Raw genomic sequence first — 100,746 nt, 5'->3', positions numbered from 1 at the left:
CGCCCCCGTGCGGGGGCGCGATGCACGAGGTTACCCGATGCCCCGCCACCGCCCCAAAACGAGCCCGCCCGCCGTCCACGCCACTGGGAGTCGAGGTATTCGGCCACCGCGAGAGGGTGGCGGGATACCTCGAACCGATGGGCAGCGCCGCGCGGTCGAGGTGAGAACGCACCACCAGACGGCCCGGCGTCACCTCGACCCGCTAAGCGCGCGGGCCGGAGGACCTCAGTCGTCGGTGAGGGTCAGCTGCACGCCACCGACGAGCGCGGAGGAGACGTTGTAGAGGAACGCCGACAGCGTCGCGATGGCGGTGATGAGGATGACGTCGATGACCGCGATGACGATCGAGAGCGACACCACGCGGGTGAAGCCGATGAAGTCGAGGATGTCGAACTTCGAGCCCTGGTCCTGGATGACCTGCCCGATCACACCGTTGACCTGGTCGAAGACGCCCATCGCGTCGAGGACCGTCCAGAGGACGACCGTCGCCACGACGAGCGCGATGCCGAGCGCCACCGACAGCAGGAACGAGATCTTCATCGCCGACCACGGGTCGACGCGCGAGACGGTGAGCCGGACCCGGCGCGAGGACGCGGGACGCGGCGCGGCCGAGCCCCCGGCGGCAGCGGCCGCCGGACGGGCCGGCGCGGCCTCACGGCCGGTCGGGACCGGGCGGGTGCTCTGGCCCGAGTCGGCGACCCGGCGCAGGGCGCCGGAGTCGGAACGGCGGGCGGGGTTCGAGGAGCGCGCGGGGCGCCCCGCGCTGTCTGCGGTGCTCACTCACTGCCTCCTCGGTCCTCGTGCTCGTCCGACGGTACGGCATCGGCGGCGGCGTCTGCGACTCCCGCTCCGTCGCTCTCGGCACTCGGACCGGAACCCTCGACAGCGACATCAGTGGAGCCCTCGGACGCCTCGGCGGCCTCGATGGCCTCCTCGACCGCCTCCTCGACCTCCTTCTCCGGGTTGCGGGTGACGGCCACGATCGCGTCGTTCTTGCCGGGCTTGGCGAACTGCACACCCATCGTGTTGCGACCGGTGAGGCGCACCTCGTCGACGCGCGAGCGGACGATGTTGCCCTTCTCGAAGACGACGAGCACCTCGTCGCCCTCGTCGACCGTCAGCGCCCCGACCAGGTCACCGCCCTTGTCGGACAGCTTGGCGACGGCGACACCGAGGATCGCGCGGCCCTTGACGTTCCACTCCGAGACCTTCGAGCGCTTGGCCAGGCCGGACTCGAAGACGACGAACACGTCGGGGTCCTCGCCCTCGCGCACGACCGACATCGAGAGCAGCTCGTCGCCGTCGCGGAACTTCATGCCGGTGACGCCGGAGGTGGAGCGGCCCATCGGGCGCAGCGTGGCGTCGTCGGCGTGGAAGCGCACCGACTGCCCCTTGCGCGAGACGAGCAGCAGGTCGTCGCGCTCGTCGACCAGCCCGACCCCGACCAGCTCGTCGGCGTCGCGGAGGTTGATGGCGATGAGGCCGCCGGTGCGGGGGCTGTCGTACTCGCCGAGCCGGGTCTTCTTGACCAGGCCGGCGCGCGTGGCGAGCAGCAGGTACGCGGCGTCGTCGTAGGAGCGGATGGCCAGCACCTGGGCGATCTCCTCGCCCGGCTGGAAGGCCATCACGTTCGCGACGTGCTGGCCCTTGCCGTCGCGGCCGGCATCCGGCAGCTCGTAGGCCTTGGCGCGGTAGACCCGGCCGAGGTTGGTGAAGAAGAGCAACCAGTGGTGCGAGGTGGTCGTGAAGAAGTGGTCGACCATGTCCTCACCGCGCAGCGCCGCCCCGCGCACGCCCTTGCCGCCGCGCCGCTGCGAGCGGTACGCGTCGACGCGGGTGCGCTTGGCGTAGCCGCCGCGGGTGATGGTGACGACCACGTCCTCCTCGGGGATGAGGTCCTCCATCGACATGTCGCCGTCGGTGGGCATGATCGTCGTCCGGCGCTCGTCGCCGAACTTCTCGACGATGCCGGCGAGCTCCTCGGAGACGATGTCGCGCTGCCGCTCGGGCTTCGCGAGGATGTCCTTAAAGTCCTCGATCTGCGCCTGCAGCTTGTCGTGGTCGTCGATGATCTTCTGCCGCTCCAGGGCCGCGAGGCGCCGCAGCTGGAGGTCGAGGATGGCGCGCGCCTGGATCTCATCGATCTCGAGCAGGTCGATGAGGCCGTTGCGGGCCTCCTCGACGGTCGGCGACCGGCGGATGAGCGCGATGACCTCGTCGAGCATGTCGAGGGCCTTGAGGTAGCCGCGGAGGATGTGGATCTCCTCCTCGGCCTTGCGCAGCCGGTAGGCCGTGCGCCGCTGGATGACGTCGATCTGGTGCTCGCACCAGTACCGGATGAAGGCGTCGATCGGCAGCGTGCGCGGCACGCCGTCGACGAGGGCGAGCATGTTCGCGCCGAACGTCGTCTGCAGCTGCGTGTGCTTGTAGAGGTTGTTGAGCACGACCTTGGCGATGGCGTCGCGCTTGAGCACGATGACGAGGCGCTGGCCGGTGCGGCCCGAGGTCTCGTCCCGGATGTCGGCGATGCCCGAGAGCCGGCCGTCCTTGACGTGCTCGGCGATCTTCTGGGCGAGGCTGTCCGGGTTGACCTGGTACGGCAGCTCGGTGACGACGAGGCACTGCCGGCCCTGGATCTCCTCGACCTCGACGACCGCCCGCATGATGATCGAGCCGCGGCCGGTGCGGTAGGCGTCGTCGATCCCCCGGTGGCCCATGATGAGCGCGCCGGTGGGGAAGTCCGGGCCGGGGATCTCGCGCATGACGGCGGCCAGCGCCTCCTCGCGGCTCGCGTCGGGGTGGCGCAGCATCCACTCGGCGGCGGCGGCGACCTCGCGCAGGTTGTGCGGCGGGATCTGGGTGGCCATGCCGACGGCGATGCCGGCCGAGCCGTTGACGAGCAGGTTCGGGAAGCGCGAGGGGAGGACCTCGGGCTCGAGGGTCTTGCCGTCGTAGTTCGGCTTGAAGTCGACGGTCTCCTGGTCGATGTCGCGGACCATCTCCATCGACAGCGGGGCCATCCGGCACTCGGTGTACCGCGGCGCGGCGGCCGGGTCGTCACCGGGGGAGCCGAAGTTGCCCTGGCCCTGGACCAGCGGGTAGCGCAGCGACCAGTCCTGGACGAGCCGGACGAGGGCGTCGTAGATCGCGCTGTCGCCGTGCGGGTGGTACTGGCCCATGACGTCGCCGACGACGCGGCTGCACTTGTTGAAGCCGCGGTCGGGGCGATAGCCGCCGTCGTACATCGCGTAGAGCACGCGGCGGTGCACCGGCTTGAGGCCGTCGCGGACGTCGGGCAGCGCGCGGGAGACGATGACCGACATCGCGTACTCGATGTACGAGCGCTGCATCTCGGTGTTGAGGTCGATCGGCTCCGTGCGGTCGAACTCGACGGGCTGGTCAGTCATGGTGTCCTTCGGTTTTCAGGCGGTCGAGCTGATGTCCTGCGCGAGGCCGGCGTGCAGATGTCGAGACTGTGTTGTCGGGACATCTTCGTCAGCGCTCGTTCCTCGCTTGATCCTCAGATGTCCAGGAAGCGCACGTCGCGGGCGTTGCGCTGGATGAACGAGCGCCGGCTCTCGACGTCCTCGCCCATGAGCACGGAGAAGATCTCGTCGGCCGCGGCAGCGTCGTCGAGGGTGACCTGCAGCAGGACCCGGTGGTCGGGGTCCATCGTGGTCTCCCACAGCTCCTGGTAGTCCATCTCGCCCAGACCCTTGTAGCGCTGGATCGGGTTGTCCTTGGGGATGCGCCGGCCCTTGCTCTGGCCCTCGGCGAGGAGGGCGTCGCGCTCGCGGTCGGTGAAGGCGAACTCGTGCGGGGCGTTGCTCCACTTGATGCGGAACAGCGGCGGCTGCGCGAGGTAGACGTACCCGGCCTCGATGAGCGGCTTCATGAACCGGAAGAGCAGGGTGAGCAGGAGCGTGCGGATGTGCATGCCGTCGACGTCGGCGTCGGCCATCAGCACGATCTTGTGGTACCTGGCCTTCTCGATGTCGAAGTCCTCACCGATGCCGGTGCCGAACGCCGAGATGAGGGCCTGGACCTCCTGGTTGGCCAGCGCCTTGTCGAGGCGGGCCCGCTCGACGTTGAGGATCTTGCCGCGGATCGGGAGGATCGCCTGGGTGAACGGGTTGCGCCCGCGGACCGCGGAGCCGCCGGCGGAGTCGCCCTCGACGATGAAGACCTCGGAGACCGCAGGGTCCTTGGCCTGGCAGTCGCGGAGCTTGCCGGGCAGGCCGCCGGACTCGAGGACCCGCTTGCGGGTCGCCTCGCGGGCCTTGCGCGCGGCGAGGCGCGCCGTCGCGGCCTGGATCGCCTTGCGGACGATCTCCTTGCCCTCGTTCGGGTGGCTGTCGAGCCATCCCCCGAACTCCTCGGTCATCGCCCGCTGGACGAAGCCCTTGACCTCGGAGTTGCCGAGCTTGGTCTTGGTCTGGCCCTCGAACTGCGGCTCGCCGAGCTTGACGCTGATGACGGCGGTCAGGCCCTCGCGGACGTCGTCGCCGGTGAGGTTGTCGTCCTTCTCCTTGAGCTGGTTCTGCTTGCGCGCGAAGTCGTTGACCAGCTTGGTCAGCGCCGCGCGGAAGCCCTCCTCGTGGGTGCCGCCCTCGTGGGTGTTGATGGTGTTCGCGTAGGTGTGGACCGACTCGGAGTACGAGGTGGTCCACTGCATCGCGAGCTCGAGGGAGAGGCTGCGCGCCTCGTCCTCGACCTCGATGGCGATGACGTCCGGGTGCACCGCCTCGGTGCGCTTGGAGGAGACCAGGTGGTTCACGTAGTCGACGAGGCCGTTGTCGTACCGGTACGTGACCGAGCGGGCGGTGGCCGTGCGGGCCTCGCCGCCGGCCTCCTCGTCCTCGTGGTCCTCGACGACCGCGATGTCGGCGTCGACGCCGTCGAGGTCGGGGGAGCCGTCGGCGGCGGCCTGGACCCGCTCGTCGACGAGGTTGATGGTCAGGCCCTTGTTGAGGAACGCGTACTGCTGGAAGCGCGCGCGGATGGTCTCGTAGTCGTACTCGGTGGTCTCGAAGATCTCCGGGCTGGCCCAGAAGGTGATGGTGGTGCCGGTGCGGTCGGTCTCCTCCATCTGCTCGAGCGGGCCGGTGGGGACGCCGTGGTCGAAGGACATCCGGTGCGCGTGGCCCTTCTGGCGCACGCAGACGTCGAGGCGCGTGGAGAGCGCGTTGACGACCGAGGAGCCGACGCCGTGCAGACCGCCGGAGACCTTGTACCCGCCGCCGCCGAACTTGCCGCCGGCGTGCAGCTGGGTGAGCACGAGCTCGACGGCGCTGACGCCCTCGGTGGGGTGCATGTCGGTGGGGATGCCGCGCCCGTTGTCCTTGACCCGCACGGCGCCGTCCTCCATGAGGATGACGTCGACGGTGTCCGCGTAGCCCGCGAGGGCCTCGTCCACGGCGTTGTCGACGATCTCCCAGACGAGGTGGTGCAGGCCGCGCTCGCCGGTGGAGCCGATGTACATGCCGGGGCGCTTGCGGACCGCCTCGAGACCCTCGAGGACGGTGATCGCCGAGGCGTCGTAGGCCGGGCCGTCGGGCGCCGCCGCCGCGGGGGCCACGGGGTCCTGCGGCTCGGGGGTCGCGGGCACGTCGGGGGTCGGGTCGGGCTGGTCGGCCACGGGGCTCCTTCGTCGGCACGCCGACCGCGCGGTGGCGGGGGCGGTTCACGGCGCACGCCCCTGGGCGAGTGTTCACCCGGGGGCGCGCTGTCGCCTCACATCCTACCGGTCGGGGCCGACAGATCACCCGCTGGGAGGCCCGTGGCGCCCGTTTTCCGGGGTTATCCCCCCAGTTCGTGACTCCCCACCCGCGCCCCGCCCTCCCAGCGGCGCTGACCGGCCTTCCTCGGGGCCCTCGCCGTCCGGCCCGGAAACCGCCGATCGGGGGTCGCCGGGGGCCGTGCTCGGCTACCGTCCTGCGCATGTCCGGGACCCTGCGCGGCCGCGCCGCGCGCGCCGCCGCCCTCGTGCTCCTCGCCGGTGCCGCGGCCTGCTCCGGGGCGGCCGACGACGCCTCTCCGGCCGGCTCCACGGGGCGGGCCACGTCGGCCTCGAGCGCGCCGGCGACCGGCTCGTCGGCCTCGCCGTCCCCGTCCGCGGCGGCCCCCTCGCGCACGGCCCCGGCCGGCACCACCCTCGTGCGGGCCCAGCGCTCGCGGATGACCTTCGCCGTGCCCACGTCGTGGCAGGTCACCGATGTGACGACGCTGCTGTCCTCCGGGGACGAGAAGGCCCTGGCCGGGCTGGCCGAGCAGCTCAACCTCTCGCTGTCGCAGGTGCGGGCGGCGGCGCGGACCATCGACGTCGCGGCGTTCGGGCCCTCGGTCGACGGGTTCGCGCCCAACGTCAACGTGCAGCTGCTCCCCGTCGAGGAGCCGCCGAGCGCCGCCCAGCTGCGCCTCGCGATGTCCGCGGTCGGGGGCACGGTGGAGTCGGTCGAGGACGTCACGACCACCTTCGGCCCCGGGCGGGTGTCGTCCTACCGCCTCGAGCTCGGGGGGCGGACGGTCGTCGGGCGGCAGCTGGGCATCAAGGCTCCCGGCGGCGTCGCGCTGGTCACCGTCTCGCACGTCACGGCGAAGGAGGCCGACGTCGTGCTCGCCCTGGTGAAGGGCTCCCTGACGGCGGACTGAGGTCCGCTCCGGGGGTCAGGAGGCGATACCGAGGGCGACGAGGTCGGTGCTGCGCAGCCGCGCGAAGCCGTCGAGGCCCGCGAGCAGCGCCGCCACGTGCGGGTCGGTGGCGTTGACGACGAGCACCTCGTCGCGGGTGGCCCTGTCGCGCAGGGCTGCCCAGATGCACGGGTCGTCGGTGAACGGCACCACGCCGAGGTCCTCTCCGAGCCGGTCGATGGTCCGGTCACCGAGGGTGGTCGGCAGCGGGACGGTCGAGCGGACGAGGTCGAGCAGGTCGCGGTCGTCGGCGGCGTGGCGCAGCAGGGCCGGGCCGTGCAGCGCCACGATCTCGCCGAACAGGTCCGGCCGCTCGGCGCCGAGCAGGATGAGGCGGGCCAGCAGCGCGCGGCCGATGCGCTCGCCGACCGCGGCGTCGTCGAGCGCGGGGTCGGTCAGGATGTCCCGCCCGTCGTCGACGACGACGTGGCAGAACGTCGCCCAGGCGGGGACCAGGTCGCTGGGCCCCTCGGCGAGCAGCACGCCGTCGGCGTAGTGCCGGTGGGCGCTGCGGTGGCCCGGCATCGTGCGGTAGGCCGGCACCGCGGCGACGGCACGCACCCGTCCGACGGAGGTCTCGAGCGGGAGGACGACGAGGGGGTCGATGCCGAGGCGCTGACGGAACCACTCGGTCTGCTCCTCGCGGCTGCGCTCCCAGACGGTGGTGCCACCGGAGACCTCGACCCCGTCGACCTCGACGGCCACGGGGAGCTGGTCGGCGCTGTCGAGGACGTGCTCGAGGGTGGTCTCGGGGGTGCACCAGGAGCGGGTCGCGGCGCGGGGGTGCAGCCGGATCTCGGTGCCGGGGGTGTCCAGGGGCTCGTCGGCGAGGGTCACGCGGACGGTGCCGTCGGCCACGCCGACCCATCGCATCGTCGGGGCGCCGGGCAGGAGCGCGGAGCGGGTCCACAGCTCGACGACGTCGGCGACGGCGAAGCAGGCCATCAGGGCGGTCTCGTAGCGGCGCATGCCCTCGCGGACCGGCCCGTGGTGGAGCTGGTCCGGCGTGGCCGAGATCCAGCGGACCTCCTGGGCCGTGAACCCGACGCCGTCGTCGCGCACGACGAGCGGGCCGCCTCCTCGCGCCGAGGTGACGCGCACGCGACCGGCGTGCTGCGGGTCGACGCGGCGACGCGCCTCGATGCCGACCAGCGCGCTGGCCAGCAGCTCGCGGACGTGCGCCCGGGAGCCGGTGGCCCCGGGGAGGCGGGGGACGCGGTTCGACCCCGGGGGGTGGGGGGTGTTGTCGGCCGGGGGGCCGGCGACGGGGCTGCGCACAGGCTGGCTCCGATTCCGACGGGCGGCCGGGTCGCGGCCACAAGGGGTGGGATCCCTTGCAGCGTGCCTGCGTGACGACGGTTTCCGTGCACCGTGGACTCCCTGCTCCGCTCCTCGGCGGGGGAGTCGGTCCGAATGGGCGATGCGGTGCCCCGTCCGTCCGGCGGGGCGTCCCGGTGCGTCCGGCGCAGCACCCGCCGACTGTCCTGCGGCGCCGTCCCCCGCTCGGCCGGGGAGCCTCAGGCGAGGTCCGGGCCCCGCAGCGTGCGCTCGAACAGGTCGCGGACGTCGCCGTCGAGCACCGGCTCGGGGACGGTGACGTCGACCTCCGGGGCAGCACAGCGCACGCCGTAGCAGTAGGCGTCCGGGTACTCGCGGTCCGTCGCGGCGGCCAGGCCCTGGAGACGGTCGGTGGCGAGCAGCGACTGCCAGGCCCGGCCGTCGTCGTCCGGCAGCTCGCCGAGGGTGACGGTGCGCTCGCGGGTGCGGCCGGCGAAGCCCCCGGTGCGGCGGACCGCGACCTCGGTGCCGGGCGCGGGGGCCGGGGTGCCGGGGTCGGTGGGTGTGCCGGGGTCGGCCGGCGGGGTGGCCGTGCCGCCGTCGCCCGGTGCGCTCGAGCCGGCCGTCACGCCGACGCCGGACCAGGCGGTGCGCACGGCCTCGGCCTCCGCCGAGCCCTCGCCGTGGCGCGCGGTGGCCGCGGCGACGGTGAGCCCGGCGAACGTCGCGAAGTCGCAGTCGGCGCTGATCTCGCCGGTCACGGTGTCGTACCAGATGCGCCCGGCCACCTCCCAGGCGTTGCCGCCGAGCGCGACGGCGAGGTCGTGGAAGGCCTTGTTCGGGATGCCGGAGTTGATGTGCACGCCGCCGTTGTCGTCGGCGGTCTCGACGTAGTCGTCCATGTGCGCCGGCTGCGGGTCCTTGCCGAGGCGGGGGTCGTCGTAGGCCGTGCCGGGGGCGGCCATCGAGCGCAGCGCGACCCCCTTGACGCCCGGCGCCAGGAGGTCGGCCCCGATGAGCCAGTCGGCGTCGCCGGCGGACTGGCCGAGCGAGTGCTGCTTGACGAGCACGCCGAAGACGTCGGACACCGACTCGTTGAGCGCGCCCGACTGGCCCTGGTAGTTCAGGCCGGCCGTGTACTGCGTGACGCCGTGCGCGAGCTCGTGCCCGATGACGTCGAGGCTGCGGGTGAACCCGAGGAAGACAACGCCGTCACCGTCGCCGAAGACCATCTGGGTGCCGTCCCAGAACGCGTTGTCGTAGTCCTGCCCGTAGTGGACCGTGGCGACGAGCGGGAGCCCCTTGCCGTCGAGCGAGTTGCGCTCGTACGCCTCCCACCACAGCTGCCAGGTGGCGCCGAGGCCGTCGTAGGCCTGCGTGACGGCCTCGTCGGCGGTGGCCGGATCGCCTTCGGCCCGCACCTGCGTACCCGGCAGGTCGGTGCCGCCCTGCGCGTCGTGGATGGTGCGCTGCGGACCGGTGGTGCCCGGCTCCGCGGCCGGGGTGGCCGTGCGGCCCCCCGGGCGTGCCTCGGCGGTGACCCGGCCGCGGCGCAGCTCCTCGTCGACCCGCAGCGTGCCCTGCGCTCGGGCCGCCAGGTGCTCGTCGTCGGAGGACGCGAGCGCGGCCAGCAGGTAGGGCGGGACGATGGAGCAGCAGGCGGGAGAGGTCGTCATCCCTCCACGATGCCCCTGCCCACCGACAGCCGCGACCCGGCGCGACCGGTCAGCGACGCAGCGCCGCGGCCATCCGCTCCTGGGCGAGCGGGGAGGCGAAGAGCTCGCCGGAGCGGCGGGCCATCGACTCGCCGTCGGCGTCGAAGGAGGCGACGAGGTCGCTGCCGAGCAGCCGCTTGGCGGCGACGAGGCCCTGGCGCGTGCCGCCACGCAGGTCGTCGAGCACGGTTCCGACGGCGGCGTCCATCCCGGCCTCCTCCACGACGTGCGTGACGAGGCCGCCCTCGCGGGCCTCGGCCGCCGTGAAGGTGCGCCCGGTGAGGAACCAGTCGGATGCCGCGCGCTGGGTGAGCCTGTGCCGCAACGGAATCGAGATGGCGGCCGCTGCGAGTCCCAGGCGGACCTCGGTGAGCGCGAAGGACACGTCGTCGCGGCAGACGACGACGTCCGCGGCCGCGACGATGCCCAGCCCGCCGGCGCGCACCGGCCCGTCGAGCCGGACGACGACCGGGACCGCCAGAGTGGCGATGCGGCGCTGGAGGGCGACGAGGTCGCGCGCCGTGCGGGTCATGTCGACCGTCGCCGCCTCCTTGAGGTCGGCTCCGGCGCAGAAGACCCGGTGGCTCGAGCGCAGCAGGACCCCGTGCAGCGCGTCGTCGTGCGCGACGGCCTGGAGGTGCGCCGCGAGCTCGGCGACGAACCGGCGCGACAGGGCGTTGCGGTTGGCCGGGGAGTCCAGGGTGAGCACCGCGATGCGGTCATCGTCGGAGCGGGTGACCAGGGGGGCGGCGGGGTCGGCATCCACGCCCTCGACCCTAGCCGGGCCCCGAGGACCACCCCGTGCTCAGGCTGCGGGGGCGAGCCGGAAGACCGGGAAGCCGGGTGCGGCGGCCGCGAGCTGGTCCTCCGAGGAGGCCTTGGTCAGGCCCTCGACGAAGCGGCCCACCTCCCACCCCCACCGGCGCAGGTACACGCGCAGGACGACGGGACGCTCCCCGGCCGGCAGCTCGGTGAGGCGGACACGCTCGACGCGCCGGCCGACGCGCAGCTCGGCCTCCCCGGCCGCGCGGACGTTGCGCACCCACTCGGTGTTGCCGCGCGGGGCGACCAGGTAGCGCTCACCATCGTGGACCAGCAGGTTGACCGGCGTGCTGCGGGGCAGGCCCGAGCGGCGGCCGCGCACCGTGAGCACCCGCGAGCCGAGGAGGCTGACGCCGTGCTCGGTGAGCCAGCGGACCGAGGCGTTGAACCAGCGGTCCATCCGCTCGGTGGGGCGGACGTAGCGGGTCGCCGGGTCGGGGCTGGGGGACGGGGTGGTCATCGGGCTCTCCTCGATTTGTGAGCACTGCTCTCGTTTCGACGAGTGTGCGTGCTCCCGCATCGTCTTGTCAAGAGCACTGCTCTCGTTTGTGGTTGGATGGCCTGCGTGACCAACCGCGCCGAACGTCGCCGTGCCGTCGAAACCCGCATCGTCGAGATCGGACGGCAGCACCTGGCCGACGAGGGGGCTGCCGGCCTGTCGCTGCGTGGCGTGACCCGGGACCTCGGGATGGTGTCGTCGGCGGTGTACCGGTACGTGGCCAACCGCGACGACCTGCTGACCCTGCTCCTCGTCGACGCGTACACCGAACAGGCCGACACCGTCGATGCCGCCGTCGAGCGGGTGGCCCACCGACCGTGGGACGAGCGGGTCGTCGAGGCAGGAGAAGCGTTCCGGGAGTGGGCGGTTCGAGAGCCGTCGCGGTATGCCCTCCTCTACGGCAGTCCTGTTCCCGGGTACGAGGCACCGGCCGAGCGCACCGTCGAGCCCGGTACGCGGGTGGTCCTCACGCTCGCCCGGCTGGTCGACGAGGCGGTGCGGGCCGGGGACGTCCGGGGCGCCGGCCCGGTGCCGGTGGCGGATGCCCGGCTCGTCGCGGACCTCGAGCGCGTGGCGACCGAGACCGGGCTGGAGGCGGGCCCCGACGTCCTGGGGCGGGCGATGACGCTGTGGGCGGTGCTCGTCGGCGGGACCAGCCTCGAGGTCTTCGGGCAGTACGGCCGGGACACCTTCGACGACCCCGGCGCGCTCCTCGAGCACCAGCTGCGCCTCGTCCTGTCCCTCCTGCGCTCCCCCCATCCCGACTGATTGCCCATGTGCCACCTCGAGGCGCCGGATTCGGGCCTGTCGAGGTGGCAGATGGGCAATAAGTCGGGACGGAGGTGGGGTCAGCCGTAGGTGTCGCGGGGGCCGCGGCCGTCCTGCACCCGGTGCCGGCCGCGCGACCACGGCGGCGCGCTGGGACCGACCACCCGGAGCTCGGCGACGGTCCCCTCCCCGACCTCCTCGGCGAGCCGGGCCATCAGGGACGACTCGAGCAGCCGCAGCTGCGTCGCCCAGGCCGTGGAGTCGGCGCGGACGGTGAGGACGCCGTCGACGAAGTCCGTGGGTTGGCAGTGGGCGGCGACCTCGTCGCCGACGATGCCCGGCCACCGGCCGATGACCGAGCCGACGGCCACGTCCGAGCCCCAGCCGCGGTCGGTGACGAACCGGTCGATCTGGTCGCCGAGCAGCTGCGGGTCGCGCCCGCCGTCGCGGCGCCGCCCCTCGGGCAGGTCCTTGGCCCGGCGGCGGGGCTTCAGGCCCGGCCGCAGCCCCTTGGCGCGTGCCCGGGCCCGGGCACGCGCGAGCGCCTCACCGGTCGCGAGGTCGGCGTCCCCCACGGCGTCGTCCCCTCCCGTGTCGAGCTCGGGCTCGCCCACCGGCTCGAGTGGCAGGCCATCCGGGACGTCCTGCACCCCGGAACCACGCGCTTCCCCCGGGAACGGTTCCGGGGTGGAGCGCGGCGGTACCGGGTCACCCGATACCCGTGGGGTTCGTGGGGGCGGGGGCTCAGGAGGCGTCGGCACCGGGGGCCTCCTCGCCGGGCAGGTCGGGGTCACCGGGCTGGTCAGGCTCGTCGGGCTCGCCGGCCGGGTCCGTCGGCTCGCCCGGCTCGGCCCGCTCGGCCGGCTCGCTCACCGCATCCGGCGGGGGCGCCCCGACCGAGCCGAGCACGACGGGCACGGTGCGGCCGGTCAGCGACGCCGGCACGTCCTCGGGCACGGCCGCGGTCACGAGCACCTGCTCGGCGTCGGCGACCATCGCAGCGAGCCGTTCCCGCCGGCCGGAGTCCAGCTCGGCGAAGACGTCGTCGAGGACGAGCACGGGGTCGTCACCGAGGTCGGTGCGCAGCAGCTGGAACGCCGCGAGGCGCAGCCCCAGCGCGAAGGACCACGACTCGCCGTGGCTCGCGTAACCCTTGGCGGGCAGCTCACCGAGGGAGAGGAGCACGTCGTCACGGTGCGGGCCGACGAGGCAGACGCCGCGCTCGACCTCCTGGTCCCGGACCTCGGCCAACGACGCCAGGACCTCGTCGTGCAGCTCGGCGACCTCGGGCACCTCACCGGCCGCGATGCGCGCCGCCGTCGCCTCACGCAGCGAGGACCGGTAGGCGACCCGGGCGTCGGACTGGCCGTTGCTCACCTCGTCGTAGGCCTTGGCGAGGTACGGACCGAGGTCGCGCAGCAGCCGCAGCCGGGCGTAGAGCAGCTGGGAGCCGACCCCGGCCAGCTGGGCGTCCCACACCGAGAGGGTGTGCAGGGCCGATGCGCTCTCGGAGGCCGGGTCGAGCGTCTCGGCACCGGGCCTCGGACGACGCCCCCGCGCCCGCCGGGACAGGTACGGCTGGGCCGACTTCAGCAGGGCCGAGCGCTGCTTGACGACCCGGTCGTACTCCTGGCGCACCCCGGCCCAGCGCGGCTGGCGGGCCACGAGCAGGTCGTCGAGGAAGCGCCGGCGCTCGCCGGGGTCGCCCTTGACGAGGGCGAGGTCCTCCGGCGCGAAGAGCACGGTGCGCAACGTCCCCAGCACCTCGCGCGGGCGCACCGGCGAGCGGTTGAGCCGGGCCCGGTTGGCCCGCCCTGGGGTCAGCTCGAGCTCGAGCATCGTCTCGCGACCGTCACGCACCACGGCGCCGCGCACGATCGCGCGTTCGGCCCCGAAGCGCACGAGCGGGGCATCGGTGGCCACCCGGTGCGAGGAGAGCGAGGCGAGGTAGCCGACCGCCTCGACGAGGTTGGTCTTCCCCTGGCCGTTCAGCCCCACGAGGGTCGTCACACCCGGCTCGAGCGGGAGCTCGGCCCGCTCGTAGCTACGGAAGTCCCCGAGGGAGAGGTGCCGGACGAACACCCCCCGAGACTAGTGCGCGGCCGGCGGCGGTATCAGCGCCGCCGGGGCGCGCCTCCTCACCGGGTGAAGCGCACCGGACCCACCGGTGCGCAGGCCTGCCCCCAGGAGCCCCGATGACCAGTCCCACCACCCCGGCCGACCTCCTCGGCGGCGGGCTCGTCCTGCCCGGGGGCGCGACCGCGTCCGAGCACCTCGACATCCACCTGACCCTCGACGGCATCCCCGGCGACTCGACGAGCACGCAGTTCCCCGGCTCCCTGGACCTCCTCGCGTTCGACTGGTCGGTGCGCGCGACGCCGACCGGCGCCGGAGGCGGTGGGCACGGCGGGGCCGGGGTGGGTCGCCCGGTGGCCGGAGAGGTACGCGTCGCCGCGCTCACCTCGTCCGCGTCGCCACGGCTGCTGCGCCACCTCGTGACCGGTCGCCACGTGCAGCAGGCGGCGATCCACGTCCTGCGGGGCGGCGAGCACCCGGTCGAGGCCCTGACGCTCGGGCTGACCGACGTCCTCGTGACGGGCTACGAGGTGAGCACGAGCGGAGGGTGGCCGGTGGACCTCGTGTCGTTCACGATGCGCACCGTGACCGAGACGTTCGTCCCGCAGAACGCCGACGGCTCGCTCGGGACCCCGGTGTCGGTCACCTGGGACCTGCGGACGACCCGCGTCGACTGAGCCGTCAGGCCTTCTTCGCGGCGCGCTTGCGGGCGGCTCCGGCGCCGGAGGCCGAGCGACCGGGCGAGGCCGGACCGGCCGTGGCGGCGGACGCGGCCTTCTTGGCGGCGGCCTTCTTGGCCGGCTTCTTCTCCTTGCGGCCGGCCTTGGCCTTGGCCTCGTCGGCGCTGGCCGGTCCGGAGGCGGCCTCGTCGCGCAGCTGCTGGCCCTCGGCGACGGTCATCACCTGGTGCCCGCCGAACTGGCCGCGCAGCGCGGCGACGGCCTGCATCGTGGGGGAGGTCTGCTGGCGCGACGCGAACCGGGCGAAGAGCGAGGCGGAGATGACGGGCATGGGCACCGAGAGCTCGAGGGCCTCCTCGACGGTCCAGCGACCCTCGCCGGAGTCGGAGGTGTAGTCCGAGACGTCCTGCAGGCCCGGGTTCTCCTCGAGCGCCTTGACCATCAGGTCGAGCAGCCAGGAGCGGACGACCGTGCCGCGGCTCCAGGCCTTGAACGCCCCGGGGACGTTCTCGACGATGTCCTTCTTCTCGAGCAGCTCGTAGCCCTCGGCGTACGCGTGCATCAGGCCGTACTCGATGCCGTTGTGCACCATCTTCGTGTAGTGCCCGGCGCCGACCTTGCCGGCGTGCACGAAGCCCTCGTCGCGCGGACCCTCGGGTCGCAGCGCGTCGAAGATCGGCATCGCCTTGCGGACGTTGGCCGCGGAGCCGCCGACCATCAGGCCGTAGCCGTTCTCGAGCCCCCAGATGCCGCCGGAGACACCGCAGTCGAGGTAGCCGATGCCCTGGGCGCGCAGCAGCTTCTCGTTCTCGAAGTCCTCGGTGAACTTGCTGTTTCCGCCGTCGATGACGAGGTCGCCCTTGTCCAGCAGCCCGGCGAGCTTGGTGACGGTGTCACGGGTCGGCGCGCCGTGGGGGACCATCACCCAGACGACGCGCGGGCCCTCGAGCTTCTTGACCATGTCGGCGAGCGAGCGCGCGTCCGAGACGGCCTTGTTGCGGTCGTACCCGACGACCTCGTGGCCGGCGCGGCGCAGCCGCTCGCGCATGTTGCCGCCCATCTTGCCGAGGCCGACCAGTCCGAGCTGCATGCCGTGCTCCTTCGTCGAGGTGTCCGGGGGACTCGTCCGCAGGCTACGCCCGCGCACCGCTGCCGCGGAGGGGTGCCCGCCCCTCAGGAGGCGAAGCGCACCGGCATCAGGACGTACCGGTACGAGGTGTCGGCCTCGCCGTCGGCGCTCTCCTGGCCGGAGAGGACAGCCGGGCGGGACGGCTGGGTGAAGGACACCCGCGACCAGTCGGTGCCGACGGCGCCGAGCCCGTCGAGCAGGTAGGTGGGGTTGAAGGCGATCTCGACCTCGGGGCCGGTGAGCGTGCACTCGACCGCCTCGGACGCCTGGGCGTCGTCACCGGTCCCGGCCTCGATGGCCACCTGGCCCTCGGCGAAGCGCAGCCGGACGGGGGTGTTGCGCTCGGCGACGAGCGCGACGCGCTTGACGGCCTCGACGAGGTCGGCGGTGCGCACGACGGCCTCGGTGTCGGAGGTCGTGGGGAAGATCGAGGAGACCTTCGGGTACTCGCCGTCGAGCAGGCGAGTGGTGGTGCGGCGGCGGCCGGCCTCGAAGCCCACGAGCCCGTCACCGCCGGCGGTGGCCCCGAGAGCGACGTCGATCGAGCCGCTCGCGCCGAGGCTGCGTGCGGTCTCGGAGAGGGTGCGGGCCGGGATGAGCACGACGTGGCTGGCGTCGGTGGCGGTGGGGTTCCACGTCAGCTCGCGCATCGCGAGGCGGTAGCGGTCGGTGGCCAGCAGGGTCATCCGGTCGCCCTCGACCTCGACGCGCACGCCGGTGAGGATCGGCAGGGTGTCGCCGCGGTCGGCCGCGACCGAGACCTGCGCGACGGCCTGGGTGAAGAGGTGGCCGTCGACCGTGCCGGTGGGCTCGGGGGAGGACGGCAGGGTCGGGTAGTCGTCGGAGGGCATCATCAGCAGGCTGAAGCGCGAGGCGCCACAGGTGACCTGGACCTTGTTGCCCTCGGTGGCCAGGTCGATGGGACGGGCCGGCAGGTTGCGCGAGATGTCTGCGAGCAGCCGGCCGAGCACGAGCACCGTGCCGGCCTCGCTGACCTCGGCGGCGACGGTGACCCGGGCCGAGACCTCGTAGTCGAAGGCGCTGAGGGTGAGGGTGCCGTCGTCGGAGGCCTCGAGGAGGATGCCGGCGAGGACCGGCACGGGCGGGCGCGCGGGCAGCCCACGGGCCACCCAGGTGACCGCCTCGGCCAGGACGTCGCGCTCGACGCGGAACTTCACGGCTTACCGCCCTATCCGGCGCGGGGGAGTCCGCGCCTGGTCGTGCTTCGGAAGATCGTCACCGTCGGCCCGGCGCGCACGGCGCGCGACCCCGGGGCGGACGGGACCCTGACACTAGTGCACGTCACGGGCGCGCCACCATCGGTCCGCGGGTCCGGGTCGAGGCCTGTCGGGTGCAGCTCGTGGATGGATGTCGCAGCAGGGCCCTGGTCGGGGTGGACCCTGTCATCTCTGGATCTCGTCGTGGTGGTAGGAGCTGTGGATCCTGTGGACGACGAGGAGTCCGTGCAGGTCACGGCGGCGAGCCCGGGTGTGGACGCGTCGTGGACGGGCGGGGGAGCGAGCGCCCGCGCATGTTGACGGCCATCGGGCGTTCACAGCGCGTCCACCGATGCGTCGGGCACCGTCCACGGCCCGGCGCCCGTCGTCCACAGTCGTCCACAGGCCCTGTGGACAACCGTCCCGTCGACATCGGTGTCCGTGGCGAGGGCGCCGAGGGCATCCACAGGGTCGTCCCCACCGGTGGACGGCCGCCCGCGCTGCAGGTCGGAACCCTGTCGAGCCGTGGCGGGCCCAACCGTGCGGGAACGGTTGCGCGGGTGCCTTCGACAAGGGTTGTACACCGGGTGTGGACAACCTGTGGACGACCTCGGGACGAGCGGATCGTTGCCGTGGACGGATCCTGCGGAGGGCGGGCGCCGGCGGGGTCGCCGGAGGACGGCTCGACCCGCGAGGGGGAGCCAGAGAGGGGGGTGGGTCAGCGGGACTGCTGCTTGATCCGGTTGGTCAGCTCGGTGACCTGGTTGTAGATGGCGCGGCGCTCGGCCATCAGCTGGCGGATCTTCTTCTCCGCGTGCATGACGGTCGTGTGGTCACGGCCGCCGAACTGCTGGCCGATCTTCGGCAGCGACATCTCGGTCAGCTCGCGGCAGAGGTACATCGCGATCTGGCGGGCCGTGACGAGGACGCGCGAGCGCGACTGGCCCTGGAGGTCCTCGATGGTCAGCCCGAAGTAGGCGGCTGTCTGGGCGATGATCGTCGCCGGCGTCACCTGGCTGGTGGAGTCGTCGGGGATGAGGTCGCGCAGGACGATCTCGGCCAGGCTCATGTCGACCGGCTGGCGGTTCAGGCTGGCGAAGGCCGTGACCCGGATGAGGGCGCCCTCGAGCTCGCGGATGTTGGTCGAGATGCGCGAGGCGATGAACTCGTGGACGTCGTCGGGGACGCTGAGCCGCTCCTGGATGGCCTTCTTGCGCAGGATCGCGATACGGGTCTCGAGGTCGGGCGGCTGGACGTCGGTCAGCAGGCCCATCTCGAACCGGCTGCGCATCCGCGCCTCGAACCCGGTGAGCAGCTTGGGCGGCACGTCGCTGGTGATGACGACCTGCTTGCTCGCGTTGTGGAGGGTGTTGAACGTGTGGAAGAACTCCTCCTGGGTCTGCACCTTGCCCTGGAGGAACTGGATGTCGTCGATGAGCAGCACGTCGACGTCGCGGTAGCGGCGCTGGAAGTTGGCGGCCTTGTCGTCGCGGATGCTGTTGATGAAGTCGTTCGTGAACTCCTCGGAGTTCACGTAGCGCACCTTGACGTGGGGGAAGAGGTTGCGCGCGTAGTGCCCGATGGCGTGCAGCAGGTGGGTCTTGCCCAGCCCGGAGTCCCCGTAGACGAACAGCGGGTTGTAGGCCTTGGCCGGCTGCTCGGCGACCGCGACGGCCGCCGCGTGGGCGAAGCGGTTGCTCGCGCCGATGACGAAGGTGTCGAAGGTGTACTTCGGGTTCAGCCGGGTCAGCTCGACCTGCTCGGGGACCTGGGTGCCCGGCCGGGGGCGGCGCATCCCGGGGACCTCGACGAGGTCGGGGACCGACGAGGAGCCCGCGCTACCGGCGCCGTCGCTGTCGTCGTCGAGCTGGAGGTCGTCGATCTGCTGGCGGCGGTCGGCGGCGCGCGCGTCGTGACCGTCGTCGAGGTGGTCGGCGCCGTTCTCGGTACCCGGTTCGGCGATCTCGCCCAGGGTCGGGTCGACGGTGACGGCCAGCCGCACGTCGCGCCCGAGCCGCTCGCCGAGGGTCTGGGTGACGCGCTCGCGCAGCCGGGTCTCGACGATGTCCTTGGTGAAGTCGTTCGGCACCGCGATGAGGGCGGTGTCGTCGAGGAGGCCGACCAGGCGGGCGAGGGAGAGGAAGGCCCGCTGCTGGACGGGGATGCCGTCCTCGTCGAGCGCCTCCAGGGTCGACCGCCACACCTGGGTCATCGTCGCGTCCGGCACTGCGTCCCCGTCCTTCCGATGCCCTTGGGTTCTCGTCTCGCGCCGTCGGTGACGCAGCCGCGGGTGGGTCGTCCACACCGTTGTCCACAGGCTGTGGGGACGGCGCGACCCGGGGTCAGCCGTGTGTCGTTCCGCTGCCCGCCCGATGCTCCGTGCGATGGTAGAGGGTTCACCCACCCTGTGGATACCCGGCCTCGGGTTTGGTCGGCGAGCGGCGCCTCGGGTACCGTGGAGCAGCCTGTTCGTCGGCTGTTTTCGCATGCCCATGGCTCGCGCGCGAGCGTGGACCGTGGGTCTCCGACTGCAGCCGACCAGGCCGCCCCCCCGACCCCCGGGCCATCCGGCCCGCCACCCGCGAAAGAGACACATCGTGAGCAAGCGGACCTTCCAGCCGAACAACCGCCGTCGCGCCAAGACGCACGGCTTCCGTCTGCGGATGCGCACCCGCGCCGGCCGCGCCATCCTCGCCGCCCGGCGTCGCAAGGGCCGCGCAGAGCTCTCGGCCTGAGGCCGGTCGGTGCTGCCGGCGCCGAACCGTCTGCGCGAGCGGGCGGAGTTCGCGTCGGCGCTCCGCGGTCCCGGGAGCACCCGGGCCGGCTCGAGACTCCTCGTGGTCCACGCCAGACGAACCGACACGCGTGCGGGATGCCCGCCGCGGGTCGGTTTCGTCGTGTCGAAGGCCGTCGGCAACGCCGTCGTGCGCAACCGCACCAAGCGGCGGCTGCGGGCGCTCGTCGCTCCACGGCTGGCCCTGGCCCCGGCCGGGGTCGACCTCGTGGTCCGGGCCAACCCGCCGGCCGGGATGGCGTCCTCCGCGGAACTCGGAGCGACCCTCGACGCGTTGTGGCACAAGGTGATCGCTCGGGTCGGAGGTGCAGGATGAGCGTCGGGCGCCTGCTCGCGGCACCGCTGCTCCTGCTGATCCGGGGCTACCAGCGGTTCGTCAGCCCGATGCGCCCGCCGACCTGCCGGTACTACCCGTCGTGCTCGGCCTACGCGGTGACCGCCATCGAGCGGTTCGGCCCGCTACGCGGCACCTGGATGGCGGCCGCGCGGCTCGGGCGCTGCCACCCGTGGACCCCCGGCGGCGTCGACCACGTGCCCGACCGCGACCCCGCCACCGGCCGCCCGATCCCGGGCACCACCGGCCCGAAGCCGTACGAGCCGCGCGAGGCACACCCCGGACCGGCATCGCCGGCCCACCCCTGACCACCGACCACCGTCACCGACGTGACACCACCCGCCGGCTGAGCCGGCCCAGCGAAGGACACCATGGGCGACCTGTTCAACAGCATCCTGGCCCCGATCGAGTGGCTCGTGGCCTGGATCATGTACGGCTTCCACCAGGTCTTCACGACCCTCGGCCTGCCGGAGGCCGCCGGCATCACCTGGGCGCTGTCCATCGTCGGCCTCGTCATCGTCATGCGGGCGCTGATGATCCCGCTGTTCGTCAAGCAGATCAAGGCATCGCGCAAGATGCAGCTGATCCAGCCCGAGCTGCAGAAGATCCAGAAGAAGTACAAGGGCAAGACCGATCCCGAGTCCCGCCAGGCGATGACCCAGGAGACGATGGAGCTGTACAAGAAGGAGGGGACCAACCCCTTCAGCTCGTGCCTCCCGATCCTCGTCCAGTCACCGTTCTTCTTCGGCCTGTTCCGGGTGCTCAACGGCCTCCAGGACATCTCCACCGGCAAGAAGGAACAGATCGGTCCGATCACGAAAACCGTTGCGGCTCAGGCCGAGTCGGCTTCGATCTTCGGTGCGCAGCTGTCGGACTCGTTCCTGCGGGCCAACAACACGGCCACCCAGGTCGTCACCGTCGTCCTCATCATCCTCATGTCGGCGACGACGTTCCTCACGCAGCGCCAGCTGATGACGAAGAACATGCCGCAGTCCGCCCTGGACAGCCCGTTCGCCAAGCAGCAGAAGCTCCTGCTCTACATCTTCCCGGTCATCTTCGCCGTCTCCGGTGTCAACTTCCCGATCGGTGTCCTCATCTACTGGTTCACCACCAACGTGTGGTCGATGACCCAGCAGTTCTACGTGATCCGGCGCATGCCGGCGCCGGGGTCCGCCGCTGAGCGGGCGTACCACGAGCGGCTCAAGCGCAAGGGCAAGCCGGTGCCGGGTGCGGCGGCGGCCGTGACCAGCGGCGCGGACGCGACCGAGTCGGCCGAGGACGCCACCAAGAGCGGCCAGCGGGTCCAGCCCAAGTCCAAGAAGCGCGCCAAGAACGCCGGCGGGAAGCCCGGCGGGAAGCCCACCGGCTCCACCGGCTGACGCCCCGCGCCGTCCCGGCGGCGCACCCCCTCCCCAGTCCTGTCCCGTCTCCCACCTGGAGCACCCATGAGCGAGAACCCGACCGACACCACCGAGGCCCTCGAGCCCACCACCGACGCCGAGACCCCGGAGGCGACCACCCCGGACGCCTCCCAGGACGACGTCGCGACCGACACGAGCGAGACCCCTGCCACCGACACCGCGTCGACGGACGACGACTCGTCCGAGAGCGGCGAGGACGGCGAGGAGCCGACCGCGTCGCGTCGCTCGGGCCGGCGCGCCCAGCTGGAGCGCGAGGGCGAGGTCGCGGCCGACTTCCTCGAGACCCTCCTGGACATCTGTGACCTCGATGGTGACCTCGATGTCGACATCGATGGTGACCGTGCCGCGGTGGCCCTCGTCGACAGCGATGAGGGGCGCGTGCCGCGCCGGCTCGTCGGCCAGGACGGGCAGGTGCTCGAGGCCCTCCAGGAGCTGACCCGGCTCGCCGTCCAGGCCGAGACCGGTGAGCGCAGCCGCCTCATGCTCGACGTCGCCGGCCACCGTGCCGAGCGCCGTGCCGCGCTCGTCACGCTCGCCCAGAAGGCCATCGCCGAGGTGAAGGCCTCCGGTGACGCCGCGGCCCTCGAGCCGATGACCGCGTTCGAGCGCAAGGTCGTCCATGACGAGGTGCTGGCCGCCGGTCTGGTGTCGGAGTCCGAGGGGTCCGAACCCCGCCGCCACGTCGTCATCAGCCGCTCCTGAGGACGCGTTTCACGTGAAACACGACGGGGACGCCCCGTTGACGCCGCCGGCCGCACCCACGGGTGCGGCCGCGGTGTTCGGGGAGCGCGTCGAGCTCGCGGAGCGGTTCGTGGCGATCCTCGCGGACACCGGGGTGAGCCACGGGCTCATCGGCCCGCGCGAGGTACCGCGGCTCTGGGAGCGGCACGTCCTCAACTGCGCCGTGATCGAGGACGCCTTTCCGTTGCACGCCTCCCTCGTCGACGTCGGCTCCGGCGCAGGCCTTCCGGGTGTCGCGCTGGCGATCGCCCGCCCGGACCTGACCGTCCACCTCGTGGAGCCGATGCTGCGTCGGACCACCTGGCTCGCCGGGGTCGTCGACGGCCTGGGGCTCCACAACGTGACGGTCCACCGGGGCCGCGCCGAGGAGGTCGCCGGCTCGGTGTCGGCACCGTGGGTGACGGCTCGGGCGGTCGCCCGGCTCGACAAGCTCGCCCGGTGGTGTGTGCCCCTGCTCGACGAGGGCGGAACGCTCGTCGCGATGAAGGGGCGGACGGCCGCCGAGGAGCTGGCCGAAACCGCACGGTCCTTGGCCCGCGCCGGCCTCACGGCCGGCCGGGTGACCGCCCACGGTGGCGCCGTGCTCGACGAGCCGGTGCTGACCGTCGATCTGGACCGGGCAGAAGGATCCGCGGCGCGTCCGAGGGCCGGGTCCCCGCGTGGACGCTCTCGGTCCGGGCAGCGATCCGGCCGTGGCGGGAAGCGCGGCTGACCCGACGCTCTGCCCGACGAGCAGGCCGACGGCGGCTCGCTGTCGCCGGGCGGTTTCGCAGCCCTCCACCGGCCGCAGGACGGACCGGCCCTCAGCTCGACCGTCCACCGTTCGTTTCACGTGAAACGTCAAGGCATGCGTCCACCATGCGCCTCGCGCCTCGCGCCTCGCGACGGGGACCCACGCGCGACCGGGGGTCAGGTGCATCCGACCAGCCCGACCCGGACGATGACCTCGTCGGGGAACGGGACGTCCCACCGCCTGACTCCGGGCAAAGCGCGTCTCGTCCGACCCCTCTCCCAAGCACGTGGTCCCGCGGCCCCCTGAGGGCGACATCCGCCACGTGGTGGTCGGCCCCGTGGAGCCGACTGCCACGTCATGTTTCACGTGAAACGAGGAGCGGGTTCACGCGCCCTCGATCGGTGTCCGACGCCCCACTGGACCGGTCACCGAGCGGACGTCGAGGTCACGCCGGTGAGGTGTCGGTAGGGGCGGAGGGGGGCCCAGGTCCGGAGCCTTCGAGGCCCTTCCGGTCTCGAGGGAGTGACGTCGGTCCGTCTCCCGGCGGCCGGTAGGGATCAGCGGTGGCTCGCCGACCTGCGGTCAGGGCGCGGAGGGACCAGGTCGCTGCCGACGCCGGCCGAGGCAGGGGGCGCGCGCCCAGCGGCTGACCGTCGGCCCGATCGCCCTCCGCGCGGCACGGCACCAGGGGACCGGAGGCGAGGTGGGTCTCGCCCTCGCTAAATGTCGTCGTCGGCGGGGCTCATCGGCGCTGCGGCTCGGCGACCGTCCGGGAGGTGGGCCCTCGGCGCCCTACGAGGCAGCCCCCCGGGTGGTCGCATTCGGCGCCCGCCGGACGAGCTGTCGTGGGCGTACCCGTGGTCCGCCGACCGAGGACCGAGCGACTCGGAGAGGGCCGATCAGGGGCGCAGTGCGGCACCCTTCCGGTCACGGCCCCGCTGCACGTGGACGGCTGACGGCGTGAGGCGTGAGCGTCGGACCCGGGCGCTCGGCGGCTCGTCGGCCGGGAGTGCGCCCGGGGGTGGCCGGGAAGTCCGGGGGAGGGTCGTTGCTCCGGCTCGCCCTGCGCATCGCCGCCGTCTCGTGGCGGTTCCGCGGCAAGGGATGTGCCCCGCACAGCCGCTGCGCCGTCCACAGGTTTTCCACCGCCCGTCAGCGCGCCGCCCCGCGACCTGGACCGACGCAAAACCGCTGTGTTACGCACGATGTTTCACGTGGAACGTCCCGCACACCCACGAGCGACGTCGCGTCGTCCCCACGTTGTCCACAGCCTCTCGCTTTGGCGTGTCGAGGGGTGGTGGGGTTGGATAGGGTGGCTGTTTCGTCCAGGAGGTGTGCGGTGGTTCCGACGCTCGATGTACCGGAGCGACGCACCGTCGCTCCCGGCCTCGGCTTCCCCCAGGGCGGGTCGCCGACGCCGTCAGCGGTCGGGTGGCCGGACGTCGTTTCACGTGAAACACGAGCTGTCGAGGATGCGAGCCCCGCAGGTTCCGAGGCCGACACGCCGACCGACGCCGTCGAGGTGGACGACACTGCGACGACCCGTCCCGACGCCCCCCCGACGCCCACCGACCGCGAGCCCCTGAGCGCACCGCCGACGACCCCCACCGAGGATGCCTCCTCGGACGACAGCGAGGAGCGAGCCGCCATCGCCGCATCCATCCCCGGAGCCGACGGGAACACCCCGCTCGCGCAGGCCGTGGCCGACGACGCCCGCAAGCGGATCACGCTGACCGGTCGGACCGTCCCTCGTCCCGCGCGGACCCGCGTGCTCACGGTCGCCAACCAGAAGGGCGGCGTGGGCAAGACGACGACGACCGTCAACATCGCCGCGGCTCTGGCCCAGGCCGGCAGCACGGTGCTCGTCGTCGACCTCGACCCGCAGGGGAACGCCAGCACCGCCCTGGGCATCGACCACCACTCCGAGGTGCCGAGCGTCTACGACGTCCTCGTCGACGGCCGCGACCTCACCGAGGTCGTCCAGCCGTGCGCCGACCTTCCGGGCCTCGTCTGCGCCCCGGCCACCATCGACCTGGCCGGCGCCGAGATCGAGCTCGTGTCCCTCGTGGCGCGCGAGACCCGGCTCGAGAAGGCGGTCTCGGCCTATGTCGAGCACCGCCGCGAGACCGGGGACCAGCTCGACTACGTCCTCGTCGACTGCCCGCCGAGCCTCGGCCTGCTGACGGTGAACGCGTTCGTCGCCGCGAACGAGGTCTTCATCCCCATCCAGTGCGAGTACTACGCGCTCGAGGGGCTGAGCCAGCTGCTCAAGAACATCGAGCTGATCCGCAACCACCTCAACCCCGCGCTGCACGTCTCGACGATCCTCCTGACGATGTACGACGGACGCACGCGACTCTCGGCGCAGGTCGCCGACGAAGTGCGTGAGCACTTCTCCGCCCAGACATTGCGCGCCACGGTGCCGCGCTCCGTACGCATCTCCGAGGCGCCCAGCCACGGCCAGACCGTCATGACGTACGACCCCAACAGCAGCGGCGCCCTCTCCTACCTCGAGGCGGCCGTCGAGCTGGCCGAGCGCGGAGCCGCCCGATCCACCACCGAGGAGACCGCATGAGCGAGAAGCGCCGCGCGCTGGGCCGAGGACTGGGGGCGCTCATCCCGAGCCAGCCGGCCTCGGACCGGCCGGTCGACGTCTTCTTCAAGGACCGCGACGGCGCTGCGCCGGACGCGACCGACGGCACCCCGACGGAGACGTCGGCCGCCGCCACGCCGCCGGAGACCGGCGAGGCGCCCGACGACGAAGGCCTGCGCCCCGTACCCGGCGCGCGCTTCGCCGAGATCCCGCTCGACGAGATCCAGCCGAACCGTCGCCAGCCGCGCACGGTCTTCGACGAGGACGAGCTCGCCGAGCTGGTTCACTCGATCCGCGAGATCGGCGTCCTCCAGCCGGTCGTCGTGCGTCCGGTCCCGGAGGCCGACGCCTCCGGCGACTCGGGGGTGCGTTACGAGCTGATCATGGGCGAGCGCCGCTGGCGCGCCTCGCGCGCCGCCGGCAAGGAGAGCGTCCCGGCCATCGTGCGCTCGACCGAGGAGGACGACCTCCTGCGGGACGCCCTCCTGGAGAACCTCCACCGCAGCCAGCTGAACCCGCTCGAGGAGGCGGCCGCCTACCAGCAGCTCCTCGACGACTTCGGCTGCACCCAGGAGGAGCTGGCCGGGCGCATCGGCCGGTCCCGCCCGCAGATCTCGAACACCCTGCGCCTGCTGCGGCTGCCCCCGCTCGTCGCCCGCCGGGTCGCCGCCGGCGTCCTGAGCGCCGGCCACGCCCGCGCCCTGCTCGGCCTGCCGGACGCCGCGGCGATGGAGCGCCTCGCCCAGCGCATCGTCGCCGAGGGACTCTCGGTGCGCAGCGTCGAGGAGATCGTCGCGCTCGGCGACGGCGAGACCCCCGCCCGCCGCACCAAGCCCCGCCCCGGAGCCCGCCGTCCCCAGCTCGACGACCTCGCCGCCGACCTGTCGGACCGGCTGGAGACGCGGGTGCGCATCGCCCTCGGCCAGAAGAAGGGGCGGCTGACCGTGGAGTTCGCCTCCGTCGACGACCTGAACCGCATCCTGGATGTCATGCGGCTGCGTGGCGAGGCCCCGGCCGAGTAGCCAGCGCGCAGCGGATCGGTTCTCCCAGAACCTGATTCGTGTCCCCTGCACGACGCAGAACGGCCCCGGACCACGCGGTCCGGGGCCGTTCTCGTGCGTTCGCAGGTCAGCCGAGGAACTGCTCGAGCTCGCGGAGCAGGACCGGCTTGGGACGGGCGCCGATGATCGTCTTGACGATCTCGCCGCCCTGGTAGACGTGCATCGTGGGGATGCTCGTGATGCCGAGCTTGCCGGTGATGTCCGGGTTCTCGTCGGTGTTGAGCTTGACGACCGCGACCTTGTCACCGTGGTCGCGGGCGATCTCCTCGAGGACCGGGGCGACGGCGCGGCACGGACCGCACCACTCGGCCCAGAAGTCGACGAGGACGGGCTTGTCGCTCTTGAGGACGTCGGCCTCGAACGTGGCGTCGGTGGTCTTGCTGACGGCTCCCATGGGGTTCCTCTCTGTGCGCCGACGGGGCGGCGGGGTGGTGGTGGGGTCGGGGGAGGTGGTGACGATGGTGCCGGAGTGGTCCGACACCGGTGCGGCGTGGGCGGCCTCGGAGCGGCCGCCCGTGCGCCTCAGTGGGCGAGGAAGCGCTCGGCGTCCAGGGCGGCGGCGCACCCGGAGCCGGCCGCGGTGATGGCCTGCCGATAGGTGTGGTCGACGAGGTCGCCGCAGGCGAAGACGCCGTCGACGTTGGTCTTCGAGGTCCGGCCCTCGGTGAGGACGTAGCCCTCGGCGTCGAGGTCGACCAGGCCCTTGACGAGCTCGTTGCGCGGGTCGTGCCCGATGGCGACGAAGAGGCCGGTGGCGGGCAGCTCACGGGTCTCGCCGGTGACGGTGTCGCGCAGGGTCACGCCGGACACCTTCGACTCACCGTGGATGGCGTCGACGGCGCTGTTCCACGCGAAGTGGATCTTCTCGTTGGCCTCGGCGCGCTCGGCCATGATCCGGCTGGCGCGCAGCTGGTCGCGGCGCACGACGACGGTGACCGACCGGGCGAACTTCGTGAGGAAGGTGGCCTCCTCCATCGCCGAGTCGCCGCCACCGACCACGACGATGTCCTGGTCGCGGAAGAAGAAGCCGTCGCAGGTGGCGCACCACGAGACGCCGTGGCCGGAGAGCCGCTTCTCGTCGGGCAGCCCGAGCTCGCGGTAGGCCGACCCCATCGCGAGGATGACGGCCCGCGCGCGGTACTCGGTGCCCGAGCCGTCGCGGACCAGCTTGACGTCGCCGTCGAGCTCGACGTGCTCGACGTCGTCGGTGACGATCTCGGCGCCGAACCGCTCGGCCTGCGCCCGCATGTTCTCCATGAGGTCCGGGCCCATGATGCCGTCGCGGAAACCGGGGAAGTTCTCGACCTCGGTGGTGTTCATCAGGGCACCGCCGGCGGTGACCGACCCCTCGATGACCAGCGGTTCGAGGTTGGCGCGGGCGGCGTACACGGCGGCCGTCCAGCCGGCCGGGCCGGAGCCGATGATGATGACGTTGCGGACGTCGGAGGTCACGGGACACATCCCCTTGTGGTGCGAGCGGGTGGCGACCGCAACATGCGGTGCATTCGTGGAACCGATCCTAGGGCCGCACTGTTCCCGCCGCCGCCTCGCCCCGCCGGTGCGGGACGCCCGGTACGGGTGGGACGGGCGGGTGTCGGTCACCGGAGCGGCGAACCGGCCGGGAGGGCCGCACCGGGAGGGCTCAGGCGACCCGCTCGGGACCGGCGAGGATGCCCGGGGCCTGCGCGGTGCAGGTGCGTGAGACCGCCCAGACGCGACGCTCGCCGGACGCCGAGGTGGCGACCAGCACGGCCGCGGGGGAGTCGTCGACCATGGCCAGGTCGAGGACGACCGTGTCGTCGGTGGGGACCCCGAGGCCGTCGGCGCAGGCGCGGGCGCCGGCGGCGGTCGAGAGGGCGCCGGCCACGTCCTCGCGCTGGGGTGCCTGGTCGGGCGCGGTCTCGGAGAACCCGGTCGGTCTGCGGCCGGTGCCGTCCCACGGGAGCGTCGCCCGCACCTCGTCGACGAGGCCGGCCACCGTGTAGCGCCGGTCGCCGCCGAGGACCACGACGCCGAGGCTGCCGTCCTCGGCGAGGAGCGTGCGCTCGCCACCGGGGTCGGCCCCGGTGTCGGCACCGCCGGCGGCCGAGGCGGCACCGGAGTCGTCACTGACGCCCAGGCTCGCGGTCAGCCCGCCCGGGCGCACCGTCTCGACGACGAGCCCCCCGAGCCCCACCACCCCGACGACCGCCGCCGCGACCGCCACCAGGTGCCAGCGCGAGCGGCGGACGGGCAGCGGGACCACCGTGGCCGGGACGTCGTCCGCGGGGTCCTCGGCGCCGGTCGAGGGCCGGGGACCGGAGAGGGCCGCAACGGGGGAGGAGGAGGCTCGCACCTCGTCGGCGAGGGCGGCCTCGATGCGGGCGACGAGGTCGGCGGGCATCGGTCCGGGGTCGGGGAGGGACCCGAGCAGGGCACGCATCCCCGTGGGGTCGTGCTCGATCGGGTCGGTGTCGTCGTGGGGGTGGCTCACGAGGTCCTCCGGGGGCCGCCGTGCCGGGGGCGGCCGATGGTGCGGTGGCGATGGGTCGGGGCCGGGCAGGGCGTCGACCGGGGGTGGGACGTCACGAGGCCCCCTGCGGTTCCACGTGGTCCTCCGCCGAGGCCGGTGGGGGGCGCAGCATCGCCGCGAGCGCCTCCCGGCCCCGGAAGCACCGGGACTTCACGGTGCCCTCGGCGACCCCGAGGACCACCGCCGCCTCGGCGACCGGCACCCCGTGCATGTCGACGAGGACGAGCGCGGCACGCTGCGCCTCGGGCAGCCGCGCGAGCGCCTCCCGGACGACGAGGGCGGTCTCGGTGGAGGCGTGCCGGTCGTGGTGGTCGGGGAGGTCGAGTTCGCCGAGGTCGCCGGCGCGGCGCACCGAGACCTTCTCGCGCCGCAACCGGTCGAGGCAGGCGTTGACGACGATGCGGTGCAGCCAGGTGGTCACCGCGGCCTCGCCCCGGTAGGCCTCGGCGCGGCGGAAGGCCGAGATGAAGGCCTCCTGGACGGCGTCGGCGGCGAGCTCGGGGCGGCCGGTGGTGCGCATCGCGACGGCGTACATCCGGTCGCGGTGCCGGCGGAAGAGCTCACCGAAGGCGACCCCGCCGTCCCCCGCGACGTGCCGCGCGAGGAGCGCGGCGTCGTCGAGGTCCTGGAGGTCCTCGGCGTTCACGGGGTCAGCCCTCTCAGCCGGTGACGACGACCTCGTCGAGCCACGCCCTGCGCTTGCCCTGGTCGTCGGGGTGGAGTCCGGTGTACCAGATGATGATGTACTGGCCGGTCACATCGGCCGGAACCGGCAGGTCGACCGTGCCCTGCGCGTCGGCCTTGGTGCCGATCTTCTTCGCGCCCTCGAGGCCGGCGTCGGGCCCCACGTACACCTCGAGGTCGACCCGCTGCGGGATGACCAGCCGCACGTTCTGCGGCTTCTTGTTCGGCCCGAGGTCGACGACGAGGCCGAGCCCCTTCTTCAGGCCGCCGAAGGCGTCGGTGCGGTAGTTCTCCGAGCTCCACCCGGTGGAGGTGTCGCCGTCGTAGGTCTTCGGAGTGGTGCTGTTGTTCTCGGCGCCGTCACCCTCCGGGTCGTAGGCCTCGACCTTGAGGATGGCCAGCGGCTCGGGGGTGCCCCCCTCGTCGGGGTTCTCCGACGCCGACCCGGTGGGCGTGGGCGTGGCGGAGGAGGAGGTGGAGGGGGCCGCGGTGGTGTCGCCGAGGAGGTCGGAGTTGGAGCCGATCTTCGTGACGCCGTAGATGCCGATGACCAGGGCCAGGACGAGGAAGGCCACGACGATGCCGAGCGCCAGCTTCGACTCGTCCCTGGTGAGGGGCTCGGCCGGCACGAAGGGCGCCGGGGCGTCGAGGTCGTCCAGGCCGTCGTGACGCTCGACGGCCTGGGTGTCGGGGGAGAGCTCGGAGACCTTGTCGACCGCCCGGCGGGCCAGGCCGCTGACCCGCGAACCCACCGTGCCGATCGCCCCGGCGACCGCGGCCGACGCGACGGCGCCGCGACCCTCGCGGTCGTCGTCGAGGTCCTCGACGTCGTCGTCGTCCGCGACCTGCTCCTCGGCCTCCGGGCGGCGAGGGACCGCCGGCGCGGCGACGGTGGCCGCGGCGGGTGTCACGGGTCCGGGGGTGGCGGGCGCCGCCTCGTCCGCGGCGGGCGTGCCGGGGAGCTCGCCGGTCTCGCTGTGCAGCCACTCCGGGGGGGTGGGCCGCTCGATGACGCGCGTCGGCTCGTCGTCGTCGCCTCCGGCCGGGGCGGGCGGGTCGGGGAGGACCGGGAGGGCGGGCAGCGCGGCCGTGCCGGCGACCGTCGCGGCGGCGGCCGGCGCGGCGGGGCTCGGCTCGGACGCCTCGCCGGCGGGCTCGTCAGGGGTGGGCTCCTCGGGCGTGGGCTCGGGCTCCTCGGCGGGCGCGGCAGCGGGGACGACCGGTCGTCCGACCACCTGGCGCGAGGGCCACGGCGCCACCTGGCGGGCGTAGTCGCCGGGGCTCGTGGGGCCCTCGTCCTCGCGGAGCGTGAGCCGGCAGATGGCGTCGAGGTCGCGGGGCACGCCCGCCGCGATCTCGGACGGGGTGGCGACCCCGCCGGGCACGCGGGGTGCACGCGCCAGGCCAGCAGCCCCCGAGCCGAGCGGCCAGAGCCCGGTGAGCCCGGCGTAGGTGAGCGCGACGACGCCGACCGCGTCGCGGCGGGCGGACTCCTCCGGCTCGAGGCCGTCCTCGCCGGCCCGCACCGCGGCGATCTCGAGGCCGCGCAGGCGCACCTCGCCGTCGGGGGTGCGCAGGACGTCGTCGGGGGTGAGGTCGAGGTGGTGCAGGCCGCGCTGGCGGGCCGACTCGAGCGCCGAGGCGACCTCGCCGGTGATGCGACGCACCTCGTCGCCCGGGATGCCGCCGTCGGTGACGAGGTCGGCCAGCGTGCGGGCGTCGGCGAGCTCCTCCTCGACGACGTAGGCGACCTCGTCGTCCTCGCCGACGTCGAGGATGCGCACCAGCACGGCGTGGGCGACCGAGCCGGCGCGGCGGGCGGCATCGAGGAACGCGGGCGCGCGGTGGTCGTCGGTGGGCACGACGAGGACCGAGACCCGACGACCCAGCGTGGTGTCGTCGGCGGTCCAGCGCTCGGTGCCGCGGTCCTGGGCGAGCCTGCGGTGCACCGTGTAGCGGCCACCGAGGACGGTGCCGGGTCCAACGCCCTTCACCGTGGCTCCTTCCGGTCGTCGGTCACGGTCGAGACCCGCCGGCGACCGGCGGGTCGTTCCATCGTAGGGGAGGGGTCAGCGCCGACCGAGGGCGCGCACACGGCGCAGGACCGGCGAGAGGAACCGCCCGACCTCCTCGACGCCGAGCAGGTGCGCGACACCCCACGTGACGGTGAGCTCGACGAGGCCGGCGACCCCGAGGACGAGCCCGCCCTGGACGATGGCGTGGACCCCGCGGTCCTCGCCGAGGTCCGGGAAGAGGCCGCGGATCGCCAGACCGAGCACGACGGCGGTGACGACGGCCGGCACCCCGACCTTCAGGTACACCGAGGACGCCCCGCGCAGCCCGATCCGCCCGTGCTGGCGGCGCAGGACCGCCCATCCGACGCAGGCCCCGACGACGTAGGCGAAGGTCTGGCCGAAGGCGAGCACGGTGGCGGTGCGCCCCGGCGACAGGGTCGAGGCGAGGAGCGCGATGCTCACGGAGATGCCGGTGACGATGCACTGGGTGCGGAAGGACCAGAAGGTCTGCTGCTGGGCGTAGAAGACGCGGTCGTTGAGGTAGACCCAACCCAGCGGGACGATCCCGCCGAAGAGCCCCACGAGGACGGCCGCGATGGCCTCGGTCTCGGAGAGGGGGCTCCGGAAGAAGAGCGTGGCGGTGACGAGGGGCACCGTCGCGAGGACGAGCGCCACGACGGGCAGCAGCAGCGGCGCCGGGATGCGCAGGCCCTGCTCGTGCTGGCGCATCACGGCGGCGTCGTCCCCGCGCGAGGCCGCCTCCGACAGCTGGGTGTAGAGCGCCGTGACGAGCGAGACGGTGACGAGGCCGTGCGGCAGCATCATGAGCAGCTGCGCGGGGTTGAAGGCCGCGATGCCGGCGGTGCTCAGCCCCTGGCGGGCGCCCTCGTCGGCGGCGTTGGTCAGCACCTTGGTCGTCACCCAGAACCCGATCTGGACGACGACGATCGAGCCGAAGCTCCACTTCGCGACATCCGAGACGGCCCCGAACCCGTGGCCGCGCAGGCCCCAGCGCGGCCGGTAGCGGAAACCCATCCGGCGCAGGGGGACGACGAGCGCCGCGGCCTGCATCGCGATCGACAGGGTGGCGGTGCCCGCGAGGATGCCGATCATCGACGGCGTCCACTCACCCGGCGCCGCGCGCGACGGGTTCCCCGCGGCCGAGAACCACAGGAGCCCGCCGATGGCGACGACGTTGGCGACGAGCGGGGCGAAGGTGAACGCGGCGAACCGGCCGTTGGCGTTGAGGACCTGGCCGAAGATCGTGTACAGCCCGTAGAAGAGGATCTGCGGCACGCACACGAAGGCGAAGACGGTGGCGAGGCGCAGCGCCTCCTCGCTCGTCGTGTCGAAGTAGAGCCGCACGAGGACGGGCGAGAGCAGCGTGAGGACGACCGTGGCCACGACGAAGAGCGCGATGGCCGCCGTGATGAGCCGGTTGACGAAGTCCTCGCCGGCGTCGGGGCGGGTGCGCGCCCGGATGATCTGCGGGACGAGGACGGCGTTGAGCGTGCCGCCCGCGAGCAGCAGGTAGAGGCTGTTGGGCAGGGTGTTGGCCACGGTGAAGGCCTCGGCGGCCAGCCCGGTGGAGCCGATGACGGCGGTCAGGAGGACGGCCCGCAGCAGTCCGGCGACACGGCTGACGAGCGTCCCCGCCGCCATCACCGCCCCCGAGCGCCCGACGCTCTGGACGGAGGAGCTCATCCGGCGTCCCCGGCCAACCGTTGCCAGGCGAGGCGGGCGATGCGCCGCTCGTTGGGGAAGGTGAGGTGCCGGTGGGCGTCCTCGAGGGCCAGCCACGCGACGTCGATGGCCTCGTGGTCGGGGTCCTTCTCGATGGTCAGGTAGCCGCCGGTGGCCTCGAGCAGGTAGTGGTGCACGTACTTGTGGATGCGCCGGTCGCCGGCCGCGAACCAGTAGTCGATGGTGCCCAGCTCGATGAGGACGCGGCCCTCGATGCCGGTCTCCTCCTCGACCTCGCGCACGGCGGTCTCCGGCAGGGTCTCCTCTCCCTCGATGTGGCCCTTGGGCAGGCACCACTCGACGCGTCCGGCCCGGTTGCGCCGGGCGATGACGGCGATGCGGGCCCGCCCCTCGTGCACGTCGACGACGACGCCGCCCGCGCTGCGCTCCTCGACCGCCGGGAGCCGCCGGGGCCCCACCCCGGTCGGATCGGCAGCGGCGTGGCTCATCTGGTCACTGTAACCACTGGGACTGCACGCGGCCGGGTGGTCGGGGTCGTCGCGGGCGCCCCCTGTCGCAGCACCTAGGCTTGGCGCTCGTGTCCGACCGTCAGCCCCCCGCCGCGCTCCTGCGGGCCGCGGTGGCCGGCCTCGCCCCCGTCCTGCCCGTGCTCACCGACCTCGGGGAGCGCTTCACGGCGGCGGGGCACGAGCTCGCGCTCGTCGGCGGGCCGGTGCGCGACGCCTTCCTCGGCAGAGTCTCCGCCGACCTGGACCTGACCACCTCGGCCGGCCCGGACGACACCGAGCGGATCCTCGCCGACTGGGGCAGCGCGACGTGGGACATGGGCCGCGCCTTCGGCACCATCGGCGCCCGCCGCGGCGCGACCGTCGTCGAGGTGACCACGTACCGCGCCGACGCCTACGACGGCGTCACCCGCAAGCCGGTCGTGGCCTTCGGGGACTCCCTCGAGGAGGACCTCGTCCGCCGCGACTTCGCCGTCAATGCGATGGCCCTGCGCCTGCCCGACCTCGCCTTCGTCGACCCGCACGGCGGCCTCGGCGACCTCGAGGCCAGGGTCCTGCGCACCCCGTCGGCCCCGGAGGTCTCCTTCGGCGACGACCCGCTGCGGATGATGCGCGCCGCCCGCTTCGTCGCCCAGCTGGGGTTCGTGCCGGCGCCGGACGTCCTCGACGCGATGCGCGAGATGGCCGGGGACATCGAGCGGGTCTCGGCCGAGCGCGTGCGCGACGAGCTGGTCAAGCTGCTCTGCGGCGCCCATCCCCGTGCCGGCCTCGAGCTGCTCGTCGGCTCCGGGCTGGCCGCCGTCGTCCTCCCCGAGCTCCCGGCCCTGCAGCTCGAGGTCGACGAGCACCACCGCCACAAGGACGTCTACGTCCACTCGATGATCGTCCTCGAGCAGGCCATCGACCTCGAGGGGCCGGCCGACGGCCCGCCGGAGTCGGTGCCCGGCCCCGACCTCGTGCTAAGGCTCGCGGCGCTGCTCCACGACGTCGGCAAGCCGCCGACCCGCCGCTTCGAGGACGGCGGCGGCGTCTCGTTCCACCACCACGAGGTGGTCGGGGCCAAGATGGCCGCCCGGCGCCTCAAGGCCCTGCGCTTCGACAAGGAGACGGTCAAGGCGGTGGCCCGGCTCGTCGAGCTGCACCTGCGCTTCCACGGGTACGGCGAGGGCCAGTGGAGCGACTCGGCGGTACGCCGGTACGTCACCGACGCCGGCGACCTGCTGCCCCGCCTGCACCGGCTGACCCGGGCCGACTGCACGACCCGCAACGTCAAGAAGGCGCGGCGTCTGTCGGCCGCCTACGACGACCTCGAGGTGCGCATCGAGCGGCTCACCGCCGAGGAGGAGCTCAAGGCCGTGCGCCCCGAGCTCGACGGGAACCAGATCGCCGAGGCGCTCGGCATCCGCCCCGGGCCGGTGCTCGGCCGGGCCTACAAGCACCTCCTCGCGGTCCGCCTCGACGAGGGACCCATCGGACCCGACGCCGCCCGCGAGCGGCTGCTCGCCTGGTGGGCCGAGCAGCCCGAGTCGCGGGCCTGACCCCGGGGACCCTCCCCGTCGACAGCGCCGACGGCGTGCTGGCATGCTCTGCGCAGCGGCGGCCCGAGGGGGGCCCGCCCGGGGGAGGGAGAGCATCGGTGCGCAAGGACGACGACACGGGGGGACCGGGCTCGGGCGAGAAGTTCGAGGTCGACCCGGGAGCGGTGCGCGCACTGGGGCTCAAGGTCGGCGACCTCGCCGACAGCGCCGGCCAGGCCCAGACCTACGCCCAGGGGAACCTGCTGCTCACCAACAGCGGCAGCTCGCTGATGCTCATGGTCTGCGAGTGGATGTACGACCTCGAGGGCACCGTGGGCGAGTACTTCGGCGACCTCTCGACGGTCTCCCGCGACTCCGGGACCGAGCTCGGCGCCGCGGCGGAGGTCTACCGCCGCACCGACGCGCGCACGTCCGAGCGCCTCGACCGCACCTACTGGAGCCAGTGATGCGCCAGGACGACGCCGGCGGCGGCGGCGACCCGGCGAGCGTCCTCGTCGAGCCCTGGCCCTCGGACAAGGTCGGCGAGGAGTGGGACGCGGTCGAGAACTTCATGCACTCGATCCCCTCGCTCGGCCAGTTCGCCTGGAAGGCCTTCGAGCTGGTCAGTGGCGAGGACGTGCCGGACGCCTGGGGCGACCTCATCGCGGGGGACTGGACCGCCGTCTCGAAGGCCGCGACGGCCTGCCGGATGCTCGGCTACTTCTGCGACGGCTACCAGGCCCGGCTCGACAGCGCCGTGACCGTGGCCCGCTCCGAGTGGACGGGCACCGCGGCCCAGGCGATGGACACCTACTTCTCGGGGCTCGCGGCCTCGGTGGGGGCGATGCAGGAGGCGCTCGAGGACATCGCGAAGTCCCTGGACACGATGGCCTTCGGCATCCGGCACTGCCACGACGAGGTCGAGAGCATCTGCGAGATGCTGGTCGATGCCGTCCTCGGGGTGACGATCTGCCTCGGTGCGATGGCCGCCTCGGGCTGGACCGGCTTCGGGGCCGTCGCGAGCGGCTTCGGCCTCGGCGCGGCCACCGCCTTCGCGATCTCGCTCGTCAAGGACGCCGTGTCGGCGATGCAGACCGCGTTCGACATCGCCGAAGGGATCGTCGGCACGATGACCGCGATGCTCAGCCTGGCCGGCGACATCGAGATCGTGCCGCTCCCGAGCACCCCCTACGACAACCCCCTGGCGGACTGATGCCCGGCCCCGACGACCGCGGCCCCGCCGGCGAACCCGAGCAGCCGCTCCTTCCGTCCTACCGCCGGCGCCCCGAGCTGGACCGGGCCCTGCGCGCCAACCTGCGCACGCTGCGCGACCGCTGCCCGGACGCCGACCTGCGCGAGCGCTTCGACGCCGTCCTCGCCGGCCGGACCCCGCTGCGCGAGCTGGCCCGCAGCCGCGAGGACCAGGACTTCCTCGGGCCGCTCGTGCTCGACGGCGCCCGCCGCTGGGAGGAGGCGGGGCGCCCCGACGACGGGATGCCTGCGCCCGAGGGTGCGTCCGAACCCGCTCCCGCCCCCCGGCGGTCCTCCGGGCAGCACGGCGGCACCTGGTGAGGCCGGAGCCGCGGGGCGCCGGCGTCAGGAGGCCGGCTCGTCCTCGCGGCGGATCGCGGAGATCTCGAACTCGAGGGTGACCCGCTCGGAGACGAGCACCCCGCCGGTGTCGAGCGGCATGTTCCACTCGAGGCCGAAGTCGCGCCGGTTGATCTTGCGGCTGCCCTCGAACCCGGCCCGCAGGACCCCGAAGGCGTCGCGCTGGACCCCGGTCAGCGCGATCGGGACCGAGACGGTCTGCGTGACGTCGCGGATGGTGAGGTCGCCGGTGACGAGGAACGCGGCGTCGTCGACCTCCTCGACCCGGCTGCTGACGAAAGTGATCTCTGGGTAGGTCTCGACGTCGAGGAAGTCGGCGCTGCGCAGGTGGGTGTCGCGGTCGGCGGTGCGGGTGTCGACGCTCGCGACCTGCAGGGTGATCTCGACGCTGCTGTTCGCCATCTCCTCGAGGTCGGCGTGCACGTGGCCCGCCACCTCGTTGAAGGCTCCGCGGACGGTCGTGATCATCGCGTGGCGGGCGGAGAACCCGATGCGCGTGTGCTGCGGGTCCAGGTCCCAGTCGCCGCTGAGGCCCTGCGTGCTGTCCGTCATGGTCGGCTCCACCATCTCGAGGTCGCGAGGACGCGTCGTGCCCGCGCAGTGTGGCAGACGAGGCCGCCGGTGCACGAGGCCCCGGGCCGGTTCACGGCGCTGGAGGGCGGGCCGAGCGGGCATCGGCCGTCCGGCCCGATGTGGGCCGGTCCGGTGGTGGGGCGGGACCCGCCGTGCCAGTCTCACGAGCGGAGGTCATCGGATGAGAACACTGGTCGCACTGGGTGTCGCCGCCGTCGCCGCGCTGGCCGCGGCCACCCCCGCCGTCTCGGCGAGCGTGTCCCAGCAGGGCACCGTCGTCGCGGTCGTGGACGGGGACACCGTCGACGTCGACATCGACGGGGACGGCACGAGCCGGCCCGTCGCCATCCGCAACGCGGGGCTGCAGACGATGGAGACCGGCCAGTGCCATGCCGCCGACGCCACCGCCGTGATGCGCTCGGTGGCCCTCGGCCAGCGGGTCCGGCTCACCGCGGCGAGCTCGTCGTCCTCGAGCCTGGGTCGCCCGGTGCGCACCGTCGACGTCATCGGCCCGAGCGGCACGACCGACACCCAGCTCGAGGTGCTCCGCCGAGGCCAGGCGCTGCCCTTCCCGATGGGCTTCGAGCAGGCCCGCAGCGCCTCCTACCTCCTCGCGGCCGAGCAGGCCGCGGCCGCCGGCACCGGGCTCTGGGACGACGACACCTGTGGGGCCGGACCCGCCGAGGGAGCCCGGCTGCGGGTGATGGTCATGTACGAGGGCGACGGGGACGAGGCGAAGAACCCGAACGCGGAGTGGGTCGACATCCGCAACGACGCCTCGAGCGCCGTGTCGCTCGCCGGCTGGTGGCTGCGCAGCGCGGCCCAGGACAGCAAGGTCTTCCCGGCCGGGACCGCCGTGGCCCCGCGCTCGGTGCTGCGGGTGCACGTCGGCAAGGGCACGCCGGACGCGGTCCACGCCTACTGGGGGTTCACCGCCCCGCGCTTCAACAACATCACCGCCACGCAGCGGGTCGGCGGCGGCGCCTACCTCTTCGACCCCCAGGGTGACCTGCGGGCGCACTCGTCCTACCCCTGCCTCACCGGGACCTGCCTCACGCCGGCCGCCCGCGGGAAGGTCACGCTCACGGCGCGCTACGACGCCCCCGGTGACGACATGACCAACCCCAACGGGGAGGTGGTGACCATCACCTCGACGACCACAGCGCGCGTGGACCTGTCCTTCGCCGTCCTCCAGGTCGGCGGCAACACCCTGCAGCTCGGGAGCACCGCGGCCCTGCCGACGAAGGGCTCCACGATCCGCGTGTACATGGGCAAGGGCACGACCACCGCCACCGTGAAGCACTGGAACCACCCGAGCAGCATCCTGGCCAACGCCGGCGGTGCCGTCGAGCTGCGGACCCACGAGGCGGTGCGCATCGCCTGCACCGCGTGGGGGACCGGCCGCTGCTGACCCGGTAGCGGGCGGGCCCACACTCCGAGTCCGACGGAGTCGGAGCCGGAGTGGGGAGTGCTCCCCATCGTGCGATCCCCGGCGCCCGGTCTAGGCTCGGGCGGTCATCCGTCGTCGCTCCGGAGGGGGAACCCCGTCATGCCCGTCGTCGCCCACCCCGGACCGAGCGCCCCGGCGCCGCCGGCGGTCCGCCTCGAGGTCCCGGAGACGTGGGCTGCGGAGCCGGCCGACGACGCCCTGCTGCGCACCGCGGGGAGCGGGACGGACGCACCGGTCGAGGTCGTCGTGCGGCACCGCGCCATCGACCCCACCGCCTCCGCCGATGCCGTCCTCGAGCGGCTCGCGGCCTCGGCGGGCGGGCCGGGCGCCGAGGTGGAGGACCCGTTCCTCGTCGAGATCGGTGGCCGCGAGTGGGCGGCCCGCAACGTCTCCTGGGACGAGGCCGGCAGCCCGGTCGTCGAGGTGCATCTCGTGACGGCGCTCGCCGCGACCGACGCGGCCGCCCGCCTCCTCCACGTGACCGGCCGGGTGGCCGGTTCCGGCCTGGACGCCGACTACGACCAGCTGCAGCAGGTGCTCGAGACCCTCGTCGTCGAGGAGGCCGGCGCGTGAGGGCCGGACGGGTCCTGCGGGGCAGCTCGATGCTCGTGCGTGCGGGCAGCGCCACCGACGTCGGCCGGGTCCGCGAGCACAACGAGGACGCGGTGATCGCGGGCAGCCGGGTCTTCGCCGTCGCCGACGGGATGGGCGGGCACGCGGCCGGCGAGGTCGCCTCCGGCATCGTCGTCGACGCGCTCAAGAGCCTCGAGCAGCACCCGCCGACCCGCCCCGAGGACGTCACCGAGGTCCTGCGCGAGGCCAACCGCCGCATCCTCGAGGCGGTGGCCGAGCACCCCGAGCTGCGGGGGATGGGGACGACGGTCAGCGGCGTCACCGTCGTCGACCAGGGCGGCCGGGAGCACTGGGTCGTCTTCAACGTCGGCGACTCGCGCGTCTACCGGCTCGTCGACAACCGGATGCACCAGGTGACCCGCGACCACTCCGAGGTCCGCGAGCTGCTCGACGCCGGGCTGCTCGACGCCTCGGAGGTGGCGCGCCACCCGCTGCGCAACGTCATCACCCGCTCGCTCGGCACCGACCCGGCGCCCGAGGTCGACGTCTGGATGCTGCCGCCCACCCCGGGCGAGCGGTTCGTCGTGTGCAGCGACGGCCTGAGCGGCGAGCTCGACGACCGCGACATCATGCTGCTGGCCCGCCAGAACCCCGACCCGCAGCGGGCCGCCGACGAGATGGTCGGCGCGGCCGTCCGGGCCGGGGGCCGGGACAACGTGTCCGTCGTCGTCGTCACCGTGGAGGCCGGTGAGGACGAGGACGCGGCGGACACCGCACCGCGCGCCGGTCTGCACCGACCCTGACGCCCACCGGCGCGGGCGGTCCGCCGGCTGGGTCGGAGGCCGGGTCAGGGACGCAGGGGGACCGACTCCACGACCTCGAAGCCGCGGACGTTCTCCCCGGCGAAGCGCCGGCGGACCACCTCGACGGAGGTGATGTCCCACGGCTCGGTGCGGAAGCCCGCGAGCTCGCCGACGAGCCGCTCGATGAACCCCAGCCCGGTGTTCGCGGTGATCGTGCCGACGGACAGGCGAGGGAGGAAGGCGCGCCGGTCGAGGTAGAGCCCGTGCGCCTGGACCGCCGTCGGGAGGGTCCGGACGAGCGTGTTCAGCGCGTCGACGTCGCCGGCGACGCGGGCGCCGATGCTCGGGTCCTTCTCGGACTCCAGCGCCCAGGCGCCGTCGAGCCACACGTGCGGCGGCGCCATCCCCCGGGGCAACCCGTCACGGACGGCCCGGACGACGGAGGCGACCTCGGGGGTCGCCATGCTGCCGAGCCCGGCCACGCGCAGCAGCAGCTCGGAGCGGTGGAGGCCGTGGAACTCGTCGGGGCCGTACGGGACCCGCGAGACGACCTCGGCCAGGGCGTCGGCCACGCCGGGGGGCGGGACGAGGGCCAGGAACAGGATCACGTCGAGGACTCCGAGGTCGGGACGGGTGCGGGCGCAGACATTGTGGGCATGCCGTCGGCCGCATGCCACTCGGCCACGCGGAGGATGCGCCTCCCGTTACGCTGACCCCCTGACCGCACCCCTGCTCTCGGCCGGTGGCGCGGACGGTGCCCGGGGGAGGTGACCCGGCCGTCCCGAGCCCCCGCGGAGCCCGACCCGAGGAGCCCCGACGTGACCCGTGCGCGCACGACCGTGCACCCCGGCTGGATCGAGGTCGCGGGCGAGGGCGTCCTCGCGCTCGTCGAGGTGCCGGACCGGCACCGCGACGCCCTCGAGAACGCGGCGTCCGAGGGGATGCTGCCGCTGCTGGACCTGCTGTGCTCCCGCGGCCTGCTCGTGACGCCGGCCTTCGCGCTCGCGGCCGACCACGGCGACGGCGTGCGCGTGCTGCTGCGCGGCGCCGCCACCGCCACGACGCCCGACGGCACGCTCGTCGGGTCCGAGGACCGGCAGCCGTGGCGCGAGGTGGTCCTCGAGGTGGCCGGCGGCGACGTCGAGCTGTCGGCGGTCCTGCCCGAGCCCGAGGTCTCCCGGGGATGGCGCCGCCCGGCCCGGCTGACGGGTGCCGCGGCCACCGTCGCCCCCGAAGCCGACGTCCAACAATCGCCGAATGTGTCGATTGTTGACGCCCAGGACCAGCCCGACCCCGAGCCGGACGTCCACCAATCGCCGAATGTGTCAGTTCTTGACGCCTCCGAGCCCGAGTCCCAGGTTGCGCCCGAGCCCGAGCCCGAGCCCGAGCCCGAGCCCGAGCCGGAGCGCGAGCGACAAGAACTGCCGAATGTGTCACTTGTTGTCGCCGAGCCCGAGGCCGAGCTGGAGCCGGAGCCGGTCGTCGAGCCCGAGATCGTCGAGCCGGAGCCCGTGGCCGAGCCGGCGGCTCCGCCCGTCCCGGCCGACCTGACCCTGCCGCCGCCGGAGGACTCCCCCGGCAGCGCGCCGGTCGAGCGGGTGCCGCCGTCCCCGCCCCCGGACCGCTCGATCATCGACTCCGTGCCGTGGCGCACGGCCGGCGGGACCCCGATCGCCGCCGAGGCCCCCGCCGTGCCCGCCGCCGCTCCGGCTCCTCCTGCCGCCGCCCCCGCCGCCCCGGAGCCGACCCCGCCGCCGCCGGTCGAGCACACCGTCGCGCCCGACCCGGAGCCCGAGCCCGTGCCCGAGCCGGTGGCCGACGAGGTACCCGTCGTCGACGTCACGACGGCACGCGGCGCGCTGCCCCGCTCCGACGAGGACCTCGACCGCCCGGTCGTCCTCGCGGTGCTCTGCCCGGCGGGCCACCACTCGCCGCCGCACGCGGGCCGGTGCCGCACCTGCCAGCGCGAGATCCCGCCGCAGCAGCCGGCGCCCATCCCGCGCCCCCAGCTCGGGGTGCTGCGCATCTCCACCGGCGGGGTCGTGCCCCTCGACCGTGGGGTCCTGCTCGGCCGCGCGCCGCGCGTCAACGAGGAGCTCCCCGCCAACCAGCGCCCGCACCTCGTGCGCGTCGGCGGCGTCGACCGCGACATCAGCCGCAACCACGCCGAGGTCGTCCTCGAGGGCTGGCACGTCCTCGTCCGCGACCTCGGGTCGACGAACGGCACCACGGTGGCCCTGCCCGGCGAGGAGCCGGTGCGGCTGCGGCCCACCGAGGACCAGGGCATCGAGCCCGGCAGCGTCATCACCCTCGCCGACGAGGTCTCGCTCACCTACGAGGTCGAGGGATGAGCGCAGCCGACGCCCCGGTCATCCCGGGCCTGGAGTTCGTGCGCCCGCTCGGGTCGGGCGGGTACGCCGACGTCTACCTCTACGAGCAGCAGTCGCCACGGATGAACGTCGCGGTCAAGGTGCTCAAGCGCCAGGGCCTGACCGCCGCGATCCGCCGCCAGTTCGTCGACGAGGCGAACACGATGGCGCAGCTGGCCGACCACCCCTTCATCGTCCAGGTGTTCCGGTCCGAGCAGACGGCCGACGGCGGCGCGTACCTCGTCATGAAGTACTACCCGCCGCCGAACCTCGCCCAGCGGGCCAAGGCCGAGCGGCTCACCGTCGAGGAGGTGCTGCGCTCCGGCATCCAGCTGGCCAGCGCCGTCGAGACCGCGCACCGGGCGGGCATCATCCACCGCGACATCAAGCCGGCGAACGTCCTGGTCAGCCAGTACGGCCAGCCCGGGCTCACCGACTTCGGCATCGCCGGGCGGGGTGGGCACGCCGAGGACGTCGACGAGGACGTGGGCGTCTCGGTGCCGTGGTCCGCGCCCGAGGTCCTCTACGGCCAGTCCAACGGCGACTCGCGCAGCGACGTCTACTCGCTCGCCGCGACCCTCTGGCACCTGCTCGTGGGGCGCTCGCCGTTCGAGCAGCCGGGCGGCGACAACTCCGCGTACGCCCTGATGCCGCGCATCCGTGCCACGCCGGTGCCCACCACGGGGCGGGCCGACGTACCGGTCTCGCTCGAGCGGCTCCTCGCCCACGCGATGGCCAAGAGCCCGGACGCCCGTCCGCAGACCGCCCTCGAGCTCGCCCGCGGCCTGCAGGCCGTCGAGCGCGAGCAGCGGCTGCCGAGCACCTCGCTCGTGGTGCTCGACGAGCTGGGCCGCACCACGACAGCGGACGCCCCGGCCACGCGCGCCCCCGGGACCGAGGACCACGACCGCACCAGCGTGCGCGCGGTGTCGGTGCCGGACGCCCCCGCCCCCGTCCGGGCGCCGTCCGGCGCGGAGGTCGCGGACGACGAGGACGCGCCGGCGACCATCAGCGGGGGCGTGGTCCTCGGGGTGCTCGCCCTCCTCGTCGCCGTGACGGTCGGCGTCGTCGTCTGGGCCGTCAACCGTGGGGACGAGGAGCCCGAGCCCGTCGCGGTGCAGAGCACGGTGGCGCGCACCGCCGCCCCGAGCCGGGCCGTCGACTACCCGGAGCAGCCGGCCCTCGACGCCCGGTCCGCTGCCGGCTCGGTCACGTTCTCCTGGAACTACGTCGGCGCCGAGAAGGACGACTACTCGCGCCTGCGCGTGGCGCCGTCGGAGGGTGCGGTGGCCGACGCCGGCATCATCACCGTCCGGGACGGCCGGAAGTACACCGTCAAGGCGGCCGCCGGGAAGCCGGTCTGCGCGCAGGTCGAGGTGTCGCGCAAGTCGGGCATCTACTCGCCGCGCTCGCCGATCCGCTGCGAGACGGCAGGATGACGGAACCGTTGGGAGAGAGGGGTACCCGGTGGGCGTGACCATCGAGTTCTGCGGCGAGGAGTTCGTCGCTCCGGAGGACCGACCGCTGACCATCGGTCGGGTGGCCGACGTCGAGGTCGACGACAACCCGTACCTGCACCGGGTCTTCCTGCAGGTGCACCACGAGCACGGGCTGTGGTGGCTGACCAACGTCGGCTCGACCCTCACGGCGACGGTGGCCGACACCAAGGGGCTGTTCCAGGCCTGGCTCTCGCCCGGCGCGCGGATCCCGCTGGCCCTCGAGGCCTTCACGGTCTGGTTCACCGCCGGCCCGACCACGTACGACTTCGACATCGTCGTCGACGACACCCCGTTCGTGTCGGTCGAGACGGCGGCCGAGCTCGAGCCCGAGGACGGCAGCGGCCAGACCACGGTCGGTCGGGTGTCGATGACGCCGGACCAGAAGCTGCTGGTCGTCGCGCTCTGCGAGTCCTTCCTGCGCACCACGTACGCCGGCGGCGGGCAGATCCCGTCCTCCGCCGAGGCCGCCGAACGGCTGGGCTGGACGGTCACCAAGTTCAACCGCAAGCTCGACAACGTCTGTCAGAAGCTCGCCGACGCCGGCACCCGCGGGCTGCACGGTGGCCCGGGCAAGCTCGCGAGCAACCGCAAGTCGCGCCTCGTCGAGCACGCCCTCTCCACCCGGATGGTCACCGAGGTCGACCTGCGGCTCCTCCCGGACGCCTGATCCGACGGCCCTGCTCGAGGCTGCACCTGGGTAGTCCTCCCCATGGCCCTGGAGCCCGGGTCGGGCCATCCTGCTGAACAGTGACCACCGCGCGGTTACGCTGGAGCGGCGTGCCCGGCGGGGGAGCCGGGACGGGGTCCCTGACGACGAGGAGCTGATGTGACACGGGTCGGTGCCGCGCGCGCTCGCGTGGCGAGGAACCGCGCGCGACGCCGCACCGCCGGCACCGTCGTCGTGTCCCTCGTCGCCGCAGGGCTCGGCTACGCCGCGGTCGCCAGCGACGGGACCAGGGTGCACGAGACCGACCTCAACGACGCCGGCGTCTGGGTGAGCTCGGCGCAGCAGGCCAAGTTCGCCCGGGCGAACGTGCCGATCGGCCAGCTCGACACGGGCGTGGCCACCGATGCCTCCTCGGGCGCGGGGCTCGACGTCCTCCAGGACGGCGCGGTCGTCCTCGGCCTGGACACCGGGACCGGTGAGCTCTTCCCCCTCGACCCGCGCACCTCGACCGCGGGCGACCCCGCGGCGAGCGTCGCGGCGGTCAAGGGGACGGGCGGCCGCTACGCGCCCCGGCCCGTCGACCTGCGAGGCGGCACCCTGGCCCTGCTCGACCCGGCGACCGGCAAGGTCTACGCGCAGCGCGTCGACCCGAAGGCCGGGACGCAGAGCCTGCCCGACGTCGCGGTCGGCGCCAAGCCGGTGGCGACGGTGGGGAAGAGCGCCGCGATCGCGGTCGGTACCGACGGGGTGGTGCACGTCGTCTCGGGGGCCGACGGCAAGGTCACGAGCATCGCACCGACGCCGGCGGCAGGGTTCGCCGCGCCCGTGGTCGTGCCCACCCGGCTGCGCTCCACCCTCCCCGACGTCACGGCGGTGGGTCGCCAGTGGGTGGCCTACGACGCGGCCACCGACCGCGTCTTCACGGCCGAGAAGCCCGACGGGGTCGATGCTCAGGTGACCGTGGACGGCGAGCGGATGGCGGCGCTGCAGCAGCCGGGCCCGGCCGCCGAGACGGTGGCGGTGCAGTCCGAGGCGCGGGCGGTGCAGGTGCCGCTGGACGGTGGGGTCAGCCCGGGCGGGGTGCTGGTGGGGGAGCGGGTGAACCGGGTTCCGGGGGCGACGCTCGTCTCGCGTCCGGTGGTGCTGGGCGGCTGCCTGCACGCCGCGTGGGCGGAGCAGAACCGGGTGTTCTACGGGGCGAACTGCGGCCGCACCGGTGACGAGCCGACGGCGACGTTGCCGGCCGACGGGGAGCAGCCGACCCGCGACGGTGTGGCGCTGCGGGTGAACCGTGGTCTGGTGGTGCTCAACGACCTCGACAACGGCGGCGTCTGGGACCTCGAGGACAAGCCGACCAAGATCGACAACTGGGACGCGCTGACGCCGCCGGTGCGCCAGGACGACAAGAACAAGAAGAAGGACGAGAACCTCGTCGACGAGGCCAGCGCCGACCAGCCGCCGAAGGCGGTCGACGACCCGCTGCAGGTCCGGCCCGGGCGCACGAGCAAGCTGCACGTGCTCGACAACGACACCGACGTCGCGGGCTCGGTGCTGGCCATCGACCAGCGCGACGTCACCGCGCCCTCGCTGGACGGCGTCACCGCTACCGTGTCGGCCGACGGCCAGGCCATCGACGTCTCGGTGCCCGCGCGGACCGAGAACAAGACCTTCGAGTTCAGCTACAAGGTCAACAACGGCAAGGCCACCTCGAAGGAGTCGGCCAAGGTCAGCGTCCGCATCGTCCCGGACAGCGTGAACTCCGCCCCGAAGCTGCGCCAGGGCGGCTCCGCGCTCGCGGCGCAGGTCTACCCGGTCATCGCCGGCAAGCGGCTGTCGGTCCCGGTGCTCGCCGACTGGCGCGACCCCGAGAGCGACGTCCTCGCCGCCCGGGCCGACGTCGAGGGCGGCGTGGTCGACGGCCAGGGGCGGGTCACGCTGACTGCACCGGTCGAGGAGGGGCGCCAGCCGGTCGGCTACGTCGTCACCGACGGCCGCGGCGGCAGCACCCAGGGTTCGGTCAACGCCCAGGTCGTCTCCCCCTCGGGGGACTCGAAGTTCGTCGCACCCCGCACCCAGCCCGATGCCGTGCGCGGCGTCGTGGGCAAGCCGCTGCAGGTCGAGCCGCTGGGCAACGACATCGCCGGGGCCGACCCGGGCGAGCCCGATGCCACGCTGCGGCTGCGTTCCGAGGTCCGACCCGTCGGCCCGCTGCAGGTCGACACCGACCTCGCCACCGGCCAGGTCACGGTCACCGGGTCCGCCCCCGGAACGTACGAGCTGTCCTACTCGGCCACCACCGGGGCCGGCGCGGCGCCGGGACGCATCCGGGTCGACCTCACCGCCCCGCCCGAGGGCGCGCCCCCGGTCGCCGTCCCGGACACCGCGACCCTGCACGACCAGGCCCCGACGATCGTCGACGTCCTGGCCAACGACTACTCGCCCCGGGGCGACGTCCTCGTCACGGCGGCGACCGAGCCGGGCACCGACTCCTCGTGGATCCGCCCGTCGATCTACCAGGGTCGCTGGGTGCGCATCGAGGCACTCACGTCGGCCGGCGGCGGGGACGCGGGTCGCCGGGGGACGGTCCGCTACACCGTCAGCGACGGCACGCAGCGCACGTCCGGCGAGGTCGAGGTCCTCCAGCAGGGCGCCCTCACCGACACCCTGCCCCTGGTGCAGGACGACAAGGCGGTGGTCCGCGAGGGCGACACCGTCTCGGTCCCGGTCCTCGACAACGACACGATGGCCGACGGCATCCCGCTGCGCCTCGACCCCGCCAGCGTCAAGGTGATCAGCAAGGGCGACGCGCAGCGGGCCTTCGCCTCCGGCAACGTGATCCGGTACGTCCCCGAGGCGACCGGCTTGCGGGCCGAGAAGTTCGTCACCGTCGAGTACGCCGCCTACGCCGACGGGATGAAGGAGCGCGCCCAGACGGCGCGGGTGCGCATCCAGGTCACGCCGCTGCCGAACGCCCAGCGCATCAACCAGGTCCCGGTCGCGCGCAGCTTCACCGCCACCGTGACCGCCGGCGACCCGATCACGATGACCGTCCCGACGTTCGGGGTGGACCCGGACGGCGACTCGGTCACCGTCACCGGCGTCGTCGGGGCGGACGGCAAGGCCGTCGACCTCACGCACGGCCGCGTCGTCGGCATCGGGCCGAACACCATCCGCTACGAGGCGTTCCCGCTGGCCGCCGGCACCGAGGTCATCACCTACGAGGTCCGCGACCGCTTCGGCGCCACCAGCCGGGCCGCGGTCCGGGTCGGGGTGGTCCAGCCGGGCGACCCGCAGCCGCCGGTCGCCGTGCCCGACGAGGTCTTCGCCGCCCCCGGCAAGACCGTCACCGTCAAGCCGCTCACCAACGACCTCATCGCGCGCGGCGACGTCGTCGAGGTGCAGACCGAGGGGCTGAACCCGGCGGACCGGTTGAAGGAGTGGCGGATCGACGAGGACAACGTCGTCCAGACCACGGTCCCCGCCGACACCACCGCGCTGCACCAGATCGTCTACGGCATCAGCGACGGCCTCTTCGACCCGAGCCGGGCGACCATCCTCGTCCGGGCGGTCAAGGGCTACCTCAACCCTCCGGTCGCCGTCGACGACGTCGCGGCGCCCAAGCCGGGGGAGACCAGCACGCTGGTCGACGTCCTCGCCAACGACTCCGACGTCGACTCCGACCCCGCGACCCTGAAGGTCGTCGACGTCCTGGCGCCCGGGGCCACGGTCGAGGACGGCCGCGTCCGGGTGCCGATCCTCGACCACCCGTCCTCGGTGCCCTACGTCATCGAGGACGAGGACGGCCTGCGGGCGATGGCCGTGGTCAACGTGCCCACGGGTGCCAACGGCCAGCCCTTCGTGGTCGCGGGCAAGCTGGTCGAGATGGACCCCGACTCGACGAAGACGGTGTCGCTGAACGACTTCGTGCGCTCGCCGCGGGACCGTGTCGTCTCCGTGACGACCGCCGACACGCTCAGCGCCTCGCCGGCCGAGAACCTCTCCGTCGCGATGACCGACAACAGGACCCTCGAGCTCACCTCGTCCAACGGGTACGTCGGCCCGGCCGCCCTGATGGTCGAGGTCACCGACCAGACCGAGGTGGGGCAGAAGGAGTTCGGCACCGCCTACGTCTCGATCCCCGTGCAGGTCGGCCCCAAGGTGCCGTTGCTCCGGTGCCCCGACGGTGCGGTCACCCTGCTCGCCGGCGGCCTCGACCGCACCGTCGACATCCCGACCTTCTGCCACGCGTGGCTCCCGGTCGGCATGTCCTTCGACGACGTCGAGTTCGAGACCCGGTGGGAGACGGAGGCCGACGCGTCGCTGCGCACCGACGGCCAGGGCAACCGCCGCCTCACCCTGTCCGCCGACGCCGACGCCACGACCTCGGACGGCCGCCTCGCGGTCTCCTCCCCGGGGATGGCCGCGCCGTCCGCCATCAACGTCAAGGTGCTCGGTGGCGAGGCACAGCCGCCGGCGCGCCTGCGCCCGATCAGCGTCACCGGACTCGAGGAGGGCCAGTCCCGCCAGGTCGACGTCTCGTCCTACCTCGACTCGCCGCTGCGGGACCCCCGGTGCACCCTCACCGGCGCGAGCATCGAGTCGGGAACCGGGTTGAGCGCCAAGGTCTCCGGCTGCGTCCTCACGTTGACCGCGGGCGAGAAGCCGTCGCAGACAGCGTCGGTCTCGATCACGGTGAGCGACGGCCCGAACCGCTCGACGACCGGTCGGGTGTCGGTGACGCTCCTCGGGCGGCCCGGCCAGCCCCGGCAGGTCCAGGCCGTCGCCGACCGTGACGCCGGCGGCCAGGCGCGGGTCTCGTGGCTGCCCCCCACGTACGACGGCGGCTCGGTCGTCACCTCGTACGTCGTCCGCTGGACCGGCGGCTCCTCGGGCCAGGTCACCTGCACCGCCAGCCCCTGCACGGTCACCGGGCTGACCAACGGGCAGGACTACCGGTTCACCGTCGCGGGCGTGAACGGCATCGGCGAGGGCGACCCGTCGGAGCCGAGCGGTGCGGTGCGCCCGGACACCCTGCCCCAGGCGGTCACCGGCGTGCGGATGGTCCCGCCGCGCGGCGACGGCGCCCTGACCATCGCGTGGGACCAGCCGCAGAACGAGGGCAGCGCCCTGCGCCGGTACGTGGTGCGGCTGATCTCCTCCACCGGGCAGACCAAGACCCAGACCGTGGCGGCCCCGTCGACCCAGACCACCGTCGCCGGCCTCGACAACATGGCCGAGCAGTCGGTGCAGGTGCAGGCGTGGAACGAGCTCGGCGCCGGACCGTTCGGTCCGGCGGTGACGATGCAGTCCGCCGGCACCCCGGCGGCGCTGCCGGCCCCGGGCATCACGGCCAGCGGTCCCGGCCCGGCGCAGGACAGCGCGACGCTGAACGTCACCTGGCAGCAGGGCTCGCCCAACGGCCCGCCCACCACGAAGTACACGCTCTACCAGCGGGTCGGCGGTGGCGGCTGGACCAAGGTCACCGACACCTCACCCTCGCAGCAGTACGCCAACGTCGTCATCCCCTACGACGGACGCACCTACGAGTACACCGCGACCCTGACCAACGGCGCGGGCCTGGAGTCACCGCAGTCGAACTCCTCGTCGTTCACCTCGGTGGGCCAGCCCAGCAACCCGTCGGTCAGCGTGTCGACCCCTCGCGCGGACCAGTCGATCGACGTCGCCGTGGCCGTCGGCCAGCCGCGCGCCGGTGGCTTCAGCGCGATCCGGTGGTCCGCCAGCGACGGCCGCAACGGCTCCCACGCGTGCGGGTGTACGCCGGGCACGACCGTGTCGTTCGGCATCCCCAACTTCGACACCAGCCCGACCCGCAACGTCACGATCACCGCGTGGACCGTGAACTCCGGAGGGAGCGAGTCCAACCGCGCGAACGACTCGGCGACCCCGTTCGGCGACACCCTGACGCCCACCGGCATGACCGGGAACAACAACGGGACGACGGGTGCGACGTGGTCGTGGAACCTGCCGGAGAACGGCCGGCCCATCGACCAGGTCGAGATCCGCGGCGCCGACCGGGGCACGTTCGGGGGCAACAAGACCCAGCACACCGTGAACACGGGGCCGGGATCGCACACCCTCGAAGTGCGGGCGCACTCCGATGCCGGCTGGTCCGGGTGGGCCTCGGCGACCGTCAACGTGCCGAACCCGACCCCCGAGGTCTACAACGTGCGCAAGGGGCCGGGGTACTCGCCGCCCAACGCCGTGGGGTCGTGCGCCTCGAGCCCGTGCCCGCGCGTCTACTTCGACGTGCGCAACTTCCCCGGTGGCTCGCGCTGGAGCGTGAGCGTCGTCAGCCGCTCGGCCGGGACCGTCGACTCCTCGGTCACCTTCACCGTCAGCCCCGACGGGACCGGCTCGTCGGCCAGCACGACCGGCACCTCCAACTACCCGTCGACCGGCGTCGTCATCGCCGACGGCAACGGTCCCGTGTTCGTCCGCCTCTGCCCACGCGGCGGCGGTACCTGCCGCGAGTCCGCGCCCGTCGCGTGGTGACCGTCGCCGCGCACCACACCCCACAAGCCCTGCCACGGAAGGAAACCCCCGCATGACCGTCTCGCCCGACCAGGCCGCCTGGTTCTCCCAGACGTTCTCCGCCATGGTCGCCAACGTCGACAAGGCGGTGCTCGGCAAGGAGCACGTCATCCGGCTCGCCCTCACCTGCATGCTCTCCGAGGGGCACCTGCTCCTCGAGGACTTCCCCGGCACCGGCAAGACCCAGCTCGCGCGGGCGATGGCCGGCACCGTCAAGGGCACGAACTCGCGCATCCAGTTCACCCCCGACCTGCTGCCGAGCGACGTCACCGGCGTGACGATCTACGACCCCAACAGCAAGCAGTTCGAGTTCCACCAGGGCCCGATCTTCGCGACCATCGTCCTCGCCGACGAGATCAACCGCGCCTCGCCGAAGACGCAGTCGGCGCTGCTCGAGGTCATGGAGGAGGGCCACGTCACCGTCGACAAGACGCGGCACAGCGTCGGTGAGCCGTTCATGGTCATCGCGACCCAGAACCCCATCGAGCAGGCCGGCACCTACCGGCTGCCCGAGGCCCAGCTCGACCGCTTCCTCATGAAGACGACGCTCGGCTACCCCGACCACGACGCGACCGTGCGGGTCCTGCGCGACGCCGCCACCCGTGACCGCACCAAGGCCCTCGAGCCCGTCGTCACCTCGCAGGTCGTCACCGACATGGCCGAGCTCGCCGACGAGGTGCACGTCGACGACGCGATCCTCGACTACGTCTCGCGGCTCGCGGAGGAGACCCGGCGCCACGTGAGCATCCGGCTCGGCCTCTCGGTGCGTGGCTGCCTCGCGTTCGTCCGCTGCGCCAAGACCTGGGCGATCAGCCAGGGCCGCGACCACGTCGTCCCCGACGACGTGAAGATGCTCGCCCAGCCGGTGCTCAACCACCGCCTGCTCGTCACCGCCGAGGCCCAGTTCGCCGGCATCACCGTCGCGCAGGTCATCGACCAGATCCTCGCCGAGGTGGCGCCGCCCACGGAGCGCGTCCCCGCATGAGTGACCCCACCGGGCTCCCCGACGAGGCCGAGTCGACCGTCCGTCGCTCGGACCTCACCCCGCCCCCCGCCGCCCGCGGCGGGGGCGGTGGCCCGCGTCCGGTGGACGCCGACGAGCGCACGAGCGCACGGTCCTCGCGACGCGGCGGCGCCGACGCCAAGGAGCGCCAGCAGCCCAAGGCGCCCCGGACCGCGCGGCGCAAGGGCCCGCGCGGCCCGCGGATCAGCCTGCCCCGGCTGCGCACCACCGGCCCCGGCCGCGATGACCGTCCGGACGCCCCGCGCGCCCGCACCGCCACCCGGGGGCGCACCCGCGCCGACGGCAACACCCGCACCATCACCCTGCCGCGGGTCCAGGTGCCGAGCGCGCTCACCGACACCGGCGCGCGCATCCTCGTCCTCACCGGCAGCCGGATCCGACCCATCGCCGAGCAGACCCGGCCGGTCTGGCACCCCGTCGTCGAGGTGCTGCGCTGGGTCTCGGCGCTCGGGTGGACCGTGCTGGCCGTCGGCCTCGTCGCGTGGTGGCTGACCTCCCGCTTCGCCTGGGCCGAGCTCGGGATGGTCGCCGCGGCCTGCCTGGTCCTCGTCCTCGCGTGCGTCCTGCTGGCCCTGGACCGCGCGAAGGTCCGCATACGTGCCGACGTCGAGCCGGCCCGCGTCACGGTCGGCGACCCCGCCACCGGCCGGGTGGCGGTGACCAACGGCTCGAAGCGCGGCATGCTCCCGCTGCTCGTCGAGCTGCCGGTCGGCGAGACCGCGGCCCGCTTCACGCTCCCCGCGCTGGCCTCCGGGCGCACGCACGAGGAGCTGTTCGTCGTCCCCACCCACCGGCGAGGCGTCGTGCCCGTGGGTCCGGCCACCACCGTGCACGGCGACCCGCTCGGCCTCGTCCGCCGGACGGTCGAGTGGACCGAGCGCACCGAGCTCTACGTGCACCCGCGCACCATCAGCCTCGACAGCCTGGGCGCCGGACTGCTCCGCGACCTCGAGGGCGAGGTCACGCCGGACCTGTCGATGTCCGACCTCGCCTTCCACGCCCTGCGCGAGTACCAGCCCGGTGACGACCGCCGGTACGTGCACTGGCGCTCGTCGGCCAAGCACGGCCGGCTCCTCGTGCGCCAGTTCCTCGACACCCGGCGCTCGCACCTCGCGGTGGTCGTGGACACCACGCCCGAGGTGTACACGGCCGACGAGGACGGCGTCGAGCTCGGCATCTCCTGCGCGGCCTCGCTCGCCGTCCGCTCGATCCTCGACGAGCAGGACACCACGGTCGTCTGCCACGGCGAGACGGCATCGCGGACCACCGCCCCCCTGACCCTGGACTCCCTCTCGCGCGCCCAGGTCGGGGACCTCGACCTCTACGCCTCCGTCGGGGAGGCCTCGGCGCTGGCCCCGGACGCGAGCATCGCCGTGCTCGTCACCGGTGTCGACCGGCCCTTCATCCAGGTGCAGCGCACCCTCGACCAGTTCGAGCCCGAGGTGGTCAAGGTCGCCCTCGTCGTCGACCCGGAGGTCCCCGTCGGGGTCCGCCGCCTCGGGTCGATCGTCATCCTCCACGTCCGCGAGCTCACCGACCTGCGGCGGGTCCTCTTCTCCGGAGCCCTAACATGAGCGCCAACGCACCCGCCGGCCAGCCGGCACCCCCCAGCCTCGCCACCGCACTGCGCGGCGGCTCGGCCCGTCGCCGCCGGCCGCGCGACCCGGAGGCCCCGAGCGCCCTGCTCCGGGCCCTGCCGGACCGCGACGCGCTCGTCGACATCGGCTTCGCGGCGGTCCTCGTGAGCATCGCCCTCGTCGGGATGCGCACCGGCTTCCTCGGCACCGAGTGGGTCGTCGCGGCCTGGGCCGGGATGGTCCTCGGCCTGCTGGTCGGCCACCTCGCCGGCGTCTTCCGGTGGATGGCCCTGACCACCTTCCTCGTCCTGGCGGCCGCCTACTTCCTGCTCGGCGGGCCGCTCGCTGTGCGGGACAACCTCATCGGTGGCGTGATCCCCACGCCGCAGACCTTCGTCGACCTCGCCACGTGGGCGGTCCTCGGGTGGAAGAAGTGGCTGACGCTGCTGCCGCCCGTCGACGCCCGCGGCGGGGTCGTCGCGCTGCCCTGGCTCGCCGGGCTGCTCGGCGGCGCCCTGACCCTCGGCATCGCCCGCCGCTGGGCCAGCGTGCCGCTGACGGCGCTCGCGCCGCTGGCTCTGCTCGCGGCCTCCATCGCCTTCGGCACCGAGGAGCCGGCCGCGCGCCTCGTCCAGGGTGTCGGCTTCGCCGCCGTGCTCGTGGCCTGGCTCGTCGTGCGGGCCCAGCGCACCCGCCCGCCGGTGCAGAACGGCGCCGGCCGGGGAGTGCGGCTCGCCACCGGCGCGGGGCTCGTCGTCATCGCCCTCCTCGCGGGTGCCTTCGCGTCCCCCGCCCTGCCCGGCACGTCGCAGGACGCGCGCCGCGAGGTGGTGCGGACCCGGCTGGTCCCGCCCCTCGACGTCTCGCAGTTCGCGAGCCCGCTGCCCGGGTTCCGGCGCTACACCGAGCCCAACGACGCCAAGCTCTACGACGAGACCGTGCTGAAGGTCACCGGTGCGCCGGCCGGCACCCCGGTCCGCTTCGCCACCCTCGACCGCTACGACGGCCTCGTCTGGGGCGCCGCCGACCGCAGCGCCGACGGCGTGCCGTTCCAGCAGGTCGGCTCGCGCATCGCCGCCGCGGAGGACGGCCGGCGCGTCGACGTCGAGGTCACCGTCCCGGACGGCGGCTACGCGGGCAACTGGCTCCCGACCGTCGGTGACCCGACCCGCATCGAGTTCACCGGCCCCCGCGCCGAGGACCTCGCCTCCGCCCTCTGGCTCAACACCGAGACCGACACCGCCGTCGTCCCCGCGGGCCTGCTCGGCGGGGAGACCTACTCGATGACCGCCGTGCTGCCGCCGCGTCCGGCCACCTCGCTGCCGGAGGAGCTCGACGTCGCGGCCGGTGCCTCGACCGGCGTCGACACCGACTTCCTCGACTCACGCATCGACGCGTGGACCTCGCGGGCCGAGGGGGGCTCGTGGTCGAAGCTGCGGGCCTTCGCGACCGCGATGCGCACCGAGGGCACCTACACCGACGGCGGCACCCCGAACAGCTTCGAGAAGGTCTACCTCCCGGGGCACGCCGTCTCCCGGCTCAGCCGCTTCGTCGGGTCCTCCAAGCTCGCCGGCAACGACGAGCAGTACGCCGCGACCCTGGCCCTCGTCGGCCAGCGCCTCGGCATCCCCTCGCGGGTCGTCATGGGCGGTGTGCCGCAGGCCGACGGCAGCGTGCGCGGCAAGGACGTCCACGCCTGGGTGGAGGTGCAGCTGGGCAACGGGTCCTGGTACCCCCTCGGCGCCTCGACGTTCGTGCCGAGCCGCGACAAGACGCCGAGCGAGCAGCAGCTGAAGACCGAGGAGCAGAAGGTCGGTGCCCAGGTGCCGCCGCCGGCCGGTGTCAGCCCGCCGTCGGTGCTCCAGGGCCCGGACCAGGCGCAGAACGCCACCGACCTCGCCAAGCGCAAGAAGAACCCGTTCGACGTCACCGCCTGGCCGCTCTGGCTGCAGGTGCTCGCGGGCCTGGTCCTGCTCGTCCTGCTCGCCGCCGGCTACGTCGCGCTGGTGCGCTTCCTCAAGGCGCGGCGCCGGCGCAAGCACGCCTCCCTCGGGCCGGTGCCCGGTCGGGCGGCGTGGGTGTGGCGCGACCTCGTCGCCGAGTCCCGCTCGCTCGGTGTCGCCGTGCCGCGCGGGGTCACCCGGCGCGAGCAGGCGCACGGCATCGACGCGGCCGTGGCGCTGCGCCCCGCCGCTGGAACCGAGCCGGACACCCCTGGCGCGGAGGCGCACCCGGCGTCCCCGGCGTCCGAGCAGGTGTCGGTCAGCGAGGTCGCGGCGTCCGTCGACGCCGTCGTCTTCGGGCCCGGCGAGGGCGACCCCGAGGCGACGACCGCGCTGCACGCCCAGGCCGAGGCGGCGCGCAGGACGATGCGCTCGGGTCTGAGCCGGTGGGCGCGGCTGCGCTCGGACGCCGACCCGCGCCCGCTCCTCGTCCGGCGCGAGCGCACGTCACCGGCCGGACCCTGGTGGCGCCGCGTGCGCCTGCCGAGCCTGCCGCGGCGCCGAGGCAGCGACCCGACCCCCGCCTGACCCCTGCTTCCCGGAGTCGAGTGCGGAAGTGGTCGCCGGGGCAGCCACTTCCGCACTCGACCCCGTCGGCGTGCGGAAGGGTGCTGAGGCTCAGCGCTCCTCGTCGCCCGCGATGAACGCCTCGAGGCGGGCGCGGCCGACCTCGTCGGGGCGCTGCTCCGGCGGGGACTTCATGAGGTAGGACGAGGCCGACAGCAGGGCGCCGCCGATGCCGCGGTCCTTGGCGATCTTGGCCGCGCGGATGGCGTCGATGATGATGCCGGCCGAGTTCGGGGAGTCCCAGACCTCGAGCTTGTACTCGAGGTTGAGCGGCACGTCGCCGAACGCGCGACCCTCGAGGCGCACGTAGGCCCACTTGCGGTCGTCGAGCCACGCGACGTAGTCGGACGGGCCGATGTGGACGTTGCGGTCCTCGGTCTTGCCGGCCAGCGCGCCCGTGAGGTTCGAGGTGACGGCCTGGGTCTTGGAGATCTTCTTGGACTCCAGGCGCTCGCGCTCGAGCATGTTCTTGAAGTCCATGTTGCCGCCGACGTTCAGCTGGTACGTGCGGTCGAGCTGCACGCCGCGGTCCTCGAAGAGCTTGGCCATGACGCGGTGCGTGATCGTCGCGCCGACCTGGGACTTGATGTCGTCGCCGATGACCGGCACGCCGGCGGCCTCGAACTTCGCAGCCCACTCGGGGTCGGAGGCGATGAAGACCGGGAGGGCGTTGACGAACGCGACGCCGGCGTCGATGGCGCACTGGGCGTAGAACTTGTCCGCCTGCTCCGAGCCCACGGGCAGGTAGGAGACGAGGACGTCGACCTTCGCGTCGCGCAGGGCGGCGACGACGTCGACCGGCTCGGCGCCGGACTCGTCGATCGTCTGGCGGTAGTACTTGCCGAGGCCGTCGAGGGTGTGGCCGCGCTGGACCGTGACTCCGGTGGTGGGGACGTCGGCGATCCTGATGGTGTTGTTCTCGGAGGCGTTGATGGCCTCGGCGAGGTCCTTGCCGACCTTCTTGTCGTCGACGTCGAACGCGGCGACGAACTCGACGTCGCGCACGTGGTACTCGCCGAAGGCGACGTGCATCAGGCCGGGGACGGTCGAGGCCGGGTCGGCGTCACGGTAGTAGTGGACGCCCTGGACGAGCGAGGACGCGCAGTTGCCGACGCCGACGACGGCGACGCGGATGGAACCCATGGGCTTGCTCCTGATCGGGTGGGATGGACGGGACGGGCGGGACCCGGCGTGGGGACGCCGGGCTCCTACGGCTGGGGGCCGGGGTCGGTGGGGTGGCGCCGTTCGGCGTCGATGAGCTCGGTGAGCCAGCGGACCTCGCGCTCGGTCTGCTCCTCGCCGTGCTGCTGGAGGGCCGCGGTATAGGTGTCGAGGCGCTCGCGCCGGCGGACCGAGCGCTCGCGCACGCGGGCGAGGTCGTCCTCGAGGCGGCTGCGGCGACCCTCGAGGATGCGCAGCCGCACCTCGCTCTCGGTGCGGGCGAAGAACGCGAACCGGACGTCGAAGGCCTCGTCCTCGTACGCCGAGGAGTCGGTGCGGGCGACGAGGTCGGCGAAGTGCTCCTTGCCGGAGGCGGTCAGCTCGTAGACCACCCGCGGTCGCTTGCCGGTGCGTCCGGGGTCGGCGGCCTCGGCGATGAGCCCGCGGCCGAGCAGCGACTTCAGCGCCGGGTAGAGCGTGCCGTAGGACAGGGCGCGGAACGGGCCGAGCGCCTCGTTGAGCCGGCGGCGCAGGTCGTAGCCGTGGGTCGGACCCTCGTGGAGCAGGCCGAGCACGGCGAACTCGAGGAGGTGGGCGCGGCGTGGGACCACGGCGAACCTCCTGCACGATCGGGGGGGACCCGAGGTGACAAACTCGGACCTTGTCACCTCGACGCTAACATAGATATATCGGAGCGATACATCGCATCCGTGCCGCTGCCCCCGTGGCCCCATGGGTATCGGGTCACCCGATACGGCCGCGGTTCACCCGAGAACCGTTCCGGGGGGAAGCGGGGCCGACCCTGGTCACCCGATACGGCCGCGGTGCACGCGGGAACCGTTCCGCCGGTGGGGAGTGCGGCCGGTGTCCGGCTGCGGGGCCGGGCAGTCGCCGCATCGCCGGGGTGCTGTGGCACCCCGGCGGGGCATCCGGACCCCGGCGAGACATCGGGACCCCGGTGAGGCATCCGAACCGCGGCCACGACGGGGGCGCGACGAGGGCGCGACCCTCGGCCTGTGGGGCGCGCGGTCGGGTGGTCGGGGAGTGTGGAGACCTCGGGGGAGGTTCGTGCGCATTTGGGTTTTTCCCAGACGGCGTCGTCATACTGGCCGATGGGTGCGCTCGCACCCGGCCCCCGTCCCCTGCCCCCGGAAGACCATGTCGCAGCGAAAGCCCCGTACCCGCGCCGAGGCCAAGGCCCGAGCCTCCCGACCCGCCGGGAAGGCCGCGGCCCCCCGTTCGCGCGGCCGGAAGTGGCTGCGCCGCGGGATGTGGACCGCGCTGGTCCTCTTCGTCCTCGGGGTCGCCGGGTTCGGTGTCGCCTACGCGATGACCGACATCCCGAAGCCGAACGAGATGGTCAACGCCCAGACGAGCATCGTCTACTACTCCGACGGCAAGACCGAGCTCGCGCGGCTCTCGGACGAGGGCGGCAACCGGGTGTCGGTGCCCCTGGACAAGATCAGCCCGAACATGCAGCACGCGATCCTCGCGGCCGAGGACCGGGACTTCTACCAGAACAGCGGCATCAGCCCCACGGGCATCGCGCGCGCCGTCTGGGTCGCCGTGAAGGGTGGGCAGGCCACCCAGGGCGGCTCGACCATCACCCAGCAGTACGTGAAGAACTACTTCCTCACCCAGGACCGCACGGTCACCCGCAAGGCCAAGGAGATCCTCATCTCCTTGAAGATCGACAAGCAGCAGTCCAAGGACGAGATCCTCACCAACTACCTCAACACCATCTACTACGGGCGCGGTGCGTACGGCATCGAGACCGCCGCCCAGGCCTACTTCGGCCCCAAGGCCCACGCCAGCAACCTCACCCCGGCCCAGTCGGCCCTGCTCGCCTCGATCATCCGCGGGCCCTCGCTCTACGACCCGACGATGGGCGACACGCAGCGCAAGAACGCCGAGACGCGCAGCGCCTACATCCTCGACGCGATGGTCGCCAAGAAGTGGCTCTCGCCCGAGGACCGCGCCAAGGCCGAGTTCCCGAAGGTCATCGAGTACAAGCCCAAGGCGCTCGGCGGCACCGGCGGCTACGTCGTCGACCTGATCCGCAAGGAGCTCGTCACCAAGTACAAGCTGCCCGAGGCCGACATCTCGCGCGGCGGTCTGCGCATCGTCTCCACCATCGACCGGAAGAAGCAGGCGGCGGCGGTCGAGGCGATCAAGGACGAGCGGCCGCAGGAGAAGGACATCCACGGCGGCCTGGTGTCGATCGTGCCGGGCAACGGGGCGGTCGTCGCGCTCTACGGCGGCGAGGACTTCGCCAAGCGGCAGCTGAACAACGCCACCCAGGCCAAGATGCAGGCCGGCTCGACGTTCAAGATCTTCACCCTCATCGCGGCGCTGCAGTCCGAGAAGGTCAGCACCCGGACGCGCTTCCCCGGCTACAGCCCGCAGTACTTCGAGGAGTTCGCCGACCCGGGCGCCTCCAACGAGAACTCGCGCCGCGGCCGGGTGAAGAACTTCGGGGACGAGTCCTTCGGTGACATCGACCTGCTCAAGGCGACGAAGAACTCGGTGAACACCGTCTACGCCAAGCTCAACATCGAGGCCGGGCCCGAGAACACGATGAAGGCCGCCCAGGACGCCGGCGTGCGCTCCAAGCTCGAGCCGAACATGGCCGACGTCCTCGGCACCGACTACGTGACGGTGATGGACATGGCCAACGCCTACGCCACGATCGCCGCGCAGGGCGTGCGGGCCGAGCCGTACCTCGTCAAGCAGGTGAAGTTCGCCGACCCCACCATCCCGACCATCAAGGCCGAGCCCAAGACCCAGCAGGTCTTCGACAAGCCGCTGATGTCCGACGTCATCGACGCGATGCAGCAGCCCGTCGAGGGCGGCACGGCCCGGTACGTCGGTGAGAACCTCGGGCGTCCCGCGGCCGGCAAGACCGGCACCTCCGAGAGCTTCCGCTCGGCCTGGTTCGACGGCTACGTGCCCCAGCTGGCCACCGCCGTCGGGCTCTACCGCAGCAACTCCAAGGGCAAGGAGCTGTCGATGGAGGACCTGCCGAGCTCGGGGTCCATCACCGGCGGCACCTTCCCGACCCGCATCTGGACCGAGTACATGAAGGCCGCCCTCGACGGCAGCAAGGTCGTCGACTTCCCGGAGCCGGCGCACATCAACGAGGACGCCGACCCGCCGCCGCTGCCGACCACCACGCGTCCGCCGTCGACCACCTCGGCCCCCCCGACGACCTCGGCCCCGCCGAGCTCGAGCGCGCCGCCGTCCCCGAGCGCCCCCGCGAGCCCCTCGCCCTCGAACCCGCTGCCGACGCTGCCCACCGCCCCGCCGAGCTCGCCGGCCGCGCAGCCCACCGGCGTGCGGCCGGGCACCGGCTGACCGGTCCCGCCCCGCACCGGTGCCGACGGCCCCCGTCCATGACCCGCGCCTCCCCGACCGGCTGCTGACGGTCCTCGGGGGGTCGCGTGGTGCCCGGGCCCCGCGGCCTCCGCAGGGTCCGAGCGGCCTGGCCCGGCTGGCGCCGGTGGTCCTGCTGCTCGGGCTGCCGCTGGTCGTCGCCGCGCTGCGCCAGGCGGCCTGCGCCGGAACCGGGTGGGAGGGGCGGGCGCCGCTCTGGAGGCAGTGCGGCTCACCGCTGTTCGCCTCGCTCGTCGACGACGGGGCAGGGCGCGGGCTCGTCGCGTTCCTGCGCGGCGGCACCGACCTGGACGTCCCGGTGCTGCGGGGTGTCGTCACCTCCGGCCTGGCATCGCTGGCCCCGGGCGGTGGCCTCGCCGGGCAGCGCTGGGTCCTCGTGCTGTGGATGCTCCTCGCCGCCGTGCTGCTCGTCGGGCTCGTCCTCGCGGTGGGTACCGCCGCCGGCCACCCACTGGCCGACCCGGTCGCGCTCGCGCTCTCGCCGGTGCTGGCGCTGACCGTCCTGCTGTCGGTCGAGCTCGTGCCCCTCACCCTGGCCGTCGTCGCCGTGTGGGCCTGGGGCCGGGGGCGGGTCGTGCTCGCGGGAGTGCTCGCCGGAGTCTCGGTGCTCGGGGGCCCGCTGCCCCTGCTCGTGCTCCTCGCGATGGCCCTCGTGCCGCCCCGCGGGGTCGAGGACGCCGTGCGGCGGATGCTCGTCACCGTGGGGGTGACGCTGCTGGTCCTCGTCGGCCCGGTCGCGGCCCTCGACCTCGGGCTGCTGCTGCGGCCGGTGCAGGCCTGGCTGTCGGACGGCGCCGGCCCCGGCGCGCCGTGGTTCGTCCCGGCCCTGGCGCAGCACCCGCTGGGGGCGCCGGTCGTGGCGGGGTTCGCCACGTCCGGGATGCTCGTGGCGGCCGCGCTGGCCGTCGTCGTCTCGCGCCGCTCGCCGCGCCCCCCGGTCGCCGACGTCGTGCTCGTGGGGCTGGTCGTCGCGATGCTCACCGCGCCGGCGCTGCCTCCGCTCGTCGCGCTCTGGCTCGTCCCGTTCGTCGCGCTCGCGGGCGTGCCGTGGCGGGACCACCTCGTCTGGGCCGGGGCCGAGGTCGTGCACGCCGTCGCGCTCTTCACCTGGCTCGGCGCGGCCACCGACCCCGGCCACGGCCTGCCCGCCGGGTGGTACGCCACCGCGCTCGCGCTGCGCCTCGTGGCGCTCGGGCGGATCGGGTGGGTCGTCTGGGCCCGGGCCACCTGGGGGGTCCCGGCCTCCGCGCCGACCGCACCCTCCCCGGCGGGGGCGGCCGCGAGTTGGGGGCATCCGCCGACGACGGGTACGCTGGGACGGTTGCCCATCGAGCACCCTGTGGACATCTCGACCGGGGGTGTGGGCGACACCGCATACCCTCCTGTCACGGAGAGACCGTGACCGCTTGAGACCGAAGGAGGCGGGTTAGCGCATGCGTCAGTACGAACTCATGGTCATCCTCGACCCCGAGCTCGACGACCGGACCGTCCAGCCCTCGCTGGAGAAGTTCCTCAAGGTCATCACCACCGACGGCGGGTCCGTCGACACGATCGACATCTGGGGCCGTCGTCGGCTCGCGTACGAGATCAAGAAGAAGGCCGAGGGCATCTACGCCGTCGTCAACTTCACCTCCGAGCCGGCCACGGCCAAGGAGCTCGACCGCCAGCTCGGCCTCAACGAGTCGGTCATGCGGACCAAGCTCCTGCGCCCCGGCGCCTGAGCCCTCCGTCACCAGCAGACGACCACTCCGAAGGGACCCCCGTCATGGCAGGCGACACCGTCATCACCGTCATCGGCAACCTCACCGCCGACCCCGAGCTCCGCTTCACCCCCTCGGGTGCGGCGGTCGCCAACTTCACCGTGGCCTCCACTCCTCGCCAGTTCGACCGGCAGAGCAACGAGTGGAAGGACGGCGAGACCCTCTTCATGCGCTGCTCCATCTGGCGTGACGCGGCCGAGAACGTGGCCGAGTCCCTCCACCGGGGCACGCGCGTCGTCGTCACGGGCCGGCTGAAGTCGCGCTCGTACGACACCAAGGAGGGCGAGAAGCGCACCGTCATGGAGCTCGAGGTCGACGAGGTCGGCCCCTCGCTCCGCTACGCCTCCGCGAAGGTCACCAAGGCCGAGCGCGGCGGTGGCGGCGGTGGCGGCTTCGGCGGCGGTGGCGGCGGCTTCCAGCAGCAGAACGACCCGTGGGCCACCGGTGGCTCCGCCCCCCAGCAGGGTGGCGGCGGCCAGCAGGGCGGCTGGGGCGGTGGCCAGCAGGCCCCGCAGCAGCAGCCGCAGCAGGGTGGTCAGCAGGGCGGCGGCTGGGGCCAGGCGCCGAGCTACGACGAGCCCCCCTTCTGAGCCGTCGGTCCGCCGACGACTCGCACCACACCAGACAGACACCATCCCCGGGTGACCGGGGCTCATCCGCCGGCCCGGCCGGCAGAAGGAGAGCACCACGATGGCCAAGCCCGCCATTCGCAAGCCGAAGAAGAAGGCCAACCCGCTCAAGGCGGCGAAGGTCGAGAACATCGACTACAAGGACGTCGCGCTGCTGCGCAAGTTCATCTCCGACCGCGGCAAGATCCGCGCCCGGCGCGTGACCGGCGTCTCCGTCCAGGAGCAGCGCCTCATCGCCAACGCGGTCAAGAACGCCCGCGAGATGGCGCTCCTGCCGTACTCGTCCTCGTCCCGCTGACCTCGGAGAAGGAGCCAGAACGATGAAGGTCATCCTCACCCACGAGGTCACCGGCCTCGGTGCCGCCGGGGACGTCGTCGACGTCAAGGACGGCTACGCCCGCAACTTCCTCTTCCGCCGCGGCCTGGCCACGGCGTGGACCAAGGGCGGCCAGAAGCAGGTCGACTCCATCGCCAAGGGTCGCGAGACCCGTGCGGTGAAGTCCCTCGAGGAGGCGAAGTCCATCAAGGGCAACCTCGAGGCCAGCGCCGTCACCGTCACCGCGCACGCCGGTACCGGCGGCCGCCTCTTCGGCGCCGTCTCCACCGCCGACATCGCCGACGCGGTCAAGGCCGCCGGCGGTCCCGCGCTCGACCGTCGTCGCATCGAGGTCCCGACCCCGATCAAGACGACCGGCTCGCACACGGCGCTCGTCCGCCTCCACCCGGAGGTCCAGGCGACCGTCGAGCTCGACGTCGTCGCCGGCTGACGCCGACACCTCACACCGAGGGCCCCGGACCGTTCGCGGTCCGGGGCCCTCGTGCGTCTCCCCGCCCCAGCTCGGCTCGACCCGGCACGTGCGGGGTTATCGCTGTCCGGTTGGCGTCGCGACAGCGGCAACCCGGCACGTGCGGGGTCGGTGAGCGGACGTGCAGGCGAACCGGGGGCCGGCGGTGGCGCGGGGCTGAGCTCGTCGTGTCGGGGGCACGCCGTAGGTTGGGCGCCATGGCGAGCACGACGGCACGACGCGGCAGGGGGGTCCCGGCCTTCCGCTGCTCCGAGTGCGGATGGCAGACCGCCAAGTGGGTCGGCCGGTGCGGCGAGTGCCAGGCGTGGGGCTCGGTCGCCGAGACCGGCGGCACCACGGTGCGCACCACCGCGGCCACGACCGTCGAGCGGCCGGCCGTCCCCATCGGCGAGGTCGACGTCACCCGGGCCGCCGCCCGCCCCACCGGTGTCCCCGAGTTCGACCGCGTCCTCGGCGGCGGGCTCGTGCCGGGGGCGGTCGTCCTCGTCGCCGGCGAGCCCGGCATCGGCAAGTCCACCCTGCTCCTCGACGTCGCCGGCCGCGCCGCGCGCTCCGGTGAGCACGGCGAGCGGCGGGTGCTCTACGTCAGCGGTGAGGAGTCCGCGGCGCAGGTCCGGGCCCGGGCCGAGCGCATCGAGGCGATGGCCCGCTCGCTCTACCTCGCCAGCGAGACCGACCTCGCGACGCTGCTCGGCCAGGTCGAGCAGGTCGGCCCCGAGCTGCTCGTCGTCGACTCCGTGCAGACCGTCAGCTCCGCCGAGCTCGAGGGCTCGGCCGGCAACGTCGCCCAGGTCCGCGAGGTCGCCGCCTCGCTCATCCAGGTCGCCAAGGCCCGCGGCATCGCGGTGCTCCTCGTCGGGCACGTCACCAAGGACGGCTCGATCGCCGGGCCGCGGGTGCTCGAGCACCTCGTCGACGTCGTCGTCCAGTTCGAGGGGGACCGCCACTCGCGGCTGCGCCTCGTCCGCGCGGTGAAGAACCGGTACGGCCCCACCGACGAGGTCGGCTGCTTCGACCTCTCCGACGTCGGCATCGTCGGGCTCACCGACCCCAGCGGGCTCTTCCTCTCCGGGCGCACGGCGGCCGTCGCCGGCACCTGCGTCACCGTGACCCTCGAGGGCCGGCGTCCGCTCGTCACCGAGGTGCAGGCCCTCGTCACCGCCTCGACCCTGGCCACCCCGCGCCGCGCCACGAGCGGCCTCGACACCGCGCGGGTCAACATGGTGCTCGCCGTCCTCGACAAGCGTGCCCAGGCCCCCATCGGCGGTAGCGACGCCTACCTCTCGACGGTGGGGGGCGTGCGGCTCACCGAGCCGGCCGCCGACCTCGCCATCACGCTCGCGCTGGCCGGCGCCATCACCGACCGCCCGCTGCCGGAGGGCACCGTGGCCTTCGGCGAGGTCGGGCTGGCCGGCGAGGTGCGCCCGGTCACCGGCGCGCACCGCCGGCTGGCCGAGGCCGCCCGGCTCGGCTTCACCCGCGCCGTCGTGCCGCAGGGGGTGCTCGGTGCCGGGCCGGTCCCCGACGGCATCTCGATCCTCGAGGTCGGCACCGTCGCCGAGGCCGTCGGCCGCGCCCTGCACGACGTCCCCGTCCGCTGATCCGGCCGGGTCGAGGTGATGCCGGGCCGTCCCCGGGGCCGCTTTCACCTCCATCCGCCGAAGGCGCCGAACGGGTGGAGGTGATGCCGAGCCGTCCCGGGTACCTCGTCCACCTCGACCCGTCGGGGTCCGGGACTGCGAGGTCCCGCAGATCGACAGCGCGGCCGCAGCACCTGCCCGATAGGATCGCGCCGGACCGGCCCGCATCCCGCGGCCCGACCCCGGACCCCGTCGAGGAGGAGGAGTGAGCGTGCCGCAGAGCGAGGACGACCTCCTGCGCGCCACCCTCGCAGCGGTCGCCCCCGGCACCGAGCTGCGCGACGGCCTCGAGCGGATCCTGCGGGGCCGCACCGGCGCCCTCATCGTGCTCGGCCACGACCGGGTCATCGACCAGATCGCCACCGGCGGCTTCCCCCTCGACATCGAGTTCTCGGCCACCCGCCTGCGCGAGCTCGCGAAGATGGACGGCGGCGTCGTCGTCGACCGCGACGTCACCCGCATCCTGCGCGCCGCCACCCAGCTCCTGCCCGACGCCGGCATCGAGACCCTCGAGTCCGGCACGCGGCACCGCACCGCCGAGCGCGTCGCCAAGCAGACCGGCTTCCCCGTCGTCTCGGTCAGCCAGTCGATGCGCATCATCCAGCTCTACGTCGCCGGCCGGCGCGTCGTCCTCGAGGACTCCAGCGCCATCCTGTCCCGCGCCAACCAGGCCCTGCAGACCCTCGAGCGCTACAAGTCGCGCCTCGACGAGGTCACCGGCACGCTCTCGGCGCTCGAGATCGAGGACCTCGTCACCGTCCGCGACGTCGCCAACGTGCTCCAGCGCCTCGAGATGGTCCGCCGGATCAAGGACGAGATCGCCGAGTACGTCGTCCAGCTCGGCACCGACGGCCGCCTGCTCAGCCTCCAGCTCGAGGAGCTCACCGGCGGCCTGTCCGACGACCTCGGCCTGGTCATCCGCGACTACCTGCCGGAGGCCAAGGCCGGATTCTCCCTCGACGAGGCCGTCGACAACCTCACCGCCATCGACTCCACCGAGCTCCTCGACCCCGCGGCGGGCGCCAAGGCGATGGGCTTCACCGTCGTCGGCGACTCCCTCGACTCCTCGGTCAGCCCGCTCGGGCACCGCCTGCTCTCGAAGGTCCCGCGCCTGCCGGGTGCCATCGTCGACCGGCTCGTGACCCACTTCGGCAGCCTCCAGAAGCTGCTCGCGGCGAACATCGACGACCTCATGGACGTCGACGGTGTCGGCGAGGGCCGGGCCCGCCTGGTCCGCGAGGGCCTCTCCCGTCTCGCCGAGACGAGCATCCTCGAGCGCTACGTCTGACGTGCCGGGCGCTCCCCGTGCGGCGGTCCCCTTCGCGGTGCTGCACGACCGGGTCCTCACCTGGTACGAGGCGCACAAGCGCACCCTGCCGTGGCGCGACGGCGGCACGGACGCCTGGGGCGTGCTCGTCAGCGAGGTGATGCTCCAGCAGACGCCCGTGGCCCGCGTCGAGCCGGTCTGGCGGGAGTGGATGGAGCGCTGGCCCACCCCGGCCGCGCTGGCCGCCGAGACCCCGGGCGAGGTGGTGCGGGCGTGGGGGCGGCTGGGCTACCCCCGGCGCGCGCTGCGGCTGCGGGAGGCCGCGGTGGCGATCACCCGCGACCACGAGGGATGGGTGCCGGACACCGAGGAGGCGCTGCTCGGGCTGCCGGGGGTCGGCACGTACACGGCGGCCGCGGTGGCCGCCTTCGCCCACGGCCGGCGCGCCGTGGTCGTCGACACCAACGTCCGCCGCGTGCTGGCCAGGGCGCTGGAGGGGCGCCCCAACGCCTCGCCCTCGCTGACCGCGGCCGAGTCCCGCCTGGCCGCAGCGACCGTGCCGACCGACGCACGCACCTCCGTCCGCTGGAACGTCGCGGTGATGGAGCTCGGCGCGGTGGTCTGCCGCGCCCGCATCCCCGAGTGCGGCGCCTGCCCGCTCGAGGACGTCTGCGCGTGGGTGGCGGCCGGCAGCCCGCCCGACGACGGCCCGGCCCGCCGCGGCCAGGCCTGGCACGGCACCGACCGCCAGGTCCGTGGAGCACTCGTCCAGGTGCTCCGGGAGGTGAGCCACCCCGTCCCGCGGCCCCTGCTCGAGGACGAGGTGCTCACCCGGCTCGGGCTCGACCCCGTGCAGCATGCGGCGCAGGTCGAGCGGTGCCTGGGCACGCTCGTCGAGGACGGACTCGTGGAGCCGGTCCCGGCGAGCGCCGCCGCGCCCGGCGGGGAGGCCTACCGCCTCCCCGCCTGAGACGGGACCCCGGTCACGGCAGGAAGTAGTTCGGGTTCGGCAGCTTGAAGGTGCGGTCGGCGTGACCGCCCTTCAGGTCGCTGTACTGGTCACCGAAGTTCGCGACGAGGTCGTACCCGAGGGACTCGATGTGCGCGCGCGTCGCCGACTTGTAGTGGATGGTCGTGCACTTGCCGCCGGGGTCGTTCGCGCAGGCCTGCTTCAGGTAGTCGGGGTAGGCCGCGACGTCGGGCTTGGTGAACAGGCCGTCCTCGCCGTTCGTCAGCGTCGTCGGGGCCGGGTAGCCGGCGTCCACGCCGACGCCGTCCGCCGTGAGGTTGCCGAGGGTCGCGGCCTCCTGCGAGGTCGGGCGGCCGGTGAGGAAGAAGACGGCGTAGCCCTCGGCCTTCGCCTTCTTCACCATCTCGACCATGCCCGGGGTCGCGGGGAACTTCTGGTCGGTGACGTACTGGCCGTTGGTCGTGGGGTTGAAGGCCCAGTTGCTCGCGATCTCGTAGTTCCACGTCGTGAGGCTGGTGTCGTCGACGTCGAGGACGATGGCCTTCGTGCCGCGCGGGTGGTGGCGGTCCTCGGAGCGGCCGTGCCCGTGCTCGCGGGCGTCGAGCCAGCGCGACCCGGCGCGGGCCACCGAGGCGGCCTCCTTCGCGTAGTTGGAGTCCGGGGCGAAGGTGCCGGTGCCCAGGGGGTCGCCGTAGTAGTTGCGCAGCTGCTGGCGCAGCACGTCGATGTTGGTCACCTGGTCCGCGGAGCGCGGGGTGAAGGTCTTGATGGCGGGTTCGGCGGTCGCGGCGTACGCGACGCCGCCACCGACGAGGGCGGCGCAGACGACGGCGGTGGCCATCGTCGAACGGCGGGACAGGGAGCGGGCACGGGTCATCGAGGGATCCTCCTCAGGGGGCTGTGGACGGCGGCACGCTAGCCGCGCGCGGTGCCCGGTGGAGGCGGAGGAACCGGTCCCCGTCCGCGACCGCCTCAGCCCGCTCTCAGACGGTCGGGTCGGCCCGTGGGACGTCGTGGCGCGCGGCCCGGACGCCCCGTCACACTGGCGGCGTGACCGAGACCGCCCTGCGCCACCGCACCCTCGAGGAGCTCGCCGCCTTCCTCCCCGAGCTGCTCGCCGCGAGCCCGCGCGACGTCGGCAGCCTCGAGCTCCTCGTGCGCCGCACCGCCCCGGGCGAGCGCGAGGTGCTCGTCGAGGGCGTGCTCGACCTCGACGACGGCCTGGTCGGCGACGGCTGGCGGGCCCGCGGCAGCAGCCGCACCGCCGACGGCAGCGCCCACCCCGACATGCAGCTGAACATCATGAACGCCCGGCTCGTCGAGTTCCTGGCCGGCGACCCGGACCGCAGGGCGCTCGCCGGCGACCAGCTGTTCCTCGACCTCGACCTCTCCCACGAGAACCTGCCCGTCGGCACCCGGCTGGTTATCGGCGACCCTGCCGCACGGGGCGCGGTCGTCGAGGTCACGGAGGTGCCGCACACCGGGTGCGCGAAGTTCGTCGAGCGGTTCGGGGCGGAGGCGATGCGCTTCGTCAACGGCGAGGTCGGCCGTCCGCTGCGGCTGCGCGGCCTCAACGCGCGGGTCGTCGTGGCCGGCACGGTCCGCCCTGGCGACCCCGTGCTCGTGCAGCGCCCCGCCTGAGCACCGCCCCCGGCACGCGGAACGGCCCGCCCCCACGCAGGGGACGGGCCGTTCGTGCGTGCGCTCGAGCGTCAGCGCGTCTTGTAGACCGGCTGCGACTGCGGGTTGAGCTGGTCCAGGTGGACCGACTCGGCGGGCTTGAGCGACTTGTCCTTGAGCTTGAGGACGTCGAAGCCCTTGACCAGGTCGTTCGAGTACACGTGGCCGTTGTAGTAGTAGCTCGACCACGTGCCGCCACCGACGAGCGAGGTCTTGCTGATCGGGCCGCGCTCGAAGTAGCCGATCTCCTTCGGGTTCTCGGAGTCGGTGAAGTCCCAGACCGAGGTCCCGCCCTGGTACCAGGACTGCACCATGACGTCGCGACCCTTGACCGGGACGAGCGAGCCGTTGTGGGCCACGCAGTTCTCGGTGTTGAACTGGTTGCGCGGGATCTTGTAGTACGACTTGAACGTCAGCTGGTTGCGCTTGGACAGGTCGTAGATGGCGTTGGCCCCTCGGGTCGGGCCCACCGTGTTGTTGCAGGTGGCCGCGCCGCCGCCGCCGAGCTCGTCGGTGAAGACGACCTTCGTGGCGTCGTTGTTGAAGGTGGCCGAGTGCCAGAACGCGAAGTTCTCGGTGTCACTGACCTGCTCGATCACCTTCGGCGCCTTGGGGTCCTTGACGTCCATGATGATGCCGTCGCCCATGCACGCACCCGCCGCGAGGTCCTTCTTCGGGTAGACGGTGATGTCGTGGCAGCCGGTGGTCGCCGAGTAGTTCGTGCCGGTCGGGCCGGTGCCGCCGGGGTTGCCGCCGTCGGGGAAGAGAACGGGCGTCGCCACGACCCGCGAGGCCGCCGGGTTCTTCGTCGGCACCTCGACGATCGAGATGATGTCGTGCGGCGGCTGGCAGTCGGGGAACGTCGCGTTCGGCGAGTAGCTCGAGACGTAGAGGTAGTCGTTGCCCTTGTTCTTGCCCTTGCCCGGGAGCAGGGAGTGGGTGTGCGACCCGCAGCGCGTCTCGACGGCCTTGAGGTAGCGCGGGGCCGACTTGTTCTTGATGTCGAAGATCTTGATGCCCTCCCACGAGGACTTCTCCGAGGCGGGGGCCGGCACGCTGGCGCAGCTGTCGTCGCTGCGCGAGGAGTCGGTGGAGAGGTAGAGCAGGTTGCCGTTGACCGTGATGTCGTTCTGCGAGCCCGGGCAGCTGACCTGGGCGACGGTCTTGGGGCGCTTCGGGTTCGAGATGTCGTAGATGACGAACCCGTTGTAGTTCCCGGCGAACGCGTACTCGTCCTGGAAGGCGATGTCCGAACCGGTGGACCCGGCGAAGCTGCCGACCGGCGCGGTGTTGCTCAGGTGCTGGACCGTCTTGCTGTAGCCGATCTCGTCGACCTCGAGCTGGGTGCCGGACTTGTTCAGCCCGTCGCCGGCAGAGGCGACGGCGATCCCCCCCATCCCGGTCGCGAGGGTGCTCGCGGCGACCACCGCGAGGATGCGTGTGAGTCTCATTCAGGACCTCGATCCGTCGGCCGGGCGCGCGTCGAGACGGGTGTGTCGTGCCCGGGCAGGCGTGTGATCCGGTCACCCTGCCTCACTCAGCAACCTCTTAGGGTATGGGCAGCGTAAAGAATTCCCGACCTGCGAATTGTTAGGGTGAACGGGTGACCAGCACCTCCTCCCGCCCCGCCGGCCTGCGCCGCGCCGGTGCCGCCGCGCTCGCCGCGGGGGTCCTCGTCGGGCTCGCCGCGTGCACGTCCGGAGGGGAGTCGGCCCCCGCGGTCACCGCCCCGACCCCGACCGTCCCGGTGCTCCAGCCGGGCAGGCCGGGCGAGCCCAACGCCACCCTCACCGGCTCGGCCGCGGCCCCGGTGACGACGCCGAGCATCCGGCCGGGCGACCAGCAGTTCCTCACCGACATGGTCACGCACCACGCGCAGGCCATCGTCATGGTCGACGCCGTCACGAGCGACCTCACCGACCGGCAGGTGGCCTCGCTGGCCTCGCGGATCCGCGACGAGCAGAAGCCCGAGATCGACGCCATGGCCGGCTACCTCGAGCAGCGCGGCGCGGACGTGCCGCCGGAGGCGACCAACCCCAACCTCGCCGACCACGGGGCGCACTCGATGCCGGGGATGGCCAGCGAGAAGGACCTGCGCGAGCTCGGCGCGGCCACCGGTGTCGCCGCGGACCGCCTCTTCCTCACCCTGATGATCCGCCACCACGAGGGCGCCCTGGCGATGGTCCAGGAGCACGCCCAGGGGGCCGCCGACGAGCGGGTCGAGGAGATCGCGGCCGACATCAACGTCACCCAGGCCAAGCAGATCGCCCAGATGAAGGGCATGCTCGCGCGTCTGGGCTGAACCGCCCCCCGCGGGCAGGATGGCCCCATGCCCGAGGGACACACCCTGTTCGCGCTCGCCCGCGACCTGCACGCCGCGTTCGCCGGCACCCACCCCGTCGTCACGAGCCCGCAGGGCCGCTTCGTCGAGGGGGCGGCCCAGGTCTCGGGCCACGAGCTGCTCGCGGCCTCCTCGCGCGGGAAGCACCTGTTCCTCGAGTTCGCCGGCGACCGCTGGGTCCACGTGCACCTCGGGCTGATCGGCACGTTCACCGTCGACGAGGGCGCCTGGACGGCCGAGGCCCCGGTGGTCGGTGCCGTGCGGATGCGCCTGGCCACCGACGCGCACGTCGCCGACCTGCGCGGCCCCACGCTCTGCGCGGTGGAGACGCCGGACGAGGTCGCGGCCGTCCTCGAGCGGCTCGGCCCCGACCCGCTGCGCGCCGACGCCGACCCCGAGCGCGCGTGGCGCCGCCTGCAGCGCTCGTCCCGGCCGGTCGCCGAGCTGCTGATGGACCAGGCCGTGCTCGCCGGGGTCGGGAACGTCTACCGCTCCGAGGTGCTGTGGCGGCACCGGCTCTCGCCGTTCACCGAGGGCCGCGCGATGAAGCCGGCGTCGTGGCGGCTCGTGTGGGAGGACCTGGTGCGGCTGATGCCGCTCGGGGTGGCGACGGGGCGCATCGTCACGGTCGAGGAGCAGGTGCTCGAGGTCGAGGCCGCGCTGGGCCGCGGGGAGCGCCCGCGGCTCGAGGAGCGCACCTCCTCGGTCTACAAGCGGGCCGGCGAGGAGTGCGAGCGCTGCGGCTCGCGCATCCGCACGCAGGTGGTCGCCGGGCGCAACCTGTTCTGGTGCGGTCGGTGCCAGCGCCGTCGCTGATGCCCTGCGCCGGGCCCCGGACTGGTATCCACGGGGGATGACCAGCGCGCACGACCCCCACCTGCTCGAGCCCGACCACCTGCCCACCCCCTTCACCGCCGACGAGATCCGCTACGCGACGCCCGAGGGGCGCACCCAGGTGGTGCTCGTGGAGCCGGCCGGGCAGGAGCCCGTCTGCCGCGCGGTGCGCTGGACGCAGGTCGGTCCCGAGGGCGCCGTCCAGGTCCGCACCCCGCTCGACGCCGATGGCGAACCCGCCGGCGAGGGCGGCAGCGAGGAGGTCACCTGGCGCGAGCTGCAGGCGCACGCCTCCTTCCCGGCGGTCCGCAGCTCCGTGGAGCGGGTGCGCCTCGAGCACGCCCTCGGCGACCTCGACTGCCTGCGGTACACCGTCGGCGACGGTGACGCGGTCGACCACTACTGGTTCGACCTCGCGCGCCCCGGGATGCCCGTGCTGCTGCAGTCCGCCCGCGGGCCCGAGCGCGTCCTGACGATGACGGTCCTCTCCGACGAGGTCCGCCCCGCCTGAGCCGCGGGGTCGGGGGTCAGTCCAGGGCGTCGCAGACGTCCTCGGCGGTGCCGTGGTGGCCGAGCCGGAAGGTGCGGGTGCCGTCGGCCTCGAAGGTGACGCGGGTGCCGTGGCCCCCCAGCACGTAGAGGCCGGTGTCCGGCGTGCTGCCGGGCGGCATCGTCGTGCCGAAGGCGCCGTGCACCGAGGTGAGCGACTGGGGGCTGCCGTCCGGGCGGTAGGCGAACACGGCGGTGGCGCTGAGGTCACGCACCACCGAGGCGCCGCTCGCGAGGTTCGTGTACCGCTCGACCAGGGCACCGCGGAAGAGCTGCGTGCGCGGTGTGCCGTCGGGATACGTGGACGTCGTCCGGTACTCCTCCTCGTCGCGCAGCGGCGTGATGCGCACGTCGAACCCGCAGGTCGAGCGCGCGGCCGGCACGACGACCTCCTCGGTGCGGTACGGCGTCCAGGGCGAGCCGTGGCCGGGGTGGTGGTCGTCCATGGCGAGGGCGGCCGGGGCGGCGGCGCCGAGCAGGGCGGTGGCGGTCGCCGCCGCCAGCAGGGTCCGGGCGGTGCGGGTTCGGATGGTCATGAGGTGCTCCTAACCATTGATCTTCATTGACCGGTTAGTACCGACCGTAACCCCCGGGTACCCTCCAACGGTGGCGGAGCAGCACTGGAGAACCCTCGAGGGCCTCGTGCTGCCCCAACCCGTCGCCCGCCACCCCGCGCTGGAGCTGGTCAACACCTTCTCGGGCTGGGACGGCGCGCACGCCAGCGACTACCTCGTCTCCTACGACCACCTCGCGGTGCTCGCGGGGGACCTCGGGCTGCTGCCCGAGCACGACGTGACGCGCCTGCGGCGGGCCGCCTCCCGCCAGCCGGACGTCGCCGAGGCGGCTCTGGAGCGGACGCGCACGGTACGGGCCGTCATCCGCTCCGCGGTCCTGGACCCCGCCGACCCCGAGGCGGTCGCCGAGCTGGCGGTCGCGGTCCGCTCGGCCGCGACGACCGTCGAGCTGGTCGCCGGGCGTCCGGCCCGCTGGCGTGTCGAGGGCATCACGACCGAGCACCTCGACCGCCCCGCCGACGCCTTCGCCTGGACCGCCGCCGACCTGCTCACCCGCCCGGAGGTCACCGGGGTCCGCGCCTGCCCCGGACTGGGCTGCGGATGGGTCTTCCTCGACGTCTCGGGCCGCCGCCGCTGGTGCTCGATGCGCTGGTGCGGCAACCGGGCCAAGGTGCGCGCGCACGCCGAGCGCCACCGCGCCACCCGCTGACCGCGACGCGGCGCTACGCCGTGGGCGAACGCGGAACAGGCGTCCACGCACCGGGCGTTGTCCACCCCGTAGGACGTGTGGCCCGTGCCTTCGACATCGAGGGCACCTCGTTCAGGTCACGCGACTAGCATCGAGGGGACTCGACGTCAGGAGAAGCACCATGTTCGAACGGTTCACCGACCGCGCACGCCGCGTCGTCGTGCTCGCCCAGGAGGAGGCGCGCGGTCTCAACCACAACTACATCGGGACCGAGCACATCCTGCTCGGCCTGATCCACGAGGGCGAAGGCGTCGCGAGCAAGGCCCTGGAGAGCCTCGGCATCAGCCTCGAGGCGGTCCGCGAGCAGGTGCAGGAGATCATCGGGCAGGGCCAGCAGGCCCCCACCGGGCACATCCCGTTCACGCCGCGCGCCAAGAAGGTCCTCGAGCTGAGCCTGCGCGAGGCGCTCCAGCTCGGCCACAACTACATCGGCACCGAGCACATCCTCCTCGGCCTCATCCGTGAGGGCGAGGGCGTGGCGGCCCAGGTGCTGGTCAAGCTCGGCGCCGACCTCTCGCGCGTGCGCCAGCAGGTCATCCAGCTCATCTCGGGCTACCAGGGTGGCAAGGAGGGGGCGGCCCCGGGCTCCGGCTCGGCGCAGGGCGGTCCCGCCGAGGGCACCCCGGCCGGCTCGCTCGTCCTCGACCAGTTCGGCCGCAACCTCACCCAGGCCGCGCGCGAGGGCAAGCTCGACCCGGTCATCGGGCGCGAGAAGGAGATCGAGCGGGTCATGCAGGTGCTGTCCCGCCGCACCAAGAACAACCCCGTCCTCATCGGCGAGCCCGGTGTCGGCAAGACCGCGGTCGTCGAGGGCCTCGCGCAGGACATCGTCAAGGGCGAGGTCCCCGAGACCCTCAAGGACAAGCAGCTCTACACCCTCGACCTCGGCGCGCTCGTCGCCGGCAGCCGCTACCGCGGTGACTTCGAGGAGCGGCTGAAGAAGGTCCTCAAGGAGATCCGCACCCGCGGCGACATCGTCCTGTTCATCGACGAGATCCACACCCTCGTCGGTGCGGGTGCCGCCGAGGGCGCCATCGACGCGGCGAGCATCCTCAAGCCGATGCTGGCCCGCGGCGAGCTCCAGGTCATCGGCGCGACGACCCTCGACGAGTACCGCAAGCACATCGAGAAGGACGCCGCGCTCGAGCGCCGCTTCCAGCCGATCCAGGTCGCCGAGCCGACGCTCGCGCACGCCATCGAGATCCTCAAGGGCCTGCGCGACCGCTACGAGGCGCACCACCGGGTGTCCATCACCGACGGCGCGCTCGTCGCGGCGGCGAACATGGCCGACCGGTACGTCAACGACCGCTTCCTCCCGGACAAGGCGATCGACCTCATCGACGAGGCGGGCGCGCGCTTGCGCATCCGCCGGATGACCGCACCGCCGGACCTGCGCGAGTTCGACGAGAAGATCGCCGGCGTGGTCCGCGAGAAGGAGTCGGCCATCGACGGCCAGGACTTCGAGAAGGCCGCGCGCCTGCGCGACGACGAGAAGAACCTGCGCACCGAGAAGGCCCGCCGCGAGGCCGAGTGGAAGTCCGGCGACATGGACGTCATCGCCGAGGTCGACGAGGAGCTCATCGCCGAGGTCCTCGCCGCGTCGACGGGCATCCCGGTCTTCAAGCTGACCGAGGAGGAGTCCAGCCGCCTGCTCCACATGGAGGACGAGCTGCACAAGCGCGTCGTGGGCATGGACGAGGCCATCAAGTCGCTGTCCCAGGCCATCCGCCGCACGCGGGCCGGCCTCAAGGACCCGCGTCGTCCGGGCGGCTCGTTCATCTTCGCCGGCCCCACCGGCGTCGGGAAGACCGAGCTCGCGAAGACGTTGGCGGAGTTCCTCTTCGGCGACGAGGACAGCCTCATCCAGCTCGACATGTCGGAGTACAGCGAGAAGCACACCGTCTCGCGCCTCTTCGGCTCGCCCCCCGGCTACGTGGGGTACGAGGAGGGTGGCCAGCTCACCGAGAAGGTGCGCCGGAAGCCGTTCTCGGTCGTGCTCTTCGACGAGGTCGAGAAGGCCCACCCGGAGATCTTCAACTCGCTGCTCCAGGTGCTCGAGGACGGCCGGCTCACCGACTCCCAGGGTCGGATGGTCGACTTCAAGAACACGGTCATCATCATGACGACCAACCTCGGCACCCGGGACATCTCCAAGGGCACGCTCGGGTTCAGCGCCGGCCCCGACACCCGGTCGGACTACGACCGGATGAAGGCCAAGGTGCAGGACGAGCTCAAGCAGCACTTCCGCCCCGAGTTCCTCAACCGCGTCGACGACACCATCGTCTTCCCGCAGCTCTCGCAGGCCGAGATCGTCCAGATCGTCGACCTCGAGATCGCCAAGCTCGACAAGCGGCTCAAGGACAAGGACATGGGCATGGAGCTCACGGTCGCGGCCAAGAACCTCCTGGCGACCAAGGGCTACGACCCCGTGCTCGGTGCGCGCCCGCTGCGCCGCACCATCCAGCGCGAGATCGAGGACGTCCTCTCCGAGAAGATCCTCTTCAACGAGCTGAAGTCCGGCGAGATCGTCGCGGTCGACGCCACCGGCGAGACCAAGGACGACACGTTCACCTTCCAGGGCACCCCGCACACGCGCGGCCTGGAGCTGCCGGTCGCCGCGGAGGGCTGAGACCCCCCGGCGCCTGCCGCCGGAACGCACACGGAAGGGCCCCCGACCACCCGGTCGGGGGCCCTTCCGCGTCCCGACCGGTCGGCGCTCCCGGCCGGTCATTTCCACGGTGGGCGACGGATTCCGAAGTGTGGCCCCTCCGAGGCAGAAACTTACGGTTCCTTTACCCATTTCTGCTGGTCGGTGTCGCACACTAGTCGGGCAAGGGCCTCCGGGGCACCTTGCAGCGGCCCGCCACCACCCCTGCGGTGGCGGGCCGCACCCATGTCCGGGCCCGTCCCGCGTCTCCCCGGACGTGCCGCCGGAGGGTGCGGGGACGTCGCTACAGTGCCGATGTGCCTCCTGAGACCCCGGAATCCGCAGCGCCGGGCCGCGCCCCCGGCACGGCCCGGGCGGAGCGGGTCGTGCGTCCCGCGCGGACGGCCGATGTCCGCGCCATCCGGGCCCTGGTCACCCCCCTCGCGGAGCAGCGCGTGCTGCTCCAGAAGGAGGCGGTGGCCTACTACGAGTCCGTCGGGGACTTCGTCGTCGCCGAGCAGGACGGAACCGTGGTCGGCTGCGGTGCGCTGCACGTGCTCTGGGAGGACCTCGGGGAGGTGCGCACCCTCGCCGTCGACGCCTCGGCCCTCGGGACGGGCGTCGGCTCCGCGCTGCTGGACGCGCTGGTCGAGCGGGCCCGGGCGCTCGGGCTGTCGCGGCTGTTCTGCCTGACCTTCGAGACCGCCTTCTTCGGGCGGCACGGCTTCACCGCCATCGAGGGGCAGGCGGTCGAGCCGGCCGTCTACGCCGAGCTCCTGCGCTCCTACGACGAGGGCGTCGCCGAGTTCCTCGACCTCGAGCGGGTCAAGCCGAACACGTTGGGCAACACCCGGATGCTGCGCGTCCTCTGACGCCGTCCGGGGCCCCGAGTGCCGGTCGGCGTACAGGCACGGTTCGAGGTGATGTCGGGCCGGCTCGCGGTACGGGATCACCTCGACCCACGGGGGTGCGTGTGCGGTTCGAGGTGATGTCGGGCCGCCTCGCGGTACGGGATCACCTCGACCCGCTGGGGCGAGCCGGCCGGGCCGGGGTCACCGCGAGCGGGCGGCGTCCCCCGAGTGCTCCTCGGCCGCGGCCCCCTCGGCGGGCTCGCCGGTCGGCGCGGGCACGGTTGGCTGCGGGTCGTCCTCCGCGGGCTCCGGGGTGCGGGGCGAGCCGGCGGCCAGGGCGTGCCGCGGGGCGGGACGGCGCACCGCGATGACGACGACGGCGGCCGCGCCGCCGAGGAGGACGAGGACGAAGAGGGTCAGCCCGAGCCCGAGCGGGAGGGCCCAGCCCGCCCGGTCCCGCGCGTCGGTGGCCAGCGCGGCGGCGCGCTCGACGTCCCCGGCGGCGAGGGCCGTGACCGCCCGCTCGGCCCGGTCGCGGACCCCGAGCAGGTCGGCCCCCACCGCGGTGAGCGGGTCGTGGTCGGCGTCGGCGGTGCGTCGGGCCGCCCCGACCGCCGTGATCGCGCTCGAGGCCGCCGGCAGGCTGGTCGCCAGGTCGGCGTAGTCGTCCTCGAGCGCGGCCTGCTCGTAGGACTGACGGACCGCCTTTGGCACGGGCAGCCCGGTGCGCCGGGCCGCCTGCTGGACCGCCACCGCCTCCCGGCCGAGCGGGGTGACCGCGTCCCGGACCAGCGTGGCCCGGTCGAAGTCCCACACCGTCATCGCGTCGCGCAGGCCCTCCGGCGGGATCCACGACCCGTCGGCGCGGTCGAGGGCGGCGTAGGCCGTGCGGGCCGCGGCCCGCGGAGCCAGCTGGGCGGCCTGCTTCTTCGTGAGCACCCAGGTGCGGAAGACGTCCGGGGCGTCCTCGACACCCCCGCGGGACTGCACGAGGTCGAGCCAGTCCGACCACGACGTGCGCCCGCCGCTGGGCGTCACCAGGCCGGGTGGGTCGTAGGCGCGCTCGCCGCGCACCCCCGCGCCGACGACGGCGGCGAACTCCCGGTCGTCGAGGCCACCGAGCAGCTCGGTCATCACCCGGTAGGACGCGGGGTAGGCGTAGGCGTCGACATCGGCGCTCTTGCTGCCAGCATCGCCGGCCCAGGAGTTGAGGGCCACGGCCTCCGAGGAGCTCCGGGAGACCTTCTGGTGCGACCGCGGGTCACCCCCGGTGCGCTTCACCGCCCGCTCGGCGACGGACTGGGCCAGGCCCTCGTACAGCCACCGCTCCTCGAAGCTCTCGCCCGAGACCCACGCGTGGCTCAGCTCGTGGAAGATCAGGTCGTCATCGAGCTGCTCGCCGACGACGATCTCGTCGCCGGTCGGGTCGAACCAGCCGTCGTAGCCGCGCAGCGAGGGGGAGGCGTCCTCCCGGATGCGGGAGAGGCCGCCGGGCCACGGGTTGCCGACGAGCTCCTCGAGCGCGGGCAGGCCGTCGGTGACCTTGCCGGCGACGAACGAGGCCCACTTCTTGTCGTCCGGGAAGGACTCGAGGGTCAGCGACAGGTCGTCGACGCTGATGGTGCGTTCGCGCGTCTGCTTCGGGTCGCGCAGCGACACGGCGGCCCAGAGCCCGCCGTCGAAGGTGTTCTCGGTGGCCGTGTACGTGGTGGTGTCGCCGTTGCCCGCGGGGACGAACCCGTCGACGGTGCTCGTGAAGGACATCGAGGACGGCGCGACGACCTGGACGGTGTTGCGCCCCTCGTCACCCGGGCCGTAGGCGACGAAGGTCGCGTACCCCGGGCCGACGCGCGTGCTGTTCTCCGAGCGCGGCGGCGCCCCCGGCACCTCGAAGGTCAGGACGATCCGCCGGCTCTGCTCGAAGCGCAGGGGCGGGAAGGTCACCCGGGCCAGCTGGGTGCTCGGGTCGTCGGTGTCCGACAGGGACACCCCGAGGCCGGTGTCCCCCGTGACGGCCCGCACCCGCTCGGCGCCGGCCGGCACGGGGACCGAGTAGGCGTCGAAGTAGTACGTGTAGACGCCGCCGTCGGCGCGGGTGTCGGGGCTGGTGTTGCGCAGGTCGATGGTCATCGTGGCCCGGACGACCTCGTCCTTCGGGTCCAGGACGTAGCGGCTGGTGGCGCTGGCCGACAACCCGTCGGCGGCCCGTGCCCCGGGCGCCGCGACGAGGACGCCGGCCAGCGCGAGGGCCGCGGCGGCGACCGCGCCCGCGGCCCGCTGCACCATCCTCGTCATGCGTCCTCCGGGTCGGTGGCCCACCGGTGGGGGCGTGGGACCGATGCTAGGCAGAAAGGCCCGGTCGCGCGCTCGGCAAACCGGGAATGCGGACGTTCGGGTGAACCGTCCGGACAATGCATCGCGCGACATTCTCGCGCATTTCCGGGTTCTCGGCCCGACCCTTCCGGTCCGCGCCCGACCCCGAGGACGCTGCCGGGCCTCAGCTGGCCTTCTTCTCCCCCTTCTTGGAGGTGCTCTTCTTCGCCGTCGACTTCTTGGCGGTGGACTTCTTGGCCGCTGCCTTCTTCGCCGCGGGCTTGGAGTCCTTCTCCTTCGGCGCCGGGGCCTCGCCCCGCGCGGCCTTGGCCTTCTCGACGGAGCGGGACAGGGCCGCGAGCAGGTCGACGACCTCGCCGGACTCCTCCTCCTCGACCGCGGCCACCTGCACCTCGCCGCCCTCGACCTTGGCCCGGACGAGCTCCTTGACGGCGAGGGCGTAGTCGTCCTCGTACTCGTCGGGGTCGAAGTCGCCCGCCAGCTGGTCGATGAGCATGCGCGCCATGTCCATCTCCTGCTTCGTGGCGTGCTGCTCCTCCTCGACGTGGGCGAACGCGGCGGCGCGCACCTCGTCGGGCCAGAGCATCGTCTGCATGACGATGACGCCGTCGCGCACCCGCAGCACGGCCATCGTCATCCGGGTGCGGATGGAGACCGTGACGATGGCCATCCGCTGCTCCTTCTCGAGGGCGTCGCGCAGCAGGACGTACGGCTTGGTCGCGGCCTTGTCGGGCTCGAGGTAGTAGGACTTGTCGAGCCAGAGCGGGTCGATCTGGTCGGCGGGGACGAACTTCGTCACGCCGATCTCCTTGGAGGACTTGTTCGGCAGGTCCGCGAAGTCGTCGTCGGTGAGCACGACCATGTCGCCGTCCTCGGTCTCGTAGCCCTTGGCGATGTCGTCGTAGCTCACCTCCTCGCCGTCGATGGAGCAGGTGCGCTTGTACTTGATGCGCCCGCCGTCCTCGCGGTGCACCTGGCGGAACTGCACGTCGTGGTTCTCGGTGGCGGAGTACAGGCGCACCGGCACGTTGACCAGCCCGAAGGAGACCGCGCCCTTCCAGATCGCTCGCATCCGCCCAGCGTAGGCGGGTCGTGGCCCGGTGGGGAGGGGGCGCGGGCCTCAGGTCCGGGCGAGGACCGCCTCGACCAGGCCGCCCAGCGGGTCGGGGAGGTCGTCGGGGTCGAGACGTCCCGCGAGCCGGGCCGCCATCCGGCTCTTGCGCCCGGACCCGGAGCCGGCGAACCGGTGCAGCTGCTCGGCGACCGGCCGGCCCCGCCAGTGCGGCATCTGGGCGAGGGACTCGAAGGCGCCGAGCTCGGCCATCCCGGCGAGCTCCTCGCGCACGACGTCGGGCCCGAGCGCGCGGATGAGGACGTCCTCGAGGTCGCGGTCGCAGACGAGGACGCCGTGCCAGCCGAGCTCCTCGACGGTGTCGGCCCGCACCCCGTGGCGGCGCAGCGCCCCGCTGGCGAAGCGGACCTCGGGGGCGTCGACGAGGGCCAGCACGCCGGGGCCGGGCCCACCGAGCGCGTCGAGGTGGCGGGCCAGGTTGGTGACGCCGCCCATCGGGACGACCTCGGCGGCTGCGCCCCGGGCGTCGAGGAGGGCCCGGACGACGACGGCGTCGCTCTCGCCCTCGACGAGCACGACGGGGCCGGGTGGCCGCGCGGCTCCGGTCGGCTCCATGCGGTGACGCTAGCCGAGGCGCACCGGCAGGATGGGGCCATGCGCCCGATGCTCGCCACCGCTGCCGAGGCCCCGCCGCGGGGCGAGGCGTGGGTGCACGAGGTGAAGTGGGACGGGATGCGGGTGCTCGTCGACGTGCGGGGCGGCGCGGTGACCGTGACGAGCCGCACCGAGCGCGACGTCACGCCGGCCTTCCCCGAGCTCGACGCCCTCGGCGCCACCTACGACGACCTGCTGCTCGACGGTGAGGTCGTCGCGATGGAGGACGGCCGGCCGAGCTTCCACGCCCTCGCCGAGCGGATGCACGTCTCGAAGCGGCGCCAGGCCGAGCGGCTCGTGGCCGGGCGGCCGGTCACCCTCATGGTCTTCGACCTGCTGCGCCTCTTCGGCCAGGACCTGACGCGCCAGCCGTGGTCGGTCCGGCGGCGGCTGCTGGAGGAGCTCGAGCTCGACGGCCGCTCGTGGCACGTCCCGGAGGTGCACGACGACGGCGAGGTGCTGCTGCGGGTCACCGCGGAGCAGGGGCTGGAGGGCGTCGTCAGCAAGCGGCGCTCCGCGACCTATGTGCCGGGGCGGCGCTCGGCGGACTGGCGCAAGGTCGCGCACCGGCGCACGTACTCGGTCGTCGTCGGCGGGTGGCGACCCGAGGTCGGCTCGGGGGCGTCCTCGGCGGACCGGCTGGGCGCGGTGCTCGTCGGGCTGCCGGACGACGACGGCGGCTGGCGGTACGCCGGGCGGGTGGGGTCCGGGCTCGCCGGGTCGGCCGGGGTGGCCCTGCTGCGGCGGCTGCGGGCCGCCGAGCGCGACACCTCGCCCTTCGCCGACGAGGTGCCGCGCATCGACGCCTCCGGCACGACGTGGGTCGAGCCGCGGCTGGTCGTCGAGGTCCGCACGCTGATGCTCACCGCCGACCACCGGCTGCGCCAGCCCACCTACCTCGGGGTGCGCCACGACCTGACGCCCGAGGAGCTGCGGGAGGTGGAGGAGGGTGGCTGAGCGCTACGTGCCGTCGGTGACGCGGGTCGAGGTCGGGGGCCGGCGCCTCAAGCTGACCAGCCTCGAGAAGGTGATGTACCCCGCGAGCGAGACGACCAAGGGCGAGGTGCTCGACTACTACGCGCGCGTCTCGGAGGTCCTCCTTCCGCACCTCGCGGACCGGCCGGTGACCCGGGTGCGCTGGCCGCACGGCGTCGAGGACCAGATGTTCTTCGAGAAGAACCTGCCGTCCGGCGCGCCATCGTGGCTGCCGCGGGTCCCCGTCGACGACGTCACCTACCCGATGGTCCCCGGGATGGCCGAGCTCGCCTACCTCGTCAACCTCAACTCCCTCGAGCTGCACGTGCCGCAGTGGACGGTCGATGCGGACCAGGTGCGGCAGAACCCGAACCGGCTCGTCATCGACCTCGACCCGGGCAAGCCGGCGGGTCTGCACGAGTGCGCGCGGGTGGCGCTCATCGTCCGGGAGCGTCTGGAGCGGCTGGGCCTCGAGCTGTACCCGGTCACCTCGGGCAGCAAGGGGATGCAGCTGTACGCCAGGCTCGGGGGCGACCTGACGTCGGACCAGGTGCGCGAGCTCGCGATGCAGCTGGCGCAGGAGATGACCAAGAAGCATCCCGAGCTGGTGCTGTGGAAGATGACGAAGTCGCTGCGGCCCGGGAAGGTCTTCCTGGACTGGAGCCAGAACGTCGCGGCGAAGACGACCATCAGCCCGTACTCGCTGCGCGGCCGCGAGCTGCCGAACGTCGCGGCCCCGCGCACGTGGGACGAGGTGGAACGTGGTGCGTCGGAACCGGATGCGTTGCGGCAGCTGATGTTCGACGAGGTGCTCGAGCGGGTCGAGCGCGACGGCGACCTCCTCGCCGACCTCCCCTGACCTACCCCCACCGACCCGACTGATTGCCCATCCGCCACCTCGCGCGGGCTCGAACGGACCTTGTGAGGTGGCGGATGCGCAATCAGTCGGTCATCGGGACTGCACAGGCGGGGTACAGCGGGGGCATCCGTGGCCGGCGGAGCGTGGAGCCATGACCAGGACCCGCACCCCGCACCCCCGTCCCTCCGGCCGGCGCGTCCTCGGCGCCCTGACCTCGGCGGCGGCGGTCGCCCTGGTCGGCGTCGCGGCCCTCCCGCCGGCCACCGCAGCCGCGGCCGGCGTCGCGGACGACCACCCGCGCCTGCTCGTGGCGGGCCAGGACCCGGCCGCCCTCCCCACGGCCACGAGCACCCGGGCGGCCACCTACCGCTGGGACGGCACCCGGTTCGTCGCCACCACCCCCTGACCCCCGACTGCACCCACCCGACTGATTGCGCATCCGCCACCTCGCGGGTGCTCGGACGGGCCGTCCGAGGTGGCAGATGCGCAATAAGTCGGGGACGGCAGGCGGGTCAGGGGTGGCGGCGGAGGCGGGGGCAGCCGGCGCACTCCACGCACCCGGGCAGGGCGTAGATGAGGCAGCAGGACTCGCGCGCCAGCGCTCCCGGGCGCAGCAGCCCGGCGGCGCCCTCGGCCTCGCGGCGGGCGGCGGCCCACATGTCGTCGACGAGGGCGGAGCGCACGTGCGGGCCGAGCCGGACGTCGGTGCGGTACCCGGCGGCGAGCGGCTCGGCGACGGCGCGGTAGTCGCGCTCGGCGGCGTCGAGCCGGTCCTCGAGCGGGGCGTCGTCGGCCGTGAGCCCGCCCAGCCGGACGACGTCCGGGACCAGGGCCGGGCCGAGCGAGAACGTGAGGTCGGCGAGGCCGGCCCGCCACGGGCCGGCGGCCGCCGCGTGCGCCGCCGTGTGGGCGGGTACCTGGAGGGCCCACTGGAGGACGAAGACCGACGCCACCGCGGGCGGTGCGACGCCGTCGTACCAGCGGGCGTGCAGGGCCCGCAGGTCACGTTGCCAGTCGCCGGTGTCGTCGTGGGGGCGGCGCGGCAGCGGGGGGCCGCCGGCGGTGAAGCGCAGCCACGCGTGCCGGCGGGACATGCGGGAGGGGGGGGGGGGGGGGGGGGGGGGGGGGGGGGGGGGGGGCGGGGGGGCGGGGGGGGGGGGGGGGGGGGGGGGGGGGGGGGGGGGGGGGGGGGGGGGGGGGGGGGGGGGGGGGGGGGGGGGGGGGGGGGGGGGGGGGGGGGGGGGGGGGGGGGGGGGGGGGGGGGTGGGGGGGGGGGGGGGGGGGGGGGGGGGGGGGGGGGGGGGGGTGGTGGGGGGCGGGGGGGGGGGGGGGGGGGGGGGGGGGGGGGCGGCCCCGGGGGGGGGGCCCCCCCCCCGTGACCGTGGGGTCGGGGTGGGTCAGGAGTTCGCCTTCTCGTAGGCCTCTTGCACCTCGGTGGAGATGCGGCCGCGCTCGCTGACGTCGTAGCCGTTGGCGCGGGCCCACTCGCGGATGGCGCTGACGTCGCGGCGCGGGCCCTTGCCCGTCGAGCCGGAGGCCGCACGACCCGCGGAGCGGCGTCCGCCGGTGCGCTCGGCGTGGCCGATCCACACGGCGAGGGCGTCGCGGAGCTTGGCCGCGTTGGCGCTGGTGAGGTCGATCTCGTAGCTGACGCCGTCGAGCGCGAACGTCACCGTCTCGTCGGCGGCCGACTCCTTGTCGACGTCGTCCACGAGGAGGACCTGGACCTTCTTGGCCATCTGCAATTCCTTCGGTGAGGGATCAATTTTTTTCGGACGGCACCGAGCATGCCGCACGGCGTCATCCCGAAACTACAGCCATGGTAAAGCAGTGGTAAAGACTCTGCTTTCGGAAAGTCCTCAGGAGGGATTTCCCGGGTCGCCGGGAGTTCCGCCCTCCGGACCGGTCCGCGGCTCGTCGTGCGTGACGGCGTCCGGGTCCGCGGAGGCGCGGGAGCGGTCCTGCTCGGCCTCGAACTTGCTCTGCGCCAACCGTTCCCGGCGGTCTCCCTCGATCATCCGCTTGATGATGACGTAGAAGAACGCCGCGACGACGATGGTCGGGATGATCGCGACGAGATAGGGGACGACGGAATCCATCGGGTCAGGCCTCGGGCTTCAGGTGGGGGAAGAGGATGGTCTCGCGGATGTTCGCCCCGGTGAAGAGCATGATCATCCGGTCGATTCCCAGGCCGAGCCCGCCCATCGGTGGTGCGCCGTATTCGAGGGCCCGCAGAAAGTCCTCGTCCAGCTGCATCGCCTCGGGGTCGCCGCCGGCCGCGCGCAGCGACTGCTCGGTGAGCACCTGGCGCTGCACCACGGGGTCGACCAGCTCGGAGAACCCGGTGCCGCGCTCGACCCCGGCGATGATCAGGTCCCACGCCTCGATGAGCCCCGGCGCGCTGCGGTGGGGGCGGGCCAGCGGCTGGGCGATGGCCGGGTAGTCGCAGAGGAAGGTCGGCTGGAGGAGCTGCGGCTCGACGACCTCGCCGAGCAGCTCGAGGAAGACCTTGTCCTTCTCCAGGCCCGGGTCGACCTCGACCCCGTGCCGCTCCGCGTGCTCGAGCAGGGTCTCCTTCGGGGTGTCGATGGTGACCGGCTCGCCCACCGCCTCGCTGACCGCCTCGTAGACGGGCAGCCAGCGCCACTCGCCGTCGAGGTCGACGGTGCCGGCCGGTGTCTCCACCCGGCGCGAGCCCAAAGCGTCCGCGACCCCGAGGTACAGGTCGCGCATCAGCGCACCGATGGAGGTCTGGTCACCCCACGCCTGGTAGGCCTCGAGCATCGTGAACTCGGGGGAGTGCGTGGCGTCGACGCCCTCGTTGCGGAAGATCCGGCCCATCTCGTAGACCCGGTCGACCCCACCGACGACGGCCTTCTTGAGGTTCAGCTCGAGGGCGATGCGCAGCACCATCTCGTGGTCGAAGGCGTTCATGTGGGTGCGGAACGGGCGCGCGGCGGCCCCGCCGTGGACCAGCTGGATGATCGGCGTCTCGACCTCGACGTACCCCTGCTCGCCGAGCACCGAGCGGACGGCGCCCAGGGCGGCGGCCTTGGTGCGCACCATGTCCCGCGCCTCCTGGCGCACCACGAGGTCGGCGTAGCGCTGGCGCACCCGCGACTCCTCGGACAGCTCCTTGTGCAGCACCGGCAGCGGGCGCAGCGCCTTGCTCGCCATCCCCCAGCGCGTGGCCATCACGGAGAGCTCGCCGCGGCGGGAGCTGATGACGCGCCCCTCGACCCACACGTGGTCACCGAGGTCGACGTCGGCCTTCCACGCGGCCAGGGCGTCCTCGCCGACCTCGGCGAGGCTGAGCATCACCTGGAGGCGGGTGCCGGCGCCCTCCTGGAGGGTGGCGAAGGCGAGCTTGCCGGTGTTCCGGACGAAGACGGCCCGCCCGGCGACGGCGACGACGTCGTCGGTCTCGACACCGGTCTCGAGGTGGCCCCAGGTCTCGCGCACGTCGGCGAGGGAGTGGGTGCGCGGCACCGCGACGGGGTAGGCCTCGCCGCCGGCCGCGACGAGGCGGTCGCGCTTCTCGCGTCGCACCCGCATCTGCTCGGGCAGGTCGGCCTCGGGGACGGCGGGGGTGGCGTTCTCGGTCACGGGGGCCAAGCCTACGGGGGTCGCGGGTCGCGCCCGGCGGACGGTCCGCCGGGCGTGATGCCGGTCATGCCGTCGCGCACCGGGGTGGGCGGATGGTGCAGAATCTCCACAGGTGGCGATTAAAAGTGCGCCACCAGGTCGCGTCCCCCGGTGCGGACGCCGCCGCCGCGGAGCCCACGAGGCCCCGCGGCCGCGTCCCCGCCGGTGAGCGTGCCGTCGCCGCGGCCCCGGCCGCGCCCCGGCCGACGCGACCGACTCGGCACCGGACGGGCGGAGGTTCTGCAGGGGGCCGCCGCCCGCCCGGGCGCTCGGGCACCGCCCCCGGACCCGTGTCGGCGCCGGTCGGTAGCGTCGGCGCCATGGCGCGGGCCGGGACGTGGGAGGAGGGCCTGCCGGCCCGGCGCCTCGAGCGCATCACCCAGGTCGAGCTGCCGGCGGCCGGTACCTGGCCGCTCACCGTCCCGGCCGTCGCCCAGGTGCTCGAGCACGGGCTCGACCTCGCGCGCTGCACGGTCCTCGTCGGCGAGAACGGGTCCGGCAAGTCCACCCTCGTCGAGGCGCTCGCGATGGCGGCCGGCATGAACGCCGAGGGCGGATCCACCGGGGCCACCCACCGCACCCACGCCAGCGAGTCGCCGCTGCACGAGTGGGTCCGCGTCGTCCGCGACCCCGGGGCGCCGCGCTGGGGCTACTTCGTGCGCGCCGAGACGATGCACGGCCTGTTCACCTGGCTCGACACCAACCCCGGGCCCACCGACCCCGCCTTCCACGCGATGTCGCACGGCGAGTCCTTCGTGTCGCTCCTCGGCACCCGGCGCTTCCGGGGCGAGGGGCTGTTCGTGATGGACGAGCCCGAGGCGGGGCTCTCCTTCTCGGCCCAGCTCCACCTCGTGGCGGAGCTGACCGAGATGGCCCGCCGGCCACGCACGCAGGTCGTCATCGCCACGCACTCACCGGTGCTCGCCGCCATCCCGGGCGCTCGCCTGCTCGAGCTCGGGGAGCACGGGGTGCGCGAGAGCGCGTGGGACGACCTCGACGTCGTGGCCCACCACCGGGGCTTCCTCGATGCCCCGCGCCGGTACCTGCGGCACGTGGTCGACGACCTCGACGGCTGAGTCGACCCGGCCTCAGCCCAGGGCGCGCGTGAGCAGGGCGCTCGCGGACTCGTGCGCGCGCCGCAGGCCCTCCTCGACCGGGAGGGCGCGGTGCTCTGCCGAGATGACCTCGACGCCCCACGGGCCCGTGAAGCCGGTGCCGGCGACCACACGCACGAGGCCCTCGAGGTCGAAGCAGCCCTCGCCGGGGTAGCGCCGGCGCTCGACGGTGTCCTCGAAGAGGGTGCCGACGACCTCGGGGTCGGCGTCGTCGAGCTCCACCCCGAACACCGATCCCGGGGGGAGTGCGTCACGCAGCTCCTCGAGCCCGGTCCCGGCCCGGAAGACGTGCCACGCGTCGACGAGCAGGCCGAGCCCGGGGTGGTCGACCTCGGCGACCAGCCGGGCGCCCAGAGGGACGGAGGCCACCGACGAGAACGGCAGGGGCTCGAGCGCGACCCGGACGCCGCGCTCGCCGGCCACGCCCACCAGCTCGCGCAGCGGCGCGACGAGCGTGGGCCAGGTCGAGGGGTCCGCCCCGAACGGACACCCGGCCTTCACGTGGCGGGCCCCCAGGGCCACCGCCGCGTCGAGGAGCAGGTCGCGCGTGGCGTCCGACTCGACCTTCGGCGCACCGGTCGTCCACCAGTCGGAGACCAGCTCGACCTCGGTGTGCCGCAGCCCCGCCGCGTCGACGAGGTCGCGCAGCCCGGACCACCCGATGTGGTCCCGCGCGGCCCGGAGGTCGGTGGCGTTCAGCCCGATGCCCTGCCACCCGCCGGCAGCGATCGCGCGCACCCGTTCCTCGAGGGGGAGCGGGCTCAGCTCGTTCCGCAGGGGAGCCGAGTCGCCGGCACTCGTCCAACAGGTCGCGAGCAGCTCGTGGGTCGGCACGGGGCCTCCATCCGGTCGGGGGACGAATTCGTGGGCCACCCTATGCTGGCATGACGTAATGACCTAACATATTCCCCGAGACCCTGCCCTCATCGTCGAGAGGAACCCGCCGTGGCCGAGTCCAAGGCAACCAACACCACCGACCCGCGCTACAGCAAGCTCACCCTCGGGGTCTGCCCGGACCAGTGGGGCGTGTGGTTCCCCCAGGACGAGAAGCAGATCGACTGGGACGTCGCCCTCGACGAGATGGCCACCGCCGGGTTCTCGGTGATGGAGACCGGTCCCTTCGGCTACTTCCCGACCGACCCGAAGCGCCTCCAGGAGGAGATGGACGCCCGCGGCTTCCGCGTCGTCGCCGGCACCGGGTGGGGCATCCTCCACAAGGCCGAGGCCTGGGCCGACACCGAGGCGTTCTTCCGCCGGATCGGCGAGACCCACGCGGCCGTCGGCGCCGAGTACGTCGTGCACCTGCCCCCGATGTTCCGCGACGAGAAGACCGGCGACTACATCGACGACAAGGTGCTCAGCACCGAGGCGTGGAACCTCTACATCAAGAACGCCGACCGGCTCGGGCGGATCATGAAGGAGGACTACGGCCTGAAGATGGTGCTGCACCCCCACGGCGACAGCCACATCGAGACGCCCGAGGACATCGACCGCGTCTTCCAGGCCACGGACCCCGAGTACGTCGGCTTCTGCCTCGACACCGGCCACATCATCTACGGCGACGGCGACCCGATGGAGCTGTGCCGCAAGTACCCCGAGCGGATCTCCTACGTGCACATCAAGGCGATGGACCAGGGTCTGGTCAAGCAGGCGCACGACGAGGACTGGCCCTTCGTCAAGGCCGTGCACGCCGGTGTCTCGGTGGCGCCGCCGGCCGGCCTGCCCGACATGCGTGACCTCGTCGAGGCGCTCGCCGACCTCGACAAGGAGCTCTACGTCGTGTGCGAGCAGGACATGTACGGCTGCCCCAAGGACCAGCCCCTGCCCATCGCCGTCCAGACGCGGGAGTACCTCGCCTCCCTCGGCCTCGGCCTGACGTGACGAGGGAGAGCCACGACATGACCGTCCGCATCGGGATGATCGGCCCCGGGGGCATGGGGCAGGCCCACATCGACCGCATCCACACCGTCATCGCCGGTGGTCGCGTCGTGGCCGTCAGCGACGTCAACGCCGACAACGCGCGGGCCGTCGCCGAGCGCATCGGCGGTGTCGCGCACGCCAGCTCGGCCGAGCTCATCGCCAGTGACGACGTCGACGCCGTGATGATCTGCAGCTTCGGCCCGGCCCACGAGGTCGACGTCCTCGCCTGCATCGCCGCCGGGAAGCCGGTCTTCTGCGAGAAGCCGCTCACCCCGACGGCCGACGCGGCGCTGCGCATCATGGAGGCCGAGCAGGCCGCCGGCCGCCGGCTGGTGACCGTGGGGTTCATGCGCCGCTTCGACGCGAGCTACCGCCAGATGAAGGCGCTGCTCGACTCCGGGGACCTCGGTGAGACGCTCATGGTCCACTGCGCGCACCGGAACCCGACCGTGCCGGAGCAGTACACGTGGGACATGGCGATCAACGACACCGCCATCCACGAGGTCGACACGATGCGCTGGCTGCTCGGCGAGGAGTTCGTCTCGGCCCGGGTCGACACCCCGAAGAAGACCTCGCTGCGCTTCCCGCACCTGCAGGACCCGCTCGTCCTCATCCTCACGAGCGAGTCCGGTGTGCGCGTCGACGACGAGATCTTCGTCAACTGCCAGTTCGGGTACGACATCCGCTGCGAAGCGGTGGCGGAGAAGGGCGCGGTCAGCCTCGCCGACCAGAACGTCATCGACGTCCGCCGCGACTTCCGCGCCTCGAACGGCATCACCCGCGACCACAACGAACGGTTCTGGGGCGCCTTCGTCACCGAGGTCCAGGAGTGGATCTCGGCCGTCGCGCGCGGCGAGCACACGGGCTCCACCAGCTGGGACGGCTACGCCGCCGCCTGCGTGTGCGACGCCGGCGTCAAGGCCCTCACCGAGGACGGCGAGGTCGCCGTCGAGATGATCGACAAGCCGGCGTTCTACGCCTGACCCGAGGAGGACCTCATGACCGTTGCCGTCGCCCACCACGCGAGTGGGGCCAGCGCGTCCGTCCTGGACGCCGCCGTCGACGAGGCCGCCCGGCGGGGGGTCGAGCTGGTGGTGGTCACCGTCGTCACCGGGAAGGACCTCGACAGCGAGAGCGCCCTGCGGGACGGGATCGGGGACCTGGTCGAGCAGGCGGCGGCCGCGCGAGGGGTCCAGGAACTCACGTGGCGGGTGGTCGTCGCAACGAGCGGCGACGAGAGCATCGACCAGACCGCTGCCGCCATCCTCGCCGCCGCCGAGGCGGCGCACGCCGGGCTGCTCGTCATCGGAGCACGACGTCGGTCGCGGGTCGGCAAGGCCTTCCTCGGCAGCGTCACCCAGGAGCTGCTCCTCGACGCGACGGTGCCGGTCCTCGTCGTCAAGGACCCCGCCGGCGCGGTGTAGGTCCCGTCGGCGGGCCCCGGTCGGACGTCGGCGGGGGACCAGTCGGGGGCCTCCTCGGGCGTCACCCGCCGGAGCAGCCCTGCCGCCCTGCGGACCCCCTCCACGGAGTTGAGCAGCACGTCCTCGTGCTCGATGTTCAGCGGGCCGTCGTAGCCGACCGAGCGCAGCGTGTAGACGACGTCCGCCCAGAAGGACTCCCCGCCGGGGTGGCCCAGACCGAGGGTGACGTCGTTCCACGCGCGCAGGTGCGAGCGCTCCATCGGGTGGCTCGTGAGCAGCCCGTCACGGGGGACGACCACGGGGGTCGAGCCTCGTGTCCTTCGCGTGGACGTGGACGATGTGCGGGCCGAGGGCCCGGATGACGGTGGGGATGCCCGCGCCCATCGCCATGAGGTGCGAGGGGTCGAGGTTGGCACCGACGACGTCGGGCCCGGCCGCCTCCACCAGGCGCAGGAGGGTGGAGACGTTGTACGCCAGCTGGTCGAAGCAGGCCTCGACCGCCAGGCGCACGCCGCGGTCGCGGGCGAACGCCGCGAGCTCGCGCCAGTACGGGATGGCGACCTCCTCCCACTGGTAACGCTCGATGGCGAGGTTCTCGGGGGGCCATGAGGACGTCACCCAGTTCGGCATGGAGTCGCCGGGCGCGCCGGCGGGGAGCCCCGACATGCAGACCACTTTGGGGACCTCGAGCGCCGACGCGACCTCGATGGTGTCCCGCAGCACCGCGGACTGGCGCTCCCCGTCCGTCGGGTGCAGGGGGTTGCCGTTCGCGTTGAGCGCCGTGAGGTGCAGCCCGCGGTCGGCCACCGCACCCCCGAGCTCCTCGCGCGCCGTCGCCGAGTCCACGAGCGTGGGCAGGTCGGCGTGGGGGATGTCGTGTGGGGGTGGGCACGTCGGTGGCCGGGATGGTCGCGGCCGACAGGATGCCCCCGGTGGGCCCAGCTCCACCGGGGGCATCGTCAGGGGTGCGTGGGCACCGACGGGGTCAGCGCTGCTCCACCTGCTCCTCCTCGAGGAGCTCGGCCCGGTCGTCGTCCGCGATGGTCGGGGCGACCACCTCGGCCTCGCCGTCCGGCGCCGGCGGGACGACCTTCCCCGGGTCGGCCCCCGCGAGCTCGTGGGACAGCTCCGCGAGCTCCTGCCCGCCGGCCATCTCCCCGGTCAGCTGCTCGAGGGTGAGGTCGTCCCGGTGCGCGTCGAGCACCACCCGTCCCAGCTTGAGGATGACGAAGTGGTTGCCGACGAGGTAGGCGTGGTGCGGGTTGTGGGTGATGAAGATGACCCCCAGCCCGGCATCGCGCATCTTGAGGATGTACTTGAGCACCACGCCGGACTGCTTGACGCCGAGGGCCGCCGTCGGCTCGTCGAGGATGACGACGTTGGCCCCGAAGTAGATGGCGCGGGCGATGGCGATGACCTGCCGCTGACCACCAGACAGGGCGGAGACCGGACGGTCGAGGTCGGGGATGACGATCCCCATCTTCGTGAGCTCCTCGCCCGCCACGCGCTTCATCTCCGCGAGATCGAGGCCGACGCCCTTGCGGATCTCGTTGCCCAGGAAGAAGTTGCGCCACACCGACATCAGCGGTGCGAGGGCGAGGTCCTGGTAGACGGTGGCGATGCCCGAGGCCTGCGCGACACGCGGCGACGCGAAGTGCGTCTCCTCGCCGTCGAGCTTCATCGTGCCCTCGGTGTAGTCGTGCAGCCCGGCGATGATTTTGATCAGCGTGGACTTGCCCGCACCGTTGTCGCCGAGGACGCAGGTGACCTCGCCCTTGCGGACACGCATGTTGACACCGCGCAGCGCGTGGACGTTGCCGTAGCGCTTCCCGACGTCGTCGAGCTCGAGGACCGGGGTGGGTGCCGGCGCGCCGGCCTGGTCGGTGGTCATCACGCCTCCGCCTTCCGCTTGACGGCCTGGTTGACCAGGACCGCACCGATGAGCAGGACACCCATGAAGGTCTTGAGCCAGTCGACGTCCCAGCCCGCGTAGGTGATCCCGAGGTTGGTCATGCCGTAGATGAGGGCACCGACCGAGGCGCCCGCCACCGAGCCGTACCCACCGGTGAGGAGGCAGCCGCCGATGACCGCCGCGATGATGTAGATGAACTCGTAGCCGACGCCGGCGCCCGACTGGACGTTGTTGTACTCGAACAGGTTGTGCATGCCGAGCAGCCAGGCCCCGAAGCCCACCCCCATGAAGAGGACGACCTTGGTCGCCGTGACCGGCACGCCGACCGCGCGCGCGGCGGCGGAGTCGCCGCCGGCCGCGAAGATCCAGTTGCCGTACCGGGTCCGCAGCAGCACGAAGGAGAGCAGCACGGTCAGCAGCAGCCAGTAGATGACCGGGCTCTTCAGCTCGATCGGGCCGACCTGCCAGGTCGAGGCGAACACCGCGTGAGCGCTGCCCCATCCGTCCATGTCGCTGATGTTGTTCGAGGAGACACCCCCCGCGATGAGGCGGGTCAGGGCGAGGTTGGCTCCCGAGAGCACGAAGAAGGAGCCGAGCGTCACGAGGAAGCTGGGCAGCTTGGTGGCCTGCAGCAGCCAGCCGTTGAAGGCGCCGACGGCGACCGAGAAGACGAGCGCGAAGATCACGCCCATCCACACGTTGAGGCCGAAGTACCACGTGGCGTGGGCGGCGGCGAGGCTGGACGAGACCACCGCGACACCGGCGGAGAGGTCGAACTCCCCACCGACCATCAACAGGGACACGAAGACCGCCATGAGGCCGATGGTCGACGCCTGGTAGAGCACGGTGCCGATGTTCCCGAGCTCCCGGAAGGCCGGGGCCATGAGGAGGAACAGGGCGGCGATGGCGACGGCGCCGATGACGGCGCCGACGGCCGGCATCCCGAGGTAGGTGGACAGAGACGACCGGGCCTTGACCCGGTCGTCTCCTGTCACCGCTGGTGTCGCGGTGGTCATCGTCCGGTCACCGCGTCCCGTTGGCTGCGAAGCCCGCGACGGCCTCGACGTTGCTGGCGTCGATGAAGGCCGGGCCGGTCGCGACGTTCTGGCCGCCGCCGAGGGTGTTGCCGTTCTTCTTGTAGAGCCACAGCGCGTCGATCGCGAGGTAGCCCTGGAGGTAGGGCTGCTGGTCCACCGCGAAGGTGACCGACTTGTCCTGGATCGCCTTGATGAGCTCCTCGTTCGTGTCGAAGGTGCCGACCTTCGCGCTGCTCCCGGCGGCCTTGACGGCCTTCCCGGCGTCGAGGGCGAACTGGGCGCCGAGGGTGATGACGTAGTCGACCGACTTGTCCTGGGTCAGCGCGGCCTGGATCTTCGTCGTCACGTCGGCGTCGTCGCGGCCGTTGACGAAGAGGCGGGTCACCTTGGCGCCGGCGGCACCCTTGGTCACGCCGTCACAGCGCGCCTCGAGCTGGGACTGGCCCTGCTCCTGGATGACGCACAGGATGTTCTTCGCACCCTCGCCCGCCGCCTTCTGGCCGACGGCGAGGCCGGCGTCGCTCTCGCTCTGCCCGAAGTAGCCGATGGCCCCGAGGCCGAGCGCGTCCGGGCCGCCGGCGTTGAACATCGTCACCGGGATACCCGCCGCCACGGCCTTCTTGACCGCGTCGCCGATGGCGCCGGTGTTCGGGTCGGTGATGGCGATGCCGTCCGGCTTCTTGTCGATCGCGGCCTGGATGAGCTGGGCCTGCTTCGTCGCGTCCGGGTCGTTCGTGTACTGGAAGTCGACGCCGTCCTTGGCGGCAGCGGCCTCGGCACCCTTGCGGATGCGGTCCCAGAAGGTGTCGCCGGGGGCCTGGTGGGTGACCATGATGATGGTCATCGTCTTCTCGGCGGCAGCGCCGGTGTCGCCCGATGCGTCGGTCGCCGACTTGCCTCCGCTCGAGCTGCAGGCGGCGAGGGCCAGCGTGGCGGAGGCGACGACGGCGGAAGCCGTCAATGCCTTCCGGAATCGACTCTGATTCATGGGAACGGTGTCCTTTCGGGGCGTGCCCTCGCAGCTCTGCGGGGGCCGGGGTGCCGCTCCGGTGGGCCCACGAGGGCTTGCCCGGGGTGCGCGCTCGCGACGGTGCGGCAGGTGGCCGGGGAGGTCGGCGAGGAGGGGGTTCCCGCCGGCGGTCCGCGGACCGGTCGAGCTGTTCAGTTGGGAGGGCCGGGGTGGCCTCGGGTGATATTGGACCTCGGGGGTGGCAGTGCTGTCAAGCAATTGTCCTGACATTCGGTCATAACAATTTCGCTGTGGTTGCAGGCCGCCCCGGACGCACGACGCCCGGGACGACGGTGTCGTCCCGGGCGGCGGAGGCGTGGGGTGCTCAGAGGTAGGGGCGCTGGCCCTGCTTGTTCGCAAGGTGCTCCTCGAAGGCCTTCTGCGTGGACTCCAGGGCGGACACCTCGGACACGGGTACGTCCCACCAGGCCGACCCGGGCGGGTTCGGGCCCATGAGGTCGGTCTCGATGTAGAGGACGGTCGTGCGGTCCGAGGCCGCGGCCTTCCCGTAGTTCTCGCGGAACTCGGCCATCGAGCCGCAGCGCAGCACGTCGGCACCCCAGGAGGCCGCGTTGGCGGCGAGGTCGAAGGGCACCTCGGCGCCGTCGAGCCGGCCGGTGGAGGACTGGCGCATCCGGTACTTCGTGCCGAACCGCTGCGAGCCGCGCGACTCGGACAGCGCTCCGATGGAGGCGAACCCGTGGTTCTGGAGCAGCACGATGATGACCTTCACGCCCTCGGAGACGATCGTCGCGATCTCCATGGGGAGCATCTGGTACGTGCCGTCGCCGACGATCGCCACGACCTCGTGCTCGTCGCCGACGGCCATCTTCACGCCGAGCGAGGCGGGGATCTCGTAGCCCATGCAGGAGAAGGCGTACTCGACGTGGTACTGCTCCGGGGTCGACGCCCGCCAGAGGCACTGGAGGTCGCCGGGCATCGAGCCGGCGGCGTTGATGACGACGTCCTGCGGGCCCATCAGCTCGTTGAGCGCACCGAAGACCTCGGTCTGGGCGGGCAGCGGTGTGTGGTCGCGGTGGTAGCACTCGTCGACGACCTGCTGCCACGCGGCGTCGAGGTCGACCGCCTCCTGCCGATAGGCCGAATCCACCTCCCAGCCGGCCAGGCCCTCGGTCAGGGCTCGCAGGGCCTCACGGGCGTCCGCAACGAGCATCGCGGCGCCGTGCTTGGCGGCGTCGAAGCCGAGCACGTTGACGTTGACGAAGCGCACGTCCTCGTCGGCGAAGACGGTGTGGCTGGCGGTCGTGAAGTCGGAGTAGCGCGTGCCGATGCCGATGACGACGTCGGCCTCGCGGGCCAGCGCGTTGGCGGCGGAGGAGCCGGTCGACCCGACTCCGCCAACGGCGGACGGGTGGTCCCAGTTGATGGCGCCCTTGCCGGCGTGGGTGTCGGACACCGGGATCCCCGTGGCCGAGGCGAAGGCCCGCAGCTCCTCGGAGGCCTCGGAGTACACGACACCGCCGCCGGCCACGACGAGCGGGCGCTTCGCGGAGCGGATGACGGCCAGCGCCCGCTCCAGGGCTGCCGGCTCGGGCACCGGGCGTCCGATGTGCCAGACCCGCCTGCGGAAGAAGGCGAGCGGCCAGTCGTGTGCCTCCGCCTGCACGTCCTGGGGCAGGCAGACCGTGACGGCGCCGGTGTCGGCCGGGTCGGTGAGCACCCGCATCGCGTTCATCAGCGACGGGATCAGCTGCTCCGGTCGGTTGATCCGGTCGAAGAAGCGCGACACCGGCCGGAAGACGTCGTTGACGCTGACGTCGAGCGTGCCGGGGTCCTCGAGCTGCTGGAGCACCGGGTCGGGCACCCGGTTCGCGAACTGGTCGGAGGGGAAGAGCAGCACCGGGATGCGGTTCGTCGTGGCGAGCGCGGCCCCGGTGACCATGTTGGTCGCGCCGGGCCCGATGGAGGTCGTCACCGCCATGACCTGGCGTCGGTTCCGGGTGCGGGAGAACGCGGTCGCGGCATGTACCGCCCCCTGCTCGTTGCGGGCGAGGTAGTAGGGCAGCTCGCCGAGGACGTCGTCGCCGGTGGCGCCCTCCTCCGACTGCACCTGGGCCTGGAGCAGCGCCTGCCCGACCCCCGCGACGTTGCCGTGGCCGAAGATGCCGAACATCCCCGTGACCAGGCGTTCCTCGGTACCGTCACGCTCGACGTGCTGGGCGGCCAGGAACTTCACGAGCGCCTGAGCGGTGGTCAGCCGCACGGTCGCGGTCATCGTCGACTCCTTCGTCGGGTCGGTGTCGTTGCGGGTCTGGGGGTCAGGAGGGGGTGCGGAAGCGCTCGACCTGCTCGGTCATCGTGCGCAGCTGGTAGCGGGCCATCTCGGCGGCGTTCTCGTCCTCGGCGAAGACGGAGTTGCACATGACGGTGCCGGGGCGGTCGTAGAAGCCGATCTCAGCGAGACCGCCGAAGAAGTCGTCCCAGTCCAGGTCCCCGGCCCCGATGCGCAGGTGCTGGTGGACGCGGGCCGTGTTGCCGGGCGGGTTGGAGATGTAGCGCAGCCCGTGCGAGCGGTGGTGGTCCATCGTGTCGGCCACGTGGACGAGCCGGATGAGGTCGCCGCCGGCCCGCATGACCTCGCGCATCGGGTGGCCCATGTGGAAGGTGTGGCAGGCGACGTAGACCATCCCGACGTTGGGCGAGTTCAGGCCCCGCAGGACACGGATCGCCTCGAGGCCGTCCTCGACGAAGTCGTCGGGGTGCGGGTCGACGAGGACGTCGATGCCCTCGCGCTCGATGATCGGCAGCAGCTCCTCCATCGAGCGGTAGAAGGCGGCCTCGGACTCCTCGACGCGCTCGGGACGTCCGGAGAACTCGGTACCGATGACCCGCACGCCGAGGTCGACGGCGATCTGGATGATCCGCTTCCAGTTGCGCACCGCGGCCTCGCGGGCCCACTCGTCCGGGCCGGACCAGCGCTGCACGGGCAGCAGCGAGGCGATACCGACGCCGGCGTCGTCGCAGGACTTCTTCAGCTGCCGCACGAGCGCGTCGTCGGCCTTGGGGTGGCGGAAGAACGGTACGAGGTCGACGTGCGGGGTCAGCTGGATGTGCTCGTAGCCCAGGTCGGCGACGACGCGCGGGAAGTCGAGCAACGCGTGGTCGTGGTGGAAGGGCGTGGGGTCCTGGGCGATCTTCACGTCGGAGGTCCTCCCGGCCCGTCAAAGCGGGCGCCGTCAAATGGCCGAATGTCAGAACATTATCACTCTAACGCCCGGCGGGCCTCGGCGGAAGGGTTCAGCGGTCGTGCACCGTGACGTCGAAGGCGTACTGGTCGAAGCGGTAGCAGTGGTCGCCGTACTCGACCGCCTCGCCCTTGGCCGAGTAGGCCTTGCGTGACATCGTGAGGAGGGGGTCGCCGGCCGCCAGGCCCAACAGCTTGCGCTCGCGGGCGGTGGGCCGCCGGGCGCCGATCGTCTGGTGCGCGATGACGGGGTGGGCCCCGCGGCTGCGCAGGATGGCGTAGAGGCTGGCGTCCGCGAGGTCGTCCACCGTGAGGTCCGCGAACTGCGGCGGGAGCCAGTTGTGCATGAGGGCGGCCGGTACGTCGTCGACCGAGCGCAGCCGCACGAGGGAGACCAGCGGTGTCTCGGGCGGGAGTCCGAGCGCCTCGGCGGCCGTGGCGTCGACGGCGCCGTGGTCGAGGGAGAGGACGGTCGTCAGGGGCTTCTGCCCCTTGCGGACCATGTCGTCGTGCAGGCTCGTCAGCTCGTCACGGCGGTGGATGACCTGGCTGGCCACCGTCGTGCCGACGCCGCGCCGCCGGACGAGCAGCCCGCGGCCCACGAGCTCGGCGATGGCACGGCGCACGGTGGGCCGGGAGAGCTCGAGCCGCTCGGCGAGGGCGAGCTCGTTCTCGAAGGGGTCGCCCGGCTTGAGCCGGCCGCTGTCGATCGCCGCGGTCAGCTGCTCGGCGAGCTGGTGGTACAGCGGGACCGGGCTGGTGCGGTCGATGGTGACGGCGATCTCGGGCATGCCCGCAGTGTAGGGGGAGGCTTGACAACGAGTACGCTCTTGCAAATGTCCTAACAAATGTTGACAGCACCCCGGGCGGTCGGGCAGCCTTGGCACAGACCCACCGACGACGACCGCAGGAGGCTCCGTGCCCAACCGCTCCTTCGACGTCCTCGCGATCGGGCGGGTCGGGGTCGACCTCTACCCGATGCAGACCGGCGTCGGCCTCGAGGACGTCGAGACCTTCGGCAAGTTCCTCGGGGGCAG

Annotated in this window: 90 protein-coding genes (1 of these 90 cut by a window edge); 49 read left to right on the top strand and 41 right to left on the bottom strand. The window is 73.1% G+C overall.

The annotated features are described in order from the left end of the window. Positions 1-225: 225 nt before the first annotated feature. The 3 genes from ACQZ2A_RS10125 to gyrB form a co-directional block, all read right to left on the bottom strand. Positions 226-780 (bottom strand): DUF3566 domain-containing protein, encoded by a 555-nt coding sequence (locus ACQZ2A_RS10125; protein ID WP_430210319.1) that lies wholly within the window; start codon positions 778-780, stop codon positions 226-228. Continuing rightward, positions 777-3,407, bottom strand: a complete 2,631-nt coding sequence (gene gyrA, locus ACQZ2A_RS10120) for a DNA gyrase subunit A (protein WP_430210316.1) — start codon at positions 3,405-3,407, stop codon at positions 777-779. The genes ACQZ2A_RS10125 and gyrA overlap by 4 nt, the downstream gene beginning before the upstream one ends. Positions 3,408-3,520: 113 nt before the next feature. Beyond that, positions 3,521-5,638, bottom strand: coding sequence for a DNA topoisomerase (ATP-hydrolyzing) subunit B (gyrB, locus tag ACQZ2A_RS10115; protein WP_430210314.1), 2,118 nt, complete (start codon positions 5,636-5,638; stop codon positions 3,521-3,523). A gap of 302 nt (positions 5,639-5,940) precedes the next feature. On the opposite strand from gyrB, the gene ACQZ2A_RS10110 reads away from it, so the two are divergent. Then, on the top strand, positions 5,941-6,651 hold the full coding sequence (locus ACQZ2A_RS10110) for a hypothetical protein (RefSeq protein WP_430210312.1): 711 nt from the start codon (positions 5,941-5,943) through the stop codon (positions 6,649-6,651). Between the two features lie 15 nt (positions 6,652-6,666). On the opposite strand, the gene ACQZ2A_RS10105 is transcribed toward ACQZ2A_RS10110, so the two are convergent. The 4 genes from ACQZ2A_RS10105 to ACQZ2A_RS10090 all read right to left on the bottom strand — a co-directional run bounded on the left by ACQZ2A_RS10105 (position 6,667) and on the right by ACQZ2A_RS10090 (position 10,965). Then, on the bottom strand, positions 6,667-7,968 hold the full coding sequence (locus ACQZ2A_RS10105) for a hypothetical protein (RefSeq protein ID WP_430210309.1): 1,302 nt from the start codon (positions 7,966-7,968) through the stop codon (positions 6,667-6,669). A gap of 239 nt (positions 7,969-8,207) precedes the next feature. Then, a complete protein-coding gene (locus ACQZ2A_RS10100) occupies positions 8,208-9,644 on the bottom strand; it encodes a protealysin inhibitor emfourin (protein ID WP_430210307.1) in 1,437 nt (478 codons plus the stop codon). Positions 9,645-9,693: 49 nt separating this feature from the next. Further along, positions 9,694-10,449, bottom strand: a complete 756-nt coding sequence (locus tag ACQZ2A_RS10095) for an enoyl-CoA hydratase-related protein (protein WP_430210305.1) — start codon at positions 10,447-10,449, stop codon at positions 9,694-9,696. A gap of 39 nt (positions 10,450-10,488) precedes the next feature. Next, positions 10,489-10,965, bottom strand: coding sequence for a nitroreductase family deazaflavin-dependent oxidoreductase (locus ACQZ2A_RS10090; protein WP_430210302.1), 477 nt, complete (start codon positions 10,963-10,965; stop codon positions 10,489-10,491). Positions 10,966-11,070: 105 nt separating this feature from the next. Between ACQZ2A_RS10090 and ACQZ2A_RS10085 the strand changes: the two genes are divergently transcribed. After that, positions 11,071-11,772, top strand: a complete 702-nt coding sequence (locus tag ACQZ2A_RS10085) for a TetR/AcrR family transcriptional regulator (protein WP_430210300.1) — start codon at positions 11,071-11,073, stop codon at positions 11,770-11,772. A gap of 80 nt (positions 11,773-11,852) precedes the next feature. On the opposite strand, the gene ACQZ2A_RS10080 is transcribed toward ACQZ2A_RS10085, so the two are convergent. Further along, entirely contained in the window at positions 11,853-12,386 is a 534-nt protein-coding gene (locus tag ACQZ2A_RS10080) for a DUF721 domain-containing protein (RefSeq protein ID WP_430210297.1), read from the bottom strand. 130 nt (positions 12,387-12,516) lie between these two features. Continuing rightward, a complete protein-coding gene (gene recF / locus ACQZ2A_RS10075) occupies positions 12,517-13,854 on the bottom strand; it encodes a DNA replication/repair protein RecF (RefSeq protein WP_430210296.1) in 1,338 nt (445 codons plus the stop codon). Positions 13,855-13,967: 113 nt separating this feature from the next. Here recF and ACQZ2A_RS10070 point away from each other — a divergent pair, with 113 nt between their 5' ends. Next, positions 13,968-14,525 (top strand): Hcp family type VI secretion system effector, encoded by a 558-nt coding sequence (locus ACQZ2A_RS10070; protein ID WP_430210293.1) that lies wholly within the window; start codon positions 13,968-13,970, stop codon positions 14,523-14,525. A gap of 4 nt (positions 14,526-14,529) precedes the next feature. On the opposite strand, the gene gnd is transcribed toward ACQZ2A_RS10070, so the two are convergent. The 3 genes from gnd to dnaA form a co-directional block, all read right to left on the bottom strand. Beyond that, positions 14,530-15,660: a phosphogluconate dehydrogenase (NAD(+)-dependent, decarboxylating) gene (gene gnd / locus ACQZ2A_RS10065; protein ID WP_430210328.1), complete on the bottom strand. Its 1,131-nt coding sequence runs from the start codon at positions 15,658-15,660 to the stop codon at positions 14,530-14,532. Positions 15,661-15,701: 41 nt separating this feature from the next. Beyond that, positions 15,702-16,835, bottom strand: a complete 1,134-nt coding sequence (gene dnaN, locus ACQZ2A_RS10060) for a DNA polymerase III subunit beta (RefSeq protein WP_430210290.1) — start codon at positions 16,833-16,835, stop codon at positions 15,702-15,704. A gap of 757 nt (positions 16,836-17,592) precedes the next feature. Beyond that, positions 17,593-19,086 carry a chromosomal replication initiator protein DnaA gene (dnaA, locus tag ACQZ2A_RS10055; protein ID WP_430210326.1) on the bottom strand — a complete coding sequence of 498 codons (1,494 nt, stop codon included), beginning with the start codon at positions 19,084-19,086 and terminating at the stop codon, positions 17,593-17,595. A gap of 385 nt (positions 19,087-19,471) precedes the next feature. Here dnaA and rpmH point away from each other — a divergent pair, with 385 nt between their 5' ends. From rpmH to ACQZ2A_RS10015, 8 genes are all read left to right on the top strand, one after another. Next, positions 19,472-19,609 carry a 50S ribosomal protein L34 gene (gene rpmH / locus ACQZ2A_RS10050; RefSeq protein WP_010849920.1) on the top strand — a complete coding sequence of 46 codons (138 nt, stop codon included), beginning with the start codon at positions 19,472-19,474 and terminating at the stop codon, positions 19,607-19,609. A gap of 9 nt (positions 19,610-19,618) precedes the next feature. Beyond that, positions 19,619-19,984: a ribonuclease P protein component gene (gene rnpA / locus ACQZ2A_RS10045; protein WP_430210284.1), complete on the top strand. Its 366-nt coding sequence runs from the start codon at positions 19,619-19,621 to the stop codon at positions 19,982-19,984. Further along, complete coding sequence (gene yidD, locus ACQZ2A_RS10040) at positions 19,981-20,310, top strand: membrane protein insertion efficiency factor YidD (RefSeq protein WP_430210282.1); 330 nt, start codon at positions 19,981-19,983, stop codon at positions 20,308-20,310. The genes rnpA and yidD overlap by 4 nt, the downstream gene beginning before the upstream one ends. Before the next feature lie 63 nt (positions 20,311-20,373). Continuing rightward, a complete protein-coding gene (yidC, locus tag ACQZ2A_RS10035; RefSeq protein ID WP_430210279.1) occupies positions 20,374-21,381 on the top strand; it encodes a membrane protein insertase YidC in 1,008 nt (335 codons plus the stop codon). Between the two features lie 66 nt (positions 21,382-21,447). After that, entirely contained in the window at positions 21,448-22,125 is a 678-nt protein-coding gene (locus tag ACQZ2A_RS10030; protein ID WP_430210276.1) for a protein jag, read from the top strand. 13 nt (positions 22,126-22,138) lie between these two features. Continuing rightward, complete coding sequence (gene rsmG, locus ACQZ2A_RS10025) at positions 22,139-22,876, top strand: 16S rRNA (guanine(527)-N(7))-methyltransferase RsmG (protein WP_430210273.1); 738 nt, start codon at positions 22,139-22,141, stop codon at positions 22,874-22,876. Between the two features lie 1,543 nt (positions 22,877-24,419). Beyond that, a complete protein-coding gene (locus ACQZ2A_RS10020; protein ID WP_430210270.1) occupies positions 24,420-25,472 on the top strand; it encodes a ParA family protein in 1,053 nt (350 codons plus the stop codon). Continuing rightward, complete coding sequence (locus tag ACQZ2A_RS10015) at positions 25,469-26,512, top strand: ParB/RepB/Spo0J family partition protein (protein WP_430210267.1); 1,044 nt, start codon at positions 25,469-25,471, stop codon at positions 26,510-26,512. Before ACQZ2A_RS10020 ends, ACQZ2A_RS10015 begins: the two co-directional genes overlap by 4 nt. 106 nt (positions 26,513-26,618) lie before the next feature. Here the strand turns inward: ACQZ2A_RS10015 and trxA are convergent, their stop codons facing one another. The 7 genes from trxA to ACQZ2A_RS09980 form a co-directional block, all read right to left on the bottom strand. Then, positions 26,619-26,945: a thioredoxin gene (trxA, locus tag ACQZ2A_RS10010; RefSeq protein WP_204131715.1), complete on the bottom strand. Its 327-nt coding sequence runs from the start codon at positions 26,943-26,945 to the stop codon at positions 26,619-26,621. A gap of 128 nt (positions 26,946-27,073) precedes the next feature. Then, a complete protein-coding gene (gene trxB, locus ACQZ2A_RS10005) occupies positions 27,074-28,012 on the bottom strand; it encodes a thioredoxin-disulfide reductase (RefSeq protein ID WP_166123528.1) in 939 nt (312 codons plus the stop codon). Between the two features lie 181 nt (positions 28,013-28,193). Further along, on the bottom strand, positions 28,194-29,024 hold the full coding sequence (locus ACQZ2A_RS10000; protein WP_430210263.1) for a hypothetical protein: 831 nt from the start codon (positions 29,022-29,024) through the stop codon (positions 28,194-28,196). A 91-nt stretch (positions 29,025-29,115) separates the two neighbouring features. After that, positions 29,116-29,709 carry an RNA polymerase sigma factor SigM gene (gene sigM / locus ACQZ2A_RS09995; RefSeq protein ID WP_430210260.1) on the bottom strand — a complete coding sequence of 198 codons (594 nt, stop codon included), beginning with the start codon at positions 29,707-29,709 and terminating at the stop codon, positions 29,116-29,118. Positions 29,710-29,722: 13 nt separating this feature from the next. Further along, positions 29,723-31,741 carry a protein kinase family protein gene (locus ACQZ2A_RS09990; protein ID WP_430210258.1) on the bottom strand — a complete coding sequence of 673 codons (2,019 nt, stop codon included), beginning with the start codon at positions 31,739-31,741 and terminating at the stop codon, positions 29,723-29,725. 75 nt (positions 31,742-31,816) lie between these two features. Beyond that, a complete protein-coding gene (gene murJ, locus ACQZ2A_RS09985; RefSeq protein WP_430210255.1) occupies positions 31,817-33,466 on the bottom strand; it encodes a murein biosynthesis integral membrane protein MurJ in 1,650 nt (549 codons plus the stop codon). Then, positions 33,463-33,954 (bottom strand): NUDIX hydrolase, encoded by a 492-nt coding sequence (locus ACQZ2A_RS09980; RefSeq protein ID WP_430210253.1) that lies wholly within the window; start codon positions 33,952-33,954, stop codon positions 33,463-33,465. Before ACQZ2A_RS09980 ends, murJ begins: the two co-directional genes overlap by 4 nt. Before the next feature lie 89 nt (positions 33,955-34,043). On the opposite strand from ACQZ2A_RS09980, the gene ACQZ2A_RS09975 reads away from it, so the two are divergent. The 4 genes from ACQZ2A_RS09975 (at position 34,044) to ACQZ2A_RS09960 (ending at position 37,061) form a co-directional block, all read left to right on the top strand. Further along, on the top strand, positions 34,044-35,510 hold the full coding sequence (locus tag ACQZ2A_RS09975) for a CCA tRNA nucleotidyltransferase (protein ID WP_430210251.1): 1,467 nt from the start codon (positions 34,044-34,046) through the stop codon (positions 35,508-35,510). Positions 35,511-35,608: 98 nt separating this feature from the next. After that, on the top strand, positions 35,609-35,956 hold the full coding sequence (locus tag ACQZ2A_RS09970) for a hypothetical protein (RefSeq protein WP_430210249.1): 348 nt from the start codon (positions 35,609-35,611) through the stop codon (positions 35,954-35,956). After that, positions 35,956-36,702 (top strand): WXG100 family type VII secretion target, encoded by a 747-nt coding sequence (locus ACQZ2A_RS09965; RefSeq protein WP_430210247.1) that lies wholly within the window; start codon positions 35,956-35,958, stop codon positions 36,700-36,702. Before ACQZ2A_RS09970 ends, ACQZ2A_RS09965 begins: the two co-directional genes overlap by 1 nt. Continuing rightward, positions 36,702-37,061 carry a hypothetical protein gene (locus ACQZ2A_RS09960; protein ID WP_430210244.1) on the top strand — a complete coding sequence of 120 codons (360 nt, stop codon included), beginning with the start codon at positions 36,702-36,704 and terminating at the stop codon, positions 37,059-37,061. The genes ACQZ2A_RS09965 and ACQZ2A_RS09960 overlap by 1 nt, the downstream gene beginning before the upstream one ends. 24 nt (positions 37,062-37,085) lie before the next feature. Here the strand turns inward: ACQZ2A_RS09960 and ACQZ2A_RS09955 are convergent, their stop codons facing one another. Continuing rightward, positions 37,086-37,652, bottom strand: coding sequence for a YceI family protein (locus ACQZ2A_RS09955; RefSeq protein ID WP_430210241.1), 567 nt, complete (start codon positions 37,650-37,652; stop codon positions 37,086-37,088). 202 nt (positions 37,653-37,854) lie between these two features. Between ACQZ2A_RS09955 and ACQZ2A_RS09950 the strand changes: the two genes are divergently transcribed. The 3 genes from ACQZ2A_RS09950 (at position 37,855) to ACQZ2A_RS09940 (ending at position 40,499) form a co-directional block, all read left to right on the top strand. After that, positions 37,855-39,084: a lamin tail domain-containing protein gene (locus ACQZ2A_RS09950; protein ID WP_430210240.1), complete on the top strand. Its 1,230-nt coding sequence runs from the start codon at positions 37,855-37,857 to the stop codon at positions 39,082-39,084. 138 nt (positions 39,085-39,222) lie between these two features. Continuing rightward, positions 39,223-39,696 carry a hypothetical protein gene (locus ACQZ2A_RS09945; RefSeq protein ID WP_430210237.1) on the top strand — a complete coding sequence of 158 codons (474 nt, stop codon included), beginning with the start codon at positions 39,223-39,225 and terminating at the stop codon, positions 39,694-39,696. Then, positions 39,693-40,499, top strand: coding sequence for a PP2C family protein-serine/threonine phosphatase (locus tag ACQZ2A_RS09940; protein ID WP_430210235.1), 807 nt, complete (start codon positions 39,693-39,695; stop codon positions 40,497-40,499). The genes ACQZ2A_RS09945 and ACQZ2A_RS09940 overlap by 4 nt, the downstream gene beginning before the upstream one ends. A gap of 44 nt (positions 40,500-40,543) precedes the next feature. Here the strand turns inward: ACQZ2A_RS09940 and ACQZ2A_RS09935 are convergent, their stop codons facing one another. Next, positions 40,544-41,107, bottom strand: a complete 564-nt coding sequence (locus ACQZ2A_RS09935) for a 2'-5' RNA ligase family protein (protein WP_430210233.1) — start codon at positions 41,105-41,107, stop codon at positions 40,544-40,546. Positions 41,108-41,317: 210 nt separating this feature from the next. On the opposite strand from ACQZ2A_RS09935, the gene ACQZ2A_RS09930 reads away from it, so the two are divergent. From ACQZ2A_RS09930 to ACQZ2A_RS09900, 7 genes are all read left to right on the top strand, one after another. Beyond that, positions 41,318-42,850: an FHA domain-containing protein gene (locus tag ACQZ2A_RS09930; RefSeq protein WP_430210231.1), complete on the top strand. Its 1,533-nt coding sequence runs from the start codon at positions 41,318-41,320 to the stop codon at positions 42,848-42,850. Further along, positions 42,847-44,307, top strand: a complete 1,461-nt coding sequence (locus ACQZ2A_RS09925) for a protein kinase domain-containing protein (RefSeq protein WP_430210228.1) — start codon at positions 42,847-42,849, stop codon at positions 44,305-44,307. Before ACQZ2A_RS09930 ends, ACQZ2A_RS09925 begins: the two co-directional genes overlap by 4 nt. Positions 44,308-44,335: 28 nt before the next feature. Then, positions 44,336-45,034, top strand: a complete 699-nt coding sequence (locus tag ACQZ2A_RS09920; RefSeq protein ID WP_430210226.1) for a hypothetical protein — start codon at positions 44,336-44,338, stop codon at positions 45,032-45,034. A gap of 189 nt (positions 45,035-45,223) precedes the next feature. Then, positions 45,224-51,547 carry an Ig-like domain-containing protein gene (locus ACQZ2A_RS09915; protein ID WP_430210224.1) on the top strand — a complete coding sequence of 2,108 codons (6,324 nt, stop codon included), beginning with the start codon at positions 45,224-45,226 and terminating at the stop codon, positions 51,545-51,547. Between the two features lie 52 nt (positions 51,548-51,599). After that, a complete protein-coding gene (locus ACQZ2A_RS09910) occupies positions 51,600-52,571 on the top strand; it encodes an AAA family ATPase (protein ID WP_430210222.1) in 972 nt (323 codons plus the stop codon). Continuing rightward, positions 52,568-54,184 (top strand): DUF58 domain-containing protein, encoded by a 1,617-nt coding sequence (locus ACQZ2A_RS09905; protein ID WP_430210220.1) that lies wholly within the window; start codon positions 52,568-52,570, stop codon positions 54,182-54,184. The genes ACQZ2A_RS09910 and ACQZ2A_RS09905 overlap by 4 nt, the downstream gene beginning before the upstream one ends. Further along, a complete protein-coding gene (locus tag ACQZ2A_RS09900) occupies positions 54,181-56,718 on the top strand; it encodes a transglutaminaseTgpA domain-containing protein (RefSeq protein WP_430210219.1) in 2,538 nt (845 codons plus the stop codon). Before ACQZ2A_RS09905 ends, ACQZ2A_RS09900 begins: the two co-directional genes overlap by 4 nt. A 90-nt stretch (positions 56,719-56,808) precedes the next feature. Here ACQZ2A_RS09900 and ACQZ2A_RS09895 read toward each other — a convergent pair whose 3' ends face one another. Both ACQZ2A_RS09895 and ACQZ2A_RS09890 read right to left on the bottom strand, forming a co-directional pair. Beyond that, on the bottom strand, positions 56,809-57,900 hold the full coding sequence (locus ACQZ2A_RS09895; protein ID WP_430210217.1) for an inositol-3-phosphate synthase: 1,092 nt from the start codon (positions 57,898-57,900) through the stop codon (positions 56,809-56,811). 65 nt (positions 57,901-57,965) lie between these two features. Beyond that, positions 57,966-58,529, bottom strand: coding sequence for a PadR family transcriptional regulator (locus tag ACQZ2A_RS09890; RefSeq protein ID WP_430210213.1), 564 nt, complete (start codon positions 58,527-58,529; stop codon positions 57,966-57,968). A gap of 547 nt (positions 58,530-59,076) precedes the next feature. Here ACQZ2A_RS09890 and ACQZ2A_RS09885 point away from each other — a divergent pair. The 9 genes from ACQZ2A_RS09885 (at position 59,077) to ACQZ2A_RS09845 (ending at position 68,383) form a co-directional block, all read left to right on the top strand. Next, complete coding sequence (locus tag ACQZ2A_RS09885; protein ID WP_430210211.1) at positions 59,077-61,272, top strand: transglycosylase domain-containing protein; 2,196 nt, start codon at positions 59,077-59,079, stop codon at positions 61,270-61,272. A gap of 145 nt (positions 61,273-61,417) precedes the next feature. Then, a complete protein-coding gene (locus ACQZ2A_RS09880; protein ID WP_430210209.1) occupies positions 61,418-62,713 on the top strand; it encodes a hypothetical protein in 1,296 nt (431 codons plus the stop codon). A gap of 31 nt (positions 62,714-62,744) precedes the next feature. Beyond that, the gene (rpsF, locus tag ACQZ2A_RS09875) at positions 62,745-63,032 is read left to right on the top strand and encodes a 30S ribosomal protein S6 (RefSeq protein ID WP_430210206.1); all 288 of its coding nucleotides are present in this window, start codon (positions 62,745-62,747) and stop codon (positions 63,030-63,032) included. A gap of 44 nt (positions 63,033-63,076) precedes the next feature. Then, a complete protein-coding gene (locus ACQZ2A_RS09870; protein WP_430210204.1) occupies positions 63,077-63,661 on the top strand; it encodes a single-stranded DNA-binding protein in 585 nt (194 codons plus the stop codon). 100 nt (positions 63,662-63,761) lie between these two features. Continuing rightward, entirely contained in the window at positions 63,762-63,998 is a 237-nt protein-coding gene (gene rpsR, locus ACQZ2A_RS09865) for a 30S ribosomal protein S18 (RefSeq protein WP_030526145.1), read from the top strand. Positions 63,999-64,020: 22 nt separating this feature from the next. Next, on the top strand, positions 64,021-64,467 hold the full coding sequence (gene rplI, locus ACQZ2A_RS09860) for a 50S ribosomal protein L9 (RefSeq protein ID WP_430210202.1): 447 nt from the start codon (positions 64,021-64,023) through the stop codon (positions 64,465-64,467). Between the two features lie 236 nt (positions 64,468-64,703). Next, positions 64,704-66,107 carry a DNA repair protein RadA gene (gene radA / locus ACQZ2A_RS09855; protein WP_430210201.1) on the top strand — a complete coding sequence of 468 codons (1,404 nt, stop codon included), beginning with the start codon at positions 64,704-64,706 and terminating at the stop codon, positions 66,105-66,107. 250 nt (positions 66,108-66,357) lie between these two features. Continuing rightward, positions 66,358-67,434, top strand: coding sequence for a DNA integrity scanning diadenylate cyclase DisA (gene disA / locus ACQZ2A_RS09850; RefSeq protein ID WP_430210324.1), 1,077 nt, complete (start codon positions 66,358-66,360; stop codon positions 67,432-67,434). Between the two features lie 37 nt (positions 67,435-67,471). After that, positions 67,472-68,383, top strand: coding sequence for an A/G-specific adenine glycosylase (locus tag ACQZ2A_RS09845; protein WP_430210200.1), 912 nt, complete (start codon positions 67,472-67,474; stop codon positions 68,381-68,383). Positions 68,384-68,396: 13 nt separating this feature from the next. On the opposite strand, the gene ACQZ2A_RS09840 is transcribed toward ACQZ2A_RS09845, so the two are convergent. Further along, positions 68,397-69,260, bottom strand: coding sequence for an HAD family acid phosphatase (locus tag ACQZ2A_RS09840; protein ID WP_430210198.1), 864 nt, complete (start codon positions 69,258-69,260; stop codon positions 68,397-68,399). A 173-nt stretch (positions 69,261-69,433) separates the two neighbouring features. Here ACQZ2A_RS09840 and ACQZ2A_RS09835 point away from each other — a divergent pair, with 173 nt between their 5' ends. Further along, positions 69,434-70,024, top strand: coding sequence for a hypothetical protein (locus tag ACQZ2A_RS09835; protein ID WP_430210197.1), 591 nt, complete (start codon positions 69,434-69,436; stop codon positions 70,022-70,024). Positions 70,025-70,095: 71 nt separating this feature from the next. Here the strand turns inward: ACQZ2A_RS09835 and ACQZ2A_RS09830 are convergent, their stop codons facing one another. Next, entirely contained in the window at positions 70,096-71,514 is a 1,419-nt protein-coding gene (locus ACQZ2A_RS09830) for an LVIVD repeat-containing protein (protein WP_430210194.1), read from the bottom strand. 152 nt (positions 71,515-71,666) lie between these two features. Here ACQZ2A_RS09830 and ACQZ2A_RS09825 point away from each other — a divergent pair, with 152 nt between their 5' ends. From ACQZ2A_RS09825 to ACQZ2A_RS09815, 3 genes are read left to right on the top strand one after another with little or no spacing between them, the layout of a single operon-like run. Further along, positions 71,667-72,365, top strand: a complete 699-nt coding sequence (locus ACQZ2A_RS09825) for a DUF305 domain-containing protein (protein ID WP_430210192.1) — start codon at positions 71,667-71,669, stop codon at positions 72,363-72,365. 27 nt (positions 72,366-72,392) lie between these two features. Further along, a complete protein-coding gene (locus ACQZ2A_RS09820; RefSeq protein ID WP_430210190.1) occupies positions 72,393-73,220 on the top strand; it encodes an Fpg/Nei family DNA glycosylase in 828 nt (275 codons plus the stop codon). A gap of 37 nt (positions 73,221-73,257) precedes the next feature. Further along, positions 73,258-73,749, top strand: a complete 492-nt coding sequence (locus ACQZ2A_RS09815; protein WP_430210188.1) for a hypothetical protein — start codon at positions 73,258-73,260, stop codon at positions 73,747-73,749. Positions 73,750-73,765: 16 nt separating this feature from the next. On the opposite strand, the gene ACQZ2A_RS09810 is transcribed toward ACQZ2A_RS09815, so the two are convergent. After that, positions 73,766-74,323 (bottom strand): hypothetical protein, encoded by a 558-nt coding sequence (locus tag ACQZ2A_RS09810; RefSeq protein ID WP_430210185.1) that lies wholly within the window; start codon positions 74,321-74,323, stop codon positions 73,766-73,768. Between the two features lie 70 nt (positions 74,324-74,393). Here ACQZ2A_RS09810 and ACQZ2A_RS09805 point away from each other — a divergent pair, with 70 nt between their 5' ends. The 3 genes from ACQZ2A_RS09805 (at position 74,394) to ACQZ2A_RS09795 (ending at position 78,569) form a co-directional block, all read left to right on the top strand. Next, the gene (locus ACQZ2A_RS09805; RefSeq protein ID WP_430210183.1) at positions 74,394-75,011 is read left to right on the top strand and encodes a CGNR zinc finger domain-containing protein; all 618 of its coding nucleotides are present in this window, start codon (positions 74,394-74,396) and stop codon (positions 75,009-75,011) included. A gap of 160 nt (positions 75,012-75,171) precedes the next feature. Next, positions 75,172-77,679, top strand: coding sequence for an ATP-dependent Clp protease ATP-binding subunit (locus tag ACQZ2A_RS09800; protein WP_430210180.1), 2,508 nt, complete (start codon positions 75,172-75,174; stop codon positions 77,677-77,679). A gap of 404 nt (positions 77,680-78,083) precedes the next feature. Further along, a complete protein-coding gene (locus ACQZ2A_RS09795) occupies positions 78,084-78,569 on the top strand; it encodes an amino-acid N-acetyltransferase (protein ID WP_430210177.1) in 486 nt (161 codons plus the stop codon). Positions 78,570-78,749: 180 nt separating this feature from the next. On the opposite strand, the gene ACQZ2A_RS09790 is transcribed toward ACQZ2A_RS09795, so the two are convergent. From ACQZ2A_RS09790 to ACQZ2A_RS09780, 3 genes are all read right to left on the bottom strand, one after another. Beyond that, on the bottom strand, positions 78,750-80,843 hold the full coding sequence (locus ACQZ2A_RS09790) for a hypothetical protein (protein ID WP_430210175.1): 2,094 nt from the start codon (positions 80,841-80,843) through the stop codon (positions 78,750-78,752). A gap of 202 nt (positions 80,844-81,045) precedes the next feature. After that, positions 81,046-81,954 carry a Ku protein gene (locus ACQZ2A_RS09785; protein ID WP_430210172.1) on the bottom strand — a complete coding sequence of 303 codons (909 nt, stop codon included), beginning with the start codon at positions 81,952-81,954 and terminating at the stop codon, positions 81,046-81,048. A 48-nt stretch (positions 81,955-82,002) separates the two neighbouring features. Next, complete coding sequence (locus tag ACQZ2A_RS09780; protein WP_430210170.1) at positions 82,003-82,569, bottom strand: hypothetical protein; 567 nt, start codon at positions 82,567-82,569, stop codon at positions 82,003-82,005. A gap of 39 nt (positions 82,570-82,608) precedes the next feature. On the opposite strand from ACQZ2A_RS09780, the gene ligD (ACQZ2A_RS09775) reads away from it, so the two are divergent. From ligD (ACQZ2A_RS09775) to ACQZ2A_RS09765, 3 genes are all read left to right on the top strand, one after another. Beyond that, positions 82,609-83,565 (top strand): non-homologous end-joining DNA ligase, encoded by a 957-nt coding sequence (gene ligD, locus ACQZ2A_RS09775; protein WP_430210167.1) that lies wholly within the window; start codon positions 82,609-82,611, stop codon positions 83,563-83,565. Then, on the top strand, positions 83,558-84,442 hold the full coding sequence (gene ligD, locus ACQZ2A_RS09770) for a non-homologous end-joining DNA ligase (protein WP_430210164.1): 885 nt from the start codon (positions 83,558-83,560) through the stop codon (positions 84,440-84,442). Before ligD (ACQZ2A_RS09775) ends, ligD (ACQZ2A_RS09770) begins: the two co-directional genes overlap by 8 nt. A gap of 151 nt (positions 84,443-84,593) precedes the next feature. Beyond that, positions 84,594-84,848, top strand: a complete 255-nt coding sequence (locus tag ACQZ2A_RS09765) for a hypothetical protein (RefSeq protein ID WP_430210161.1) — start codon at positions 84,594-84,596, stop codon at positions 84,846-84,848. Between the two features lie 106 nt (positions 84,849-84,954). On the opposite strand, the gene ACQZ2A_RS09760 is transcribed toward ACQZ2A_RS09765, so the two are convergent. The 4 genes from ACQZ2A_RS09760 to ACQZ2A_RS09745 all read right to left on the bottom strand — a co-directional run bounded on the left by ACQZ2A_RS09760 (position 84,955) and on the right by ACQZ2A_RS09745 (position 87,997). Beyond that, complete coding sequence (locus ACQZ2A_RS09760) at positions 84,955-85,536, bottom strand: (2Fe-2S)-binding protein (RefSeq protein WP_430210159.1); 582 nt, start codon at positions 85,534-85,536, stop codon at positions 84,955-84,957. Positions 85,537-85,839: 303 nt separating this feature from the next. Further along, positions 85,840-86,181 (bottom strand): histone-like nucleoid-structuring protein Lsr2, encoded by a 342-nt coding sequence (locus tag ACQZ2A_RS09755; RefSeq protein WP_430210157.1) that lies wholly within the window; start codon positions 86,179-86,181, stop codon positions 85,840-85,842. A 120-nt stretch (positions 86,182-86,301) separates the two neighbouring features. Next, on the bottom strand, positions 86,302-86,541 hold the full coding sequence (locus ACQZ2A_RS09750; protein ID WP_430210154.1) for a hypothetical protein: 240 nt from the start codon (positions 86,539-86,541) through the stop codon (positions 86,302-86,304). Between the two features lie 4 nt (positions 86,542-86,545). After that, positions 86,546-87,997, bottom strand: a complete 1,452-nt coding sequence (locus ACQZ2A_RS09745; RefSeq protein ID WP_430210322.1) for a lysine--tRNA ligase — start codon at positions 87,995-87,997, stop codon at positions 86,546-86,548. 410 nt (positions 87,998-88,407) lie between these two features. Between ACQZ2A_RS09745 and ACQZ2A_RS09740 the strand changes: the two genes are divergently transcribed. Then, positions 88,408-89,163 carry an AAA family ATPase gene (locus ACQZ2A_RS09740; protein ID WP_430210152.1) on the top strand — a complete coding sequence of 252 codons (756 nt, stop codon included), beginning with the start codon at positions 88,408-88,410 and terminating at the stop codon, positions 89,161-89,163. A gap of 12 nt (positions 89,164-89,175) precedes the next feature. On the opposite strand, the gene ACQZ2A_RS09735 is transcribed toward ACQZ2A_RS09740, so the two are convergent. Beyond that, positions 89,176-90,036: a sugar phosphate isomerase/epimerase family protein gene (locus ACQZ2A_RS09735; protein WP_430210149.1), complete on the bottom strand. Its 861-nt coding sequence runs from the start codon at positions 90,034-90,036 to the stop codon at positions 89,176-89,178. 111 nt (positions 90,037-90,147) lie between these two features. Here ACQZ2A_RS09735 and ACQZ2A_RS09730 point away from each other — a divergent pair, with 111 nt between their 5' ends. Genes ACQZ2A_RS09730 through ACQZ2A_RS09720 form a run of 3 tightly spaced genes read left to right on the top strand, consistent with a single transcriptional unit; the run spans position 90,148 to position 92,546 of the window. Next, entirely contained in the window at positions 90,148-91,083 is a 936-nt protein-coding gene (locus tag ACQZ2A_RS09730) for a TIM barrel protein (RefSeq protein ID WP_430210146.1), read from the top strand. 17 nt (positions 91,084-91,100) lie between these two features. Further along, complete coding sequence (locus tag ACQZ2A_RS09725) at positions 91,101-92,105, top strand: Gfo/Idh/MocA family protein (RefSeq protein ID WP_430210143.1); 1,005 nt, start codon at positions 91,101-91,103, stop codon at positions 92,103-92,105. A gap of 15 nt (positions 92,106-92,120) precedes the next feature. Beyond that, the gene (locus ACQZ2A_RS09720; RefSeq protein WP_430210141.1) at positions 92,121-92,546 is read left to right on the top strand and encodes a universal stress protein; all 426 of its coding nucleotides are present in this window, start codon (positions 92,121-92,123) and stop codon (positions 92,544-92,546) included. A gap of 282 nt (positions 92,547-92,828) precedes the next feature. Here ACQZ2A_RS09720 and ACQZ2A_RS09715 read toward each other — a convergent pair whose 3' ends face one another. From ACQZ2A_RS09715 to ACQZ2A_RS09685, 7 genes are all read right to left on the bottom strand, one after another. Continuing rightward, a complete protein-coding gene (locus ACQZ2A_RS09715) occupies positions 92,829-93,392 on the bottom strand; it encodes a sugar phosphate isomerase/epimerase family protein (RefSeq protein ID WP_430210138.1) in 564 nt (187 codons plus the stop codon). A gap of 139 nt (positions 93,393-93,531) precedes the next feature. Next, the gene (locus ACQZ2A_RS09710) at positions 93,532-94,437 is read right to left on the bottom strand and encodes an ATP-binding cassette domain-containing protein (RefSeq protein ID WP_430210136.1); all 906 of its coding nucleotides are present in this window, start codon (positions 94,435-94,437) and stop codon (positions 93,532-93,534) included. Then, positions 94,437-95,474, bottom strand: coding sequence for an ABC transporter permease (locus tag ACQZ2A_RS09705; RefSeq protein ID WP_430210134.1), 1,038 nt, complete (start codon positions 95,472-95,474; stop codon positions 94,437-94,439). Before ACQZ2A_RS09705 ends, ACQZ2A_RS09710 begins: the two co-directional genes overlap by 1 nt. 7 nt (positions 95,475-95,481) lie before the next feature. Continuing rightward, entirely contained in the window at positions 95,482-96,456 is a 975-nt protein-coding gene (locus tag ACQZ2A_RS09700; RefSeq protein ID WP_430210131.1) for a substrate-binding domain-containing protein, read from the bottom strand. 373 nt (positions 96,457-96,829) lie between these two features. After that, complete coding sequence (gene iolD, locus ACQZ2A_RS09695) at positions 96,830-98,740, bottom strand: 3D-(3,5/4)-trihydroxycyclohexane-1,2-dione acylhydrolase (decyclizing) (RefSeq protein WP_430210129.1); 1,911 nt, start codon at positions 98,738-98,740, stop codon at positions 96,830-96,832. 43 nt (positions 98,741-98,783) lie between these two features. After that, positions 98,784-99,665 carry a sugar phosphate isomerase/epimerase family protein gene (locus tag ACQZ2A_RS09690; RefSeq protein WP_430210127.1) on the bottom strand — a complete coding sequence of 294 codons (882 nt, stop codon included), beginning with the start codon at positions 99,663-99,665 and terminating at the stop codon, positions 98,784-98,786. Positions 99,666-99,762: 97 nt separating this feature from the next. Then, positions 99,763-100,500, bottom strand: coding sequence for a GntR family transcriptional regulator (locus ACQZ2A_RS09685; protein WP_430210124.1), 738 nt, complete (start codon positions 100,498-100,500; stop codon positions 99,763-99,765). A 127-nt stretch (positions 100,501-100,627) separates the two neighbouring features. Here ACQZ2A_RS09685 and iolC point away from each other — a divergent pair, with 127 nt between their 5' ends. After that, positions 100,628-100,746, top strand: partial view of a 5-dehydro-2-deoxygluconokinase gene (iolC, locus tag ACQZ2A_RS09680; RefSeq protein WP_430210121.1) — the 5' end (the start) only. It continues 838 nt past the right edge of the window; 119 of the gene's 957 nt are visible here — the first part of the coding sequence; it begins with the start codon at positions 100,628-100,630; its stop codon lies off the right edge, out of view.

The sequence above is a fragment of the Phycicoccus avicenniae genome, assembly GCF_050496545.1.
Classification (GTDB): Bacteria; Actinomycetota; Actinomycetes; order Actinomycetales; family Dermatophilaceae; genus Phycicoccus; species Phycicoccus avicenniae_A.
Note: the sequence above shows the minus strand (reverse complement) of the source record. Positions and strands in the feature narration are given on the sequence as shown.

Coding starts and splice junctions, on each gene's coding strand:
- gyrA (WP_430210316.1), bottom strand. CDS start 3,407: ATGACTGACCAGCCCGTCGAGTTCGACCGCACGGAGCCGATCGACCTC.
- ACQZ2A_RS10110 (WP_430210312.1), top strand. CDS start 5,941: ATGTCCGGGACCCTGCGCGGCCGCGCCGCGCGCGCCGCCGCCCTCGTG.
- ACQZ2A_RS10100 (WP_430210307.1), bottom strand. CDS start 9,644: ATGACGACCTCTCCCGCCTGCTGCTCCATCGTCCCGCCCTACCTGCTG.
- ACQZ2A_RS10090 (WP_430210302.1), bottom strand. CDS start 10,965: ATGACCACCCCGTCCCCCAGCCCCGACCCGGCGACCCGCTACGTCCGC.
- ACQZ2A_RS10070 (WP_430210293.1), top strand. CDS start 13,968: ATGACCAGTCCCACCACCCCGGCCGACCTCCTCGGCGGCGGGCTCGTC.
- dnaA (WP_430210326.1), bottom strand. CDS start 19,086: ATGACCCAGGTGTGGCGGTCGACCCTGGAGGCGCTCGACGAGGACGGC.
- yidD (WP_430210282.1), top strand. CDS start 19,981: ATGAGCGTCGGGCGCCTGCTCGCGGCACCGCTGCTCCTGCTGATCCGG.
- yidC (WP_430210279.1), top strand. CDS start 20,374: ATGGGCGACCTGTTCAACAGCATCCTGGCCCCGATCGAGTGGCTCGTG.
- ACQZ2A_RS10030 (WP_430210276.1), top strand. CDS start 21,448: ATGAGCGAGAACCCGACCGACACCACCGAGGCCCTCGAGCCCACCACC.
- ACQZ2A_RS10015 (WP_430210267.1), top strand. CDS start 25,469: ATGAGCGAGAAGCGCCGCGCGCTGGGCCGAGGACTGGGGGCGCTCATC.
- trxA (WP_204131715.1), bottom strand. CDS start 26,945: ATGGGAGCCGTCAGCAAGACCACCGACGCCACGTTCGAGGCCGACGTC.
- trxB (WP_166123528.1), bottom strand. CDS start 28,012: ATGTGTCCCGTGACCTCCGACGTCCGCAACGTCATCATCATCGGCTCC.
- murJ (WP_430210255.1), bottom strand. CDS start 33,466: ATGAGCTCCTCCGTCCAGAGCGTCGGGCGCTCGGGGGCGGTGATGGCG.
- ACQZ2A_RS09980 (WP_430210253.1), bottom strand. CDS start 33,954: ATGAGCCACGCCGCTGCCGATCCGACCGGGGTGGGGCCCCGGCGGCTC.
- ACQZ2A_RS09965 (WP_430210247.1), top strand. CDS start 35,956: ATGCGCCAGGACGACGCCGGCGGCGGCGGCGACCCGGCGAGCGTCCTC.
- ACQZ2A_RS09960 (WP_430210244.1), top strand. CDS start 36,702: ATGCCCGGCCCCGACGACCGCGGCCCCGCCGGCGAACCCGAGCAGCCG.
- ACQZ2A_RS09955 (WP_430210241.1), bottom strand. CDS start 37,652: ATGACGGACAGCACGCAGGGCCTCAGCGGCGACTGGGACCTGGACCCG.
- ACQZ2A_RS09950 (WP_430210240.1), top strand. CDS start 37,855: ATGAGAACACTGGTCGCACTGGGTGTCGCCGCCGTCGCCGCGCTGGCC.
- ACQZ2A_RS09945 (WP_430210237.1), top strand. CDS start 39,223: ATGCCCGTCGTCGCCCACCCCGGACCGAGCGCCCCGGCGCCGCCGGCG.
- ACQZ2A_RS09925 (WP_430210228.1), top strand. CDS start 42,847: ATGAGCGCAGCCGACGCCCCGGTCATCCCGGGCCTGGAGTTCGTGCGC.
- ACQZ2A_RS09910 (WP_430210222.1), top strand. CDS start 51,600: ATGACCGTCTCGCCCGACCAGGCCGCCTGGTTCTCCCAGACGTTCTCC.
- ACQZ2A_RS09905 (WP_430210220.1), top strand. CDS start 52,568: ATGAGTGACCCCACCGGGCTCCCCGACGAGGCCGAGTCGACCGTCCGT.
- ACQZ2A_RS09900 (WP_430210219.1), top strand. CDS start 54,181: ATGAGCGCCAACGCACCCGCCGGCCAGCCGGCACCCCCCAGCCTCGCC.
- ACQZ2A_RS09895 (WP_430210217.1), bottom strand. CDS start 57,900: ATGGGTTCCATCCGCGTCGCCGTCGTCGGCGTCGGCAACTGCGCGTCC.
- ACQZ2A_RS09885 (WP_430210211.1), top strand. CDS start 59,077: ATGTCGCAGCGAAAGCCCCGTACCCGCGCCGAGGCCAAGGCCCGAGCC.
- rpsF (WP_430210206.1), top strand. CDS start 62,745: ATGCGTCAGTACGAACTCATGGTCATCCTCGACCCCGAGCTCGACGAC.
- ACQZ2A_RS09870 (WP_430210204.1), top strand. CDS start 63,077: ATGGCAGGCGACACCGTCATCACCGTCATCGGCAACCTCACCGCCGAC.
- rpsR (WP_030526145.1), top strand. CDS start 63,762: ATGGCCAAGCCCGCCATTCGCAAGCCGAAGAAGAAGGCCAACCCGCTC.
- rplI (WP_430210202.1), top strand. CDS start 64,021: ATGAAGGTCATCCTCACCCACGAGGTCACCGGCCTCGGTGCCGCCGGG.
- radA (WP_430210201.1), top strand. CDS start 64,704: ATGGCGAGCACGACGGCACGACGCGGCAGGGGGGTCCCGGCCTTCCGC.
- ACQZ2A_RS09840 (WP_430210198.1), bottom strand. CDS start 69,260: ATGACCCGTGCCCGCTCCCTGTCCCGCCGTTCGACGATGGCCACCGCC.
- ACQZ2A_RS09830 (WP_430210194.1), bottom strand. CDS start 71,514: ATGAGACTCACACGCATCCTCGCGGTGGTCGCCGCGAGCACCCTCGCG.
- ACQZ2A_RS09820 (WP_430210190.1), top strand. CDS start 72,393: ATGCCCGAGGGACACACCCTGTTCGCGCTCGCCCGCGACCTGCACGCC.
- ACQZ2A_RS09815 (WP_430210188.1), top strand. CDS start 73,258: ATGACCAGCGCGCACGACCCCCACCTGCTCGAGCCCGACCACCTGCCC.
- ACQZ2A_RS09810 (WP_430210185.1), bottom strand. CDS start 74,323: ATGACCATCCGAACCCGCACCGCCCGGACCCTGCTGGCGGCGGCGACC.
- ACQZ2A_RS09800 (WP_430210180.1), top strand. CDS start 75,172: ATGTTCGAACGGTTCACCGACCGCGCACGCCGCGTCGTCGTGCTCGCC.
- ACQZ2A_RS09790 (WP_430210175.1), bottom strand. CDS start 80,843: ATGACGAGGATGGTGCAGCGGGCCGCGGGCGCGGTCGCCGCCGCGGCC.
- ACQZ2A_RS09785 (WP_430210172.1), bottom strand. CDS start 81,954: ATGCGAGCGATCTGGAAGGGCGCGGTCTCCTTCGGGCTGGTCAACGTG.
- ACQZ2A_RS09780 (WP_430210170.1), bottom strand. CDS start 82,569: ATGGAGCCGACCGGAGCCGCGCGGCCACCCGGCCCCGTCGTGCTCGTC.
- ligD (WP_430210167.1), top strand. CDS start 82,609: ATGCGCCCGATGCTCGCCACCGCTGCCGAGGCCCCGCCGCGGGGCGAG.
- ACQZ2A_RS09765 (WP_430210161.1), top strand. CDS start 84,594: ATGACCAGGACCCGCACCCCGCACCCCCGTCCCTCCGGCCGGCGCGTC.
- ACQZ2A_RS09760 (WP_430210159.1), bottom strand. CDS start 85,536: ATGTCCCGCCGGCACGCGTGGCTGCGCTTCACCGCCGGCGGCCCCCCG.
- ACQZ2A_RS09755 (WP_430210157.1), bottom strand. CDS start 86,181: ATGGCCAAGAAGGTCCAGGTCCTCCTCGTGGACGACGTCGACAAGGAG.
- ACQZ2A_RS09750 (WP_430210154.1), bottom strand. CDS start 86,541: ATGGATTCCGTCGTCCCCTATCTCGTCGCGATCATCCCGACCATCGTC.
- ACQZ2A_RS09745 (WP_430210322.1), bottom strand. CDS start 87,997: ATGCGGGTGCGACGCGAGAAGCGCGACCGCCTCGTCGCGGCCGGCGGC.
- ACQZ2A_RS09740 (WP_430210152.1), top strand. CDS start 88,408: ATGGCGCGGGCCGGGACGTGGGAGGAGGGCCTGCCGGCCCGGCGCCTC.
- ACQZ2A_RS09725 (WP_430210143.1), top strand. CDS start 91,101: ATGACCGTCCGCATCGGGATGATCGGCCCCGGGGGCATGGGGCAGGCC.
- ACQZ2A_RS09720 (WP_430210141.1), top strand. CDS start 92,121: ATGACCGTTGCCGTCGCCCACCACGCGAGTGGGGCCAGCGCGTCCGTC.
- ACQZ2A_RS09710 (WP_430210136.1), bottom strand. CDS start 94,437: ATGACCACCGACCAGGCCGGCGCGCCGGCACCCACCCCGGTCCTCGAG.
- ACQZ2A_RS09705 (WP_430210134.1), bottom strand. CDS start 95,474: ATGACCACCGCGACACCAGCGGTGACAGGAGACGACCGGGTCAAGGCC.
- iolD (WP_430210129.1), bottom strand. CDS start 98,740: ATGACCGCGACCGTGCGGCTGACCACCGCTCAGGCGCTCGTGAAGTTC.
- ACQZ2A_RS09685 (WP_430210124.1), bottom strand. CDS start 100,500: ATGCCCGAGATCGCCGTCACCATCGACCGCACCAGCCCGGTCCCGCTG.